99 protein-coding genes, 5 tRNA genes, 2 pseudogenes and 1 riboswitch (2 of these 107 running past the window's edge) are annotated in these 115343 nt (G+C 46.9%); of the genes and pseudogenes, 72 read left to right on the top strand and 34 right to left on the bottom strand.

Annotation, left to right across the window (positions count from 1 at the left end):
• The 10 genes from tolR to ACK5NH_RS03430 form a co-directional block, all read left to right on the top strand.
• Positions 1–315 carry the 3' portion of a protein TolR gene (gene tolR / locus ACK5NH_RS03475; protein WP_416917812.1) on the top strand. Its footprint begins 120 nt before the window's first position, so 315 of the gene's 435 nt are visible here — the last part of the coding sequence; the start codon falls outside the window, past its left edge; the stop codon is at positions 313–315.
• The gene (gene tolA, locus ACK5NH_RS03470) at positions 316–1338 is read left to right on the top strand and encodes a cell envelope integrity protein TolA (RefSeq protein WP_416917811.1); all 1023 of its coding nucleotides are present in this window, start codon (positions 316–318) and stop codon (positions 1336–1338) included.
• Between the two features lie 9 nt (positions 1339–1347).
• A complete protein-coding gene (tolB, locus tag ACK5NH_RS03465; RefSeq protein ID WP_416917810.1) occupies positions 1348–2676 on the top strand; it encodes a Tol-Pal system beta propeller repeat protein TolB in 1329 nt (442 codons plus the stop codon).
• A gap of 46 nt (positions 2677–2722) precedes the next feature.
• Positions 2723–3259 carry a peptidoglycan-associated lipoprotein Pal gene (gene pal, locus ACK5NH_RS03460; protein WP_011623127.1) on the top strand — a complete coding sequence of 179 codons (537 nt, stop codon included), beginning with the start codon at positions 2723–2725 and terminating at the stop codon, positions 3257–3259.
• A gap of 24 nt (positions 3260–3283) precedes the next feature.
• Positions 3284–4036 (top strand): tol-pal system protein YbgF, encoded by a 753-nt coding sequence (gene ybgF, locus ACK5NH_RS03455; protein ID WP_416917809.1) that lies wholly within the window; start codon positions 3284–3286, stop codon positions 4034–4036.
• A 142-nt stretch (positions 4037–4178) separates the two neighbouring features.
• A tRNA-Lys gene (locus tag ACK5NH_RS03450) sits at positions 4179–4254 on the top strand.
• Between the two features lie 54 nt (positions 4255–4308).
• Positions 4309–4384, top strand: a tRNA-Lys gene (locus ACK5NH_RS03445).
• Positions 4385–4420: 36 nt separating this feature from the next.
• Positions 4421–4496 (top strand) — tRNA-Lys (locus ACK5NH_RS03440).
• Between the two features lie 36 nt (positions 4497–4532).
• Positions 4533–4608 (top strand) — tRNA-Lys (locus ACK5NH_RS03435).
• A gap of 173 nt (positions 4609–4781) precedes the next feature.
• Positions 4782–5945: a DcaP family trimeric outer membrane transporter gene (locus ACK5NH_RS03430; RefSeq protein WP_089067565.1), complete on the top strand. Its 1164-nt coding sequence runs from the start codon at positions 4782–4784 to the stop codon at positions 5943–5945.
• A gap of 58 nt (positions 5946–6003) precedes the next feature.
• Here the strand turns inward: ACK5NH_RS03430 and ACK5NH_RS03425 are convergent, their stop codons facing one another.
• From ACK5NH_RS03425 to acs, 3 genes are all read right to left on the bottom strand, one after another.
• On the bottom strand, positions 6004–6264 hold the full coding sequence (locus ACK5NH_RS03425) for a GrxA family glutaredoxin (RefSeq protein WP_011072684.1): 261 nt from the start codon (positions 6262–6264) through the stop codon (positions 6004–6006).
• 60 nt (positions 6265–6324) lie between these two features.
• Positions 6325–8097: a DEAD/DEAH box helicase gene (locus ACK5NH_RS03420; protein WP_416917808.1), complete on the bottom strand. Its 1773-nt coding sequence runs from the start codon at positions 8095–8097 to the stop codon at positions 6325–6327.
• A gap of 226 nt (positions 8098–8323) precedes the next feature.
• Entirely contained in the window at positions 8324–10276 is a 1953-nt protein-coding gene (acs, locus tag ACK5NH_RS03415) for an acetate--CoA ligase (RefSeq protein WP_416917807.1), read from the bottom strand.
• Between the two features lie 175 nt (positions 10277–10451).
• Between acs and ACK5NH_RS03410 the strand changes: the two genes are divergently transcribed.
• Complete coding sequence (locus ACK5NH_RS03410; RefSeq protein WP_416917806.1) at positions 10452–13889, top strand: NahK/ErcS family hybrid sensor histidine kinase/response regulator; 3438 nt, start codon at positions 10452–10454, stop codon at positions 13887–13889.
• A 21-nt stretch (positions 13890–13910) separates the two neighbouring features.
• Here the strand turns inward: ACK5NH_RS03410 and bioA are convergent, their stop codons facing one another.
• Entirely contained in the window at positions 13911–15269 is a 1359-nt protein-coding gene (gene bioA, locus ACK5NH_RS03405; protein ID WP_416917805.1) for an adenosylmethionine--8-amino-7-oxononanoate transaminase, read from the bottom strand.
• 122 nt (positions 15270–15391) lie between these two features.
• On the opposite strand from bioA, the gene bioB reads away from it, so the two are divergent.
• The 4 genes from bioB (at position 15392) to bioD (ending at position 19594) form a co-directional block, all read left to right on the top strand.
• On the top strand, positions 15392–16444 hold the full coding sequence (bioB, locus tag ACK5NH_RS03400) for a biotin synthase BioB (protein WP_416917804.1): 1053 nt from the start codon (positions 15392–15394) through the stop codon (positions 16442–16444).
• Positions 16445–16629: 185 nt separating this feature from the next.
• Positions 16630–17853 carry an aminotransferase class I/II-fold pyridoxal phosphate-dependent enzyme gene (locus ACK5NH_RS03395; RefSeq protein ID WP_416917803.1) on the top strand — a complete coding sequence of 408 codons (1224 nt, stop codon included), beginning with the start codon at positions 16630–16632 and terminating at the stop codon, positions 17851–17853.
• A gap of 174 nt (positions 17854–18027) precedes the next feature.
• On the top strand, positions 18028–18855 hold the full coding sequence (gene bioC / locus ACK5NH_RS03390) for a malonyl-ACP O-methyltransferase BioC (protein WP_416917802.1): 828 nt from the start codon (positions 18028–18030) through the stop codon (positions 18853–18855).
• A 43-nt stretch (positions 18856–18898) separates the two neighbouring features.
• A complete protein-coding gene (gene bioD / locus ACK5NH_RS03385) occupies positions 18899–19594 on the top strand; it encodes a dethiobiotin synthase (protein WP_416917801.1) in 696 nt (231 codons plus the stop codon).
• Between the two features lie 83 nt (positions 19595–19677).
• Here the strand turns inward: bioD and ACK5NH_RS03380 are convergent, their stop codons facing one another.
• The 3 genes from ACK5NH_RS03380 to pepE all read right to left on the bottom strand — a co-directional run bounded on the left by ACK5NH_RS03380 (position 19678) and on the right by pepE (position 24004).
• Positions 19678–20646, bottom strand: a complete 969-nt coding sequence (locus tag ACK5NH_RS03380; protein ID WP_416917800.1) for a DUF3187 family protein — start codon at positions 20644–20646, stop codon at positions 19678–19680.
• A gap of 659 nt (positions 20647–21305) precedes the next feature.
• Positions 21306–22889 carry a glucan biosynthesis protein G gene (locus ACK5NH_RS03375; RefSeq protein WP_416917799.1) on the bottom strand — a complete coding sequence of 528 codons (1584 nt, stop codon included), beginning with the start codon at positions 22887–22889 and terminating at the stop codon, positions 21306–21308.
• A 404-nt stretch (positions 22890–23293) separates the two neighbouring features.
• Complete coding sequence (pepE, locus tag ACK5NH_RS03370) at positions 23294–24004, bottom strand: dipeptidase PepE (RefSeq protein ID WP_416917798.1); 711 nt, start codon at positions 24002–24004, stop codon at positions 23294–23296.
• 288 nt (positions 24005–24292) lie between these two features.
• Here pepE and htpX point away from each other — a divergent pair, with 288 nt between their 5' ends.
• Both htpX and cctA read left to right on the top strand, forming a co-directional pair.
• A complete protein-coding gene (gene htpX / locus ACK5NH_RS03365; RefSeq protein ID WP_416917797.1) occupies positions 24293–25156 on the top strand; it encodes a protease HtpX in 864 nt (287 codons plus the stop codon).
• Between the two features lie 324 nt (positions 25157–25480).
• Positions 25481–25831 carry a tetraheme c-type cytochrome CctA gene (cctA, locus tag ACK5NH_RS03360; RefSeq protein ID WP_416917796.1) on the top strand — a complete coding sequence of 117 codons (351 nt, stop codon included), beginning with the start codon at positions 25481–25483 and terminating at the stop codon, positions 25829–25831.
• Between the two features lie 71 nt (positions 25832–25902).
• Here the strand turns inward: cctA and ACK5NH_RS03355 are convergent, their stop codons facing one another.
• Entirely contained in the window at positions 25903–26649 is a 747-nt protein-coding gene (locus ACK5NH_RS03355; protein WP_416917795.1) for a cytochrome b/b6 domain-containing protein, read from the bottom strand.
• A 295-nt stretch (positions 26650–26944) separates the two neighbouring features.
• On the opposite strand from ACK5NH_RS03355, the gene ACK5NH_RS03350 reads away from it, so the two are divergent.
• On the top strand, positions 26945–27580 hold the full coding sequence (locus tag ACK5NH_RS03350; protein ID WP_416917794.1) for a LuxR C-terminal-related transcriptional regulator: 636 nt from the start codon (positions 26945–26947) through the stop codon (positions 27578–27580).
• A gap of 152 nt (positions 27581–27732) precedes the next feature.
• On the opposite strand, the gene ACK5NH_RS03345 is transcribed toward ACK5NH_RS03350, so the two are convergent.
• On the bottom strand, positions 27733–29499 hold the full coding sequence (locus tag ACK5NH_RS03345) for a M61 family metallopeptidase (RefSeq protein ID WP_416917793.1): 1767 nt from the start codon (positions 29497–29499) through the stop codon (positions 27733–27735).
• Between the two features lie 145 nt (positions 29500–29644).
• On the opposite strand from ACK5NH_RS03345, the gene hinT reads away from it, so the two are divergent.
• The 12 genes from hinT to ACK5NH_RS03285 all read left to right on the top strand — a co-directional run bounded on the left by hinT (position 29645) and on the right by ACK5NH_RS03285 (position 39275).
• Complete coding sequence (gene hinT / locus ACK5NH_RS03340; RefSeq protein WP_011623075.1) at positions 29645–30001, top strand: purine nucleoside phosphoramidase; 357 nt, start codon at positions 29645–29647, stop codon at positions 29999–30001.
• Positions 29998–30525 carry a PaaI family thioesterase gene (locus ACK5NH_RS03335; RefSeq protein ID WP_416917792.1) on the top strand — a complete coding sequence of 176 codons (528 nt, stop codon included), beginning with the start codon at positions 29998–30000 and terminating at the stop codon, positions 30523–30525. The genes hinT and ACK5NH_RS03335 overlap by 4 nt, the downstream gene beginning before the upstream one ends.
• Positions 30512–30976: a PaaI family thioesterase gene (locus ACK5NH_RS03330; protein WP_133178148.1), complete on the top strand. Its 465-nt coding sequence runs from the start codon at positions 30512–30514 to the stop codon at positions 30974–30976. The genes ACK5NH_RS03335 and ACK5NH_RS03330 overlap by 14 nt, the downstream gene beginning before the upstream one ends.
• A 113-nt stretch (positions 30977–31089) precedes the next feature.
• The gene (locus ACK5NH_RS03325) at positions 31090–31482 is read left to right on the top strand and encodes a YcfL family protein (RefSeq protein ID WP_416917791.1); all 393 of its coding nucleotides are present in this window, start codon (positions 31090–31092) and stop codon (positions 31480–31482) included.
• 171 nt (positions 31483–31653) lie between these two features.
• A riboswitch (TPP riboswitch) is annotated at positions 31654–31764 on the top strand.
• Positions 31765–31817: 53 nt separating this feature from the next.
• Positions 31818–34016, top strand: a complete 2199-nt coding sequence (locus ACK5NH_RS03320) for a TonB-dependent receptor (RefSeq protein ID WP_416917790.1) — start codon at positions 31818–31820, stop codon at positions 34014–34016.
• 94 nt (positions 34017–34110) lie between these two features.
• Positions 34111–34371, top strand: coding sequence for a YkoF family thiamine/hydroxymethylpyrimidine-binding protein (locus ACK5NH_RS03315; protein WP_416917789.1), 261 nt, complete (start codon positions 34111–34113; stop codon positions 34369–34371).
• A 68-nt stretch (positions 34372–34439) separates the two neighbouring features.
• Complete coding sequence (gene pnuC / locus ACK5NH_RS03310) at positions 34440–35105, top strand: nicotinamide riboside transporter PnuC (RefSeq protein ID WP_416917788.1); 666 nt, start codon at positions 34440–34442, stop codon at positions 35103–35105.
• Positions 35106–35195: 90 nt separating this feature from the next.
• Positions 35196–36440 carry a phosphotransferase gene (locus ACK5NH_RS03305; protein WP_416917787.1) on the top strand — a complete coding sequence of 415 codons (1245 nt, stop codon included), beginning with the start codon at positions 35196–35198 and terminating at the stop codon, positions 36438–36440.
• Positions 36441–36549: 109 nt separating this feature from the next.
• Complete coding sequence (locus ACK5NH_RS03300) at positions 36550–37422, top strand: DUF6279 family lipoprotein (RefSeq protein ID WP_416917786.1); 873 nt, start codon at positions 36550–36552, stop codon at positions 37420–37422.
• Positions 37423–37472: 50 nt separating this feature from the next.
• Positions 37473–38066: a DoxX family protein gene (locus tag ACK5NH_RS03295; RefSeq protein WP_416917785.1), complete on the top strand. Its 594-nt coding sequence runs from the start codon at positions 37473–37475 to the stop codon at positions 38064–38066.
• A gap of 128 nt (positions 38067–38194) precedes the next feature.
• A complete protein-coding gene (locus ACK5NH_RS03290; RefSeq protein ID WP_416917784.1) occupies positions 38195–38743 on the top strand; it encodes an NAD(P)H nitroreductase in 549 nt (182 codons plus the stop codon).
• Positions 38744–38777: 34 nt separating this feature from the next.
• Entirely contained in the window at positions 38778–39275 is a 498-nt protein-coding gene (locus ACK5NH_RS03285; protein WP_416917783.1) for a GNAT family N-acetyltransferase, read from the top strand.
• Positions 39276–39372: 97 nt separating this feature from the next.
• Here ACK5NH_RS03285 and ACK5NH_RS03280 read toward each other — a convergent pair.
• A pseudogene (locus tag ACK5NH_RS03280) lies at positions 39373–41603 on the bottom strand (M3 family metallopeptidase).
• Positions 41604–41876: 273 nt separating this feature from the next.
• Here ACK5NH_RS03280 and ACK5NH_RS03275 point away from each other — a divergent pair.
• From ACK5NH_RS03275 to ACK5NH_RS03255, 5 genes are all read left to right on the top strand, one after another.
• Positions 41877–43481, top strand: a complete 1605-nt coding sequence (locus ACK5NH_RS03275; protein WP_416917782.1) for a dipeptidase — start codon at positions 41877–41879, stop codon at positions 43479–43481.
• A 1073-nt stretch (positions 43482–44554) separates the two neighbouring features.
• Positions 44555–44908, top strand: a complete 354-nt coding sequence (locus ACK5NH_RS03270) for a hypothetical protein (protein ID WP_416917781.1) — start codon at positions 44555–44557, stop codon at positions 44906–44908.
• A gap of 80 nt (positions 44909–44988) precedes the next feature.
• The gene (locus tag ACK5NH_RS03265; protein WP_416917780.1) at positions 44989–45483 is read left to right on the top strand and encodes a DUF7000 family protein; all 495 of its coding nucleotides are present in this window, start codon (positions 44989–44991) and stop codon (positions 45481–45483) included.
• A gap of 697 nt (positions 45484–46180) precedes the next feature.
• Positions 46181–47179, top strand: coding sequence for a DUF4382 domain-containing protein (locus ACK5NH_RS03260; protein WP_416917779.1), 999 nt, complete (start codon positions 46181–46183; stop codon positions 47177–47179).
• 773 nt (positions 47180–47952) lie between these two features.
• Positions 47953–50046: a TonB-dependent siderophore receptor gene (locus ACK5NH_RS03255; protein ID WP_416917901.1), complete on the top strand. Its 2094-nt coding sequence runs from the start codon at positions 47953–47955 to the stop codon at positions 50044–50046.
• 261 nt (positions 50047–50307) lie between these two features.
• Here ACK5NH_RS03255 and ggt read toward each other — a convergent pair whose 3' ends face one another.
• On the bottom strand, positions 50308–52047 hold the full coding sequence (gene ggt, locus ACK5NH_RS03250; RefSeq protein WP_416917778.1) for a gamma-glutamyltransferase: 1740 nt from the start codon (positions 52045–52047) through the stop codon (positions 50308–50310).
• Positions 52048–52155: 108 nt separating this feature from the next.
• On the opposite strand from ggt, the gene ACK5NH_RS03245 reads away from it, so the two are divergent.
• Positions 52156–53424, top strand: a complete 1269-nt coding sequence (locus ACK5NH_RS03245; RefSeq protein ID WP_416917777.1) for a GNAT family N-acetyltransferase — start codon at positions 52156–52158, stop codon at positions 53422–53424.
• 109 nt (positions 53425–53533) lie between these two features.
• On the opposite strand, the gene ACK5NH_RS03240 is transcribed toward ACK5NH_RS03245, so the two are convergent.
• Entirely contained in the window at positions 53534–54157 is a 624-nt protein-coding gene (locus ACK5NH_RS03240) for a LysE family translocator (protein WP_416917776.1), read from the bottom strand.
• Positions 54158–54486: 329 nt separating this feature from the next.
• Between ACK5NH_RS03240 and ACK5NH_RS03235 the strand changes: the two are divergent.
• Both ACK5NH_RS03235 and ACK5NH_RS03230 read left to right on the top strand, forming a co-directional pair.
• Positions 54487–54776 (top strand): annotated as a pseudogene (locus tag ACK5NH_RS03235) (maltose acetyltransferase domain-containing protein); the annotation flags it as partial.
• Between the two features lie 170 nt (positions 54777–54946).
• Complete coding sequence (locus ACK5NH_RS03230; RefSeq protein WP_416917775.1) at positions 54947–56344, top strand: diguanylate cyclase domain-containing protein; 1398 nt, start codon at positions 54947–54949, stop codon at positions 56342–56344.
• A 191-nt stretch (positions 56345–56535) separates the two neighbouring features.
• Here the strand turns inward: ACK5NH_RS03230 and hppD are convergent, their stop codons facing one another.
• Positions 56536–57576, bottom strand: a complete 1041-nt coding sequence (hppD, locus tag ACK5NH_RS03225; RefSeq protein ID WP_011623053.1) for a 4-hydroxyphenylpyruvate dioxygenase — start codon at positions 57574–57576, stop codon at positions 56536–56538.
• A gap of 113 nt (positions 57577–57689) precedes the next feature.
• Positions 57690–58850, bottom strand: a complete 1161-nt coding sequence (locus ACK5NH_RS03220; protein ID WP_416917774.1) for a homogentisate 1,2-dioxygenase — start codon at positions 58848–58850, stop codon at positions 57690–57692.
• Between the two features lie 214 nt (positions 58851–59064).
• Here ACK5NH_RS03220 and ACK5NH_RS03215 point away from each other — a divergent pair, with 214 nt between their 5' ends.
• Together ACK5NH_RS03215 and ACK5NH_RS03210 are read left to right on the top strand one after the other, a co-directional pair.
• A complete protein-coding gene (locus ACK5NH_RS03215) occupies positions 59065–59979 on the top strand; it encodes a LysR family transcriptional regulator (protein WP_416917773.1) in 915 nt (304 codons plus the stop codon).
• 161 nt (positions 59980–60140) lie between these two features.
• On the top strand, positions 60141–60935 hold the full coding sequence (locus ACK5NH_RS03210) for a TIGR00266 family protein (protein WP_416917772.1): 795 nt from the start codon (positions 60141–60143) through the stop codon (positions 60933–60935).
• 99 nt (positions 60936–61034) lie between these two features.
• On the opposite strand, the gene ACK5NH_RS03205 is transcribed toward ACK5NH_RS03210, so the two are convergent.
• The 3 genes from ACK5NH_RS03205 to ACK5NH_RS03195 form a co-directional block, all read right to left on the bottom strand.
• Positions 61035–63872 carry a TonB-dependent receptor domain-containing protein gene (locus ACK5NH_RS03205; protein ID WP_416917771.1) on the bottom strand — a complete coding sequence of 946 codons (2838 nt, stop codon included), beginning with the start codon at positions 63870–63872 and terminating at the stop codon, positions 61035–61037.
• Between the two features lie 746 nt (positions 63873–64618).
• Positions 64619–64957 (bottom strand): hypothetical protein, encoded by a 339-nt coding sequence (locus ACK5NH_RS03200; protein ID WP_416917770.1) that lies wholly within the window; start codon positions 64955–64957, stop codon positions 64619–64621.
• Positions 64958–65032: 75 nt separating this feature from the next.
• Positions 65033–65494, bottom strand: a complete 462-nt coding sequence (locus ACK5NH_RS03195; protein ID WP_416917769.1) for an EVE domain-containing protein — start codon at positions 65492–65494, stop codon at positions 65033–65035.
• A 287-nt stretch (positions 65495–65781) separates the two neighbouring features.
• On the opposite strand from ACK5NH_RS03195, the gene ACK5NH_RS03190 reads away from it, so the two are divergent.
• Complete coding sequence (locus ACK5NH_RS03190) at positions 65782–66162, top strand: DUF6508 domain-containing protein (RefSeq protein WP_416917768.1); 381 nt, start codon at positions 65782–65784, stop codon at positions 66160–66162.
• Positions 66163–66290: 128 nt separating this feature from the next.
• Positions 66291–68003, top strand: a complete 1713-nt coding sequence (locus tag ACK5NH_RS03185; RefSeq protein ID WP_416917767.1) for an AMP-binding protein — start codon at positions 66291–66293, stop codon at positions 68001–68003.
• A gap of 66 nt (positions 68004–68069) precedes the next feature.
• Here ACK5NH_RS03185 and ACK5NH_RS03180 read toward each other — a convergent pair whose 3' ends face one another.
• Positions 68070–68336: a PGPGW domain-containing protein gene (locus ACK5NH_RS03180; protein WP_416917766.1), complete on the bottom strand. Its 267-nt coding sequence runs from the start codon at positions 68334–68336 to the stop codon at positions 68070–68072.
• 251 nt (positions 68337–68587) lie between these two features.
• Between ACK5NH_RS03180 and ACK5NH_RS03175 the strand changes: the two genes are divergently transcribed.
• The 3 genes from ACK5NH_RS03175 to ACK5NH_RS03165 all read left to right on the top strand — a co-directional run bounded on the left by ACK5NH_RS03175 (position 68588) and on the right by ACK5NH_RS03165 (position 71317).
• Positions 68588–69340 carry a substrate-binding periplasmic protein gene (locus ACK5NH_RS03175; protein WP_416917765.1) on the top strand — a complete coding sequence of 251 codons (753 nt, stop codon included), beginning with the start codon at positions 68588–68590 and terminating at the stop codon, positions 69338–69340.
• A 106-nt stretch (positions 69341–69446) separates the two neighbouring features.
• Positions 69447–70487 carry a M14 family metallopeptidase gene (locus ACK5NH_RS03170; RefSeq protein ID WP_416917764.1) on the top strand — a complete coding sequence of 347 codons (1041 nt, stop codon included), beginning with the start codon at positions 69447–69449 and terminating at the stop codon, positions 70485–70487.
• Positions 70487–71317, top strand: a complete 831-nt coding sequence (locus ACK5NH_RS03165; protein WP_416917762.1) for an alpha/beta fold hydrolase — start codon at positions 70487–70489, stop codon at positions 71315–71317. Before ACK5NH_RS03170 ends, ACK5NH_RS03165 begins: the two co-directional genes overlap by 1 nt.
• Positions 71318–71408: 91 nt before the next feature.
• On the opposite strand, the gene ACK5NH_RS03160 is transcribed toward ACK5NH_RS03165, so the two are convergent.
• Positions 71409–71816 carry a YccF domain-containing protein gene (locus ACK5NH_RS03160; RefSeq protein WP_416917761.1) on the bottom strand — a complete coding sequence of 136 codons (408 nt, stop codon included), beginning with the start codon at positions 71814–71816 and terminating at the stop codon, positions 71409–71411.
• A gap of 285 nt (positions 71817–72101) precedes the next feature.
• Between ACK5NH_RS03160 and ACK5NH_RS03155 the strand changes: the two genes are divergently transcribed.
• The gene (locus tag ACK5NH_RS03155) at positions 72102–73049 is read left to right on the top strand and encodes a 1-aminocyclopropane-1-carboxylate deaminase/D-cysteine desulfhydrase (RefSeq protein ID WP_416917900.1); all 948 of its coding nucleotides are present in this window, start codon (positions 72102–72104) and stop codon (positions 73047–73049) included.
• Between the two features lie 3 nt (positions 73050–73052).
• On the opposite strand, the gene ACK5NH_RS03150 is transcribed toward ACK5NH_RS03155, so the two are convergent.
• From ACK5NH_RS03150 to ACK5NH_RS03130, 5 genes are all read right to left on the bottom strand, one after another.
• Positions 73053–73313: a hypothetical protein gene (locus ACK5NH_RS03150; protein WP_416917760.1), complete on the bottom strand. Its 261-nt coding sequence runs from the start codon at positions 73311–73313 to the stop codon at positions 73053–73055.
• A gap of 276 nt (positions 73314–73589) precedes the next feature.
• Positions 73590–73763 (bottom strand): hypothetical protein, encoded by a 174-nt coding sequence (locus tag ACK5NH_RS03145; protein ID WP_011072074.1) that lies wholly within the window; start codon positions 73761–73763, stop codon positions 73590–73592.
• A gap of 522 nt (positions 73764–74285) precedes the next feature.
• Positions 74286–74981, bottom strand: a complete 696-nt coding sequence (locus ACK5NH_RS03140) for a ChrR family anti-sigma-E factor (protein ID WP_416917759.1) — start codon at positions 74979–74981, stop codon at positions 74286–74288.
• On the bottom strand, positions 74974–75642 hold the full coding sequence (locus tag ACK5NH_RS03135; protein ID WP_416917758.1) for a sigma-70 family RNA polymerase sigma factor: 669 nt from the start codon (positions 75640–75642) through the stop codon (positions 74974–74976). The genes ACK5NH_RS03140 and ACK5NH_RS03135 overlap by 8 nt, the downstream gene beginning before the upstream one ends.
• A gap of 115 nt (positions 75643–75757) precedes the next feature.
• Positions 75758–76315 (bottom strand): LON peptidase substrate-binding domain-containing protein, encoded by a 558-nt coding sequence (locus ACK5NH_RS03130; RefSeq protein ID WP_416917757.1) that lies wholly within the window; start codon positions 76313–76315, stop codon positions 75758–75760.
• 95 nt (positions 76316–76410) lie between these two features.
• On the opposite strand from ACK5NH_RS03130, the gene ACK5NH_RS03125 reads away from it, so the two are divergent.
• On the top strand, positions 76411–77055 hold the full coding sequence (locus ACK5NH_RS03125; RefSeq protein WP_416917756.1) for a class I SAM-dependent methyltransferase: 645 nt from the start codon (positions 76411–76413) through the stop codon (positions 77053–77055).
• A gap of 182 nt (positions 77056–77237) precedes the next feature.
• Positions 77238–78191: a chemotaxis protein CheV gene (locus tag ACK5NH_RS03120; RefSeq protein ID WP_416917755.1), complete on the top strand. Its 954-nt coding sequence runs from the start codon at positions 77238–77240 to the stop codon at positions 78189–78191.
• Between the two features lie 104 nt (positions 78192–78295).
• On the opposite strand, the gene ACK5NH_RS03115 is transcribed toward ACK5NH_RS03120, so the two are convergent.
• Positions 78296–78937 carry a hypothetical protein gene (locus tag ACK5NH_RS03115; RefSeq protein ID WP_416917754.1) on the bottom strand — a complete coding sequence of 214 codons (642 nt, stop codon included), beginning with the start codon at positions 78935–78937 and terminating at the stop codon, positions 78296–78298.
• Between the two features lie 57 nt (positions 78938–78994).
• A complete protein-coding gene (locus tag ACK5NH_RS03110; protein ID WP_416917753.1) occupies positions 78995–79354 on the bottom strand; it encodes a DUF2750 domain-containing protein in 360 nt (119 codons plus the stop codon).
• A 404-nt stretch (positions 79355–79758) separates the two neighbouring features.
• On the opposite strand from ACK5NH_RS03110, the gene ACK5NH_RS03105 reads away from it, so the two are divergent.
• The gene (locus tag ACK5NH_RS03105) at positions 79759–81054 is read left to right on the top strand and encodes a lytic murein transglycosylase (protein ID WP_416917752.1); all 1296 of its coding nucleotides are present in this window, start codon (positions 79759–79761) and stop codon (positions 81052–81054) included.
• 232 nt (positions 81055–81286) lie between these two features.
• Complete coding sequence (locus ACK5NH_RS03100) at positions 81287–81775, top strand: FKBP-type peptidyl-prolyl cis-trans isomerase (protein WP_011623029.1); 489 nt, start codon at positions 81287–81289, stop codon at positions 81773–81775.
• Positions 81776–82065: 290 nt separating this feature from the next.
• Here the strand turns inward: ACK5NH_RS03100 and ACK5NH_RS03095 are convergent, their stop codons facing one another.
• A complete protein-coding gene (locus tag ACK5NH_RS03095; protein WP_416917751.1) occupies positions 82066–83994 on the bottom strand; it encodes a M1 family metallopeptidase in 1929 nt (642 codons plus the stop codon).
• Between the two features lie 385 nt (positions 83995–84379).
• On the opposite strand from ACK5NH_RS03095, the gene ACK5NH_RS03090 reads away from it, so the two are divergent.
• The 3 genes from ACK5NH_RS03090 (at position 84380) to ushA (ending at position 87411) form a co-directional block, all read left to right on the top strand.
• Complete coding sequence (locus ACK5NH_RS03090) at positions 84380–84607, top strand: DUF3389 family protein (RefSeq protein ID WP_416917750.1); 228 nt, start codon at positions 84380–84382, stop codon at positions 84605–84607.
• Between the two features lie 52 nt (positions 84608–84659).
• The gene (locus ACK5NH_RS03085) at positions 84660–85325 is read left to right on the top strand and encodes an alpha/beta hydrolase (RefSeq protein WP_416917749.1); all 666 of its coding nucleotides are present in this window, start codon (positions 84660–84662) and stop codon (positions 85323–85325) included.
• 364 nt (positions 85326–85689) lie between these two features.
• Positions 85690–87411 (top strand): bifunctional UDP-sugar hydrolase/5'-nucleotidase UshA, encoded by a 1722-nt coding sequence (gene ushA, locus ACK5NH_RS03080; RefSeq protein WP_416917748.1) that lies wholly within the window; start codon positions 85690–85692, stop codon positions 87409–87411.
• A gap of 92 nt (positions 87412–87503) precedes the next feature.
• Here ushA and ACK5NH_RS03075 read toward each other — a convergent pair whose 3' ends face one another.
• Both ACK5NH_RS03075 and ACK5NH_RS03070 read right to left on the bottom strand, forming a co-directional pair.
• Positions 87504–87863 (bottom strand): TraR/DksA C4-type zinc finger protein, encoded by a 360-nt coding sequence (locus tag ACK5NH_RS03075; RefSeq protein ID WP_416917747.1) that lies wholly within the window; start codon positions 87861–87863, stop codon positions 87504–87506.
• A gap of 163 nt (positions 87864–88026) precedes the next feature.
• Positions 88027–88974, bottom strand: coding sequence for a tRNA-dihydrouridine synthase (locus ACK5NH_RS03070; protein WP_416917899.1), 948 nt, complete (start codon positions 88972–88974; stop codon positions 88027–88029).
• Between the two features lie 259 nt (positions 88975–89233).
• On the opposite strand from ACK5NH_RS03070, the gene ACK5NH_RS03065 reads away from it, so the two are divergent.
• The 15 genes from ACK5NH_RS03065 (at position 89234) to nadE (ending at position 104983) form a co-directional block, all read left to right on the top strand.
• A complete protein-coding gene (locus tag ACK5NH_RS03065; protein WP_416917746.1) occupies positions 89234–89665 on the top strand; it encodes a hypothetical protein in 432 nt (143 codons plus the stop codon).
• Between the two features lie 145 nt (positions 89666–89810).
• The gene (locus ACK5NH_RS03060) at positions 89811–90650 is read left to right on the top strand and encodes a DUF692 domain-containing protein (protein ID WP_416917745.1); all 840 of its coding nucleotides are present in this window, start codon (positions 89811–89813) and stop codon (positions 90648–90650) included.
• The gene (locus ACK5NH_RS03055) at positions 90650–91390 is read left to right on the top strand and encodes a DNA-binding domain-containing protein (protein ID WP_416917744.1); all 741 of its coding nucleotides are present in this window, start codon (positions 90650–90652) and stop codon (positions 91388–91390) included. The genes ACK5NH_RS03060 and ACK5NH_RS03055 overlap by 1 nt, the downstream gene beginning before the upstream one ends.
• A gap of 156 nt (positions 91391–91546) precedes the next feature.
• Positions 91547–91669: a hypothetical protein gene (locus tag ACK5NH_RS03050; RefSeq protein ID WP_011623018.1), complete on the top strand. Its 123-nt coding sequence runs from the start codon at positions 91547–91549 to the stop codon at positions 91667–91669.
• Between the two features lie 100 nt (positions 91670–91769).
• Positions 91770–92138: a YbaN family protein gene (locus tag ACK5NH_RS03045; protein ID WP_416917743.1), complete on the top strand. Its 369-nt coding sequence runs from the start codon at positions 91770–91772 to the stop codon at positions 92136–92138.
• Between the two features lie 181 nt (positions 92139–92319).
• The gene (apt, locus tag ACK5NH_RS03040) at positions 92320–92871 is read left to right on the top strand and encodes an adenine phosphoribosyltransferase (protein ID WP_416917742.1); all 552 of its coding nucleotides are present in this window, start codon (positions 92320–92322) and stop codon (positions 92869–92871) included.
• Between the two features lie 129 nt (positions 92872–93000).
• Complete coding sequence (dnaX, locus tag ACK5NH_RS03035) at positions 93001–96165, top strand: DNA polymerase III subunit gamma/tau (RefSeq protein ID WP_416917741.1); 3165 nt, start codon at positions 93001–93003, stop codon at positions 96163–96165.
• 171 nt (positions 96166–96336) lie between these two features.
• Positions 96337–96666 (top strand): YbaB/EbfC family nucleoid-associated protein, encoded by a 330-nt coding sequence (locus tag ACK5NH_RS03030; RefSeq protein WP_041409075.1) that lies wholly within the window; start codon positions 96337–96339, stop codon positions 96664–96666.
• 12 nt (positions 96667–96678) lie between these two features.
• Positions 96679–97278 carry a recombination mediator RecR gene (gene recR, locus ACK5NH_RS03025; protein WP_416917740.1) on the top strand — a complete coding sequence of 200 codons (600 nt, stop codon included), beginning with the start codon at positions 96679–96681 and terminating at the stop codon, positions 97276–97278.
• Between the two features lie 360 nt (positions 97279–97638).
• A complete protein-coding gene (gene htpG / locus ACK5NH_RS03020; protein WP_416917739.1) occupies positions 97639–99552 on the top strand; it encodes a molecular chaperone HtpG in 1914 nt (637 codons plus the stop codon).
• A gap of 118 nt (positions 99553–99670) precedes the next feature.
• Positions 99671–100534 (top strand): co-chaperone YbbN, encoded by an 864-nt coding sequence (locus ACK5NH_RS03015; protein WP_416917738.1) that lies wholly within the window; start codon positions 99671–99673, stop codon positions 100532–100534.
• 141 nt (positions 100535–100675) lie between these two features.
• Positions 100676–101320, top strand: a complete 645-nt coding sequence (gene adk, locus ACK5NH_RS03010; protein ID WP_416917897.1) for an adenylate kinase — start codon at positions 100676–100678, stop codon at positions 101318–101320.
• A gap of 80 nt (positions 101321–101400) precedes the next feature.
• Positions 101401–102447, top strand: coding sequence for a ferrochelatase (hemH, locus tag ACK5NH_RS03005; protein ID WP_416917737.1), 1047 nt, complete (start codon positions 101401–101403; stop codon positions 102445–102447).
• A gap of 190 nt (positions 102448–102637) precedes the next feature.
• Positions 102638–103942 carry an inosine/guanosine kinase gene (locus tag ACK5NH_RS03000; protein WP_416917736.1) on the top strand — a complete coding sequence of 435 codons (1305 nt, stop codon included), beginning with the start codon at positions 102638–102640 and terminating at the stop codon, positions 103940–103942.
• A 210-nt stretch (positions 103943–104152) separates the two neighbouring features.
• Positions 104153–104983 carry an ammonia-dependent NAD(+) synthetase gene (gene nadE / locus ACK5NH_RS02995; RefSeq protein WP_416917735.1) on the top strand — a complete coding sequence of 277 codons (831 nt, stop codon included), beginning with the start codon at positions 104153–104155 and terminating at the stop codon, positions 104981–104983.
• Positions 104984–105109: 126 nt separating this feature from the next.
• Here the strand turns inward: nadE and ACK5NH_RS02990 are convergent, their stop codons facing one another.
• Positions 105110–105628, bottom strand: a complete 519-nt coding sequence (locus tag ACK5NH_RS02990) for a DUF6942 family protein (protein WP_416917734.1) — start codon at positions 105626–105628, stop codon at positions 105110–105112.
• Between the two features lie 164 nt (positions 105629–105792).
• Here ACK5NH_RS02990 and ACK5NH_RS02985 point away from each other — a divergent pair, with 164 nt between their 5' ends.
• Positions 105793–107259: an alpha/beta hydrolase gene (locus ACK5NH_RS02985; RefSeq protein ID WP_416917733.1), complete on the top strand. Its 1467-nt coding sequence runs from the start codon at positions 105793–105795 to the stop codon at positions 107257–107259.
• Here ACK5NH_RS02985 and ACK5NH_RS02980 read toward each other — a convergent pair.
• Positions 107256–109436 (bottom strand): diguanylate cyclase, encoded by a 2181-nt coding sequence (locus tag ACK5NH_RS02980; protein WP_416917732.1) that lies wholly within the window; start codon positions 109434–109436, stop codon positions 107256–107258. The two genes, ACK5NH_RS02985 and ACK5NH_RS02980, sit on opposite strands and share 4 nt — an antisense overlap.
• Positions 109437–109796: 360 nt before the next feature.
• Between ACK5NH_RS02980 and ACK5NH_RS02975 the strand changes: the two genes are divergently transcribed.
• Positions 109797–109873: transfer RNA gene (locus ACK5NH_RS02975), tRNA-Pro, on the top strand.
• A gap of 157 nt (positions 109874–110030) precedes the next feature.
• On the opposite strand, the gene ACK5NH_RS02970 is transcribed toward ACK5NH_RS02975, so the two are convergent.
• Positions 110031–111170, bottom strand: a complete 1140-nt coding sequence (locus tag ACK5NH_RS02970) for a recombinase (RefSeq protein ID WP_416917731.1) — start codon at positions 111168–111170, stop codon at positions 110031–110033.
• Between the two features lie 229 nt (positions 111171–111399).
• Here ACK5NH_RS02970 and ACK5NH_RS02965 point away from each other — a divergent pair, with 229 nt between their 5' ends.
• A complete protein-coding gene (locus tag ACK5NH_RS02965; protein WP_416917730.1) occupies positions 111400–111903 on the top strand; it encodes a hypothetical protein in 504 nt (167 codons plus the stop codon).
• Between the two features lie 310 nt (positions 111904–112213).
• Here ACK5NH_RS02965 and ACK5NH_RS02960 read toward each other — a convergent pair whose 3' ends face one another.
• Positions 112214–113164, bottom strand: coding sequence for a diguanylate cyclase (locus ACK5NH_RS02960; protein WP_416917729.1), 951 nt, complete (start codon positions 113162–113164; stop codon positions 112214–112216).
• A gap of 197 nt (positions 113165–113361) precedes the next feature.
• A complete protein-coding gene (locus tag ACK5NH_RS02955) occupies positions 113362–114228 on the bottom strand; it encodes a LysR family transcriptional regulator (protein WP_416917728.1) in 867 nt (288 codons plus the stop codon).
• A 101-nt stretch (positions 114229–114329) separates the two neighbouring features.
• Between ACK5NH_RS02955 and ACK5NH_RS02950 the strand changes: the two genes are divergently transcribed.
• Positions 114330–115343, top strand: partial view of an NADH:flavin oxidoreductase/NADH oxidase gene (locus ACK5NH_RS02950; RefSeq protein ID WP_416917727.1) — the 5' portion only. The gene runs 87 nt beyond the window's last position; the window shows 1014 of its 1101 coding nt (coding positions 1–1014); its start codon is at positions 114330–114332; its stop codon lies off the right edge, out of view.

Genomic DNA, 115343 nt, shown 5'->3' with positions numbered 1-115343 from the left:
CAAGGGGTGAAAGTGGAACTGCCTCAAGGGGCGGCCGAAGTCTTGCCTGCGGACAGTAAGCCGCCGGTTGTTGCATCTATCGATGCCGACGGTGCTTATTTCCTCAATCAGGGCGGTTCCAATAACGAAGAGATGGAATTGGAAGAATTAGCCACCGCCGTGGCCGCGATCATGGTGACAGAGCCTGAGCGCCCAGTGGTGGTCAAAGCCGATAGAAGTATTCCTTACGATAACGTGATCCAACTGATGGTAACTCTGCAGCAGGCAGGTGTTCCCTCAGTCGGTTTGATGACGGACTCACCCAAGGAGAAATAGGTGGCGGATAATTCAAATGTTGCATTACCTCTGTCAATTTCAGCAGGTATTCATATTGGCGTGATAATTATTCTGGCCATAGGCATAGATTTCACCCATAAACCTGAACCTGTGCAACAAGTTAGCGCCCCTGCAGTAAAAGCTGTTATGGTTGATCAGCAAAAAGTGGCTAATCAAGTTGAAAAGCTTAAGCAGGAAAAGCGCGATGCTGAGCGCCGCGAGCGTGAGCGCCAAGCCGAACTTGAACGCAAGGCACAGGAAGCGAAGCAAGCCCGTGAGCGAGAACAAGCGCAGCTGAAGAAGCTGGCTGAAGAACGTAAGCAGCAGGAAATTGAGACCCAAAAGGCCAATGATGCTGCAAAAGCCGCGCAGGTGAAGCAGCAACAGGAAAAGGAAAAAGCGCAAAAAGCCGAAGCCGATCGCAAGCAGAAAGAGCAGGAACGCAAGCTTGCTGAAGATGCCGCTCAAAAAGCCGCGGAAAAACGCAAAGTAGAAGAAGCCGCTGCCGCGAAAGCCGAGGCCGATCGTAAGCAGAAGGAAGCTGAAGCCAAGGCGAAAGCAGAGGCAGATGCTAAGGCCAAAGCGGAGGCAAAAGCCAAGGCCGATGCAGAAGCGAAAGCAAAAGCCGCAGCTAAGGCAAAAGCCGATGCTGAAGCCAAAGCCCGTGCCCAACAGGAGCAGGAAATGGCCGATGCGTTAGCTGCCGAGCAGGCCGCGTTATCGCAAACCATGAATAAGCAAATGCAAACGGAAGTGGGTAAATATACCGCCATGATTAAATCGACGATTCAACGTAACCTGGTGGTTGACGAATCGATGCGTGGTAAAACCTGTACCGTTTCTGTGCGTTTAGCCAATGATGGTTTTGTGATCAGTAGTCAGACGCAAGGCGGCGATCCTAATGTGTGTCGTGCAGCAAAAGCGGCGATCTTAAAAGCGGGCAAGTTACCAGTATCTCCGGATCCTGCGGTTTATAACTTGATGAAAGAAATTAACTTAATCGTTGAACCAACGTTTAATTAAAGGAGTCCCATGAAAATTTTGGCAAAATGGTTAGCATTAGCGGTTCTGCTTTGCACTATGCCGGTAAAAGCGGCGCTGGATATTGTGATCACTGAGGGGGTGGATGCAGCGCGTCCAATCGCAGTGATGCCATTCCAATGGCAAGGAGCGGGTGCGCCACCTCAGGCGATCGCCGATGTGGTGATGTCAGACCTAATACGTAGCGGTACCTTCAAACCATTAGATGAATTAGCTCTACCACAACGAGGCATTGGTGCCTTAGCCCAGTTTGACGCGAGTGCGTGGGCCAATGTGGGTGCAGAAGCCGTTGTTGTGGGGTCGGTAAAACCCTATGGTACGGATCAGTTTTTGGTGAGTTTTGACCTTATCGATTTGGTAAAAGCGCAAAACCAAGCGCTAAAAGGGCCTACCAGTGCGACAGAATTTTTGATGGATAGTCGCCAAACGGTGATTTCTGCGGCGCAGTTCCGTCAATATGGCCACCGTATCAGCGATATCGTCTATGAGAAGCTGACGGGTATTCGTGGTGCTTTCTTAACCCGTATTTCCTACGTGGTGGTTAACCACACTCAGAAAGCGGCTTATTCACTGATGATCGCCGACTATGACGGTTACAACGAGCAGATGTTACTCCGCTCTCCAGAGCCGCTGATGTCTCCTTCTTGGTCACCTGATGGCCGTCGTTTAGCTTATGTGAGCTTTGAAAACAAAAAGGCTGAGATTTTTGTTCAGGATCTCTATACCCAAGTACGTACTAAGGTGAGTAGCTTTCCTGGCATTAACGGTGCACCGACATTCTCGCCCGATGGTAAATCCTTAGCTGTGACTCTCTCAAAGGATGGCCAACCTGAGATTTACGTTATCGATATCGCCACTAAAGCGGCAAAACGTATTACCAACCACTATTCCATCGATACTGAGCCTTCTTGGTATCCTGATGGCAAGTCATTGTTGTTTACCTCCGAGCGTGGTGGTAGACCACAGTTATATCGTGTAGATTTAAATTCAGGCAAAGTGACCCGTGAAACCTTTGAAGGTGAATGGAATTTAGGTGGTTCAATTACCCCTGATGGTCGCAGCATGATTTTTGTAAATCGCACAAACGGTAAATTTAATATTGCACGTATGGATTTAAGTACGCGCTTTATGCAGGTGCTGACATCGACACGTTTGGACGAATCTCCAAGTGTGGCCCCTAATGGTACTATGGTGATTTATGGCACTACGTATCAAGGCAAGCAAGTTTTAGCAGCTGTTTCTACGGACGGACGCTTTAAAGCGAGATTACCGGTAGGTCAGGGCGAGGTGAAATCACCTTCTTGGTCTCCGTTTCTCTAATGTATTAGCTAGATTTATTAACATTTAATTTTATAAGGAACAGATAATGGATCTGAACAAGTTGTTAAAAGCTATGTTGGTAGCACTTCCAATTATGGCTATTAGTGCGTGTAGCTCAACTTCTGAATCAGAAACTGATGCCATGGGCTCTACAAGCGGTTCTGGTAGTGAACTGAATGGTGGTGGCGTTCAAACTGGCGGTATTGGTGGAATGTTGTCACCTGAAGAGCAACAACGTCAGCAACTCGAGCAGTTGAGAAAAGAACACATCATTTACTTCGACTTCGACCGCAGTGAAGTTCAAACTGAATTTGCCGCCGTACTCGAAGCCCACGGTACCTATTTAGTTGAGCACCCAAGCGTACGCGTATTGATTGAAGGTCATGCCGATGAACGTGGCACGCCTGAATACAACATCGCGCTGGGTGAGCGTCGTGCTAAAGCTGTTGCTAAATACCTGCAAGGCATGGGTGTACAACCTAGCCAAATGAGCATCGTAAGCTATGGCGAAGAGAAGCCACTTGACTTCACTCGTACCGATGAAGGTTTTGCTAAAAACCGTCGTGCAGTTTTAGTTTACTAAGATTGAATTACGGAGAGTAACGAGATGAAACGTGCCGTCTTAATTACGGCAATGTTCTTCGGCGCAGGAGCTGCAGTTGCAGCTCCTGCTCCTGTTGAAGATATTGCTGGTGGTTCAGGTGATGACAGACTTGCTCGTTTAGAGCGCATTGTAAAATCGAGACAACAAAGCGAAATTGATATGCAGCGCCGTCTGGATACTTTGCAGCAAGAAGTTCTCGACTTACGTGGTTTGACCGAACAACAAAATTACCAAATAGAGCAGATGCAACAACGTCAGCGTCAGCTTTACGATGAAATTGCCAATTTATCCTCCAAAGCCGCTGCCGCACCAGCTGCTTCTACCCCAGTAACGCCCGCTGCTGCCGCTGCAACCGCCAATGCCGCCGCCAGTAGTTTAAGTGAAACGGCCAGCTACGAAGGCGCGGTTAACCTAGTGCTGAAAGAGCGCAAGTATGACGATGCTATTCCAGCGTTTCGTGCTTTTATTAAGCAGTATCCAGATTCAGTCTATGCGGCCAATGCAAACTATTGGTTAGGCCAGTTGCTGTTTAATAAGAGTGAATTCGCTGAAGCCAAACAAGCCTTCAATACTGTAGTGACTCGCTTTAGTGATTCCAACAAACGCGGAGACAGTTTAGTGAAGCTTGGCATGATTGCAGAGAAAACCGGCGATAAAGCGGGGGCGACTCAGTATTACCAACAAGTGGTCAAAGACTACGCCAACAGTGCCGCAGCACGCATTGCCCAGCAGCAATTGGCTGCGATTAAAGCATAATTAACTAAAAAACATACTCTTAGTCTGTTTTTCATGCAAACGACAAAAAATTGGGAATTTACGCTTGCATGGGAAAATGAAAAAGGTATTATAGGCGCCCTCGGAGCGGCGAGGTCGTTCGGGGCGCAAAATACCAGTAAATGGGTCGTTAGCTCAGTCGGTAGAGCAGTTGGCTTTTAACCAATTGGTCGAAGGTTCGAATCCTTCACGACCCACCACTTACTCTAGTAAATAGAATAAGTTAGCGGTATTTGAAGTTATGTAAATAAAATGGGTCGTTAGCTCAGTCGGTAGAGCAGTTGGCTTTTAACCAATTGGTCGAAGGTTCGAATCCTTCACGACCCACCACTTACTGAAAGTGTATAAATCAGCACAAAACCAGATGGGTCGTTAGCTCAGTCGGTAGAGCAGTTGGCTTTTAACCAATTGGTCGAAGGTTCGAATCCTTCACGACCCACCACTTACTGAAAGTGTATAAATCAGCGCAAAACCAAATGGGTCGTTAGCTCAGTCGGTAGAGCAGTTGGCTTTTAACCAATTGGTCGAAGGTTCGAATCCTTCACGACCCACCACTCTCTTATATCTCTCCCTAGTAATAATCTTCTTTCGTTAGTAATTACTCCGGATTACCGTTTTATTTCTCTGCATTTTCTACTTTTGTCTCATAGACTTATTGCCAATGTTGCTCGCTTGTTAAATTGTCCATATTGGCTGCGGACAAATAATAACAACTGGGGAAAACATAATGAAACAAGCAAAACTTAGCTTGCTTTACTCTGCAACCTTATTGGCATTTATGGGCTCTGCCAATGCGGCTTCTTTAAAAAATACTGACGTTGAATTTGGTGGCTATATTAAGGCGGACGTAATGTTCAGCGATTATGGCAATGGGGCACCCGATTCGGGGGATTTATCCCGTCAGTTTTATGTACCGGGTACCATTTACGGTAAAGAAGGCAATGGTAACCAAGTGGTGGATTTCCAAGCCCGTGAAACGCGATTTAATTTTAAGGCGGCAACGGATCTTGATGGTCATAGCTTGTCGGGCTTTATTGAACTGGATTTCATGACCCACACCGATGGTAATGAGCGAGTATCTAACAGCTATTCACCACGTATCCGCCATGCCTATGTGTCTTACGATAATTGGACTGTGGGTCAAACCTGGACCACTTTCCAAAATCCTGCAGCCTTACCCGAAAACCTCGACTTTGTTGGTGCTGCGGATGGTACGCCCTTTGTGCGTCAATCGTTACTGCGTTATACCCATGGTAATTTCCAATTTGCGATAGAAAACCCTGAAACAACGGTAACTCCGAATCAAGGTGGCGCACGGATCACCAGTGGTAATGGTGTCGTGCCTGATGTGGTGGCGCGATACAATCTCAAGACGGACGGCGGCGCCTCATTCTCGTTTGCGGGTATTGCTCGTCAACTCAATTTAGAAACCAAAATCGGTGCGACTCAAATCGACAGTTCGAGCTTTGGCTACGGCGCCAGTGTGGCGGGGATTATCCCCATTGGTAAAGATGATCTGCGCTTTACCGCAACCTATGGTGACGGTTTAGGGCGTTATATGGCGCTTAACTACATTAATGCGGGTGTGTTAGATGCGAGCGGCGATATTGAATCCATTCGTACCTTCGGCGGCTTTGTGTCTTACCGTCATTGGTGGAACGAACAGTGGCGCACCAGTGTGACATTCTCTGGCATGCAGGCGGATAATGATGTGGCTTTAACGGGCACAGGGGTGAATAAGGATGCTTATTCTGGCTATATCAACCTGTTATATTCCCCTAGTAAACCACTGACCTTTGGGGTGGAATATATGTACGCCCAAAACAGTAAAGAGAATGGTGATGATGGTGATTTAAGCCGGATCATCTTCTCGGCGAAGTATGTGCTCTGACGTTTGATGTAATAAATAAAAAGGAGACCTGAGGTCTCCTTTTTATTTGGTATTAGGATTAACCTAACAGGTTGTTATCGCGAACATATTGTTCGAAATCGGTGCAACCACCTACGTGTTTTTCATCAACGAAAATCTGTGGCACAGTTTCGACTGGTTTGCCGACAGTCTTCTCGAGATCCGCTTTAGAAATCCCTTCGGCGTGGATATCCACGTATCTAAATTTAAAGTCATCACGTTTTTCAACGAGTTGCTCTGACAGTTGTACTGCTCGCACGCAATAAGGACAGCCAGGACGGCCAAAAATAACAACGTACATAATAGCTCCTTAGGATTACTTTAAGCGTTTTATACCATAGCGCTAACCGAATTGATAATGTCAGATGTGTTTATTTTCAGTTTGATAGCGTCCTTGGTAATCGAAATAGCTTTCGAGCAGATCCCAGCCTTTTTTGTGCTTTTTTAGCAGTAACAGATCCGGCATTCGAAAGGCGCCGCTATCGGCAATCAGCTCAGACACTTTTTTGTATTGCTTAGGTTTTAGGCCCGGCGTGCGACTATGGGGGAAAATAAACAGCGCATACAAGGCATGCCATTGGGCGGGCGTTTGCAGTTTAAAGCGTCGATTAAACTCGTTTCCTTCAATGTCCAGATATTGCACCTTAAGATCGCCCGCATCAACTAATAACGTCATATGTTGGCAGCGGAACAGATGATGGTGCTGCTTATTCAATACTTGCTTAAGGCGTTTGTCGGGGTCGATTAAGGTCGACTGGCAATGCTGACAAATACGCGCTGCAATGTCGTTCTCTTGTCCGCAATCGGGACAGGATTTAGACCTAAATCGAAAGTCACATTGCTGTTTTTGTCCATGATGCTCGACTATGCCCTGACAGCGACGGCCAAAGTGTTCGATAATATCGCCATCATTGTCGGTTAATCCCCAAAAGATATTGGCAAACTGGCAGACAGGGCAGTGCACTTGTACCGGAACCGACTTGCTATTGGGCTTAGCTTGGCCGACTTCTGGAAAATACAAATCATAGCCATTGGCTGCGTAATCAATCACTAAACAATCTTTTTTACCTTCACAGATCCTAAGACCGCGGCCAATCATTTGCTGAAACAAACTCACGGATGCGGTGGGGCGTAAAATCGCAATCAAATCCACATGGGGTGCATCGAATCCGGTGGTCAATACCGCCACATTGACGAGGAACTTAAGCTTCCTCGTTTTAAAGCGCTCGATAAGCTCATCACGTTCATTATCTGGCGTTTGCGCCGTGACGATTGCCGTTTGCTCGCTGTGCTCCTTGTTGAGCTGGCTGACAATTTCCTCAGCATGGCGCACCGTTGCCGCAAAAATAATGATCCCCTGGCGATGGTGACTCAGCTCAATCAGTTGCTTCACAATCGCCGTTGTGGCGCGTCCGGCGTGATTCAGCAACGCATTGACTTGGGCCTCGGGATATTCGCCATTGTCATTAGGCTTGATTTGGCTGAAGTCATATTGGGCGCTTAAACCATCGAACAAGGTGGGCGCGGTTAAATAGCCTTGCTTAATCAGCGGACGGATAGGGAGCTCGAAAATACACTGCTCGAAAATCCCAAGTTCAGGCGAGCCGACTTTGCCGTGGTAGTGGTGTTTGTAAATCCAACCTGTCCCGAGTCGATAGGGAGTGGCCGTGAGGCCTAATAACCTCAGCTTGGGGTTACACTGCTGTAAATGACTTAAGATCTGCTGATATTGGCTGGTTTTTTCGAGGCTGACTCTGTGACACTCATCGATAATCACCAGCGAGAAGGGCTCATCGAATTGATTTAAGGCGCGCACGGCGGATTGGATACTGGCCACGACGGTTTTGCCGTCAGTCGATTTTTGATTTAACCCAGCGGAGTAAATGCTGGCCTCAGTCGTCAGTAATCCCACTTTTTGCGCGTTTTGGGCAACCAGTTCCTTCACATGGGTTAAAACCAGCACTCGTCCTCTGGCGATGCGGGCAAGCTCGGCAATAACGATACTTTTCCCGGCTCCCGTTGGTAGGACTAACACGGCGGAATCGGTGCTTTTTTTAAAATGCGCGATGGCGGCATCGACGGCTTGTTGCTGGTAATCCCTGAGGGTAACGCTTGGGCTGGAATTAACTGACACGCTGCTAGCTATTCTTGGTCGATTGAGTTTGGCGCCAAGCTTAACACAGAACCAAAAAAATGCCCCTTGGTTGGAGGGGCAACTAAGAGAAAGGGGCAATCAGGCACTTTCTCAACAGGGTTTGCTTCATTTAAAGGAACCTGTGCTCGAAGGAGCAAGGTTCAAACGTACAGGAGCTAAAGCTGCGCTTAACCGTGATAAATCACGATTAAGCGTGGGATAACGACTACTCGTTACGATTCAAGCGAGTTTCAATCAAGGTCTCAATCACGGCTGGATCGGCCAGCGTTGATGCATCACCTAAGTTGGTCACTTCGTTCGCGGCAATCTTACGCAGGAAGCGGCGCATGATTTTGCCAGAACGTGTCTTAGGTAATCCTGTTGCCCACTGGATAAGATCCGGTGTGGCCAGGGCACCAATTTCCTTACGAACCCATTGACGCAGCTCTTGGCGAAGTTCTTCACTCTCTTCTGTGCCGCGGGTTAAGGTGACATAGGCGTAAATACCTTGACCTTTAATATCATGGGGATAGCCCACAACGGCGGCTTCCGCGACCAGTTCGTGTGATACCAGTGCACTTTCTACCTCTGCGGTACCTAATCTGTGACCGGAGACGTTAATCACATCGTCCACACGGCCAGTGATCCAGTAGTAACCGTCTTCATCGCGGCGCGCGCCGTCACCGGTAAAGTACATGCCACGGAAGGTTTTAAAGTAGGTCAGTACGAAGCGTTCATGGTCGCCATATACGGTACGCATCTGGCCTGGCCATGAGTCGAGCAGCACTAAGTTACCTTCGGTTGCGCCTTCTAAAATGTTACCCATGTTGTCCACGAGCGCCGGTTGTACCCCAAAGAAAGGGCGAGTCGCCGAGCCGGGTTTGGTATCGGTTGCGCCAGGCAGTGGCGTGATCAAAATACCGCCAGTTTCGGTTTGCCACCAAGTATCGACAATCGGGCAGTGCTCATGGCCAATGACTTCATGGTACCAACGCCAAGCTTCGGGGTTAATGGGTTCACCCACTGAGCCCATGATGCGCAGCGAGCTGCCATCATACTTATCAAAATGTTGCTTACCTTCGGCCATCAACGCACGAATCAGGGTTGGCGCCGTATAGAGAATATTCACCTTGTGACGGTCAATCATCTCGCCTAAACGCGCAGGGCTTGGGTAATTTGGGATCCCTTCGTGGATAAGCACGGTCGCACCGTTCGCGAGTGGGCCGTACACCATGTAGGAATGACCTGTGATCCAACCCACGTCGGCGGTACACCAGTAAATCTCACCGGATTTGTAATCGAACACATACTCGTGGGTCATTGAGGCATACACCATATAACCGCCGGTGGTGTGCAATACGCCCTTGGGATTACCGGTAGAACCTGAGGTATAAAGTAAGAAGAGCGGATCCTCTGCGCCCATTTCTTCAATGGCGCAGTGCTCGGATGCGGTTTCAACCAGAGAATGCCACCACACATCTCGGCCTTCTACCCAGTCAACCTTGCCGCCAGTACGTTTAAGTACAATCACCTTCTCAACGCTGGTGACATCGGGATGCTTTAGCGCATCGTCGATGTTGCGTTTGAGTGGGATCGCGCGGCCACCACGCATACCTTCATCGGCGGTGATAACTACTTTAGATTTACCGTCGATGACCCGTGAAGCGATAGAATCGGGTGAGAAGCCACCAAAGACCACCGAGTGTACGGCACCGATGCGGGCACAGGCCAGCATAGCGACTGCCGCTTCTGGCACCATTGGCATATAAATGGTCACAATATCCCCACGACGCACGCCTTGGCTGCGTAGGGCGTTGGCAAACTTACACACTTGAGTGTGCAGCTCACCGTAGGTGATTTTACGTTGTTCGTTAGCGTTATCGCCTTCCCAGATGATGGCGACGCGGTCGCTATGCTCCGCCAAATGGCGGTCTAAGCAGTTAGCCGAGGCGTTTAGGGTGCCGTCATAGAACCAGTTAATCGATAAGTTATGATCGTCAAAAGATGTTTTTTTGATTTTTGTGTATGGCTTTATCCAATCGATACGCTTGCCGTGCTCTCTCCAGAAACCCTCTGGATTGACAATCGACTCTTGGTACATTTTTTTATATTGATCGTTATTTACAAGTGCATTGGCTGCGATATTGCCGGAGACTTTGTAGAGAGACTGCGAGCTCATAGGGCTTCCCTTTCTAAAAATTGCGTAGTCTGAGTATGGTATGCAAGGGGCTGGCAACTCCATTAGACCTTGGTCTAGTTTTAAAATCTCCTTTATATTTAGGCTGTTGCATTAGAAAATCTGGCTAGATTTCAGCCATTATTTATCGCACAATAACGGAAAAAAGAGCAAAAATATGAATCTCACCTTAGTCGTCGCCGTTATTGCTATTTGTTATGTATCACTTTTATTCCTTTTGGCCTGGGGAGCGGAGCGCTGGTTTAGCGGCGTGACCAAGAAGCTTCAGGTGGGCATTTATGGCTTAAGTCTGGCGGTTTATTGTTCATCGTGGAGCTTTTTAGGCACGGTAGGGCAGTCGGCTAATGATTTTTGGTCCTTCATCCCGATTTTTATCGGCCCAATTATTATTTTCACCTTAGGTTTTGGCATGCTGCGCAAGATGGTCCTCGTGTCCAAGGCGCAAAATATTACCTCGGTCGCCGACTTTATCGCCGCCCGTTACGGTAAGTCACAAACTTTAGCGGCCATTGTTACCCTCATCGCGCTATTTGGCATCATGCCCTACATTGCCCTGCAACTTAAGGCGATGGTGTTTAGCCTTAACTTGTTTCAGCCAGCAGACGATCCTTTAAACGGCATTACTATTCCTTTACTTATCACAGCGTTGCTGGCGATTTTTGCCATTCTATTTGGAACGCGTAAGCTCGACGCCACCGAGCATAACCCCGGCATGATGCTGGCGATTGCCTTTGAATCGTTAGTCAAACTGGCGGCGTTTTTGCTGGTGGGGATTGTGATTAGCTTTGGCGTGTTCGACGGTTTTAGTGATATCTGGCAGCAGGCGAGCGAAAAGGCATTAATTAATTACCCAAATCCGCGAATCGAAGCCTTAATGCCTGAGCTGCTCGTCGGCATGGCGGCATTTTTATGTATGCCGCGGCAATTCCACGTGATGGTGGTTGAGTGTGCCGATGAGTCGGTGTTGTCAAAGGGGCGCTGGTTATTCCCGCTGTATTTGGCCTTATTTGGCTTATTCGTTGGGCCACTGGCTCTGGCGGGTAAAGTGATCCTCGGTGATAGCGTTGCTGCCGATACTTATGTGATCAATTTACCGCTTGCCTTAGATCATCCACTGCTCGCCGTCATTGCGCTGTTAGGCACGTTATCTGCGGCAACCGGCATGGTGATTGTGGCGGTAGTGACGATAAGCGTGATGGTGAGTAACGAGTGGTTGGTGCCAGTGATGCTGCGCACGGGCAATATCCGTGAGAAAAATTTCAGCCAGTTTTCGCAGATGCTATTAAATGCGCGCCGCCTTGCCATCGTCATCATCCTTGGTTTGGGTTATGGCAGTTATCTGGCGCTCGCTGACAGTGACTCGCTATCGCACCTTGGGATGTTATCCTTCGGGGCGTTTGCCCAGCTTGCTCCCGCGCTGGTGGGCGGGCTCTATTGGAAGCACGGTAATCGCGCAGGGGTGTTTTTAGGCTTGAGTGTGGGCTTTGGTCTGTGGTTTTACATCATGCTAAGCGGCATGAACGATGGCCAAAATGTGGCGACCTTATTGTCGAGTAATATCGACCTGTTAGATGCCATTACCCCCAATGTGCGCGATGCCCTCACTGCCTTGTTCGCCAATATTGCCTGCTATATCTTAGGCTCGATTTGGTTTAGGGCAGGAGTGGCCGAGCGTATTCAAGCCAGTGCCTTTGTCAGCCCGGGTAAACTTAAAAATAATGCCAACAAGAAAAATGGTCCCATCTCTCAGCAGGATCTGCTGATCTTAGCCAGCCGCTTTGTTAGCCCAACCCGCGCCTATGAAAGCTTTAGCCGATTCTCCACCGAGGCGGTTAAGAGTGACAGCTGGCACAAGGCTGCGACACCTGAGCTTATTGCCCACACCGAACGTTTACTTGCCGGTGTGCTTGGCGCTTCCAGTGCCTCCTTGGTGATGGACTCGGTGTTACAGGGGCGCGACTTGGCCTTAGACGAAGTCTTTAGTCTAGTGGATGAAGCCTCATCCAAAATCATGCTCAGCCAAGATATGCTGCGCGGGGCTATCGAGCATGCCTATGAAGGGATGAGCGTTATCGACAGCGATCTTAACTTGGTGGCATGGAACTACAAATACGTCGAGCTGTATCAATATCCTGAAGGATTTTTACAGCAAGGGATGCCGATTGGCGAAGTGATCCGCTTTAACGCGGCGCGGGGATATTGCGGCGTGGGGGACATTGAGTCGCAGGTCGAAAAACGCGTACAGCATATGCGTAACGGCACGCCGCACACCTCAGAGCGGCAACGTAAAGACGGCAAAGTGATTAAAATTCAAGGCAATCCTATGCCCGATGGCGGCTTTGTGATGACTTTTACCGACATTACTCAGTATCGCGAGCAGGAGCGCGCTTTGCTTGAGGCCAATGAAACCCTCGAATCGCGCGTCAAAGAACGTACCTACGAGTTAGCCATGCTAAACAGTGAGTTACTTGAGGCCAAGGCGCAGGAAGAAATGGCGAACGCTTCTAAGAGTCGCTTCTTAGCGGCGGTAGGGCACGACTTAATGCAACCTCTGAATGCGGCGAGATTGTTTACCGCGTCCTTGTCCCAGTATCCTAATTTGGATCGTGAGGCGCGCACCACCTTATCCCATGTGAATAGCTCGCTCAAAACCGCTGGCGAGTTACTCACCGACTTATTGGATATTTCGAAGCTGGATTCCGGCATGGTGGAAGTCAATCGCCGCGATTTTGCCATATCCGAGCTGCTTAATGGTCTGTCGGTCGAATTCGAGGCGATGGCGGCGGACAATCAAATTCGCTTTAAGATGATCCCCTGTAGCGCTACGGTTAACTCCGATCCTTCGCTACTGCGGCGCGTGCTGCAAAACTTCTTAACCAATGCTTACCGTTATGCCCGTGGTGGACGGGTGCTGTTTGGCTGTCGCCATCGCGGCTGTGAGTTAGAGATCCAAGTATTGGACACGGGCTGCGGCATTGATGAGCACGAAACCCGCGAAATTTTCAAAGAGTTTAAGCGCTTAAATAATCCACGTAGTAAAAGTGTCAGCGGCCTCGGCCTAGGGCTGGCGATTGCCGATAGGATCAGCAGGGTACTAAACCACAGTATTCAAGTGTCCTCACAGCTTGGACGTGGTTCAGTGTTCTCTATTAGTGTGCCTTTAGGGGAAACCGTGCGTCAGCCGCAGGTGAAGGCGTTGCCATCGCTATTGCAACCTTTGTCTGGCATTAAAGTGCTGTGTATCGACAACGAAGAGGCCATTTTGGCGGGGCTTGAGAGTCTACTCAGCCGCTGGCAGTGTGAGGTGATTTGTGCCAAGGATTTAGCCGATGCGCGCATAAAGTTAGGCCTAAAAGGAGTGGCACCGGATATTGTTTTAGCGGATTTCCACTTGGACGATGGCCAAAATGGTGTCGATGCGATGGATGGGATCCGCGCGCTCTATGGCAAAGAGTTACCGGGGATTTTAATCACCGCCAATACCCGTAAAGAACTGGTGGAGGATGTGCAGCGCCGGGGTTATCACTATATGGCGAAAATGATTAAACCGGCGGCGCTGCGAGCCTTGATCTCAAGCCTTGTAAAAAAGGCCTAGTGATCAATGTGTTAGCCACATTTAACCGTGGCTGATGGTGATACTTTCAATCGCAAGCGCCTCGGTTTGAGCGGCCTGTGGCGGCGTAATCGTCGCTGCCACTTGCTTCATCGCCCGAGTCAGTTGTGTCAGTTGCGCAGGGGTTATCACATAGGGCGGCATAATATAAATTAGGTTGGCAAAGGGACGTACCCATACGCCTAAGTCAACAAATTGCTGCTGCAGCGCCGCGGTATTGACCGCTTGGTGCATTTCGAGCACACCAACCGCGCCGAGCACGCGCACCTCTTTCACGCTTGGAATATCGATGGCATCGGCAAGCTCGCGCTGCATTTGCTGCTCGATGGCGGCAACTTGTGCTGGCCACTCCTGCTGATTGATTAAATCTAAGCTGGCGCAGGCGGCGGCGCAGGCGAGGGGATTGCCCATAAATGTGGGGCCATGCATAAAGACACCGGCGGGCGATTGGCTAATGCCTTGGGCGACGTTATCCGTACATAAGGTGGCGGCAAGGCTGATATAACCACCCGTTAAGGCTTTGCCTAGGCAGAGAATGTCGGGCGTGATATCGGCATGTTCATAGGCAAATAACTTACCGGTTCGGCCAAAACCCGTGGCGATTTCGTCGAGGATAAGCAACACATTAAATTCATCACACAGGGCACGCAGGCCGCGTAAATACTCGCTGCTGAAGAAGCGCATTCCGCCCGCGCCCTGCATAATGGGCTCGATAATTACGGCGGCAATTTCTTGATGTTGCTCGCGTAATATGCGCTGCATTGGCGCTAAATCATCCTGACGTAACGGCTCGCCGAAGGGCGTTTGCGGCGCGTCGACAAAACACTGCTTAGTCACAGCCTCGCCAAACATGGTATGCATGCCACCTTCGGGATCGCAGACACTCATGGCGGCGAAAGTATCGCCATGGTAGCCCTTCTTCACCGTGAGAATACGCTGTTTTTGGGCTTTTTGTGCTAAGGGCAAATCTTGCCCCTGCCAATATTGCAGCGCCATTTTGATGGCAACTTCGACGGCAATCGAGCCTGAGTCGCAGAGAAAGACTTTAGTGAGAGGCTCGCAGGTCATTGCCAGCAGTTTTTGGCAGAGTGTTATGGCGGGCTCATGGGTAATGCCACCAAACATCACATGGCTGAGTTGGTGCAGTTGCCGCTCCATCGCCGTTAATATCGCCGGATGTGCGTAGCCATGTACGCAGGCCCACCAAGAGCTGGTGCCATCGATAAGCTTACGGCCATCGACCAATTCCAGCTCGCAGCCTTGGGCACTGTGTACCCCAAAAACAGGAAGTGCGCGGGTCATGGAAGTATAAGGGTGCCAAATATGGGCGCTATCAAAATCAAAATCGAGTAAATTGCGCATAAAAGCTCACAGTGTTGATTGAAAATTAATCAGTGGTAAACCTGTATCACTGGTTGGCGTTGACAGTTTAAGGGCTGAGGTTATCCTAGCCAAGGTAAAATACAAAAATAAAAGGGTGTTCAATGTCGCAGTTGCAAGTTCGTCATGATTGGAAGCGGGAAGAAATCGAAGCCTTATTTGCGCTGCCGATGAATGACTTATTATTTAAAGCCCACAGTATCCACCGTGAAGTGTACGATCCTAACGAAGTGCAGATCAGCCGCTTACTGTCGATCAAAACCGGTGCTTGTCCTGAGGATTGTAAATATTGTCCGCAGAGTGCGCGTTACGACACTGGCCTTGAAAAAGAGCGTCTCTTAGCGATGGAAACCGTGCTCACCGAAGCGCGCAGTGCCAAAGCAGCTGGTGCTTCGCGTTTCTGTATGGGCGCCGCTTGGCGTAACCCGAAAGATAAAGACATGCCATACCTCAAGCAAATGGTGCAAGAGGTGAAAGCCCTCGGCATGGAAACCTGCATGACCTTAGGCATGCTAAGTGCCGAGCAAGCCAATGAGCTGGCTGATGCGGGCCTTGATTATTACAACCACAATTTAGATACCTCGCCTGAATATTATGGCGATGTGATCACCACCCGTACCTATCAAAACCGTTTAGATACCTTAAGCCACGTGCGTGCATCGGGCATGAAAGTCTGTTCTGGCGGTATTGTTGGCATGGGCGAAAAGGCCACCGACCGAGCGGGTTTATTGCAACAACTGGCGAATTTGCCTCAGCATCCCGATTCTGTGCCAATTAATATGTTGGTCAAAGTGGCGGGTACGCCCTTCGAGAAACTCGATGATTTAGATCCGCTCGAGTTTGTCCGTACCATCGCCGTGGCGCGTATTTTAATGCCTATGTCCCGTGTGCGTTTATCGGCGGGCCGCGAAAACATGACCGACGAATTGCAGGCCATGTGTTTCTTTGCGGGCGCAAATTCAATTTTCTACGGCTGCAAGTTGCTGACCACGCCAAACCCTGAAGAAAGTGATGATATGGGCCTGTTCCGTCGTTTGGGGTTACGCCCTGAGCAGGGCGCAGCCGCGACTATCGATGATGAGCAAGCAGTGTTAGCCAAAGCGTCGGCATACCAAGATAAAGCCTCGGCGCCTTTTTATGATGCGGCGGCGCTATAAGTAAGTCGCGATAAGCGTGAATTAGCGCTTAACGTTGAGAATTGAGTCGATTTCAGCATATGCCTGTTGGCATCGACTCACTCTCGCATTAAGTGTGATTCGCGGAGCTTATGTAGCTGAAAAACCGCTTCAGAGAATGAGTCCCAGCAAATGTTCTGCATGATCAAAAGTTTGAGCACAAAAGTATGAGTTTACTACTCGGGTCAAAACTGGGTGAAAAAATCCTAGCCCGCCAGCAAGCTTTAGCCGAGCAAGGTTTGCTAAGGCAGCGCAAAGCATTAGCGACGGATGCTTGTGTGAAAACCGATACAGACCCGCAGTTTCACTTTGAAGGTCAAACTTACCTCAACTTCAGCAGTAACGATTACTTAGGGCTCACCCGTGCTCCCGAATTGGTCGAGGCGCTGCACTGCGGCGCTAAACAATACGGCGTCGGTAGCGGTGCATCGCCACTGGTGACGGGCTATAGCGAGGCGCATTTAGCGCTAGAAACCAAACTGTGCCAGATAACCGGATTTGAGGCGGCGTTACTCTTTAGCTCTGGGTTTAGTGCCAATACTACCTTGTGTAAGACCTTGTTCGATAAGCAGGATGTGGTGTTGGCGGATAAGCTAGTCCATGCATCTATTATCGATGGATTGCGCGATAGTGGCGCGGATTTTAAGCGTTTTTTGCATAATTCCACCGAAAGCGCCGCACGTCTGTTAGCTAAGAATACAGTTTCGGCCCTGATCACTGAGAGTGTGTTTAGCATGGATGGCGACATTGCGCCGATTTTGGCCTTATCCGCACTCTGCCGCGCACACAATGCCTGGTTAATTGTCGATGATGCCCATGGCTTTGGCGTTGTTGATGCTGTGAGTGCTCAAGTTGAGTCTACTCCAGCTTCTAACCTTATAGATATCCAGATAGTGACCTTTGGCAAGGCATTAGGCTGTCAGGGGGCGGCGATTCTTGGTAGTCGGCAACTGGTTGAGTTTTTAGTGAGCAACGCGCGGGAATATATTTATTCCACCGCGCTGTCGCCCGCCAATGCCGCCTTGGCGTTGGCCGCGGTTGAATACAGTGAAGCCCATCCAGAGCTTAGGCAAAAATTGCAGAGCAATATCTCGCTGTTTAAGCAGTTGTGCTTCGATGCGGCCATTCCACTCCTGGGTAGCGACACGGCGATTCAACCTTTGATTATCGGTGATACTGCGCATACCTTGCTGGTGGCGGAAAAGCTAAAGGCATTAGGCATTTGGGTTGGGGCTATTCGTCCACCAACTGTGCCCATCGGCTCGGCAAGATTACGTATTACCTTAAGTGCATCCCATAGCGAGGCGGCTATACGGCGCTGCGTTAACGGGATTGCGCAAGTGCTGGCCGAAGTTGCACTACCTAGGATGTCTGAGCGTCCCGAACGGTAAACAATGTTCGCGATACTGCTAATGACTGACGTCTGATGGTTTGATGATAGTCGCCCAGCGCAGCGATGAATTAGGCTGCGACTAATTGTGGTTCGATTCTGATAATCCTGTTCAATGCCTTAATGTTGAGAGTGTGAGTATCAGAGTTTGATTTTAAAGTGAGAATAATCAGTGATGTCTATGCCGCTTGGCGTTAGCCTTAATCCCCATGAGCCTGCGAGTAAGGTGGATCATATTGCGCAGCGCTTTTCCGCCGCCGCGAAGAGCTATCAAGAGCATAACTGTTTGCAACGTTTAAGCGGCGCAAGTTTGTTGCAGGGATTTTCTGCCAAGGGCGCGATTCTCGATATAGGCGCAGGGCCGGGGACTGCTTTTGCTAACGGGGCCACGGGCGACGATATCAGGGTTTATGCCCTCGATATCGCCTTAGGCATGCTGCAACAGCTTAAAGCGACTTTCCCTGAGTATTTGTGTATTTGTGGCAATGCCGAGCAATTGCCCTTTGCCGATGCGAGTATCGACAGTATTTACTCCAATTTGGCCCTGCAATGGTGCCATGATTTTTCGGCAGCGACGAGCGAAATGGCCCGAGTGCTAAAAGTCGGTGGAGAAGCGCACCTGAGTATCGTGGCCGAAGGCAGCCTTGAGCAGTTATCGAATCTTGGCTTGCGGGTTAATGATTTCTTATCCTTTGAAAGCTTGCAAGCTGCCTTTGACTCTACGGATTGGCAACTTTTTGATGTCCAACTTGTACCAATGACCGTGTATTTTCAAGATCTTAAAGCCTTACTCTATTCCATTAAGGGCGTTGGTGCATCGGTACAATCTTCAGTACAGACCGTCAATACTTTCGACCCTAATCCTCATTTGAGGCAATTGCGTGGCCGCCGAGATTGGCTGGCTTTACAACAACGCGCAGAACGATTTCGTGAATCACAGGGCCTGCCTTTAACCTATCAGATCGCCCAATTTCGAGTACGTCGCCAAGGCGACTCGATATAAGGCTCCAAGCAACGGTTTGGCGACAGCTTAACAAGGAAAAATCATGTTTTTTGTAACAGGTACAGATACCGACAGTGGTAAAACCTTAGTGTCGACCGCGCTCTTGACCGCCTTCAACCGTGAGGCTGCTCGCACAGGCGCCGCGCACTTAAGTCTAGGGGTAAAACCTGTCGCATCGGGGTGTGAAATCACCGAGCTTGGTTTACGTAACGGTGATGCACTAAAGCTGATGTCGGCTTCCTCCCTTAAACTGACCTACGAGCAAGTCAATCCGATAAGCTTTGAACCTGCAATAGCCCCGCATATTGCTGCAAAACAGCTAGGCGTTAATTTATCCCCCGATGGGATTTTTGCAAAATTGGATAAACAGGCGTTTGCACAGGCTGATTTTTGCTTGATAGAAGGCGCGGGCGGCTGGCGTTTACCCTTAGGGGAGGGGCGCTATTTATCCGAGTTAGTGAAACAGCTTAACTTGCCAGTGATCCTTGTCGTAGGGATGAAACTCGGCTGTTTAAATCATGCTTTATTAACCCAAGAAGCGATATTAGCCGACGGCTTAACGATCGCTGGCTGGGTGGCAAATTGTGTCGATCCGAATATGAGTGTGTTCGACGAAAATTTAGCCACGCTCAAAGAGATGATGATATCGCCTTTTCTCGGATGTATTCCGCATCTTAAACAGGCGGATGCGGAGCATTCCGCCAATTTTATTGATATCCAGCCCTTATTAATGAAGTAGTGCCATTTAAGAGATAAGTGTAATAGAAAAACAGAGGCAATATCGGCCTCTGTTTTTGTTAGCGTAGATTTAATTTTATGTGATTAAAATTTAACGCGATAGCCAATATTAAAGGCAATGTCGGTGCTGTTATCCATATTGAAATAGTTTTCAATAATGGTGAACTCTATCGCACTATTATCTAAATAGTAACGGTAGCCGAGTAATATTTCATTCGAGGATTTAGAAAAATCATTTTCGGTTTCGAGTAAGCCTTGGTAATGGTGCAGTTCAATTAACCAGCCATGGCGCCCTGTGATATATTCGTAGCCGAGATTGACGGAATAGGCATGATTATCATAGCGGATCCCTGAAAGAACCTCATTACCCTGTCTAAAACTGACAGCCGCTGTAGAGTGAAAATGATGTTTTTCGTAACGGAAACTGTAATTTAACTGTAAAGCTTGTTCAAAGGCCTCATTTTCAAAGGGGCCTGAGTCCACATAGTTATAATATAAACTGCCCCCCAGAGATAAACCGTGATATTGGTTTTCAAACAATTGATAACCAACATAAAGGGTAATTGCATTATTCAGGGTTTCCCCTGAAATATTGTGTTGATTTATCCCATCCTTCGAGAAAATTTGATTCTGGTGTTTACCCGCATCTTCACGACCATTTTGACTAAACCCAAATGCATCATGAAACCACATGGTCACTGAGTCTAAGTGATTATCGCCGCTAAAACGCCAATGATAGCTAGTGTCTATCATCCATTTACCATTGATTTGCCAAGTTAGACCACCCTCGAGGGTATTATGGTAGTAATCGGCAAAATAATCATCGGTTTCAGCCCAAACACTGGCCGCACTCGCTGAGAGATGCAACTCTTTTTGTCCTTCGGGCAAGGAAAAGCCTGAACGTAGCATTGGGGTTAAACTGCCTGCTTGGGTAGGCGATTGCGCATAGGTCCGTAAGGGACCGTAATCGCTAAAATCGACAGTAGTAGCAAAGGCATTAGGTGCAAACAGTAAAGAAAGCACGAGGATTGGTTTAAAATTTGAAAATGGCATAGCTTAAATATCCATCTAGATGATTAGTTATCTAGATTTGATGGGTTGATGAAACTTGGTATTGTCGACCGATATTAACGGTTAATATAATTGTTAATTAAAATAGTTGAATTAACATATTATTAGTATTTAAATAAGCGTATAGCAGAGTAATACCAACGCGAGCCAAAACACACGTCCAATCATTGGCAGTGAACATAGGGCAAGTAAAATACTTACAATTAATAATATCGTCGTCGGCTTACGAAAGTACGCAGCATCTAATGTGGGTAACTTCATTTTTTCTCTGACATATTCATGAAGCAAAATAAAACTAATACTGAATATGGTGAGCGCAATAGATGGATATCTTGTGAGGAAGCGGAGTCTGCAAATATTCAGTTTTTGTGACGTGGGTACTATAACGCTATGGGGTAGGTGAGTAAATCTCAGGAGATCGCTAAATAGGGGCAAAAATTGGAACTGAAGTTCCCTATTTTTGTTAGATAAAATTAACCCTAGTTATTCCTAAGAAGTTATTCCGTAAAATAAGGTTATGAATAGATAAGATTAATGGCCTTACATTGCGGAGAATATCATCGTTAAGCTGAGCCAAGCGTAATAAAAAACGCCGTAAGTTCGGCGTTTTTTATGGTTTAACTTCTATCTAGCTTATTTGTCTAGGGCCAATCATCACTGTTCCAGCGATATAGCCAAGTGGCAGCGAGTGGCTTTTCGTCCTTACGTAGTTGAATTCTTAGCTCTGCCACATTGGTACTTTCTGGTTCAAAGGTCACGAAAACGCGGGCACCGTTGATATCAGGATGAGCCACTATGCGAGATGATAGAATTTTGCCTTTGTTGATACTGGCATCAATGGCAATTTTATCAATGTCTTGCGGCTTGATATTGCTGTAATCGATCAGCAGTTCTTTGCCCTTCGTTTGCTTTTGTCCCTTGGAGCTGCGAACCACTCTCGCCTTAGTGTTGGCACTGGGGCTATCGTTAGACGCTGTGATGCGATAGGAGTAACGATAGGGCTCGCCTTGTTTTAAGCCGCCCTGAGGCTCCCAATAGGTGACTATGTTATCGTTGGTTTCGGCGTTTGATGGGATTTCAAGCAGCACTAGCTGGCCTTTACCCCAATCGTTTAGCGGTTCAATCCATGCGGAAGGACGTTGCTGATAATTTGCGCTCAGATCCTCATAGTAATCGAAGTTGCGATGGCGCTGGATTAAGCCGAAGCCCTTAATGTCTTCGTCGCCAAAGGCGCTGATCTGCAATTTGTTGGGGTTATTGAGTGGACGCCATAAGCGTTCGCCATTGCCGCGATCAATTTGTAGTCCTTCGGAGTTATGCACCGCAGGGCGATAATCGGGCTTATCTGAGCTATCTAAACCGCCATAGAGGAACATAGAAGTCAGTGGTGCTAGGCCCACATGGGCGATGTCTCTGCGAGGAAATAAGGTGACATCCACTTCGACACGCGTTGGTGCGCCAGGGTAAATACCAAAGCGATAGGCACCAGTGACACTCTGACTGTCTAACAATGCATGTACCACAATGGCAGTTTGATACTTAGAAGGGCGTTCTACCCAGAAACGTTTAAATAATGGGTACTCTTCACCTTTGGGCTGGGCTACATCAATGGCCAGTCCACGGTTAGATAGACCGTAAATTTGCCCTTTAGACAGCGCTCTAAAATAGCTCGCGCCTTGGAACATGATGAACTCGTCTTTTACCTCATCGTCATTGATAGGGTAGTGCAGGCGCACGCCCGCATATTGGCCTACCTGAGTCAGTAGTTTTTCAATGGCACCGTTAGGGACGCTAAAGGAAGATTCCGTTAACTCGATGGGTAAGGCTTGGCTGTTTTCAACGACATCGATATCCACGAGGTTTTTGTATAAAAAACCGGGGGCAAAGAGTTGTACCGAAAACTTAGTGGGAGTTCCGCCCCAAATCGCAGCGTTTTCCTGATAATTGATTTTGCTGTAGGTGGCGTAATCGAGATCGATTAATTCCTTAGGGGCCTTTCTGGCTTCTTTGAAGGGTTTTTGTGCCAGTTGTTGGGCAAGCTCAATGACTGTGTCATGGGAGAAGGCCTTGGCTTTTTTCTCTGGGGTCGAGTCGGCGCCATAGGCGGGCACTAAACTGCTGATGCCCAGTATACAAGCGAGTAAAGAACCGAGAAAAAACGTAGGTTGGGTCGATTTTCGCGGTGTGATGGGGGTTAAATGGTTGAATGTAGAATGCAGTCGCAAAATAGATACTCCTCACTTTCATGGGCTAAGGCGCAAAATTGGCACTAATAATTTGCCCAAAACTCCCGATTTATAAATCACTTAGAATGCAATAGTACGGGAGGTGTTTAGGGGTGAATAAAAATTTAATCTTGTTAATCAAAGTGTTCGACAACGAAATTAGAGCAGTTACTTAAGTGACGCAAGTGTTTTCTCCCCCAATATTTGGGCGAACGCAGTGCCGTCAAACACTTAAGTCACGCTATGCTCGTGTAAAACCCGGCGCGCTTAAAGATTAGTAGGGAACAATCTTGGCTCCCTATATCGTATTTATTGGCATTCCATAGCCTGATGAGCTTGCTCATCGATTCATATTTGGTGAGTTATTGTAGCCGATTTTGGCGGAGAGCGCCGCCGAATCGGTCTTATTTCAGCAAATGGGATAAATCGCTGCCCACAGGGATAGGGATTTCTTGCTGCTCGCCACAGAATAAATAGGCGGGATTGTCACCTAGGAGGGATAAAGTTTCTCCCTGACGCCAGAGTGCGCTGCCCTCGACGATTCCGACGACTGGTGTAATGGGATCGACGCGAGTAAATTCGAGTAAGCGCTGGGCGCGGGTTTCGCCATTATGTCCCGGAGCGCGGTAGTTCGAATAATGTGGATTTAACTGAAATGGCACTATGTTTAGCGCAGTAAACGAGGGGGGCTCGATAATTGGCATATCGTTGGTGGTGCGAATGCTCAATCCTGATACGTTAGAGCCAGCGCTCCAGCCAATGTATGGCTTACCACTCATCACTTCTTCACGGATAAGATGCACTAAATCGTACTTATATAGCTCGTGCAGTAAATGGAAGGTGTTGCCACCACCAATCAAAATGCCATCGGCATCTTTAATCGCTTGGCGCGGATCAGGATGTTGGTGAATGCCGCTGATATCGAGCCTAAGTTCGCTTAATCCCGCCACGACTGAGGCTAAATAAGTGTCGTAACTCATGCTGACGCCAGCATAGGGAATAAAAATCCATTTTTGGGCGTTAGTGGTGAGCGGTTTGATAAAAGGAATTGCATGGGAAAGATAGGGCGTATCACCGACGCGAGAACTGCTCAGCAGTAGGGCATTGACTGTCATTTTTTTTATCCTGAAATTTCGGAATGTGCTGGCATGTTAACAAAGTTTAATCACGATAAACATAGATAAACACACATGAATTTGGCTGTAACGCTGACAGAGCCTAGATTTAAGTTTAGATTAATACACTGTCCCTAGACTCACGAGCCATGAAAGGCAATGTCTAAATTGAGAGAAAAATTAGCGAGTAGAAAAACTCTTATCTTTACCCCTTGAATTTCGATTAATTGGACATATTATGTCTTTGAGCAAAGTTAAATGGCATGTGTTTGCCGTAAAGGAGCTGAAATGAAGCGTATTTTTTTATTAATTGCGACTAACCTAGCCGTGTTGCTGGTAGCCTCAATTGTGATGTCTATTCTGGGCGTGAATACGTCGACTATGGGTGGACTGTTAGTGTTCGCTGCGATTTTTGGATTCGGCGGAGCCTTCATCAGCTTAGCCATTTCAAAATGGATGGCGAAAAAGACTATGGGCTGTGAAGTGATCACCACGCCACGTGATAGCACTGAGCGTTGGTTATTGGAGACGGTTGCCCGTCAAGCGCAGCAAGCTGGGATTAAAATGCCAGAAGTGGCAATTTACCAATCGCCAGAAATGAACGCCTTCGCCACTGGCCCAAGCAAAGACAACTCATTAGTTGCCGTGAGTACCGGTCTGTTATACGGCATGAGCCAAGACGAAATTGAAGGGGTACTCGCCCACGAAGTGAGCCACGTTGCGAACGGCGATATGGTGACACTGACCTTAATTCAAGGTGTAGTGAACACTTTTGTTATCTTCGCGGCGCGTGTTGTTGCCGGCATTATCAACAACTTCGTATCGAGCAACGATGAAGAAGGCGAAGGTTTAGGCATGTTCGCTTATATGGCGGTCGTGTTTGTCCTCGACATGTTGTTTGGTATTTTGGCATCAATTATCGTGGCTTACTTCTCACGTATCCGTGAATACCGTGCAGACGAAGGTGCGGCGCGTTTAGCGGGTAAGCATAAGATGATTGCAGCACTTGAGCGTTTACGCCAAGGCCCTGAAAGCTCGGCAATGCCAGCACAAATGTCAGCCTTTGGTATTAACGGCAAACGTTCAATGGCCGAGCTGATGATGAGCCACCCGCCATTAGAAAAGCGTATCGCAGCCTTACAAACTCGTTAATCGAGTAGAAAAAATTACAAAAAGGAGACCTAGTGTCTCCTTTTTTATTGGGGCTTTTCTTTTTCTTCGGATTAGGTTAGGGCTGTTTTAAGTTGTGAATCATAGGTTGATTCGATGTAAAACTCTTATATAAGCATGTGGTTACATGATGCAGCGCACATTTTACCCCTAAGTATATTGATAAAGTTACTTTGCATAAGATTGGGTTGCTTATTACTCAATCCTTAGCTAAGTTAAATCGAGTCGTGCTATTTACATTGGTTGCGAGATGGAAGTCACCCTGACAAGAATTTCCACTGTCAATCACCATTGGAGGATACAATTGTGAGCAAAAAACTATTAAGTGTGCTTTTCGGGGCAAGTCTTGCAGCGCTAGCGCTGTCACCAACCGCATTTGCCGCGGATCAAAAATTATCAGACTTCCATGCTGAGTCAGGAGGTTGTGAAAGCTGTCATAAGGATGGTACGCCTTCTGCTGACGGTGCTTTCGAATTTGAACAATGTCAAAGCTGCCATGGTTCTTTGGCGGAAATGGACGCAGTACATAAGCCACACGATGGCAACTTAGTTTGTGCTGACTGTCACGCACCACACGATATGAACGTAGGTCAAAAACCTACCTGTGAAAGCTGCCATGACGATGGTCGTACTTCAGAATCTATCCTGAAGAAATAAGTCTTTCTGCAGTATAAGCTTTATAAAAAAACGCCAGCGATTGCTGGCGTTTTTTATATTCATCTTTTAGTTCACTCGTCCTTTGGTTGCCCTTGGATAAGCTTATTACCTGAAAACATGGCTGAAATGATGCCAGGTTGGCGTTTGATTTCGGTATAGACCACAACAAACACATGCAGCACTATGAGGAGTATCAACAAGTACACGGCGTAAACGTGTACTTCACCTGCAAGTCCTTTTATGGGCTTGAGTGCGTTGGCTTTATCTGTATCAACGCCAGTGGCATCGTAGGGTTTTAAGCTACTGGGCTCAACATCCGCAGCCGCTAAATAACTTTGCACTGTGCTGCCGAGGGGCGGATAGTAAATATCTGTACCAGCACGAATAAGGCCGGTTAGCATGATAGTGACTAACAAAAGCATAATGGCGAGTACGGCAAATTTCCCCTTAGGATTGTGTCCTAGGTATTGGGGATTTTTCCCCGCGGCAAGCTCCACTTTATAGGTTTCTAGCTCGGCCATGCTGTTAGCGTTGGGGAACATATGGCTAAAGCGGGCGTATTTATTGCCCATAAAACCCCAAATAAGGCGGATCAGTAAATTAAGCGCAAACCCATAGCCAATGATCACGTGCAGGGTTTTAAGGCCAATCTTGCCTGAGAGTTCGGTAATGCCTAAGTTGCTGCGAAACATCATCATGCCGCCAACGATGAGTAGGGCGAGCACGAGAATAAGATTGATCCAATGAAAGAGGCGGGTTGGTCTGTCCCATACCCGATATGATTTCATTTCGACTGGGGTTGGCTGATGGTTGGACATGATATTTCCTTATAGTTTGTGTCGTTTTATTTTACGCCTTTGAAATGTGAATAGCGCATTATTTTCAGTTTAAATTCAGCCTTCTGATTGACAATGTTCAGTGCTAAAGTTGCAGAAGTTTTTGATTTGCGTACGGTAAATATTTTTATCGTAAGTCTTTTGAATCTGTTTTATCTAATGCTAATATCGTGTACACGGTAGACTTGGAAGTCTATTGAACGGATGTTGAAGTGGTATTGAGAGATGTTTTCCCTCTCAAAATGAATAATCGTTAACCAGACAGGGAGTGAGCAGGATGTTCAAAATATTACATTGGATTGTAGTGTCAAGATCACAAGTGCTGATGGAATTACTGGCCGGCCGCTGGCCACAGGAATTTCTGGTGAAGTTGTCGCAGGTGAATCCTGACGAGATGTGTGAGCAAATCAAGGATAACCAAGCCTCCATGGTGGTGATAGACCTTTCCACTGTCGACCTTCAGAAAGCCTATCAATTTCAACGCCTGCTTGCCCGCGAACACCAGAGTGTGCGAGTCGTCTATATCCAATTCCCTAAGCAGGTTGATGCCCGTTTTTTGATGCAAGCCTCGACGACAGCTGGGGTATTTTATCTCGATGCGGGACTGACTGAGATCAGTCTTGGTTTGTCCAACATTCTGCGTGGACACAGAGTGATCCCTATCCAATTGGTAAACGGGGTGAATGATGACTTTGGACTCTTCGAAGATACCGAGCCATTGACCATACGTGAGCGTGAAGTGTTACAAGCCTTGCTTTCTGGCAGCACTAACCTTGACATCGCTAATCAATTGTTTGTGAGTGAGAGCACCATTAAGACCCATCTTTACCGCGTATTCCGTAAGATTGGTGTGTCGAGCCGTGGTCAGGCGATTGCCTGGGCACAAACCTATTTACACGATGTGGTGGTGTAACGCATTTTTGATTGATCGCTAAGCCAATATGCAATGGAACTAAACTTCTATCAAGCCAAGGTTTAATCAAACTAATAAGCAAATAAAAGGGGCAATCGCCGATACGATTGCCCCTTTTGTACTTTATGCTTTAAGAATTAATTCGTTATAGATTAACGACCTAACCAAGCCTTCAATTTATCTTTGTCTGTGATAGCTAGTGAAACCGTATCCTTGGGCGCGGCGGTAATAGTAAGTTCTCCCGTCATCAATTCATCGCGTCTAAACCAATGCAGGCTTAGGTGTTGTCCGAGTGGGTATTGCTGAAGTTGCGCTTCAAATTGACCTGTCACCTGTAGATTATCCGCCGCAATTAAGATATCTCCGGCGCTTAAGCCCGCGAGGTGCGCAGGGCTGCCTTGGGCGACCGTGGTTACTTTAAGGCCGATTGGTGCGGCTTGCGTCTTAGCGCCAAAGGCAATCTCATACCCTTTGGCCGAGCCTCCGCCGACATCCTGCGCCCCATTACTCGCGCGTAACGTAAACTCAACCCCAAACTCGGCCAGTAGCGGTGAGAGCGGAATATCGTCGGTATTGTCTAAATAGGCGAAGAGATCTTGGCAATCGCGCCCCAATAAGCGTTCAACAATCCTTTGATGACATTTATCCGTGGTGCCGCGATTTTGCAGGGCATATTCCTGCCACAGAATGGTCATTAGATCGTCGAGATTGTATTTTCCTTGAGTCTCGCTTCTGAGGGTTAAATCCAGATACAGGGCAAACAGGGCGCCCTTAGTGTAATAGCTGATAATTGCGTTTTGGGCGTTCTCATCCTGCTTGTAGAACTTAGTCCAAGCGTTAAAACTCGAGTCCTTAATGCTTTGTTTAAAGCGGCCTTGACTGCGGTATACCCGGGTAAAGGTTTCGCTCAGCATATCTAAGTAGCTTTGCTCATCGACTAAGCCTGCGCGATAGGTAAGGAAATCATCATAATAGGAGGTGATGCCCTCATAGGCCCACAGCTGCGGCGTATAGGTTTCCGCCTCGAGTTGATAGGGTAAGAAGCATTCTGGCTTGATGCGCTTAACGTTCCAGCTGTGGAAATATTCATGGCTGCAGAGCGATAAATAGGTGCGGTAGTCATTATTAATCGGCGCATCCATTGACAGCGGTAAATCCTTGCGCGAGCACATGAGTGCCGTCGATGCCCTGTGTTCCAAACCTCCAAAGCCATTGTCGAGCACTGTTGTCATAAACAGATAACGTTCAAAGGGCGCTGGCGTGCCAAACAGCTTGATTTGATACTCGCAAATCGCCTTTAAATCTTGGCAGAGTCTCGGCATATGGGCGCGGTGGCGACCGTTTAGTACGATATCGTGTCTTACGCCACAGGCTTCAAAACTGGCGTGGGTGAATAGCCCCATTTCAACCGGATGATCGATAAGTTCGTCATAGCTTTGCGCGCAAAACTCACCAAAGGCAAATTCATCACCGCTTTGACGTGTCATGCTAGTGGCGAGTCGCCATTCGCTTAGGCTTGGCTCGGTCGGCGCCGCCATTGTTACTTTGTGTAAACTAGCCTCAAAGCCGTGGGCGGCTAAAAACACACTGCTGCCGTTAAAGAAACCGTGGGTCATATCGAGGTGCGCGGTGCGTACCGACAAGTCCCAAGCATAAACTTGATAGGTTAAAGTAAGTTGGGTGCTTTGATGTTCGACCGACCAGGTTTGTTTATCTAGTTGAGTGAGCTTAAGCGGTTCGCCGTTAGCGCCTGTGGCTTTGAGATCGATAATGTTCTTGGCAAAATCCCGCACCATATAACTGCCGGGAAGCCACGCGGGCAGGCTAAAAACTTGCCTAGGGTGAGGCTTTTGTACCGTCATGGTGACGGCGAACAAGTGCGCCTTGGGATCGACGGGAATGATGTGATAGTGGATCATAATTTATCCTGTAAAACCGATGCGTTTTAATGGGCGTCATGCTGCCAAAAATGCGCACAACAGGCAAATGAAACGCAAAATATCTGGAGACACAAAGCGTTGAATTGCTAGTATACTATCCCAATTAACCCAAGGAGGACTCCCCATGGCCGAAGAAACCATTTTCAGCAAAATTATCCGCCGCGAAATTCCCGCTGACATCCTGTATCAAGACGAGCTGGTGACCGCATTTAGAGACATCTCACCAAAGGCGCCAACCCATATTCTGATTGTGCCGAATCATTTGATCCCAACTGCAAATGATATGAAAGCCTCGGATGAACCTGCACTCGGCCGGATGATGACAGTGGCGGCTAAACTGGCGGCAGAGGCGGGGATTGCCAAAGATGGTTATCGTTTGATCATGAACTGCAACAAACATGGCGGACAGGAAGTGTACCATATCCATATTCATCTCGTTGGCGGAGAGCCACTGGGACCCATGCTGAGCCAAGGTCAATGAAGGTCAATCCCGAGTTTTTCCCGCTGACTCAAATGGCGCAGCGATTTGTCGATCAGCTCGCCCAGTGCCGTCGCTTAGGGTTAACCGTGCTCGAAGCCAGTGAGCACCATGTACTGATTGAGTTGCCCTATAGCACTGAGTTAATTGGTTATCCCGATACGGGCGTGATTCACGGCGGGGTGATCACCACCCTGATGGACACTGCCTGTGGCAGCGCCGTGGTGAGTGCGATTTTTCAAAAATATCAATCTCTAGAGATTTCGCCCACCCTCGACTTACGGGTCGATTATATGAAGCCCGCGCAGCCCCATAAGCCAGTTTATGGCTTTGCCGAGTGTTATAAGTTGTCATCCAATATCGCCTTTACGCGAGCCATCGCCTATCAGGACAGCATTGATGATCCTATCGCCCATGCGGTGGGCTCCTTTATGCGCATCAGCCCTGAAATGGTGGGCGATGCCTTTAGACAAGCCTTGATGGGAGAAGCCGTGCTGCCTTTAGGAGAGACAGATGAACTCAAATAAGCCGACCGAGCCGAAAACCCTCGATGTGCAGGGAATTGTAAAACGCGCCACCGAGCTGAACGACTTTGGTCATCTACTCGAACATGTGCCTTATGCTAAGTTTATTGGCATGAAGGTCGAGCGTTTTGGCGATGAGCTGATTTTCAAACTCCCTGCCAAGGACGATAATATCGGTAATCCAATCCTGCCCGCGATTCATGGCGGGGTGATTGCTGGTTTTATGGAAATGTCAGCCATAGTGCAATTAATGGTGTTTATGCAAACGGCAAAAGTGCCAAAAGTAGTCGATTTCTCCATTGATTACCTTCGTGCTGGCCTGCATAAGGACAGCTTTGCAGAATGCCGTATCACCCGTCAGGGTCGACGGGTCGCCAATGTGAACATCAATTGTTGGCAAACCAATCGTAAGCAGTTGATCGCAACCGCAAGGGCGCACTTTTTGATCGATTAATCGCGAGGGTGGGGCAAGATGAGTACGTTAAGCATAAGTTCAGCTGGCGTCGCGTAGTGTCATTGCCCATCCGTTGTTCGGCACCTAGGTTTTTGTGAGTGAGGGAAAACAAAATGAAAGCAATTTACAGTGGATTAATCTTGGCTGCAGCACTGACACTCGGCGCCTGCACCAATACGGCGGGTATTTCGGTGAACTCTCTGGGAGAAACCCGCGTTGATAACAACAGCTTCGCCCGTGATATCAGTGTTGAAGGGGTTGAGGCGCGCCGCGTTGGCGATCTGATCCAAGGTTCGGCGTTGATCGTCAGCAAGTCCTCAAGCGATATGCGAGTGCAATACAAGTTCACTTGGTATGACGCCAGCGGCTTTACCATCGAAGATGAAGCTACCAGTTGGAAATCGGTGAAATTACACGGCAAACAACAGCTACAAGTGTCGGCCGTGGCTCCAAATGCGCAAGTGGCGAACTTCGATGTTTATGTGCGCGAGACTTATTCAAACTAATGTTTTGCGAATGTTAGTGTGAATGTGAGTGTGGGCTAAAGAAAATTGCAGTATTTAGTTACGCCAACCCTGAGTCGATATCGATTAAACGGCCATTAAGCCAAAAAATGCCAGCAATGCTGGCATTTTTCATTTCTAAGTGTCTTTCTTTCCTGCTTGTCATGTATACTTAGCGCCGCCAAGGGGTGTTTGCCAACAAAGTGGCAGACTGAGATGTCATCAGACGAACCCTTAGAACCTGATCCGGCTAATACCGGCGTAGGAATGGGCCAATCAACAGCACACTTCTGAATCGCTTATTCGTTGCCGGATCTCAAACATGTATTTGAGGTCCTATGTCTAACAAAAAGTCTACCAAGAGTTCCACCTTCTCCTTATCGTTAACGCGTGCGCCATTAGCGCTGGCCATTTCGGCGGCATTAAGCACGGCCGCATGGGCGCAAACCGATGCTATCGATAAACCTGAGCCTAGCAATGATATGGAAATCATGGTGGTGACGGCGGATTTTCGCAGTGCCAGTTTAGAGAAAATGCCATCGAGCATTACCGTTATCGATGCCCAGCAAATTCAAGATGAAAGTGCCCAGCACTTTGAAGACGTGATGAATTCCATCGCCAACTTCAACTGGTCGGGTGGCAGCTCACGTCCTAAGTATTTCCAGATCCGCGGCGTAGGAGAGCAGGAGCAATATCAAGGTGCGCCTAACTCATCTGTAGGTTATATCATTGATGATATTGATTTATCTGGTATCGGCATGGTGTCGAGCATGTACGATCTGCAGCAGGTCGAAGTGTTACGCGGCCCGCAGGGTACTCGCTATGGCGCCAATGCGTTAGCAGGCTTGATTTACCTAAAGAGCAACGACCCGACCGATGTGTTTGAACATGGCGCCGAGGTCTCTTTAGGTAATGATGACCTCCAAACCTTCAGCGGTTTTAGCTCAGGGCCGTTAACCGATTCGGGTAAATTGTTGTACCGCGTGTCGTTGCAGCAACATCAACAAAACGGTTATCGCGATAATCTCTATTTAAATAAAGAAGATACCAATGGTCGTGATGAATTTACTGGCCGCGCTAAATTACGCTGGTATGCCACCGATAATCTGCAACTCGATTTAACTCTGCTGCATGCCGATTTTGATAATGGCTACGATGCCTGGAGCTTAACTAACGATCCTAAACATACTATTTCGGATCAGCCGGGTGTCGATAGCCAGCGCACCACGGGCGCAGGATTTAAAGCAACTTACTCGGGCGCTGAGTCGTTTGAATTAACCTCGCTGACTTCATTTGCCAATACCGATCACCATTATAGCTACGATGGCGATTGGGCTAACCCTGAATATTGGGCCTCCAAGCAATGTGAGGATGAGGGCAATCTCGCCCCTTGTCAGTACGATTACTTCTGGGACAAAACCGGTCAGCGTAAAACCTTATCCCAAGAGTTCCGTTTAAGCTCGACCGACCAAGGCCGTATTTTTGCCGGCTCAACCGACTGGTTACTTGGGGTTTATGCGATGAACCTTAAAGAAGATAACCAACTGTATTCTGAATATAATACTTGGCCCGATGAGGTGTTAGATTCCGAATATGAAGCAACTAATTACGCCGTATTTGGTCAGCTGGATACGGATTTAGGCGCCGATTATGCCTTGTCTGTGGGGCTGCGGGTTGAGCGTCGCAATAGCCATTACTCAGACACCAATAATGATAATTTTGACCCTAGCGAAACCATGTGGGGCGGCCATATTGCGCTGAGCAAAGTGCTGAATGAATCCCATAATGTGTACGCCAGAGTGGCGCGCGGTTACAAGGCGGGCGGTTTTAACATGACCTTGCCAGTCGAACTCAATGATAAAAAAGAGTTTGATACCGAAACCCTATATAACTACGAAATCGGTCTTAAATCCCATTGGTTTGAAGGGCTTATCGACACTAATCTGGCGCTGTTCTATATGGACAGACAGGATCAGCAAGTGGCCGCATCCCAGCAAGATCCTAACAAGCCACAACGCTTTATCCTCTACACTGAAAATGCGGGTAGCTCACACAACTACGGTGCGGAGTTGGACGCCACTTGGTATGCCACCGATAATCTCCAGTTTTACTCAAGCCTAGGTTGGTTAGAGACGGCGTACGGCGATTACCAGTACCAAGATAAATACGGTAGCGATGTGGATTTAACTGGCCGCGATTTGGCCCATTCACCACACTTAACCTACAGCTTAGGCGGCACCTATCGTGCGAACTCGGGTTGGTTTGCCAACGTCAACATGAGTGGTAAGAGTGAGTTTTATTACTCAGACAGCAACGACTCGCGCTCTGAGCCATACACCATAGTGAATGCGCGTGTAGGTTACGAGGCGAGTGCTTGGTCGGCTTATTTATGGGGCCACAACCTGTTCGATGAAGAATATGGTGTGCGTGGTTTCTATTTTGGTAATGAGCCGGATAACGGCTGGGCGGAAAAGCAATATATCCGCTACGGCGACCCACGCCAAATTGGGGTCACACTAAACGTTAAGTTTATGTAATCCCTTAAAATGATACATCAGATGTCAGGTTGTGCTCGCTCATTGCGTCACCGCCTGACGATTGCATTATTAGCATTTGACCCAAGGAGTGAAGATGAAACTCACCGCTGAAATTAGCATGTATCCCTTTCATGAAAATTATCTCGACCCGATCAAATGGTTTATCCATCGCTTGGACAGTTACCCAAGGATTCAACGTGTTACCAATGCTATGGCGACGCAAGTGTGTGGCGACTATCAAGACGTGATGGCAATGTTAGCGACCGAGATGCAAGCCGCCCATGAAAAATGGGGTAAAGCGGTGTTTGTATGTAAGTTTATTGGTGGTGAGCTGAATTTAGCCCACAGCGAGTAACGCCCTGAGTTAACTTGAACGCTAAAGCGAAGTGGTTCAAGCAAGCGATATAGAGTGAGAGTAAGGCAATGACAGAATTATGGTTAACGCTGGTCAATAGTGTTAATGCAGCCCTAGGGGAAGTCCATGTGATGACCGCATGGGAAGCCTTAGCTGTGGTATTGGCCATGGCCTATTTGCTACTGGCCATGAAGGCAAGCGTTTGGTGCTGGGCGGCGGCATTTACCAGCACGGCCATTTACACTGTCTTATTTTGGAAAGTGGCACTGCTGATGGAGTCGGTGCTGAATATTTATTATATGGCTATGGCACTCTATGGTTACTGGCTCTGGACCCAAGGCGGCGATAAGCATCAAGGGGTGAAAGTGACTACTTGGCCGCTGAAAACCCATTTAAAGTTGATTGTCGCGACTGGTATTGTCTCCCTTGGCGTTGGCCATGGGATGGCAACCTTTACTCAGGCCTCTTTTCCCTACCTCGATGCGGCGACCACTTGTTTTGCGGTGATGACGACCTATTTAGTCGCCAAAAAAGTGTTGGAAAATTGGCTGTATTGGGTGGTTATCGATTTGGTATCGATTTACCTTTACCTCAGTAAGGGACTGATGCTGACCTCCTTATTATTCGTGCTCTACGTTGGCCTAGCGGTTGTCGGCTATTTCCTCTGGCGCGCCACCCTTGCCGATAGCCGCAATCCCCACATTGAGTCGAGCGCTGCAAAACTACTCGGCTAACTGCGGCAGATATCAACAGATGATGGCCAATACACAGGGGCTGCGAATGCCTAATACGCTATTTAACATGATTGTTGTGGTAAGCCGCTAATGCCGCCGATTATTGGGCAGGACAAGGATGCGCTGCTTGCGGTATTAGCACAGGCTGGGCTTACTGATATCAGGCAAATCCAGCCGTTAGCGGATGGATTAAGTAACCACAACTATCATATCGAGACACCGACGGCACATTATGTCTTACGAGAAAACGCCGATGCTGCCGACAGCTTTTGTTCACGGGAGCAAGAGTTGTTTTATTGGCGCCATCTTGCCAAGGCAAAGCTTGCCCCCGAGTTACTGTGGGTGAGTGGCGATCAGCGTTATTACCTAAGCGAATTTATCTTTGCGCAATCTCTACCAAGCCTTCCCATAGCACATCCGTTTGCACCGCTGATGGAGGATATTGAGGGCAGGGCAAATCTGGTTACCGAAAAGGCTATTTCGGCAAGTGGTATTGATCGACTTGAGCAACCCCAGGTGCCACGCGAGCCAAGTATGGCATCATGTTATCTAGATCTGAGCCTGCAAAACTTAAGCTCGAAAGAATTAAGCTGGAAAGAATTAGAGTCTCAATGCAGTGCGGCAACCTTTGGCCTAGGTGAAGCGCACATTGAGGCTTGGTTGCAGTCTAATGCTGATATCAAGGGCGCAGCAGACAAGCAGGCTTGGTATCAGTCCGAACGGCTCGCCTTATTAGAAGCCTTAACGCCGAATCGCGCCCACAGCCTATTACTGCAATTGCTGCAACAGCTTCGCGAGCAAGCGACTGGGCCGTACCACATCAGTATCACTGAACAATGGCAGGAATATCACGCGCAGTTGTTAGCCTTTGCCGCAGTTGGTAACTGCGAGGCGTGGCAGAGCCGATTGGCGCAATTACTCAGCATACAAACGCAGATCCATGGCTGGACGGCGACCTTAGCCGATTGTTTAGTCGCGGCGCAATTTTGCCATCGCGACTTAAATCCCCATAATCTGCTGCTTAAAGATAACCAGTTGTATTGCATCGACTTTGAGTATGCAACCACCTCCCATCCACTGTGTGAGCTGGCCGTTGTGCTCGCCACTCACCAATTAACGCCTGCGCAGCGGTATCTGTTAGTGCGGCAGTATCTGGCAGGGCACCCCGGCTTAACCTCGGATGCCATTAAGGCGATACCCGCCGCCATCGAGATGTATTGGGTGTTTGCCGTGTATTGGGCATTATTGATGGCGGCGCACACCCATGGCGAGCGGCAGCAGGAATACTTCGACTGGTTCGATCATTTTTGGCCACTTATCAGCCACGCATCTTAAGTATTTTGTTTCTCACTGCCACTGCTTGGTTATGTTTGTTGTGTTAAAAAATAAACTTTCCATTAACCTCAGTGTCATAGGATGACCAAGGCTGAACGGATGCAAATTGATGAAAAAAGGTGTGTTGTTACTGGTGTTGCTGTTTGGCTTAACGGCCTGCTCGACCAAATTTAGTTATCATTTTCTCGACTGGGCCATAGGTTGGGAGTTGGATGACTATGTCAGCCTAGATAAAAACCAGCAAAAGGTCGTCGATGGGCTTATCGACAAGTTTGTGCTTTGGCACCAATCCGAAGAACTCGGTCATTATGTGGCACAGCTAACCGAAGTTGAGCAGCAGATCCAAACCAATACCTTAACTCCCGCGCTGTGGGCCGAGCATGTCACACTCGCCAAGCGGCATTGGTTTCGGTTATTTGAGTTTGCGCTGCCGGAAATGTTGCCGATTATCTCATCGTTAACCGATGAACAGGTGAAGCAAATTCTTACCCAGTCGCGAAAAGACGAGCAGGAATTGATTAAGGAATTTGCTGGTAAAACCCCTGAGCAGTTACAGCTGGAGGCCGATGAGAATCTTATCGAGCAATTCGATGACTGGTTGGGTAGCGTAACGGATGAGCAAAAAACGCTTATTCATCAATATAATCAACAGCGACTGTCGACCTTAGATATGTGGCTCGATTACCGCCACGAATGGCTGCGCCAATTTGAAGTTGCCCTCGGGCAGCGCAGCGATATTCCGCTGCTGACCGAGCGATTGACCCTGCTGATGACGCGCCCTGACGAGCTTAAGTCAGAAAAACATCGCGCCATTTTAAGGCAAAATACCGAAGCATTCGGCGGCTTGTTACTCACTATCAATGCCAGTCTGTCGCCTAAGCAGTCCAAGCATTTTTATAAAAAGCTGAACAAACTTATTCAAGATCTTCGTGAATTAAATCAAGAGGGGATCGAAAAAGTAGTAGAAGCCCCGAAAGATTAATCCCTAAGCCAAGGTCTATTGGGCGACTCCATCTAATTCTGAGATTGCCCATGTCCCTTGTTAACCTTTATCAAAAATTCCTCAATGTGTGCCGTTATGGTGAGGGCCTTGCCCCCTTAGCCCTTCGGCTTTATCTCGCGCCAGTGTTAATGCAGGCTGGTTATAACAAACTCGCACACTTTGAAGACACAGTAGCTTGGTTTGCTAATCCCGACTGGGGACTGGGTTTACCTATGCCGACGTTAATGGCGGCGCTGGCGGCGAGCACTGAGTTTTTTGGTGCGTTTTTATTACTCGTTGGCTTAGCGACGCGGCTGATCTCTATCCCTTTGATGGTAACCATGCTGGTGGCGGCGTTTACTGTGCATTGGCCTAATGGTTGGCTGGCGATTGCCGATGGCAGTTCATGGCTCGCCAATGAGCGGGTGCTCAAGGCGGGTGATAAGCTGGATAAGGCTAAATCCCTGTTACAGGAATACGGCAATTACGATTGGTTAACCAGTTCGGGTAACTTGGTGGTGTTGAATAATGGTATTGAGTTTGCGGCGACCTATTTCATTATGCTGCTGGCACTCTTAAGCTTGGGAGGTGGGCGTTATACCAGTCTGGATTACTTTATCGCTAAGCGTTATGGCGTAAAGTAAGCCGAGCGATGTTGCTTGCAATACTTTCAATCCCACCCTAGCGTGGGATTTTTTTTACCTCTTTAGCCGCAATTTGCTATGCTTGAGCCAATTTATACGCACCCATTTTTAAGAACAGGGATAATCACTTGGACGCTATCGAACTTTTACTCACCCGCCAATCCACCCCTAGATTAACCGCGCCTGCACCCAACGAGGGCGAGCTTAAAATCATTTTAGATGCGGCGATTCGAGTGCCAGATCATGGCGCCTTAGCTCCGTGGGAATTTATTATTGCTACAGGCCAAGGGTTAGACATCTTAGCGGATATCTATGTCAACGCGGCCAAAGCCAGCGGCGCCGATGAAGATTTTATCAATAAAGCCAAAGGGATGCCGATGCGCGCGCCAATGGTGATTACGGTTGTGGCGAAAACCCAACAACATCCTAAAGTGCCAGTGCTTGAGCAGCAAATCGCAGCGGGCTGCGCTACGATGGCAATGCAGCAGGCCGCGTTTGCCTTAGGATTAGGCGCAGTGTGGCGCACGGGGGATTTTGCCTTTGATGCCAATGTAAATGCGGCATTAGGCTTAGCACCAGAGGATCAAATCGTTGGCTTTTTATACGTTGGCACCCCTGCAGTAGCCGCACCGAAAAAACCGCAAAAGGATGGCAGCCAGTACGCCCGTTACCTATAACCTAGTTTATCCCCTTTGAATGGGAGTCCTTAGTATGCAAATTGCCCAAACCCCAAGATTACTGCTGCGGCAGTTAACGCCCGATGATGCGTCATTTATTTTGGTATTACTCAACACCCAAGGATTTATCGACAATATCGGAGATAAGGGCGTGCGTAGTTTGCAGGATGCCAAGGACTATATCGCCAATGGCCCAGCGATTAGCTATCGCGAGCATGGTTTCGGCTTGTTTGCTGTGGTGCTGGCCGAAAATGGCTTTCCGATTGGCATTTGCGGCCTGATTAAACGGCCGACGCTGGCGGACGTGGACTTAGGCTATGCCTTTTTGCCGCAGTATTGGGGTAAAGGTTATGCGCTTGAAGCCGCTAAGGCCTCTCTGGAGTTTGGTAAAACCTTAGGGATTGAACGGATTGTCGCGATAGTCAGCCCGCATAATCAGGCCTCTAAGTCGCTGCTGAATAAATTGGGCATGTCGTTTGAAACCCAGTTGCAGCTTACCCCTAACGATACGCCAGTGGAGCTGTTTAGCTAAGCATTGGTTTCATTTGTCAGTTTGTGCGTTAAAGCGCAATAAAATGGGGAGCTTAGCTCCCCATTTTTATCTGTTTGCATTTCCCTGAGGGATGCGATTAATCCGCTAACAGACCACGACTACGTAGCAGCGGCTCAATGCCAGCTTCTTTACCACGGAAGTTTTTATACATCAGCATAGGATCGTCACTGCCACCCTTAGACAAGATGTTGTTACGGAAGGCATCGGCGGTCGCTTTATCGAAAATGCCATTTTCTTTAAAGGCTTCGAAGGCATCGGCGCCTAAAATATCTGACCAGAGGTAGCTGTAGTAACCGGCAGAATAACCGCCCGCGAAGATGTGCGAGAAGTAAGTACTGCGGTAACGTGGGCTGATCTCATTAATCAATCCCATGGCGGCTAAGGAGTCGGCTTCAAACTTGGCGGCATCCTTAGGCGTGGTATCGGTCAGGGTGTGCCAATCTAAATCGAGCTTAGTGGCGGCCATATATTCAACGGTCGCAAAGCCTTGGTTAAATTTGCTGGCGGCTTGGATTTTTTTCACCAGTTCCTGTGGGATCACTTCACCGGTTTTGTAGTGCTTAGCAAATTGCGCGAGCACTTCGGGCTGAGTCATCCAGTTTTCGTTGACCTGTGAAGGGAATTCTACATAGTCGCGAGGTACTGCCGTTCCGCCTTGAGAGCGATATTCAACATTGGATAACATGCCGTGCAGCGCATGACCAAACTCATGGAACAGGGTGCTGGCTTCATCGAATGTGAGCAACGCGGGCTCATTACCCGCTGGGCGAGGGTAGTTCAACACGTTGACAATAATGGGCTTAGAATCGACACCGTTCATATGATGGTATTGCTTGCGGAACGAGTTCATCCAAGCGCCGCCGCGTTTGCTATCACGGGTAAATAGTCACCCATAAAGATGGCCATAAGCTTGCCGTCTTTATCGTACACTTCCCAAGTGCGCACTTCGGGGTTGTATTTAGGTAAGTCGGTACGTTCTTTAAAGGTTAAACCATAGAGGCGATTGGCCGTGTAGAACACGCCTTTTAGGGTGCTGTCGAGGGAGAAATAAGGGCGAGTTTGCTGCTCGTTAAAGTTGTACTTCGCGACACGGATTTTGTCGGCATAGTATTCCCAATCCCAAGCTTGCAGCTTAAACTTGCCGCCTTGGTTGTCGATTAAGGCCTGCATATCTGCAACCTCAGCCTTGGCTTGGGCAAGGGCTGCTGGCCAGACTTTATTGAGTAAGCCATAGACATTTTCAGGTGTCTTAGCTGTACGCTCTTCTAACACAAAATTCGCATGGGTTTTATAGCCCATAAGCTGCGCTCGTTCGGCACGCAGCGCGGCAATTTTTGCCAGAATGACTTTGTTATCATTGGCATTATTGTTGTTACCTCGCTCGATATACCCCTTATAGAGCTTTTCGCGTAACTCGCGATTATCGGCATAGGTTAAAAACGGCGTGATAGACGGGCGTGAAGTGGTAAATACCCATTTGCCTTCATGGCCACGCTTTTTCGCGGTTTCGGCGGCAGTGGCAATCACATCGGCGGGTAAACCAGACAGGTCAGCTTGCTTATCAATCACTAGCTCGAAGGCATTGGTTTCGGCTAACAGATTGTCACCAAAGGCTAAGTTAAGCTTGCCGATTTCTTCATTCAGGGCGCGCAGCTTGGTTTTATCCTGCTCGCTGAGGTTAGCACCGCCACGGGTGAAGGATTTATAGGTGTCTTCGAGTAATTTGGCCTGCGCCGTGTTGAGCTTCAGGTTGTCTTTGTTGTTATAAACGGCTTTAACACGTTGAAACAGCTTATCGTTCAGTAAGATATCGTCTTCGGCAGACGATAACATTGGCGAGACTTCCTTGGAAATCGCTTGCAGATCAGGAGTAGTATCAGCGCCAGTTAAGTTAAAGAAAACGTTGGATACGCGGGTGACGAGATCGCCCGAAAACTCCATCGCTTCGATGGTATTGGCAAAGGTCGGTTTGTCTTTGTTATCGACAATCGCTTGAATTTCTTCGTGTTGCTGGGCGATACCAGCCTTAAATGCAGGGAGGAAATACTCGGGCTTAATCTTGTCGAAGGCCGGAATTTCCATAAACGTATCATAGGGTTTAAAGAAAGGGTTGCTGGCATTTTGGCTGATGATTTGCGCCGACATTGCATTCGGTGCGACTTTCGCCTGCGTCGTTGTATCGCTGTGCTGTGCACTACAGCCGCTTAAGGCGAGGGCGAGTGTGATAGCGCTAAAGGTCAGTTTGATTGCTTGCGGCTTAAGTGCCTGCGCGTTAAGGGCCTGTGATTTTAGGCTTAGTCCCTTCATGTCAATTCCCCGTTCGGTGATTATTATTCTGTTGGGTTAATGGTGTTAACAACCATTAAGCTTATTTTAAGCTGACTGTTTAGCATGTATTTGCCTAAGGGTTCCATCGATTTTGTGTTTTGTTTGTAACAAATGGTTAGCCTGCGGTTTTTAACGGGAGAACTATGGCAAACTGAGCCGTGCACCAAGGCAATATTTGGCAAAGGATAAAGCCATTGTCTTGGGGCGTTTTAATGTAAGTCCCTAATCATACAAATAATAAATAGGACCTCTATGGAATTGCCTCAGTTTAACTATACGTACCTCTGTCGTCGCTTTTCTTATTCCCTAATAGCCGCAGCGCTGTGGACATCAACGCAAGCTGTGGCCTCATCAACCTCACTCAGCCAAGATGCACTTAAGGTGACCGACTATGCGGTGAGCACCTATGATACGCAGATGGTCAAGAGTCTTGCTCACTTAGTCAGTTTTAATACCCAAGCGGTGGAGGGGCAAACGCCCGATACTAATCCTGCCTTTATTGGTTTTAAGTCGAGTTTAAAAAGCCTGAGCCAAGAACTCGGGCTCGATTATGCCGACCATGGTTATGTAGTATTGATTGGTCTTGATGCCAATGCTGTCGATGCCCAACGCTCACAGGGCGCTGAGAAGTTAGGCATAGTCACCCACGGCGATGTCCAGCCCGCCAATCCCGCGCTCTGGGCCAAAAGTCCCTATGTGCTGGATATCGAGTCTGAACCTGGCAAGCTGATAGGTCGCGGCACCGAAGATGATAAAGGCGCGATTGTCACCGCCATGTATGCGATGAAGGCCATCAAAGATAAACAACTCAAACGGGAAAAACGCATTGAGCTGTTGGTGTATTTAGCCGAAGAGTCAGATTGGGATCCACTAAAAGCTTTTTTAACCCATTACACTCCAGCGCAGATGAATATCACCATAGATGCTGAGTATCCTGTGGTCACCGCCGAAAAGGGGTGGAGTAAGATTGGCTTTACTGTACCGAATATCGAGTCAACGCAGGAGCCGGGCGCGGCAACGAATGTCCCTAGCTTAACGGCATTCTCCGGCGGCTATTTTGCCAGCCAAGTGCCGCAGCAAGCCGAGGCGCAAATTCATGCCATCACTCCAAGCTTGTTTGAACAATTACAAACGAGCGCCTCCAACCAGCTGGGGATGAAGTATCGATTCGAGCGCACTTGCGAGCAGGCCGCATGCGACTTGCATATTTTTGCAGACGGTAAGGCGGCCCATTCCTCTACGCCTGAAGATGGGGTGAATGCCGTGACGCATTTGGCCGCGTTACTGCAGCCATATACTTGGCCTAAAACCACGGCGGCACTTACTGTCGCCGCCATGAATGAGTTAGTGGGTTTGGGGATTTATGCCGAGCAGTTTGGTGAGCTGGCCTATAAAGATGATTTTATGGGCGCCTTAACGCTGGCTCCCACAGTCGTTGCGCAAACAAGCAAAGGAACGGAAGTCACCATTAATCTACGTCGCCCTGTGGGCAAAACGCCTGAGTTACTCTCAGCCCAAGCCAAGGACGCGCTGAACAAATGGCAAGCTCAGCATCAAGTCACACTCACCGATGTGGAAAGTTATTGGGGCGAGCCTATGGTGATGAAGGATGCGCCGCATCAGCAAACCTTACTCGATGTGTTTGCCCACTTTACCGGTATTGCGTCACCCAAACCTGTGGCCATTGGTGGCTCAACCAACAGTAAATTATTCCCCAACGCCTTAAGTTTTGGCCCCGCCATGCCGGGCGTGGAATACACGGGCCACACGGAGAAAGAATTTATTACCTACAAGCAGTTTATGCTGAATCTGAAAATGTACACCGCCGCCTTTATTGAGTTAACTGCCGCAAAATAGTGTGCTTACAAATGTGATTTATTGATTGAAGTGATGGGTGGAATATATCAGAGGGTGAAAGGTCGTTATCTCATACCGTAAGTTATCGGTTTATAAGAGCAAGGCGGTTAATCCGTGATTACCGCCATTGCTATTTAATCGTTAAAACAAGTGAATGCTGCAAGCTCTTGACTAGCATTGATTGCGATTGTTTTTCCAGTGACACGCCGTTCTTTTTATTGTCATCCCAAAACCACCGCCTTTGGCGGTGGTGATTGTCTCTTAAGGCTATTGCCTGAATTACACCCATGCTAAAAAAGACCTTCTTATACACCACAAGTAAGAGGAAACGAGAAATATGGGTGATTCCAGAAGTTCATCGCATTTTTACTGATATTGTAGTCGTAGATAAACAAGAGCTAGAGCATAAGGCTCAATAGAAGTTACAGATGAGGTAGATGTAAGGAAATAGCCCCTTCCAGGGGCAATTCAAAGCCGCCTTCTTCTTAGAAGGCGGATTTTACTTAATAAGAGATGTCTCTGTAGGTTCGACGGCAGCATCTGCAGCACTCGGACGTGTAAATGCCGCGTTCACATGGCCTATGATGTTCCCAACATCATAGAGACATTTCTCATATTCCCATGGGCTGATGTGAAAGAGCGGCCATGCCGCCAACGGTCACTGTTTCAACAATGACAATTTTGACTACTATTGAGCTGTTCATCTGGCTAAAAGCTTTTACCCAAATTTGCTAGCACTCGGATCGTAAATTGAAAATTTCCGAACGTCTACCCTATAAATTCTCATCTATTTGCCTAATGTTTGGCTCTTCCGTAAAGCGACTAACAAGGTATGGATATGGGGATACAGTCGTATTTAAATTTAGATATTTTTGAGTGTTTTTAAAGCAATTATTGTGCGCATTGACTCAACCGATAATAAAATTATATACAATCAATTGATTATGGAATCTATTTTTAATTAATAAGTTTGGGAAACGCGTATACGCGTTTTCTAGATAGTGTATTTAATAAAAAGCTGATAAGTTCTTTGCAATACAACCAATTAACAATGTGCATTTTTACGGTGCTATATGAGAACTGAGTACGACTTAAAATTAATGCAGTACGCCCAAGAAGCCCTTCTAGGAGAGGTGAATCCTTCCTTTAGGGCCTTGTCTTTTCAGTTATCTCCTGACGGCGAAGACTTTATTGCACGTTTTATATTCGATGGTGAGCCGAGTGAAAATGCCTTGGAAGTCGCTAGCGTTGTATTAACAAACATTATTGCAAACTATTCAAAGAATCATCGCAGCTATAAGGAAGAGATGTTAGCAATCCCATATCCAAATCAAATGGATCATCTTCCACTATTGGTTTATCTGCGCAACGAAGATGATTGGAATTCATGGTCCAAACTGTACAAAAACACTAACATGCAAAGGTAGCATCGCTCTGCGGGCTGGACGCGCTAACGCGCGCTGCTGCTTTGAGCGTTATGTGCCAGCAGAATTTAGAGGACGTGGAAATGTCAGATGAAAAAAGTTTAAATGCTCGAATTCCTGCGTACAAAAAAGCGTTCGCGAGTGGGGAGCTCCAAAAAACATATCAAAGCCTTGTTGGAATTGTACAAAATCTCAGAGCTGAATTTGATAAACATTACAAAGGCGAGTATTCAGTTGCAAATGTACTGCATGGTTATATCGATTTTACTTATTTTTATTTGCAAAACGATTTTCTTAAAAGACAGAAACTCAAGTTAGCGATCGTACTAAATCATCAAGAGGTGCGCTTCGAGCTTTGGCTGCTGGGGCAAACAAAAGATGTTCAGATTAGTTATTGGGAAAAGTTACAAGGCGTTAAGTGGGTGAATCATGATGTCATGCCAGAATGGTCAATCTTTGAAATTACAATGCTTCCCAGTCCCGATTTCGACAATGCCAAGATGTTATCCGAGTCAATTCACAGTGTGTTTTCTGACTTGTCCATGGAGATTTTTAACACATTGAAGGCATACGAATAATACACATTAAGGCTGGATACAAAAAATTGGCTTAGGTTTGCTTCTCGCTAAGTTGAGGGAGTTAGCTTATATAAATTGACCTACTATGAAGTTATTTTTACTGTTCTGATATTTTGTTATTTCCAATAAAAGACAACCTACTTGGTTTATATAAATCAGACTTCTTCGTCAAAGATGAAAATCATGGGTGGGTCATCAACAACAAATATCAGTGAATTGTTGAGCAGAACGTTGATACTCACTCTTATTACTAAGTTGGATAATGCTCGTGGTATACGATCAGGGTTTGAACCGTCACCAAAGATCTTACTCAATTCTCCTTTGCTCTATTGCTTAGCTGTTAACCACTCCTCAGTGCTGATAGCGCATTGCCCTCATCGTATAAATTGAGAAAGGACGAGCGATCGCATCTTAATGCGAGCTTGTTACCCCACCAAACTTGCACATTTTGCGTATTGCGAAACCGCTGCAGAAGGCACACAAATTTTTCCCTATGGTTTGAAATTTCGCACTGCCTGAATTTTGCACAAAAGTGAATGGTTTTTCGTTTAAATTTACATCTTGATCACAAGTCGGGCGGAAATACGTCGTTTTGATGATTTAAGCAGACTTAGTTTGATATATGTCACAATTTTTAATCTCCTACAGCCAGATTATTTACGGGGTATTAGACCGTTAAATTGAGTGGGAGTGTAAAATGAGACGTTCAAACTTTATCTTGTTGTTCCTAAGCCTATTTTTAATGGCTTGTGGTGGCAACGACAGTAATAACAGTCCTTCCCCCAATATCCCGACAACTGGTAATCCAACAGGCACACTGAGTATCGCGTTATCTGACGCCCCAATGAAAGGAGTGTCAGGGGTAATGTTGCAGTTAGATGAATTGGTGATGACTGATGAATCGAATGTTCAGCATCGTTATTCGCTGCAAGGTCAGCATGTGGATCTTATTGACTATCAAGGTCGCCACAGCCTGAAGGTGGTTGATGAGCTAACAATGCCTGTCGGTAACTATCACAATGTTTATATGTCCGTTATTCAAGGTGATGGTAACAACGGTTGCTATGTTGAAGATGGTCAAGGGATCCATGCGATGCAGGTTCAGGATGGTAGGATCCCACTGATGGACTTTGCGGTGGTCGCGAACCAACACCACAGCTTTACCGCTGAGATAGGACTTTATATGGGGCTTCATCAAGATCAGGAGTATAACTATACGTTAAGCCACCATGGAACTTGGTCGGTAAACAACCGATTTATGGGACATCTGCTTGGTGAAATGGACCCTCAATGGATAGCTGAATGTGAGGCTCAGAATTCAGCAATGCTTCCAATCAATAGTGAATACATGCACTTAGCTTATTTATATCCCAATACCGTGACCAGCCTTGCTCAGATGGGGGATGTTCATGATGTTATGTCTGCGGGGCATATTTCAGCAATCGCGGTTGCTCCATTAAAACAAGACAATGCCGGAAATTGGTACTTTGAGATGGGTTTTTTACCCGAAGGTACATATCGTGTGGGCTATAGCTGCTTAGGTGATTTGGATGAACCACACAGAAATGATATCAACAATGGCTTATTTACCATGTTTGCCGATGCTGGCACTGTGACAATTCACGCTGGCGCTAATGGCGGAAGTCAAACCGTGATGCAGTGCGGTAGGGGAAATGGCGGTCATCACGGAGGTTAATCGCCGATTTATAACCGTGTATGCCTCTTTCGGAGTCGGCTATGAAGTATTAGCTGCTCCGATAAGTGTATCTCTACATATATCGCTAGCTACATAGGTTCAAGGTCTATCTTAGGTTAAGAGTGAGCCGCTGAGCGGAAATTAATCAATCCCATGGGGCACTCGCTGTATTTCAGTCCTGCCTGTGTGCTAACTAAGATATTATCCCTAGGGCATGCTCGGAGTTGTTATATCCGCTTTTAACACTAAGAAAATCAAGAAAATAACGCCCAATAAAGGAAATAATCCCAGAACAGCGCCAAGCATCCCTGTAAGCTTAGGATTCGTGGTCTTTTTGCGGCCGAGTGAATAACTCAACATGCCGAAAAACATCATGCTAGCTAAGAGCAACAGCAAAATCAGCAAGAACATTGTCACAATAAATTCCTTTTTAATTCATATGTTAGAACTGGATAATAAAGAGCGAGTTAATGCTGAGTCAATTTTATTTATTAGGGTTGAGTGCTATGGCGGTGGGCAGTAAGTGAGTTTAACCTATTGCTGAGAGCATCCTAAAGGCCCATAAAGCAGCGGACATTGAATAAGATCTAAATGGTAATGTCCATCTAGCCATGCAACACGAACCCAAATCGATGATTCGCCTTCAGCATGTGATGTTCCCAACATTTTACGAATTTTAGAATGTAAATTTAATGAGAATTGTTATCATTTTTGTATTGATAATCATTTTCAGTTAAAATGCATCTCTCAAAAAACAATGATGGGGAATCATGATGCAAAAAACGCTGTTAGCGACACTCATAGCGAGTTTTTTATTCGTACCAGGTACCTATGCTAGTGAAGACAAGTCCGCGACCAATATTGAGGTCATTAGTATCAAGGGGAGTCGTTTAGATAAGGCCGCAACGGCAACAGGGTTACCCTTAACTTTGCGTGAAACACCGCAATCAGTCACTATTATCGACCAAGAGTTTATTCAGAGTTTCTCACTGAACAATATTGCTGATTTAATGTTTTTAACCCCAGGGATTTATGCTCAAAAAGCCGAAACCAACCGCTATTTCTTTAGCTCCCGTGGTAATCCCATTACTAATTTCCAGTTTGATGGCGTACCCGTTAACTATTCGAGTTTCTTTAATGACGCCTCAACTGACACCATTCTATTTGACCGCGTAGAAGTTGTCCGTGGCGCAACCGGACTCCTAACGGGGGCAGGTGAACCATCGGCGGCAATTAACCTTATCCGTAAACGTCCTAAAGCAATGCCTAGTGGCTATGTCAGTGCAAAAGTCGGTTCATGGGATAGCTACCGTGTTGAAGGTGATGCCTCTGTTGATGTGACGGATAGTGGTGTTGTGCAAGCTCGTTTTGCCGCTGCCTATGAAAAATCAGATAGTTATATTGATCTTGCCAAAGATGAAAATCTCCAAGTTTATGGAGTGCTCACTGCAAGACTCGGTGACAATACCTTATTTACCCTAGGTGCCGATTACAGTGACCGTGATCCTAAAGGCTCAACTTGGGGTGGTATCCCGTTATTTTATGCGGATGGCAGCTTAGCCAATGATCTACCTCGCTCGACCACCACAGCAGCCTCTTGGTCTAGTTGGCAGCGGAATGGCGCGAATGTCTTTGCCACGCTTGAACATGATTTTGATAATAATTGGGACGTTAAATTTGATGTTGAACATCGTGAAGATGAGATGGATGGACACTTACTTTATCTCTATGGTGCGCCGGATAAAACGACTGGGTTAGGTATGAAATCATCGGCGATGATCTACCAATCGACCCGTAAACAAGATGCCGCACGACTATTTGCCTCTGGCCCATTTGAGCTCTTTGGCCGCGAGCATAAATTGACTGCTGGTTTATTGTATTCTAAGCAAGATACGACTGCAGATTCCTATTATCCATTGAATAGTTTAAGTATTGGTAACTTCTTCGAATGGGATGGCTCAATTGCGGAACCTAATTATCCGTCGACGCCAATCTATCAGGAAGGTGAGGAAACTCAAAAAGGGGCCTATCTCGCGACCCAAATTAATTTACATGATCAATGGATGTTGTTACTGGGTGGCCGCATTAGCCAATATAAATTTGAATCAAACGCGGCGGATGACTACAACAATAGTGATGTTTTTACACCTTATGCCGGCCTTATATATAACCTGAACGATAGCATCTCGATTTACACCAGCTATACCGAAATTTTCCAGCCACAGGATGCAAAAGACGCGAACAATAAGCGCTTAGATCCAATGACGGGGAACAATATTGAACTGGGGGCAAAAGGCGATTTCTTCGATGAGAAGTTGACCGCCAGTGTTGCGGTATTTAAAGTCCAAAAAGAAAATGTGGCAGAACGTGACCCAAATTATCCTACGCCTTTGCCCGATGGTAGCTATCCAATGCGTGGAGTGGAGGGGACCAGTAACCAAGGTTACGAAGTTGAGCTAAACGGTAAACCAACAGAAAATTGGGATCTGTTTTTCAGCTATACCTATAGCAAGTCAGAAGATAGGGATGGGGCAGCCTTTAGCACTCACTTACCTAAGGAGCTGGTGCGTTTATCCTCACTTTATCACTTTGATGGTGCACTCGCTGATTTAACTGTTGGCGGTAACTTAAGCTGGCAGAGTAAAATTTACAAAGATAATGCAGGTCCTAATGGTGAGCGTTCCGAGCAAGACAGCTATTACCTAGTTAATCTGATGACAAGCTATCAACTGACAGATGATGCTAAAGTTCAGCTAAATATCAATAATTTATTTGATAATAAATATTACTCCAGCATTGATTTTTACAATCAAGGTTTCTTCGGTGAACCTCGAAAGATTGAGTTAAACTTAAGCTACAACTTTTAAATAATCTTCCCTGTATCCTAGAGCTGTTAATGCCGTGTCCATTAAGACACGGCATTAGCATAACTAAGTGACAGGTGATAACTGGATGTTACGTCCAACATTCGCTGAAAATAACAACCTGCTTTTGCTGGTGTGTTGACTCTTGCTGAGGAGAGTCAATATCCGCGGCTTAGCTTGAATGCTCTATATCGAGCAGCTTGGCTATTAGCCTTATCACTCCTATCCAACCTTTTTACATAACGCTTGTATGCCAATCAGCGATTAGTAACCTACGGCTTCGCTACCCGAATGACGGGGGTCGGTGGCGCCAAAAATCCCTTGGTCTGTCACCATAATAGATTGAGTGCTCCCCATGGCCGATTGTACTTTCACCTTATGGCCTTTGGCTTCGAGTAACGAAATGGTATCGCGGTTTAGGCTGGTTTCGACCCTCAACTCATCGGGCAGCCATTGGTGGTGTATCCGCGCGGCATTGCTGGCTTCGGCAATGTTTAAGCCGTGGTCAATCACATTCATAATGATTTGCAGCGTGGTGGTAATGATGCGTGAACCGCCTGGACTGCCTGTCACTAAGAAGGGTTTGCCGTCTTTCACCACTATGGTTGGGCTCATTGAACTCAACGGACGTTTATTACCTTCTACCGCGTTGGCATCGCCCCCCACTAGACCATAACCATTAGGCGTGCCGGGTTTAGCGGAGAAATCATCCATTTCGTTATTGAGTAAAATCCCTGTACCTTTTGCGACTAAACCCGAGCCGTAGCTGAAGTTTAAGGTGTAAGTGTTAGATACCGCATTGCCCCATTTATCTACCACCGAAAAGTGCGTGGTTTGGTCGCTCTCATAGGGTGCCAGATTGCCGGGTTTGATTTCGGTACTGGGCGTAGTTTTGTTCAGCGCAATTTGGCTTGCGATTTTTTGAGCGTAGTCCTTATCCATTAGCTGCTTGAAGGGCACCTTATAAAAATCGGGATCGCCTAAATATTCGCTGCGATCGGCGTAGGCATGTTTCATGGTTTCGGCCATCACATGAATCGTTTGCGCCGTGTTGTGGCCGAATTTATCGATAGGGAACTGCTGTAGTACATTGAGCATCTCGATAATGTGCACGCCCCCCGAAGATGGTGGTGGCATAGAGACCACGTCATATCCGCGGTATTGGCCACGAACCGGTTCACGTTCGACAGCCTTATAGTGCTTTAGATCTTCTAAGGTCATGATACCGCCAGCTTCTTGCACAGCTTTAACCAGTTTTTCTGCAGTTTCACCTTCGTAGAACCCTTTAATGCCTTTCTCTGCAATCAGTTGCAGGGAGTGGGCGAGTTCCGGCTGCTTTAAAATATCATCCACTTGGTAGTCGCTACCGTCGGCCTTATAGAAGATGGCTGCCGTGCTTGGCCATTGGCTCATACGGCGCTTTAAGCCTGCAAGGGATACCGCCAGGTCTGGTGTTACGCTAATTCCATCCTGCGCCATTTTGATGGCTGGCGCCGTGACTTGCGCCATCGTCATAGTGCCATATTTTTCAAGGGCTAAACTCATGCCCATCACAGTGCCTGGCACGCCGATAGCTAAGCCATGTTCACGGCTTAATTTAGTCACCACATCGCCATTCTCATCGAGGAAAATATCTTTTTTCGCCTTTGATGGAGCCATTTCGCGGTAATCGATGGCGATGGTTTTATTTTCTTTAGCCAGATGGACGAGCATAAAACCACCGCCACCAATATTGCCTGCGCGGGGTAAGGTCACGGCTAAACTAAATGCTACCGCCACCGCAGCATCGACGGCATTGCCACCTTGTTTCAATATTTCGATACCAGTGCGACTAGCCAGAGTTTCTTGGCTGGCGACCATGCCATGTTTTGCCCATACGGGTTGTGCCGTGGCCATTTGGCTGAAAATCGAAGGCTCTTCAGCATGGATAGTGGGCGAAGACAGCAAAGGCAGTGCCATGGCGATGGCGAGAATAAGAGGTCTAAATGATCCTGTGCGGCGCATATTCAATCCTGAATTTATTTTCATTTTGGCTATGCAATGTGCCGAGAATTAGGCTTAATTGCAACCTTGGATCTTGCTTAGTGTGTTTAACGGATAAGAATTCATCTAATGAGACAACTCATTTTTGCCTTTGCAAGCGCAGCAAAGAGTATCGCCGTCGAAAGTTGGGACCGATTGCTGGGAAAGGACAATCCCTTCAGCCGTCACGCCTATTTGCTCAGCTTAGAGCAGAGTTTATCGGCCTGTGCCGCCACGGGGTGGCGTCCCTGTCATTTGTGCGTGTTTGATGCTAGTGGCAGTGAATTGGCGCAAGAATGTGAAAAATATGCCGTGGTTGTTAGCTCCAAGGATGCCGCAGATTTTATCGATTTGCCGCTGCTGGCTCTGATGCCCCTCTATCAAAAGTCCCACTCCTACGGTGAATATGTGTTTGATTGGGCCTGGGCGCAAGCCTATGAGCGCCATGGTCTTGATTATTATCCCAAGCTATTAAATGCCATTCCGTTTACACCTGTGCAGGGGCGGCGGATGGGACTGTCGCCAATGCTTGTGGCTGAGGAGGCAAAGCATATAAGTGCTGCCATGTTTGCCTGTTTAAATGGGCAATTAAAGAATGCAGATGCGCCTATATCCTCTTGGCATTGTTTATTTGTAGCGCCTTCACAGCAAACTCTGATTGAACAAGCATCAAATAACATGTTTCTTCGGCGTTTAAGTACTCAGTTTCATTGGCATAATCGTGGCTATGACGACTTTGAGGCGTTTTTAGCCGCGCTCACCTCCCGTAAACGCAAAAACATCCTTAAGGAGCGCGCCCAATTACAACCCTATGGCTTGCAATATGAATTTGTCGCTGGAAGGGATATTACCAGCCACCAATGGCAATGTTTTATCGAATGTTATCAACTAACCTATCTTAAACGCTCCGGCCATAGAGGCTATTTAACCCCAACATTTTTTAACATGATTGCCGAGCGGTTGGCCGAGCAGATTGTGCTGTTAGTGGTGAGCGATGCTAAAGGGCAGATGATTGCGGGCGCGCTGTATTTTACGGGCAGCAACGAGGAAGGGCAGACATGCCTGTTTGGTCGTTATTGGGGCAGTATTGTCGAGCTTGAGGGATTACACTTTGAGGCCTGTTATTATCAGGGCATTGAATACTGTATAACACATGGGATTGATCTATTTGATGCAGGCGCGCAGGGGGAACATAAAGTGCTGCGCGGGTTCGAGCCTGTAGCACTCTATTCCTACCACAATATTGCCCATCCTGAATTTAAGCGGGCGATCGCACATTTTACCGAGGAGGAAGTTGCGCAAATGGAAGTGTATATGCAGCAGATGCGTGAGGTGTTGCCCTATAAAAAAGGCCAATAACCACCATAAACGTAAAGCGTTGCGTCAACAAATGCGTTGGAGCGACGCGAATGGGTCTACACAAAAGAGTGATGTACTAAGCACATATCACTCAAGAGTGAATATTTGATTAGCTCACCGCTAACCAGATCCCAACGCCAATCATTAGGCTACCGGCAATTCGATTTAACCAACGAATATTATCGCCGCGACTTAAAAAGATCCTCAGACTCTTACCGCCACTGGCGTAGGCCAACATGGAGGTAAACTCTGTCACCATGATAATGCTAAGCAGGGCGAGGAGCTGCGGCGCGACCTCGCGCTCGGCATTAATAAATGGCGGCAGGAGCGATACCATAAACGCCCAACCCTTAGGGTTAGCGATGGCGGTAATAAAACCCTGTGATATCAGCGTGAAGTTACTGGCTCTTGGGTTAGTGTCATCATCGCTGAGCATGGCCATTTTGCCTCGAGCGCGCCACATCTGCACGCCGATATACCCTAAGTAGATGCCGCCAACCCATTTAAATACCTGAAAAACCTCAGGATAGTTAAGCATAATGCTAGCCGCGCCCATGACGGCTGCGGTGGCGACCAAGGCCACACCCACAAGCTCACCGAGCATCATCCACAGGGTGCGGCGCACACCTATGCTCATCCCAAGCGTCATGGCGAGTGTCATACACATACCTGGAGTGATAGAAACAAAGAAGAAAGTCGGGATAAACACTGCGAGTAAGGCAAAATCTGGCATGGTCTAAGCGGTCTAATAGAGTAGTTAAGGAACGCTAGTGTAATGAAAATGGCAGGGTTAGCCAATGCGCTAGATGGCACTCTCTGGCGAGAATTGCCTCACTCGTTAGTGAGTCATGTTAAATCGGCTTTGGCTCAATGGTTTTCCACTCATGGGCTCTCTTACCGCAGCGTTTGATTGGTTATCTTGTTATTTTAAGCTTTGGCCGATTTAGGACGCTGTGATAAAAGGAGCAGAATAATTGCATCTAATTTGTTATCGAGCTTGAATTAGTGATAGTCGATTGTTAGGGTTGCGTCATTATAGCAAGGGTTAAATGTTGAGCTTAGATGACAGAAATGCAAAAAATGTTGGCGGGTCAACCCTATGAAGCATCGGATGAAACCTTAGTCACCGAAAGAATGCGGGCTAAATTGATCTGTCATCGATTTAATCATGCCGATCCCACTCTGCTTGATGCCCGCATGGCCCATTTACGCGAGCTACTAAACTGTCAGTGCGACTCGGCGTGACCATTGGTGATAACTGTGTGATTGGCGCGGGAAGTGCGGTTAATAGAGATATTCCGACCAATAGTGTAGCCGTTGGTAACCCCTGCAGGGGCATTAAGCAAATCAGTGACCCTGTGCCGCAGCCTGTAGTGGGGTTTAACGTCGCAGGGGCTAAAGTCGACGCCGAGTTTGGGCACGTATTATGGCGTAGGTTAATGGCCAGTGGCTTTTAGCTTTAATAGTTAGCCCGTAAACTTTTTATTTTTATCGCGTTAGCACTTGTAAGGTTGATTACCGATTGAAGACATTCATTTTGCCATTCAGGCTCCTAAGACCAAGCCATATTGCGCTGCTGTGCGCGGCCATTATCTTCTGGCTAACGGGTGCCTTAGGCCAAACCTTATTTAGCTTACAGCCTGAGAATATCACCTTAATTTGGTTGCCCTCAGGCATTGCCTTAGTGATGTTACTCATGTGGGGGCATAAAGCATTAGTGCTTATTTTCCTTGGTAGTTTTACCTTGAATTTTCAAGGCATGTTGCAAGATGACTCCCTCTCTCTTTCGGTGTTACATACCTCTATTGCGGCATTGATTGACACGCTGGCTCCCGCGATGTCGATGTTGTTATTGCAACGCTTCTTGCCCCAGGGCACAGGAAGTGCGAATGACTTGATGAAATTTGTGGTAGTGGCGGGGATCATTCCGATTTTCGTCTCGAGCGCCCTTCTATCGAGCAACCTAGTGTTTGGTGACTATATATTACCGAGTGCGTTTTGGAGTATGGGGCAAATGTTCTTCTTTGCCGATATTCTTGGAATTGTGTTGGTGTATCAGCTCTATGCCGGTTGGGTGGAACCCAATGCACTTAATATTGCTAAAAAGCGTCATATTCTTCTGCCCTTGATTGGCTTGCCACTATTTTGTTTGATTGGCGTAAGATTCGATTTAGGCTGGTTGTTTTACGTTATTCCGCCGCTTTTGGTGGTACTTTCCTTTGAGGTAACGCGTTTTTATCTTGCGTTATTTAGCAGCGCCTCCATGCTGTTTATAATTTTAGCGACGGCGCAGGGCTATGGCCCGTTTATCAATGCCACGCCTTTTCAAACCAATGCCGAAATGATGGCCTTTGTGTTGTCTTCGGCATTAACGGTTTTTGGCGTGTCATTGCAGCGGGCGCAGCTGCGCCGCTCGGAGAAAGATAAGCAAACCGCAGTGCAGGAGGCGCTCTACGATCCGCTCTCTGGTTTGTTAAACCGCCGTGGTTTTATGCCGCAGCTAACAAGTTTAACTGGCACGTCGACGCGTTATTCGGTCGCCATGTTGGACTTAGATAACTTTAAGATGATCAACGACACCTATGGCCACAGCGTAGGCGATAGGGTGATCCAGTTATTGGCGCAGCTTATTCATAATCACAGCCGTAGTCAGGATATTGCCGCGCGTTTAGGCGGCGAAGAGTTTGCCTTTGTGCTTAAGGATATTGATGCGGCGCAAGTGTTAACTGTGCTTGAGCGTATTCGAAGCACTTTTGCTGAAATGTCGATAGCAGCCGAAGAACACACGATTTACTGCACTGTGAGTATTGGTTGGGTGGAATATCAGCAAGGCATCTCTGGGGAATCGCTGCTACATTTGGCGGACAAGGCCTTGTATCAAGCCAAGGCAAAGGGCAAAAACATGATTGTAAAGTATTAAGCTTAAGGGCAATGCCAAGAGATTTTGTTTGACTAGCGATGCTCAAGCGGACTATCTCTAAAGGGCGATACTCGTAAGGGCATAATCGAAAGGCTATACGCGAAGAGTGGTAAACAACGGGTGACGATAAGGCATAAAAAACGGTACGCTTTGCGTACCGTTTTTCTTTCTGATGAGATTAAAGGTAGCGGTTACAGTACGCCGCGGCGCATTTGATCGCGTTCAATCGATTGGAACAGGGCGGTAAAGTTACCTTCACCAAAACCTAAGTTGTTCTTACGTTGAATGATTTCGATAAAGATCGGGCCGAACAGGTTCTTAGTGAAGATTTGCAATAAATAGCCTGATTCATCGCCGTCCACCAGAATTTGGTGATGCTTAATACGCTCACGGTTTTCAGTCACTTGCGGAACTTTATCGAAAATGGTGTCGTAATATTCGGGAATAATATCCAAGCATTGGATCGAGCTACCTTCCATCGCATCCAAGGATTTAACGATATCACGGCTTCTAAAGGCTAAGTGCTGTACGCCAGGACCATTGTATTCCTTCAGGTATTCATCGATTTGGTTCTTATCGTTGCCTTTTCCTTCGTTAATTGGGATACAGAAACTGCCATCGGGTGAGCGCAGGGCGTAAGACACCAGTGCGGTTTGTACGCCGCTGATGTCGAAGTAGCGTACTTCGGTAAAACCAAAGATGTTTTTGTAGAAGTTCGCCCAATGTTCCATGGTGCCTTTGTAGACGTTATTGGTTAAGTGGTCTACTTCGACAAAGCCTTTCTCTTGGGTGATCACTGGCTCGCTTAAGTCTTCAAAGTCAGTGGCATAGATATTGTTATCGGCACCGAAGGTGTCGATAAAATAAATTAAGCTGTCGCCAATACCGTAAATTGCAGGATAGGGCAGATCCTTGGCCGAATCGGCCACGGCTTTGGCGCCGCGCTCTACCGCCACACGGTGAGCAAAGCTGGCATCTTCTACGCGCCAACCCATAGAGCTAATGGCAGGGCCGTGGGATTTGGCAAATTCTGCCGAAAACCCTTCGCGCTCATTGTTAAGCAGGAAGTTAATATCATTTTGTTTGTAGTACAAAATGTCTTTATTCTTGGCTTTTTTCAGCAGTGAAAAACCAAAGTCGATAAACACTTTGTGCATAAAATCGCTGTCGGGGCTGGCAAATTCGGTAAATTCGATACCGAGTAAGCCCAGTGGATTGAGTTCGCTTGCCATGATCTGTTCCTCTTGATTAATTCAACACGCAGTCACTCTTGTTGCCTTGTTCTCTGTGGTGACTTACGGCTAGTCGGCTTAGTTAAGCCATTCACTCTTGCTGCGGTGCAGCGTTAGTTTTCTAGCCAGGAGCGGTTGTAGTCTTTACTCATGCAATTTTGCACATGTTCGGTTAATTTCAGTGGGGCGAAGGTGTCCACCATCACTGCATATTCGTAGGTTTCTTTTTTGCCAATCGAGGCTTCGGTCCGGCCGGGTTGTGGGCCGTGTGCTACCCCTTTTTGATGTAGGGTGATGTAACCTGCTTCAATTCCTGTACGACTCATAAAGTCGCCATCGACGTAGTAAAGCACTTCGTCACTATCAATATTGTTGTGATAGTAAGGCGCAGGAATGGCGCGCTCGTGGAAGTCGTAGGGGCGTGGCACAAAGTTGCATACCACAAAGTTATGGGCTGTAAAAACTAAGTGATCCGAAGGCGGTAAATGGATTTTGCCCACCTTAGGCGCATATTCAGTGATGTTAAATGCCCAGGGGTAAACGCAGCCGTCCCAACCCACTAAATCAAAGGGATGCCACTCTAAGGTGGTCAGTTGGTACTTATCACCAAATTTACACACCAGCGGGAAAGCGCCACGCTCAACCACGGCATCTTGTAATACGGGCGTACGTAAGTCGCGCTCACAGTAGGGTGCAGACTCAAGTAATTGACCGTATTCATTACGGAAATGTTTTGGCACTTCCACCATTGAAAAGGCTTCAATCACGAATAAGCGCACATTGTTGTAGTCGTTAAATTTGAGCTGATGTGTGGTGCCGCGTGGGATCACTAAGTAGTCCCATTTCTTGATCTCTAGGGTGCCATATTCACTGTAGAGTGTGCCTTCACCTTCATGTACAAACACCACTTCATCGGCGTAGGCATTGCGGTAAAACTCAGCGGTGTCTTGGGTGACTTTTGCGGTGTAAAGTGCCACATCATTGTTATAGAAGATTTTATTGCGGGCGCTAAAGAAGTTGCCTTCGCGATCGGCCGTGCGAGAGTCCAATTTATAATTTTGAACTAATGAATCTTCCCATTGGGCACCGTGACCGAGGCGGTAAGGCGCGACTTCCAATGCCTTAGTCGGCATATTGTGGTGATATTTATTCGAATAAATATTGGAAAAACCATGGGTTGAAAACAGCTCCTCACGGTATAGCTCGCCGTTTTCTTTCTCAAATGCGATATGGCGCTTATGGGGGACTTGGCCTTGTTTCACATAAAATGGCATGGTGATTCCTTCAAAGTTGCGCTGCAGGCTTGCCTACACCGCGAGTCGTTATGCTGCAAGTTGCATTAGTGTGATCTTCTTATCAATTTAGTTGCTTGAATGAACAAAAAAAAGAATAATAAATTTGTTATCTCAATCTAAAAATTAGATGGTATTAACTGCTTTACGCTTCGTAGCGTTTCCGTGACATGTTAATGAGAGCTTAGGAGTCCCCATGCGCATCGATATTGATGCTTTTAATGTGCTACAAGTGCTGGTGGAAGAGGGCAGTTTTGCTAAGGCTGCCGAGCGTTTACATAAGGCGCAGTCTGCGGTTAGCTATCAGGTTAAAAAGCTGGAGGAACACTTAGGTGTGCAACTTTTTAGCCGGGATCAATATCGCGCTGAGTTGACGAGTGAAGGGCGGGTGATTTTGGCCGAGGGACAAAGATTGTTACAACATCTTGCCAATATTGAACATTTGGCCAGCCGTTTCAGTGAGGGTTGGGAGCCAAAATTAGAATTAGTGATCGATGGCGCCTTGCCGATGGAGCCGATTATGACGGCCCTCAAAAGGATGGCTGAGCATCAAATCCCGACAAAAATTCAGCTCAATATGGAGTTTCTGGGCGGTGTACAGCACAGATTCGAGCGCGATAATGCGGACTTGATGTTGGTTAAGGATTACCGCACCGGCCCCTATTATTATCCACAACCACTCCCAGCGATAACCAGTGTGCTGGTGACGAGTGCTTCGCATCCTCTGGCTCAGTTAAAAAAAATCAGTTTATCCGAGTTACAACAGCATGTTGAACTGACCATCGAAGATTCCTCTCCCAATAAGACCTATCGAGATGAGCTGCAATTTGGCGGCGATAAAGTGTTTTATCTTTCTGGTTTTATTATGAAAAAAAACGCCTTATTGAAAGGGCTTGGCTTTGGCTGGCTGCCGGATTTTCTGGTACAGGAAGAGCTTTTGAGCGGTGAGTTAGTGGAAGTCGACTTTGTCGGTGGCAGTCGCTATACCTTTATTCCCCAATTAGTCTCGACCCTTGAGCGCCCCTTAGGTCGTGCTGGCAAGCTTTTTACTGAGTTGATCCTAGAAGAATTTGCTAAAGCAGGTCAGTTTAATGGGGTGGGATTAGGTTAATCCTCTGCTACTTGTCATCTTTTGAAACAACTTACTGACGCAACCTTGAGATAAAAACGATCGCCTTTTGACATTTTATGTCATAAAGTGAGTCCAATATCGTGGCACTGATGATTTCGACTCGCCACATAAATTGGACCGACAGAGTAAAGGGGAATTGTATGTCTAGACGTTGCCATGAAGTGGACTATGAAATCATCGGTCATAGTATGCAGCTGGTTGAGGTGGAACTCGACCCAAATGAAACCGTTATCGCTGAAGCTGGTGCAATGAATTATCTGGAGCAGGACATCAGCTTTGAAGCCAAAATGGGTGATGGCTCCGAGCCTGAATCTGGCTTTTTTGGCAAGTTGATGGGGGCGGGTAAACGTGTGCTTACGGGTGAAAGCATCTTTATGACGCACTTTACAAACCTTGGACATCAGAAACGTAAAGTGGCGTTTGCCGCGCCATACCCTGGGACGATTTTGGCTATCGATCTCGCCCAATATGGTGGAGAGCTGATTTGTCAGAAAGATAGTTTCCTCGCCGCCGCCCTAGGGACTCGAGTGAGCATGAAGTTTAATCGCCGCCTAGGCACGGGCTTTTTCGGCGGTGAAGGTTTTATTCTGCAAAGCTTGCAGGGCGATGGCATGGCGTTTATCCATGCGGGTGGCACTTTAGTAAAGAAAGAACTGAGAGGCGAAACCTTACGTGTCGATACCGGATGCCTCGTCGGTTTTACCTCGGGCATTGACTACGATATCGAGCGTGCGGGTTCATTAAAATCGATGTTTTTGGGCGGTGAAGGGCTATTTTTAGCCACATTAAAAGGCCATGGCACAGTGTGGTTGCAGAGTCTTCCGTTCTCGCGGATGGCTGATCGCATTATTGCTCACGCTCCTTCTGCTGGTGGTAGCGATCGCGGTGAAGGTTCAGTCCTCGGCGGGCTTGGTCGTATGCTTGATGGACGCTAACTGAGTGTCAGTTTTATGCGGTAAAAACAAAGTAAAAAAAAGTGACATATCGAAATTGAAGATATGTCACTTTGAATGGGAGATCTAGATTTAAGCTAATTAAAACTTATAGTTAACACCAACGGTAATTCGCTGACCTAAGATGTCATAGTACGCACCTTGGTTGTAAACACTTGGTTGACGTGGTGGGGTTTCATCAAACATGTTGAGGATACCTGCACGAACTTGTAGCGCGTCAGTGATGTTGTAACGAGTCGTTAAATCAAACGTCATATACGATGGGATATCGTTGTAATTGTTTTGATTCGGTGACCAGTCATTACTGAGGACTGTGCTGCTACGGTAGTTTGCGGTTAGCACTGCAGAGAAATCTTCATAGGTATAGTCTGTAGTGAAACGATGACGCCAACGTGGTCTTTCCTGCTCGCCAGTTTCTTTGACTTCGTCTTCAGCAAAACCAGTAGAGTTGAATGAGCGCTCTTCTAGATAAGTACTGAATAAACGGAAGCCCCAATCACCAAAGCTCGTTTCTAAGGTATAGTTAGCTTCGATGTCAAAACCTGAAGTTTTGCTGGTGGCGGAGTTAACTGGTTTCTCGTAGTAGTTAACGATCTCATGAGTATCTGGATCACGTTCAAGCAGAGGACAGAATGGGTTGTCCAGTGTGCTTGATTGATAACAGTATTTTACTACGTCCTGACCAGTGAAACTGTTGATGACATTTTTCATGTCAAACGTCCAGTAATCCACCGTAAAGCTCAGATTTTCAATATAGCTTGGGGTGTAAACAAAGCCGATTGTGATGTCGTCAGCAACTTCGTTCTTAAGATCTTCGTTACCTACAATAAATCCTGGGCGTGTAGAACCATACCATTCCTGTGAAGGTTCAAAGTCAGTTGGGATGCCTTGAGCAGCACAGTTAGCTAGTACATTATCTAAATAGTCAGGATTGATTTGATTACGGTAACTTGCCGCACAGTAATCTCTCATCGATCTGAATGTTTGTCCTGGTGGGTTATACAACTCACCAATATTTGGAGCTCTAACAGACTTAGAACGGTTGAAGCGCAGTCTTAAATCATCATAAACAGCCCAGTTCAAACCAACTTTCCAAGCTGTATCAGAACCAGAGGTAGAGTAATCCATGTAGCGGTATGCTGTTTCTAACGTTAAGTCTTGCACTAAAGTCACATCACTTAACAATGGAATAGAAAACTCTGCAGAGGCCTCTGTTACATCAAACTCACCATCTAAAGGTTGAGATTGGTTGTTGAACAATAAACCTTCACGCATTGCTGGATCTGGTAAAGTGTCAGATTGCTCTTTTCTATATTCAACACTGAATGCACTGGATACAAAACCTGCTGGTAATTCGAATAAGTCACCACTTACTGATGCGCCTAATGCAGATTGAGTGATTGACGAACGACGAATTGCGTCAGTGCTAACCCAGTCGTAGGCATCTTGGTCGAAAATTCCACGGCCAAACACATTTAAAGGTAGGCAACCATTATCTCTGGCGCTTTCGCTACGACACACTACATTGCCGTTAGCATCTTTTACGGTATCGACGGCATCGTAGAAGCGTTGTTCAAACATTTCACCATACCATTCGGTATCCGCTTGGACATGGCCAACGGTCGCGTAGGTATCATATGACCAATGTTCAGATAGAGAACCCTCGAATCCCAATGCAACACGAGCTGTTGTGCGTTCTTGGCTATATTTGCGGTTACCAAAGTCAGATGCTAAGTAACCAACATTCACACCTTTGCCTGGACCCGATTGACCTGCACTAACAAGTGCAGACGCATCTGGAGATAAGAAGCCGTTATCTTCATATAATCTGAAGTTTAAAAATGCAGGGGAGCTTTCGCCATAAGCATCTGATTTGCTTAATGTGGCTTCCATTGTCATTTTATGATTGTCATTGATGTCGTAGCTCATTACTGAGAAAAAGTTGATACGATCCAATGGGGTTTTGATGAATGAGTTTTCAGCGAAGTTATAACCCTCACCGCCCAAATAATCCACACGGCCAGAAGTCAGTGGTGGTAAAGGCTCACCGAGTTGCATTGGACGAACATTACCATTTTCATCAAATGTATAGCGCGTACCGTTAGAAACAAAAGTACCCGTTTTGCTATATGAAGCAAGTACTTGCTGGCCATATCCCCAAACAACTGCTTGTGGATCATCCGGACCTGTTGCATTTTGGTTTCTGACTACAATAGGGGCGTCACGTAAGAACTCTCTGTCCATATAAGACAATTGGCCTTGACGTGCCCAGCTCAAGTTAGTCACAAAGCTTGCTTTACCAATCTCTGAACCGAATGTGATTGAGGCGTATTCTTCTTCGCCACCATCTTCGGTGGGCTGAGTGGTTGACACGTCAACAGCAATACCATCAAAACTCTTCTTAGTGATAATGTTTACCACACCCGCTATAGCATCAGAACCATAGACTGCTGAGGCTCCACCAGTGGTAATTTCGATGCGCTCGACCATTGCAGTTGGAATGTTGTTTAGGTCTACTGCACCTGAACCTGGTGCACCTGCAACAAATCGACGTCCGTTAACGAGTACGAGTGTACGGTCAGAACCTAAACCTCTAAGGTCAGTGTTATTTAAACCGCTCGCAAATACAGTATTGTTAGTCGTTTCAGGCGATAAACCAACCAAGGTATTCGGCATTTTATGTAATAAGTCGGCAACGTTTACCACGCCAGCATCAACTAAACCATCACCAGTAATTACGGTAACAGGAGTAGGAGCGAGCTCACCTATACGCTTAATTTTTGAGCCAGTGACTTCTATGCGTTCAATTGTTTCAGCTTGTTCTTCAGCTTGAGCATAAACTAAGTTTGAAACAGTTAAGCTTGCTGCGGCAAATATGCCGTAGCGAACTGCTTTTGCCGTCAGAGACAAAGAGTTCATACATTTCTCCTTTATATTTATATTTCTAATTAGTTAATTGATTTTATTTTGTGAAATTATTTTTTAACAACTTCAGTGATATGTTTATTGTTTGATTACACAAATGTCAACATTGAGGTGGGTAACAGAATGGAACAGTGTCATAAATTTAAGTTTTAATTAATTTAAAATCTTGAAATTTAACATAAAAATAAAAAATAATTAACAAAATCAGATGTAATTGCTCGTTTAATTTTTGTTAAGCATCTGTTTTTATTTTAATTTGTTTTTTTTTGAGGCTGTTTTTTGTACTTCTGTTTTTGAATTGTAACTTTTTGTTATATTTGGTTGTGTATTGTATTTTTATTTAGTTCTATACGTAAAACTTTATCAGTGTATAGGGCAAAAGTTGTATTTGGTGGGGTTGTCTTACTTACGTTGAATGGTTTTTTATTTGTTTCAAATTGCTACATTTTGATACAGTTACTTTGTTCCAATTTCTGTGTTTTTGTGAAGGTGGTTATGTTGGAGAGTATTAAACAAGTAGATTAGCAGATTTTTTGAACAGGCTAGGGCGTTTAGTTTCTAAGTTTGGATATCAAAACTGGGAAAATCAGTGATATTTTGCAATTAGCAAGATTTTATTAAAGGTGAATAATGGCGGGAAAACTTATGAGCTGCTAGCTTTGATGGCGAATAGGTTTAGAAATCATTCTTAAATTAAAGCGCACATCATAAAGTCTGAATGTGCGCTTTGTATTACATCTTTAATCAGTAATGACATTCACAATATCGAGGATCTTACGACTCTTTTCATCGAGTTTGATGATTGAGCCTTCTACTTCAATGCTGATCCTACCGTCTCTGTCTAAGGGCACAACTACGCGGCCGCGGTCATAAATGTCGTAATCTAGGATATCGCCACGACGCAGTTTTTTTTGCCATCCAGGAGGGAGAGGTTGACCTTTATCGGCTTTCTTTTGTAAGCCGGGTGGTAAGTCTTTGTCTCGCTTGTCGTGCTCATGCTCATTCTTTGCAAAAGCTGCCATTGGGGCAACCAAACTGAGTACGACTCCGCCAATCAGTGTTGCAGTTAATTTATTCATACTAGCTCCCTTAGGAATTACGTTGTTGAGGTCAATCTAGCTTAGCTTGGATGAACTTTAGCTGAATATGCGCCCTTAGCGGGCGAGCATAAGCACTGCTTGCCATTGTTCTTCGGTAACAGGTTGAATACTCAGCCTAGAACCTTTAGAGACTAAATACATATCGGCCAATTGCGGCAAACTTTTGATTAAACTTAAGGGAATGATTTCCTTAAATTGTTTGACGAAACGAATATCCACCCTCAACCATCGTGGCTGCTGTGGGTCTGACTTAGGATCAAAATACTTTGATTCTGGGTCAAAGGCCGAGCTATCAGGATAGGCACTTGTCACGACTTCGGCAATGCCGACGATACCGGGGACTTTGCAACTAGAATGATAGAAGAAGACTTGATCGCCTATTTGCATCGCATCTCGCATAAAGTTACGTGCTTGGTAGTTACGGATGCCAAACCAGGCTTCAGTTTGGTTAGGCCTTGCTTTAAGGTCTTCGATACTAAATTCGTCGGGTTCCGACTTCATAAGCCAGTAGTTCATCTTCCATCCTTCACAGAAAAAGCCGTCTCATCGAGTTAATGCTTTGAGTTTATCCTACTTTTTGTTTGCCTCACAGTTAACCGTACTCTGCGTCATTATCCGGTGCGTTAAGTCAGTGTTCAGTTAACCCGGCTTACCCTTTTATCACTATCGAGTCTGGTATGCCTTATGCAGCGGAGCAATGACACCGCGAATAGTTACAAAATTGGCAGTTTTAGCGAACAATCCAAGCTTTTTTGAATACCCGACTTTTTAAGATGAGTGATGTTGAAACCGTGAGGTGTGCAATGGAAACTTCAGCAATGACCACAGACAGTGGCCTATACACTAAATACCTTAAAGATTTCACCGCTGGCGATGTGAGTCTGCATCGCGATCGAATGTTGGAATTCATTAGCGATTTAACTTCTCAGGGCTGGTTATTGGCTAATTTCACTTGGGATTATTGGTATAACAACAGCTACTTAGTCGATAAACCTGCTTATATCCGTGATGCCAGTGTCGCTCAATGTCGTCTGTTATTAACCGCGATGACTCGCCTAGAGGTCTTCAGCCCTGGCGTTTTAGAGAATATGCGCCGTCAGGGAATATTGTTGGCGATTATGGAACGCCTGCAGTGTTTAGAGGGAGTAACCTCCCAGAAACAGTTGGCGTTTATCACCCGTTAATCAAGGCTTTTGATCTAGGGAACGACCTTACTCTTTAGTCTAATACCGTGCTTTTTTGCTTGTGACATGTTCCGTGGATTGGTTAGTTTGAATCATGCTAACCATAATAAAAAAGCACGGAGGCCTTAATGTCTGTTTCAACGACTCAAGCAACAAATCCACTCAAATACAGTGAGTTCCGGGGGGCAAATACCCCGGAACTTGTTGAAAAAACCATAGGACAATACCTTAACGATATCGCTAAAACTTATCCCGAACAGTTAGCTGTTGTCGTTAATCACCAAAATATCCGCTGGAATTACCGTCAATACCTCGCACAAATCGATGCGCTTGCCACGGGTTTGCTCAAGCTGGGTATAGCTCCTGGGGATCGCGTGGGCATTTGGTCGCCCAATAATATTGAGTGGTGTTTAACTCAATTCGCTACCGCCAAAATTGGCGCCATCATGGTGTGTATCAACCCTGCTTATCGCCCTGAAGAATTGCAATATGCTCTGACTAATGTGGGTTGCCGAGCTGTGATCTGCGCCGATAAATTTAAATCCAGTAACTATTTGCAGATGCTCTATGAGTTAGCGCCTGAGCTTAAGGTATGCGCCCCTGGGCAATTACAGGCTAACGCACTGCCTGAACTGGAATTTGTGATCCGTATGGGGGCTGAAAAGTCTCCCGGTATGTTGAACTTTGATGATTTATTGCTTGAGGTAACGGCCGATGACAATGCGGCGCTCGAGCGTATCGTCGAGTCACTTAGCCCTTACGATGCAATCAATATTCAATTTACCTCCGGCACAACTGGTAGCCCAAAGGGCGCGACTTTATCACACCATAACATTTTGAATAATGGCTACTTAGTCGCCGAGGCGATGAAGTTTACCTGTAACGATAAACTCTGTATTCCTGTGCCCTTGTACCATTGCTTTGGTATGGTGCTAGGTAACTTAGTGTGTTTGGCCAAGGGCGCCGCTGCCGTATTCCCAGGAGACTCCTTCGACCCGCTGACAACTTTGGAAGTGGTTGAACGTGAGCGCTGCACCGCACTGCACGGCGTGCCTACTATGTTTATTGCCGAGTTAGAGCATCCTGAATTTAAACGCTTTGACTTAAGCTCGCTGCGAACCGGTGTGATGGCGGGGGCAACTTGTCCCGAAGAAGTCATGCGCCGCGTACAAAACCTGATGTATATGCAGGAAGTATTAATTGGTTACGGCCAAACCGAGTGTAGCCCACTGAACCATATTACCGAAATTGACTCGCCAGTGGAGAAGCGCGTGCTCACCGTTGGCCGTGCTTTACCCCATACCGAAGTGAAAATTGTCGATGAGTTTGGCGAGGTACTGCCCATTAATCAGCCAGGTGAAGTCTGTAGCCGTGGTTACTGCATAATGCAGTGCTATTGGAATGACCCCGAAAAAACCGCGGCAACCATCGACAGTGAAGGTTGGCTGCATTCTGGCGATATTGGGCAAATGGATGAACAAGGCTATGTGCAAATCGTTGGTCGCATTAAAGATATGATTATTCGCGGTGGTGAGAATATCTATCCCCGTGAAATTGAAGAAAAACTCTATACCCATAAAGATGTGCAAGATGCGGCAGTGTTTGGGGTACACAGCGATAAATATGGTGAAGAAGTGTGCGCGTGGATCAAGATCCGCAGTGGCGCCACGATTTCAGAGGAGGATATTCGTCATTTCCTCACCGAAAAGTTTGCCTACTTTAAAGTGCCGCGTTACATCAAGTTTGTGGAACAATACCCGATGACAGTCACGGGTAAGATCCAGAAATTTAAAATGCGCGAGTTGATGTACCAAGAGTTATATGAGGATATTAATGCCTAGGGCGCATTAAGCAAAAAGAAACCCAAGTCCGATGGCTTGGGTTTCTTTTTAGCTGTGCGTTATAGATTAACGTCGGTAATGCCGAATTTGACTATCGAGCCAAACTGCACTTTTGCTTAATTGTCGCTGACTTAGTCGCAGCCAACGTTTGGCCCAAGGATACTGGGTGCTCAATAGGGTTAATCCGATAAGGATAAAGAGCAGTCCTGGTCCAGGTAAGAGTAAAAATATCCCACCGACTAAGGTAAAACACGCACCTAACGCGGTAATGACGGTTCGAGTCATCGCGGGAGGCACAAAAGTCAACTTACTGTCTTTGAAGGAAATCGGCATATAGCGTCCCCTAAGGTTTACCTAATCTTCCACTTTGCCGCCACTAATGGTGTACCGAGCGTATCGATGCTAGTTTCAGTCTACTCCTATCATTTCTGCTTAAGCTAGGTTCTCGTTGGGTAAATATGTAACAAATATTCACTGTACCTTGAGGAATGGCTGATTATACTGAAAAGAGTTCAACCGATGAGCAAGTGATGAATTGTTTGTTTTTCAGGCGATTAAACAGATTTGTCTAAGAGGGAGGTGTTATGGATCGTTGGTGCCCACTAATACTCTGTTGCCTGTTAAGCATGGCCAATACAACATTTGCAGACACGCTTAAGCTCACCTCATTACTTTGGCCACCCTATTCAGGTCAGCAACTTGCGCAACAAGGAGCGAGCGTTGCCATTGCTCAAGCCGCCTTTGCACGCATGGATCAACAACTCTTAGTGGATTTTTATCCTTGGAGCAGGGCGATTAAGTTAGCGGCCATGCCAAACTCTGATTACATTGGGTATTTTCCTGAATATTATTTTGAAACGGACAAGTTTGTTTTTTCAAAACCAATAGGGATCAGTCCATTAGGAATTGTTGAGCAGCAATCTCACCCCATAAGTTGGCATTATTTAACCGATTTAAATCGCTACACCCTCGGAGTCGTGAAAGATTATGTGAATACCGATTCGCTGGATCTGATGATTGCTTCTGGGAGTCAGCCAGTAGAAGCCGTGACCTCCGATGAACAAAACATCAAGAAGGTTGCAGCAGGTCGCATCGATGGCGCAGTGATTGATATCAACGTGCTCTATTACCTGTTAAAACAGCCCCATTTACAGCCATTGGCTGAAAAATTACAAGTGAATAAACAACTCGTTGCGAATAAACAGCTGTATGTTGCGTTTCGCAATACGGAAGAAGGGCGCCATTGGCGAGATATTTTCGACCAAGGCTTAGCTCAATTGGATATTGAAAGCATTATGGGGGAGTTGTTGTTCCAGGAAGAGATTTCCCTCCGCTAAATCACGCCTAGTTTTCCTTCGATCTGTTGTCATAAATTTGTCGTGGTTCGTCATTAATATTGTCCTAAGGCGATGAGTCGGCACTCATTTCATTTTCTAGGATGGTATGAATAACACTCCCTTCGAGAACATTCCTTTTGAGTTAGATACCTTATCTCAACTCATTGATACTCATTATCTTAAACTGAAATATCAGGTCCTCGCTGACATACCATTTCGGCATCAACATTTTCCACTCTACAGCATTGAATTAGGGGTTACCGACCATGCTTGTCCAACGGTGTTATTTGTTGGTGGCGTGCATGGGGTGGAGCGAATTGGTTCTCAGGTGATTTTGGCCTTACTTAACAGCCTATTGCAGCGCTTAGCATGGGATAAACACCTACAGCAGTTGTTGGCTGAGATCCGCTTGGCATTTGTTCCTGTGGTAAACCCCGTCGGTTTATTACTGGGGAGCCGCGGTAATGGCAATCAAGTCGATTTGATGCGCAATGCACCAATCGAGTCTCGGGAAAAAGTGTCATTTATGGTGGGGGGACAGCGGCTATCCTCCAAGTTGCCTTGGTTTCGTGGCCTTGGCGGCATGGAGCTTGAAACCGCCGGGCTAGTGGCCTATGTGCAGCAATTGCTTAGACAAAGTACCAGTCTGATTTCCCTCGATGCGCATTCAGGGTTTGGCTTAACGGATCATATCTGGTTTCCCTATGCCCACACTCGTGCGTCCTTTGAGAATGCCCACTTTATTTTCCACTTAAAACAATTATTTGAAGCGAGCTATCCCCATCATGGTCATTATCGGCTTGCCCCTCAGAGCCAGTTTTATCGTACCCACGGCGACATTTGGGATTACTTGTATCGCCAGCATCACAGCCAAGATCCCCAAGCGGACATTCCATTTCTACCTTTGACCTTAGAGATGGGGTCTTGGGCATGGATTAAGAAAAACCCAAGGCAAATCTTCAATTTTGCGGGCTTTTTTAATCCGCAAAAAACGCACAGGCACCACAGAATTTTACGTCGGCACACCGTCCTTATGCAGTTCTTGATGGAGGCGGCGTACGCACGGGAATTAGAAAGACTCACGCCTGAACATCTCACACAACTTGCGCAGAGTGCGCAGCAGTTTTGGTATCGGGAGAGTTTGTGATGACGACTTGGGTATTACTCAGGGGCTTAATGCGAGATCAACGCCATTGGAATGATTTTGATCAAAGGTTAAGGCAAAGGGGCTGCACGGTAGTAACGCCCGATTTGCCCGGTAATGGGAGCCTCAATCATCAAACCAGTCCTTTGACTATTGCCGACTATGCCAGTGCGGTATGGTCGCAACTGGATGCGTGCATCGCGGGGCAAGCTTTTTATCTGCTCGGTTTATCTATGGGCGGCATGTTAGCCATGGAAATGGCCAAGCAACGCCCTTGGCAGATAAAGCATGTGTTTGTGCTTAATAGCAGCGCGGCTAACTTGTCGCTTTGGTATCACCGATTCAATGGATTGAATGCCTTGAGCGCTTTGGTTAAGCGTTGTCGAGGACGTCAGCTTCACCCTATCGAGTCCACTATTGTCCGCCTAACCAGTTATCGACATCGACGCGATAGGGCCTTGATTGCGCGTTGGAGCCAATACCGCCAAGAAGCGAGTCCGACGTTTATCAATGGTTGCAGGCAATTGTGGGCAGCATGTCGATATGAATGTCCTGCGTCTTTGCCTGTGCCCGTCAGTATTTTAGCGGGTGATCGCGATGCGTTAGTCAATATCCAATCGAGCAGGGCGCTAGCAAGGCATTTTAAGGTTGATTTAGTTGTCCTAGCCTATTGTGGCCATGACATTACCATAGATGCGCCAGCTAAACTGGCGCATTATCTCTTTGAAATCATCAGTCCAACGCGAAGGGAGGTCAGTGAACCATTCGCTGATTGTGGAGACTTGCTCTATGAGGAAAGGGACTTTCATGAGACAAGGCTAATCATGAGGTAAGGTTAGTGCATCCACTTCCAAACTATTCATCAGCACTACCCTCTGACGCTGAGTAGTGCTGAATGACTGCTGTTACGCGCGACTAGGGTTATTACGCTTTCGCTACTATGGTTTGCCCAATCGGTGTCAGGCTTAACAGCGCCAGTTTGATATGTTGGATCCCGAAGGGGATACCGATAATCGTCACAAAGCAGGCTAGGGCATGGGCCAAATGACCTATGGCCAACCAAATACCAAATAGTAAGAACCAAATAATATTGCCGACCATGCCGAAGGCACCAGTGCCTAGATCATCACGTCCGGATAAATGACGGCGATTCATTTGCTCCTGTCCAAAGGGCCAAAAGGTCAATTCACCAATCACAAAACAAGCTCGGCCGAAGGGAATGCCAATAATACTGATAAAACATAAAATGCCTGCAAGCCACCAGGCTAGACCCATCACAAAGCCACCGAGCACAAACCAAGCAATATTGAAAATCAACCGTAATAACGACATAGAATACTCCTTAACGTTTTTCAAAACCGTGCTGGGAATCTTTGGGCCAACACACAGGATCATTAATTGATACTTAAATCGATTAAGCGAGAATTATGCCAAAATATTTTATTATATTTTTCAATAATATAGATCTTGTCGTTGTTCTGTCTAGTTGTAATTTACGCTAGATTTTCGCAAAAATGCTTAATTGTTACGGACGCTTTAGGCAAGCTCGCGTTACACTAAACACCATGTTTTCATTAGAGAGTATCCATGCTACCCAATAGCCTGTTTGCAAACACTTTGCTCGCTGAAAGCCCTGTAGAGTCTTTTTCCTTTGCCGGGCGCGAGATCTTTCTCAAAAGAGATGATTTATTGCATCCCGCATTTAGTGGGAACAAGGCGCGCAAATTTGCCTATTTTCTAGACCATGAGTTTGTGGGGATCTCTAAGGTGATAGGCCATGGTTCTGCGCAGGCCAACTCACTTTATTCACTGTCTGCGCTCGCCAAACTGAAGGGCTGGCAGTGCGATTTTTATGTGGATCATATTGCCAGCCATATACTCAAGTTACCGACGGGGAACTATGCTGCTGCCATCGCCAACGGTACGCATGTCATTGATTTATCCAGCTTGATTGGAGCAAATCCTTCACTGCAGCGGGAGCCTGGCTGGACTTGCCAAGATTATATTGAGCAGCAAGTGTTGCCTACTGAGCCGAACGCATTGTTTATTCCTGAAGGTGGACGCTGCCAGTATGCCGAATATGGTGTTAGTCAATTAGCGGCTGACATTGAAACTTGGGCAATGCAACGGGGGATGACAGATCTAAAAGTGTTTCTACCGGCAGGCACAGGAACCACTGCATTATTTTTAAATCAGTATTTCGTGCGTAAGCAATTGGATATTAGAGTACTCACCTGCGCGGTTGTCGGTGGCGATGAGTATTTAACTAAGCAATTTAGCCTGTTAAATTCCAATTTAGCTGAACATCCACAGATTTTGAACGTGGGTAAAAAATACCATTTTGGGAAACTCTATCCTGAGTTTTATGCCATGTGGCAGCAACTCAGTGCCAGCGGCGTGCAATTTGAATTACTCTACGATCCCTTAGGTTTTATTGTGCTCGAGGATTATTTACGGCGTGAGAAAACCTCTCCCATTCTTTATATTCACCAAGGTGGGTTATTAGGAAATGAAACTATGTTGCCTAGATATCGACGAAAATTTGGTAGGGTAGGTGAACGGTAACGATTACCCAATCAGGTGATTGCGTTTTAAAACTTTGTGAGTGCGAGTGGCTATCTTTTCAAGATGTTTCAGATCTTTTAATCCCGGAGTATCGGCTGAATATTGCCAGTAACTTATTTCTGTATCGAGCATTTCGAGCATTTTTTTAGAGCAGCCTAAACACTCACCTTGGCACATTTGTGCTTCATCTAAGTTGAGTGGGATCACCTGTTGAATATGGGTTATCAAGGCTTGCATCGCCGTTTGGGTATCGGGTTTTGACATAGAAAATACATTTACCAAACTCATTGAGTGACTATATTAGCAGAGGCAAAAGCAGACGAGTTTGATCTAGATTAGGAATACGCATTTGGCTCAGCATGTATCTGTGTGAGCTAGATACTGGCTGAACCAAACGTGTTCGTCATATCGACGTGAAGGGGTAGCGGATCGTGATATTAGGCTATCAATAATGGCGAGTTGATTTCGGTATGGCGAGGAAAATGAGAACCGAATAAATCAACATGCCGTTATATGTACTCAATGAGTACTAATTCAAACTTATTTATTTGACGACAAAAGCCATTTCATAAAGTTTAAGGCTTCGGTACGCTTTGAAAAAGTTTGTCTGTTTTTACCTTGTCTATCGGTAAAAGCAATTGATGTTTTGTTGACTGAAATTGAATCTACAGGGAAATTCACTGTGATTTCATGTCCGTTAATTTTGTATGACATAGGCCACACTCCTTTTAATTAAATTCACCCTTAGGTGAGCAAGTAATAACGATAAAATATCCTTAGCATAGCTGCGAAAGATGATACTAATGAGTCTTGAGGTTACCCATTCCACGATGATTAATCAAGAGACGCATTATTGATAACTAATGCATATCAGCGATTATGTCAATGGAAAATCTCAATTAGCCCAGTTGACCATAGCAAAGTGACAATACTATGACATTGGCTGAATTAATTAGTTCACTGTTTTAGAGTCGATGTAGAAAATCACTAACTCATTATTTTTGTGGGACTTACTTGTAGTAGGCTTTCTTTGTGAGGATCGATTTTGCCATTGCCTTAAGCAAATGTACAAATCGATGTAAAAAGGATAACGACAAGAAACTTCTCAAAACGCAGGGCAGTATAGCAGTAAAACTCCCGCTGGCAAGTTTATTTTTTACTCAGCGGGAAATACCGATGTTTTTATTTTGTATTATTTGTTTCTCAAATGTATAGGGTTATTTGGCAATGACCAATTTAATAAATCAGCTCTCCAATCGGATTCAATAATTTACTGAGTCCTTTTGTAAAATACAGCGGTGCGTCTAACACTGTGTAACAGAGGCAGCCAGACTGGGTTTTGGGGGAATGTTGGGTTTTCCCATCTAAGATAATGAAATCACCAGGAACATATTGGCCGTGAAGATCGGAAAATTCGCCCGCTAATAATAAGGTCAGTTCATATCCTTTATGGGTATGCTGTGGGATTTCACCTAAAGCATCGATATGTAACAGGCTTGCGCGAGTATTATTTTCATCCACATTGAAGCGCATGCGGCTGACTTTACCAATTTGTTGCCACGGATGGGCGATATGTTGACGAAACACTCTCGGTATTTCATAACGCACATTTTTATGGTTAAGGGAAACCGTTGATTTTACAGGATAGTCGTCTTCCGTCTGTGTCGCTTCGGGTAAGGCCATAATCTGAGACAACATTTGCTGCAAAGCGTCATCCTGCGATGAGTCTGTTGCATTCATCGGAGTTTGATCTAGTGTGTCGCCCTGCGCCACAAAGGCGAGCTCTGCCGCCTGCTCGGTGAATTGGCTGACTTGTGATTGGCACTCGTGACATAGGGCACAATGGGCCGCGATTGCGATGGACATAGATAAAGGCAGCTCGGCCTTTGCATGGGCTAGCAGTAAGTCGGTATGGGGATGATGTTTAATCATGTTGTGTCTCCAAAAAGCTTTTCAGCTTTTCTAACCCCAATCTGAGTCGCGATTTTATCGTGCCAATCGGGACTTTTAAGGCATCGGCTAATTCTTGTTGCGTGAGTTCTTGCATATAAATCCCTTGAACCACTTGGCGCTGAGCTAGGGGCAGGGCATCTAAATGTGCGAGCAGTTTGGCGGTCAATTTATGGTCGGTGTTGTTCTCTTGGCTAACGGCAACATCGCAGAGTGGCCAGATATCGTCACCGAAGGCATCCTCTTTATTGTGCTGAACCCGTCTTAGCATATCGAAACACTGATTGCGCATAATGGTAAATACCCAAGTTGCCACCGAACCTTTGTCCGCATTGTATAAATGGGCTTTAGTCCAAACGAGGGTCATGGTTTCTTGTACCAGATCCATTGCAAGACCCTGTTGATTTAATCTTTGCAGGCCAAATGCACGGATTTTGGGCATAAAGTGGTTAAACAGCTTTGCAAAGGCTGCTTTATCTCTTTGATTCGCAACCTTAACAATGGCACGAGCCAAAGAGTCAGTATCTGTGATTAGCTCATTGGCTGTTGAAATTGGGCGATCGTTTTCCATAGCCATGTCGATAGGGGGTGATAACTGCCTATCATAGCGATTCTGCGCTAAATGTGATTGAAAATTTTCCATTATTGAGCTCTTTCTTAAGGTTCAATCCAGTCAGAACATCGCAAAGGATGTGTCTTCACGGCTAACATTCGATAAGCATACGAAGCAATACGTAGGGTGCTGAATAATGGATCACTTAAGATGACTTAATCACAGTTCGTAATAAGTCCAGTGTTAGTTGATGGTCTAAGGCATTGATACAACTGTACTTCTCAGATGCTTGTACGGGTAGGATTTCTAACCAGCGCTGACAAACCCAGGCGATATCCTCAAATTGTTCCACTTGATAATGTTGAAGATGTTGAGGGTACTCCTTGAGAATATTCTGCAGCATTTTGCTCAAGTAACGTTCATTTTCTTGGATAGGCGATGCAGGCCAATTATCGATAAGGTTAACTTCGGCGCGCTTTAAACCGTCTGGCTCGACTGCAATATCGTCGAGTGTGAAGCGTTGTTTTCCTTGAATGCTTATTCCCAGCATACCATCGGGTAAGGTTTCAAAATCGATGATATGCACTAGCGTCCCGATAGGATAAATGGTTTTCCCTTCTTCAGAAGTCATGCACAACCCAAAGCCGTCGCCTGATTTAAGCGATTCGGCCACTAAGCGTTTATACCGAGGTTCAAAAATCCGTAACTGGGTATATCCCTCTGGTAATAAACAAATTGGCAAAGGAAAAAGAGGTAATTTCATAGTGGCCTCAAATGAACTTATGTCTATATCATTACGTACCATATACAGAATTTGATCAGTGTACCAAGCAATAACCGACCCATTAAGGGGATGAAATGAAGTTAAATCCATTTGAGAAAAAGTTAGTCCAGCATCCGCTGCGTTTTTGGTTGCAGAATCATGTCGAAGCGCCCTTACTGACTTCAATGATGCCCAAACCTCTTCCCTATATACGCCATGCGCTCGAAATTGGTTGTGGTTTTGGTAATGGGATCCAGTTGATCCGAGACCATTTTGGAGCTGAGCAGGTCACTGCCGTCGATCTTGATCCTGATATGGTCAGTGCCGCGAAGGCGCGCTGGCATGATTCCCCAACTGGGTTGAACCACTTGGATTTTTCTGTTGCCGATGCCACTGCATTACCTTTTGCGGATGCGCAGTTTGACATAGTGTTTAACTTTGCCGTGTTTCACCATATTCCCGATTGGCAAGCGGCGATTGCCGAGGTGGCAAGAGTGCTAAAGCCCAACGGCTTTTTTGTGGTGGAGGATTTATACCGCGCCGCCATTTGCAATCCTTTGAGTCGCTGGTTGTTTGAGCATCCACAGCAGAATCGATTTAACCACCCAGAGTGGCTGACGGTGCTTCGTCAGGCGGGATTTGAGATCCTATGTGATCGAAATCTTCTCAATCTTTCGGGCATGGTGCTGGCACAAAAACGAATGGCATATAAGGTGGGAATTGCTTCGATAGGCACCTGATAGCTGTAAGCTAACTACTTGTGATTAGTGGGATATGCTAACGAAATAAAACATCCGAGTGATTGTAATTTTTAGATAAAATCGACTTGTCGCATGGTTCTCATGGTGAGTTTACCGCTATAATTTAGCTTAATCCGTCGCTGGTGAGGAAAGCTGTTCCTCCAAAGTAGAGAAGTCGCATTATGGCAAACGTGCTTGCAACCGTAGATCAACGAACCAAACTCGTCGGTGAAAATCGGCTCGAACTGCTGCTGTTTCGAATTAACTCTACTCAGTTATTTGCGATTAACGTCTTTAAAGTCAAAGAAGTCGTCAAGTTACCCCCGTTAAATTCGATGCCCGGCAGTCATCCACATATTTTTGGGGTAGCCAATATTCGCGGTATGTCAATTCCCGTGATTGACCTGCGTTCGGCTATCGGCTTTAAACCTGTGCCTCCGGGAGATGATGCCAATATGATCATCACCGAATATAACCGCAGTGTGCAGGGCTTCTTAGTCGGTAAGGTCGAGCACATTATCAACATGACCTGGAGCGATATTATGCCGCCGCCTAAAACGGCGGGGCGGAATAATTACCTCACGGCCATCACGCGCATCGAATACCAAGGGCAGTCGCAACTGGTATCGATTATCGATGTTGAGAAAGTACTCGCAGAAATCGTCCATTACGATGTGCGCCTCTCCGAAGGCGTATTGGATGAGAGCCTGTTAGATAAGATGCCAGGCAGAAAGGTGCTGATTGTCGACGACTCCTCCACCGCAAGGCGCCAAGTGCGTGAGACCTTAGGCCAGCTCGGGATTGAAATTATCGAGGCTTCCGATGGCTTACAGGCGTTGCATTTATTACAGAAATGGCGCGATGAAGGTAAAAATGTCGCCAAAGAGCTGTTGATGATGATAACCGATGCGGAAATGCCTGAGATGGACGGCTACAAGCTGACCTACGAAGTGCGTAATGATAGGGCTATGGCGGATTTATTCATCACCCTTAACACCTCGCTCAGTGGTAGTTTTAACAATGCCATGGTGGAGAAGGTTGGTTGTGACAGGTTTATTTCGAAGTTCCAGCCAGATTTGCTGGTGGAAGTAGTACAGGACAGATTGAAGCAAGTCCTCAACAATAATGCCGCCTAGCTAAGTAACACGATCGAAGCACATTTGCCGCCTTAGCAACATACGCTATTGGCGGCTTCGTTGTTTTAAGGCTGGCAATTTTAGTGTTATGTCCGCGATTTGCGCTACTCGTTCAGCTCGGCTTTAACATCGGCAAGGACTTGGCGCTTCATCTCTTTGGTAGTCGCGATATGGATCCGTGCAAGCCTGAGGGCATAGTTAAATCTCTGTCTACCGACTAACCGGATAAGCTCGGCAAAAAACAGCGGATCTAGGAAAAATTGTTGGCTGTAGTAGTGAATTGCTGCAGGTAAAGAGGTGTAAGTGACCCCATCAAATTCAAAGCGAGTGCTGTCTAGCTGGCATTCGAGTTCAACCCCCTCAAGCTGTATTGGCCAACCCGGAAAGTTAATCCTGTCGCGGGCGATTTGATACATCATCCAAGCGCTTTTTTTAAAGCCTTCAAACACTTTGCAGGAGAACTCAGACTCGGCCAACTCTTCCTCTGTCCAATTAATCCCAATGGCTAAGTGCTTAGCATATACAGTCAGAAGGGCATCTTTAACCGCCATCCGGCAGTCCCAGATCGACGTTAAAGTATGTTGTTTCGCCAGTTTTAAGCATTCTGCGCAGCAGGGAACGGCCAATGCAGGGTGGGGCGCGTGTGACTCAGTTTGATATTCAAATAGGTCTTTGCAAGGCTCGCCACAAAACCAGCAGAGGTGACGCTTATCGAAGGGTATATCGATACAAGGGAAAGCGGACATCAAGAGCTAAATACCTCTGCCCTTGATGTCATAAACATGCCAATCGGGTTGAGAGGATTAAACTTCTTCAACATCAACGAGATCTTTAGCCAGAACGATAGGGTCCAGCTCTAAGCAGTCTTCATCGCTTTGCCAATCGACACCAATCAACACACCATCATCGTTGAGATCCGATACCCAGTACTCGAGGAATTCGTCGAGGCTAATGGCAACCGCTTGGTAGTCTTTCCATTCATCAGTGCAGTGAGATTTTGCCTGCGCTTCGCTCGACCATAAAGGCATAACATCAGTATCTTCATACTCGCCCGAGTCACAAACGACCCAGCCTTCACCAGTTTCATCCATCAAACCCCAAAGTGTTTGATGTTCTTTTACGTTTTCGATAAAGCCAGCTAATGCTGCGTTGATTTCAGTCATGATAGGTCTCTTTGAAGTATGCTGTTAACGGGTCCATTATACGGCAACGGTTAGATAGTCCAAGGGATTCTTTGCTAAGATTTTTTCGCTGTTGTTTAACTGAGCAATAAGTGAATTTATCTGGCGATTTGTCGTGACAAGCATTGTGTTAGCGGGCGCTATGGGTCAGGATGTGTCGAGCAGAGGCACCGATAATGATTGCTTAATAATCGGTGAGTATCTGGCACGATTTTCTGGGGGAGAAAATAGTTTCGTGGATTTTTGGCCGTTACCTTTTGGTTGAATGTTCAACACAGGGGTAACCCGTTTATGGCTAAACATCGTATCTCTCTTGGCATGGTTTTTTAACCGCTTGCCTCGCTTAGCTAAGATAAGCCCTTAGCACTGATGTAGGAGTAATTGATTTGATCAAACTGAAAGGAATGTCCTATCTTGCCGCCAGTATCGCCGCTTGTGTGAGCTTAAGTGCGTGTTCAAGCGCGCCAACCTCGGGCGGTAGTAATAGTCAAACCGCTATTGCCGAGACCCAAGCCGCCGTACAAGAAATGCAGCTCAGTGACACCATCGCCGCCCATGCTGCGGCATTTCCTACCTGTGTGGCTAACCTACAGGATCGCGCGCGTAGTGAAGGTTTATCCGAAGTAACTATCCAAGACACAGTCGCCAGTTTGCAGTTTGTGCCAAAAGTGATTGAGCTTGACCAAGCTCAGCCCGAATTTAGCCAAACCTTCAACAACTATTTCACCAAGCGGGCGACCGATTGGCGGGTGAATGAAGGTCGGCGTTTACTGAAAAAACACCGAGTATTGCTCGATAAGCTGGCGCAGGAATACGGTGTGCCACCACAATATATTCTGTCTTTCTGGGGACTTGAGACTAACTATGGTTCCTACAAAGGCAAAATGTCCGTATTAGATTCCCTTGCTACCTTGGCCTGTGAGCCGCGTCGCAGTGGTTATTTTACGACTGAGCTGATGCAAGCGCTTAAGTTAAAAGAAAAATATGGATTCGATAAGAGCACAATGGTGGGCTCATGGGCGGGCGCCATGGGGCACACGCAATTTATGCCCTCGGCCTACGCTAAATATGCCATCGATGGAGATGGCGACGGTAAGGCCGATCTATGGAATAGCACAGAAGATGCGCTCACCTCGGCGGCGAACTTTTTGCAACACTTAGGCTGGCAACGCAATGAGCGTTGGGGCCGTGAAGTGTTATTACCGCGTAATTTTAGTTATGAAAACTTAGGCGCTAAACAGGCGCAGCCCTTATCGCGATGGGCGGCGGAATCTGTGATGCAAACTAATGGGCAGCCTTTACCCGCTATCGAGATGAAGGCCGCACTGTATTTGCCTTCGGGCCATACTGGCCCCGCGTTTTTAGGCTATGAGAACTTCAATGTGATCATGCGTTGGAACCGCTCTGAATTTTACGCTATTACCGTTGGTCACTTGGCCGATAGAATTAATGGTGGCGAGCCGCTAAAAGTGGCACCGCCAGAGCAGCCACGGTTGAGTCGTGAGCAAATCAAGCAGTTACAAACCAAACTGAATGAGTCTGGCTTCGATGTGGGCAAGCCCGATGGCGTACTTGGGCGTAACTCTGCGGCGGGGATCCAGGCATTCCAGCGTAGTCAAAAGATGATTGCTGACGGTTTTCCAAGCCCTGAAGTCTTTAGCGCACTGGGGATTTCGCTCTAAGCCTTTTACTTTGAGTCGTACTGCGTGTGAACGTTAAGTGCTCAGGGCCGATGATTAATGCAACCCAGTGCCACTCAAGGAGCTGGGACGCGAAATCGCTCAAACTAAGCGCGCTAATCCGCAGTAGTCTGGGCTTTGGTAATGCATCGCAGGGATAAAACAGTGGAGTGCAAAGGCCAGTTTTGTTAAGCTCGGCCGACATTTGAAATCGAAGCAAATCAAAGGATATTCGATGAGCATTAAAGACGATATGGTTGTGCAGTTTAACTACACTCTGCGCGACGAAAAAGGCGAAGTGATCGAGACGAACGAAGGTCGCGAGCCGATTGCTTACTTACACGGCCATGACAACATGATGCCAGGTGTTGAGAATGCGATTAATGGTAAAGCGATTGGTGAAAAGTTCACTGTTACTCTGCCATGCACTGAAACCTATGGTCAACGTATCGAAGGTGAAGCGGCGCAGCAACGTGTGTCTGTGAAGCACCTGTTAGGCGCTAGCGTGTGGAAGCCAGGCATGACGGCTGTGGTTCACACTGATCAGGGTCAACGTCAAGTGACTATCGTCAAAGTGGGTAAGTTTATGGCGACTGTGGATGTTAACCATCCATTAGCGGGCCGTGACTTAACCTTCGATATCGAAGTGGTTGGCGCCCGTGATGCGACCGATGAAGAAATCGCCCACGGTCATGCCCACGGTGTAGGCGGTCACCACCACTAATCTGTGTAGTTGCTCCCATAAATACTCTGTTACAGCAGGTGTGCTCGGAAGTAATGACCAGATAAGTAAAAAAAGCCCAAACCTAGGTTTGGGCTTTTTTGTGCGCTAATGCTTAGTTTTGCAATCCATGTTTTGTAATCAAAGTCGCGCAATCAGCGTCTCGCAACCACAGTTTCGCAATCAATATCGTGGTTTTTGGTGCAAAGGATTCACCGCTAAACTTATGCCCACGTTTCGTGGCGAGGCTTGAGCACAGGCAATCCTGCGCCCAATCCCAACAAGCACACCGCTTAATGAACATGCTCCATCGGTTTGTCACTAAACATCATATCGAGACTCGCTTGGGTCTGTGGGTGGTAACCACTGCGAGCCGCCAAGTAAACGGTTTTTGCCCAGTCATAGTGCTCGCTGCTCGCCAGTTTTTGATACAAAGGCACAATCAGTCTGCGCCGGCCAATCTCGGTTAAATGTTGTTTCAGTGCCGGCAAGACACTGTAGTAACCGTTATCGAGGGCGAGGGCATACCAAGCAAAGGCGATTTCATTATTGTGGGTGCCAGTAAAATGAAAGGCTTTATCTAACTCGGCTAATTGTTGCTCAGTGAGATTTAGTCTTGGCATTTCATTAATAAAGCGTAGCCATTGATGCACAGTCCAGCCCTGAGTGTTTAGGGCGCGGGCATCACGCTTGCCTTCTAACCATGCTTGGCGCTGGGCATCGATATCATCGAAGGCGTGTGAGTTGGGGGGCACTAAAAAGCTGGGTAAACCTTGTCCCTCCACCCAAGTATCCACTTCGGACTCGCTGACGATATTGGGATATTTTTGCAATAACTGCTGCGTGAGGTAATTGCGGAACTGCTCCGTGGTAATGCTTTGAAACGCAAAGTGATCGAAGTAGCTTTTCACAAAGGTATCGAACCGTTCGCGGCCAAATTTTTGCTCGAGGAAGCGCAAAAATAATTGTCCTTTCACATAGGGGACGCCGCTAAAGGCATCGTCGGGATCGCGCTCGCCTAAGTCAATATGCAGTACAGAATCGCCGGCGGGCAACTCGGCTAATTCGGCCAATAGCTCAGAGTAACTAATGGTTTGCTCCATCAGGGCGCGGTCGCGGCCATAGAGATCTTCCATAATGCGGTTTTCCACATAAGTGGTAAAACCTTCGTTAAGCCAGAGATCGCGCCAGGTGGCGTTAGTGACTAAATTCCCCGACCAAGAATGGGCCAGCTCGTGGGCGATTAAACTCACTAGGCTTTTATCTCCCGCGATGACTGTGGGAGTAATAAAGGATAATCGCGGATTTTCCATCCCGCCGAAGGGGAAGCTCGGCGGAAGGATCAGTAAATCGTATCGACCCCAACGGTAATCGCCGTAGCGTTTAGCGGCGATGGCAATCATCTTCGGCGTATCGGCAAATTCTTTGCTGGCCTTGGCAAGCATTTCGGGCTCGGCCCAAATGCCTGAGGTGTCGTCTAAGGCGGCAAATTGCAGGTGTCCTGCGGCAATCGCAATCAAGTAGGCTGGAATCGCCTGCGGCATAGTGAATTGGGTTTGCGTCGCAGACACGCTCTCTCGGTCGGCACTCATGACGACGCTAATGCCTTGCTTGGCTGTGACGGTGGCGCTGTAGGTTTGGCGCACTGCGGGCGTATCTTGCAGCGGGATCCAGCTTCTGGCATGGATGGCTTGGCTCTGACTAAACATAAATGGCCATTGCTTACCTTGGGTTTGCTCAGGAGTAAGCCATTGAATGCCAGATGGATTCTTGGATGTATGATAATTAACTTTGACCTTGGCGACTCGCTCTTGAGGTAGGTTTATGGTGAGCGCTGCGCCTTTGACCTTATCGGCCGAGCCTAAACTAAAGGGCACGGATTGCCATTGGCCGTTTGCATTTACCATGCTGACACTGTTAATCGAAAGGTCACGGGTATCGAGCACTAGTACTTTTCCGGCCTGATGCCAATCCAGCTCGAGAATCGCATCCCCCGAGAGTTGCTGCTGCGCAAAATCTACATTTAATGCCAATGCGATGTGATGAATGCTCACTTGCTGGTAATTGGCAAAGGTCAACTCATCGGTGACAGTATGCAATTGGCTTGAAGCAACGCTCGCAAGGCTCGTGTTAGGTAAGGTATTGGCTGCATTGGCATACTGTACTAATGGTAGCAGCATCAAGAGTGCGCTGCTAATGAGGGTACGACGGGATAAAAACATATAACCACCCAGTGTTGTGATTCTTGTTATGGTGTAAAGGTGCTAGCCGTGAGCGGGCTGTCATCGCTGATGCGGGATTTTACTCGAACTGCTCTGGTTTGGGGCAATTTAGCTGACACTAAAATGTAATTAAACTTTATCTAGACTCTCGGATTGCCTTGCTAAAGGCTGGGTTAAGAGTTTATTCCGAGCGCATAAGGACTTGACGTAAGCACGCTCAATACCGTGCGATGTAGATTTGATGGTGATGGGTAAACCTAAGCTTGCTTAGCCTATGGCGCGTCTGTCTTCAGCAGTAATACGAGTTTAAAAGTTCATCCTTAGCGAAATAACTTTGCTATTATGGCGCGTTTTAAGAGTGGTTCATCACGAGAGCGGAATTGCTATGCTAGTGGAATTTTCTCAGGGTAGGTTGATTGCCACCGAATTTGAAGTGCAGATCCGGCTGAATATGGCCAACGTTGTCCTTCAAGCCGCGGCCGAAGACATCAGCCTTAGGCAGGAGCCGCCGATGATCATCGCCAATGGCGGCGGCGTGCGTTGGAGCATTAAATTAGATAACACCAACCAGCTTGACGCATTGCAAGCCCTCCTCGGTATTGATTATCTGTAAATCGCTCGCGGGGCGAGCATAATAACTTTTGATTTATAAGGGATTTGTCAGTATGACACTTGAACGTATTGTGATTGAGCCTCAAGTTGAGGCGACGGCTGCGGTGATTTGGTTGCACGGTTTAGGGGACTCGGGCGCAGGGTTTGCACCTGTGGTTCCAGCATTAAGCTTGCCAGCGGGACACAGCATTCGCTTTATCTTCCCCCACGCGCCAGAGCAAGCGGTGACCATCAACGGTGGTTACATTATGCGCGCTTGGTATGACATTAAAAGCATGGATTTGCACGATAGAGCCGATATGCAGGGCGTGATGGCCTCGGAGCTGAGTGTACAGTCCTTGATTGACGAACAAATCGCCGCGGGGATCCCCAGTGAGCGCATCGTCTTAGCCGGATTTAGCCAAGGCGGGGTGATGAGCCTATTTACCGGATTACGTTATCCCCAAAAACTCGCTGGCATTATGGCGCTGTCCTGTTATTTACCGACGGGTGATGTGTTACCCAGCCAATTAAGTGCAGCCAATGCGAAAACGCCTATTTTACATCAGCACGGTGAACAGGATGATCTAGTGCCATTATCCGCAGGTTTATTAGCGAAAGACGCGTTAATAGCTGGGGGATATTCGGTGCAATGGCAAACCTACCCGATGCCGCATTCAGTCATCCCAGTACAATTAAAAGCAATAAGCACTTGGTTACAACAGTGTTTTGAAATGTAGAAAAATCTAAATGCTGATAAAAACGCCATGCGGTAAATTGAATTTTGGCTGCGTGGTGTTTTATATAGAGAACAATCCATTATATTGCCAGTGCTATCTAAGTTGCTTAAATTAAAGCGTTAAATCTTTTCTTTTAAAATACCTTTCCCATTAAATTGTGAAATATAAAATAAGTCGTTTAGCTTATTTTTTATTTGAAACAAATCTGTCTTAAAACTCATTAAAGATCCCACATTAAAGTCACGTTTATTAATAAAAATGACACAATTCGTCTTTATTCTTTGGTATTATGCGTGACGCGAATTGGATGGACTTCGCGACAATCTATCTATGATAAAATAATTAAAATCAAGGGGTTGATGTAATGACAAATAAGCTTATTAAAGGACTAATTGCGACTGCAGTGCTGGCTGCGCTAGCAGGTTGTAATAGTGATGATGACAATACTAAAGTACCAACAACCTGTGCCGAAGCGGGCAGTGCTTGTAAAACTTTTACCGTATTACACACCAATGATAACCATGGCCGTTTCTGGGAAAACAGTGATGGCGAATATGGTATGGCAGCGCGTAAAGCGTTAATTGATCACATTCGTGCTGAAGTCAGCAAGAATGGCGGCCAAACATTATTATTGTCTGGCGGTGATATTAACACCGGTGTGCCAGAATCTGATTTACAGGATGCGATTCCTGACTTTACAGGTATGAACAAAATTGGTTACGACGCAATGGCGGTCGGTAACCATGAATTTGACAATCCATTATCTGTATTAGATATGCAGCGTCGTTTAGCCGAATTCCCAATGCTGGCGGCGAACATTTACCGTAAAAATGCTGAGGGTGGTCAAGGTGAACGTTATTTCGAGCCTTATAAAGTGTTCGATATTAACGGTCTTAAAGTAGCTGTGATTGGTTTAACCACCGAAGACACTGCAAAAATCGGTAACCCAGAATTTATCAGCGATTTAATTTTCACCGATCCTAAAGTGGAAGTGGCGAAAGTTATCAAAGAAATTAAAGACGCCAAAGCGGCTGATATTATCTTCGCAACGACTCATATGGGCCACTATGCCGATGGTCAAAACGGTAGCAACGCCCCTGGCGACGTGGCTATGGCGCGTGCGTTGAATAAAGGCGACTTACAAGTTGTTATCGGTGGTCACTCACAAAACCCAGTGTGTATGGAACCGGGCACCGACGGCAAAGCTTACGCGAGCTTCAAGCCTGGTGATGATTGTGCACCAGACCAACAAAACGGCACTTGGATCATGCAAGCCCACGAATGGGGTAAGTATGTTGGCCGTGCGGATTTCGAATACTTCAACGGCGAACTGCACTTAGCCAGCTATAAGCTGGTCCCTGTGAACATGCGCAAGCTGGACGAAGCAGGCAAGAAAACCACAGAGCTGGCTGGCACTAAGATTGAGCCAGATGCTGAGTTAAAAGAGCTGCTGTCTTACTATCAAGAAAAAGGCCAAGCTAAGTTAGACGAAGTCATCGCGACAACGGATGCGCTGCTCGATGGTGAGCGTGCAAACGTACGTAACAAGCAAACCAATTTAGGTCGCATGTTAGCCATGGCGCAAAGCGGTAAAGTGTCTGCTGACTTTGGTGTAATGAACTCGGGTGGCGTGCGTGCTTCTATCCAAGCGGGCGATATTACTTACCGTGACGTGCTGACGGTTCAACCTTTCGGCAACATGGTGACCCTGAACGAAATGACGGGTACTGAAGTTGCGGCATATTTAGGCGCTGTGGGCAGTATTCAAATCGGTTCAGGTGGTTATGCGCAAATCACAGGCGTGAAAATGACCATCGACTGTGCGGCTAAGACGGCTAATATCAGCGAAATCAATGGCAAAGAGTTCAGCGCAACGGCAAGCTATAAGTTCACTGTACCTAGCTTTAACGCTGCAGGTGGCGACGGTTATCCAAAACTGGCTAGCCCAATCCAAACTGGTTATGTGGATGCGGACTTACTCTATTCATTCCTGAAAGAGAAGCAAACTATCGTTGCATCTGACTACAACCCAGTAGGCGATATTGTTTACGAAAACTCAAACAGTGTTGAAGGCTGTCAGCTGTAATCGCATGCGATAAATTATCGTAAAAATGCCACTCATTTGAGTGGCATTTTTATTGGTGAGCTTGCTAAGTTAGTTGGTAAAGCTTAAAAGAATTAATGACTTAATCTAAGCTCGTGGCGATGTTCATGCTGATAATGTTCGGCGCAGTTGCTGCAGCGCTGTTCAGTGGGATCTTGGCTTAAGCGCTCGGCTTCGATTTCGGTTTCGCAATCGGAGCAGAGGCCGTACAGACCTAAGTCGAGTTGACAGGAGGCTGCATCGAGGCGGTTTAAACGGCAAAATAGTGGGTGCTCTGCGAGATGGCTCTGTGCCAAGCGGTCGATAAGTTCGCCTAGGGTGAGGTTGGCATGATCCGCCCCAAGTATTTCTATAAACTGAGGGAGCGCGCCGATTTCCTTCCTTAGATTAGCTTCAAGCTCTGACAATTCTTGTCTGATATGGGTGGTGCTCACGTAAAATCGCCTGTTTTATCTGACTCTGGACATTCAGTCTAATAGTTCCACTATCAGCGACTATGATAAAGATCAAGTATATGTGCGATTTATAGGGATTAAGTGGTGGTTTACCTAAAAATTCACCACTTTTTTATGGGATTATCCTGTGAGCGTTTAGCGCTTATTGACCAAGGCGCAGCTGCGCTTCTTCTAGCACACGCACAATCTCTTCGGTGGTTTTGTAGATCCGCAGTTCCCTGAAAAGGGTATCCGCCTCTGGATATTGGCGATTTAAGTAACTAAACCACTGCTTAATTCGTGCAGGATAATAATCACTCTTGCGGCCACTCAGTTCGCGTTGGGTGTAGCTCAGCATCAAGCCTAAGGTGTCAGCCCAACTATAGGGCGTCGCGCCTGTCTTAATGGTGTCGGCAAGATTGGGCAGCGAAATCGCGCCACGGCCAATCATAATGCTGTCGCAGCCCGTGACCGCCATACAACGCTCTGCATCTTCACGGTTCCAAATCTCACCATTGGCAATCACTGGAATGGGCAAGCGTTCGCGCACTTCGGTGATGTATTCCCAGTAGGCAGGTGGTTTGTAACCATCGACCTTACTGCGGGCATGGATAGCCAGTTCTGTTGCGCCGGCTTCATAGACGGCCAGCGCATTTTCCATAAACAGGGATTTGTCTTCGTAACCTAAACGAATTTTTGCCGTCACCGGATGCGCGGCGGGTACGGCTTGGCGCATGGCGCGCACAATATCGTGAATCGTATTAGGGTATTGCAGCAACACCGCGCCGCCATTACTGCGGTTCACCATCTTAGCGGGGCAACCAAAGTTAGCATCGACGCCGTGTGAGCCAAGCTCTATTGCACGCATCGCGTTTTCGGCCATGCAGTTAGGCTCTTGCCCTAAAAGCTGTACGCGAACTGGCGTGCCCGAGGGGGTAAAGCCGTCATTGAGCAGTTCGGGGCAGAGTTTGAGGAACACTTTTTCTGGTAAGAGTTGGTCAACCACGCGCACAAATTCGGTGACGAGCAAATCGTAGGGGTTAATTGAGGACAAAATATCTCGCATTAAGTCGTCAACCACGCCTTCCATCGGAGCCAAAATTACGCGCACTGCCACTAACCCATATCCAGTTTCAAAGGGCGTGCATTCTATCCTATTGAACAGTGGTTACAAAGCATTGCGAGGGAAGGCCAAGGACTGTTTTTGGCTGTTTTCGTCGTTAAATTCTGTTTCCTACCAGCATATTTTGATTATTTCTGTGATTTGGTGATAATTTCTGAAATGAAATCGAGATGGGGCAGGTCTTTTGCAGTAAGCCAGCTACAACACAGGTGTTGGCCACCATAAATTAAGGAAAAGGAAGAAACATATGAAGTCAGTTAAGCAAACAGCCGTTGCAGTTGCGTTAGGTACAGTGGTGGTCGGTTCTGCGTTTTCCGTGAATGCGCAAACCAACCCATTCGGATTTGAAACTATGGAAGCGGGTTATCAAATCGTCGGTTCAGAAGGTAAATGTGGCGAAGGCAAATGTGGTGACGATATGAAAAAAGCCGCTGCTGAAAAAGCCAAAGAAGGTAAATGCGGCGAAGGCAAATGTGGTGGCGACATGAAAAAAGCAGCTGCTGATAAAGCCCACGAAGGTAAATGCGGTGAGGGTAAATGTGGCGGCGACATGAAGAAAGCCGTTGCCGATAAAGCCCACGAAGGTAAGTGTGGCGAAGGTAAATGCGGTGGCGATATGAAAAAAGCTGCTGAAAAAGTCGAAGTAAAGGCTGACGCAGTCAAAAAAGAAATGAAATAAGCGCGAGTCGATACCATCGAGTTTCAATTCTACACTTGGCCAGCCTTTGCTGGCCTTTGTTTAGCTGCATTTGGGCACGAGCTTGCCAGAACGAACAAAATGTAATCTCGAAAAGTCAACACGCCCTAGGTAAGAGGTGAAAGCAATGCAAGAGAGTGGATTGGTTGGATTAGGCTTACGGCGTGAAATGCTCAGTGAGTTTTGCCAAGCGCTGCCAACGGCTATCGATTTTTTAGAGGTCGCCCCTGAAAACTGGATGACGCTCGGTGGAAAATACGGCAAGCAATTTAGTCAGCTTACTGAGCAACATACTTTTTTCTGCCATGGTCTGTCACTCTCTATCGGTAGTCCTGCCCCCTTAGATTTGGAGTTTGTCCGCCAAGTGAAGGCGTTTATGGATCTGCACCAAATCGAAGTCTATTCGGAGCATTTAAGTTATTGCTCGGGTGGTGGGCATTTATACGATCTCATGCCCATCCCCTTTACCGATGACGCAGTTAAGCATGTGGCAACGCGGGTCAAACAAGTGGAGGATATTTTAGAGCGGCCTTTGATCCTCGAGAATATTTCCTTTTATGCCGCCCCGAGCGCACAGATGAGTGAGCAGGCGTTTTTGACCGCAGTGTTAGAAGAGGCCGACTGTAAGCTGCTGTTAGATGTGAATAATATCTATGTGAACTCGATAAATCATCAATATGATGCCGAGGCTTATTTAAAGGCCATGCCAACGGAGCGCATCGCCTATTTGCATATCGCAGGGCATTACCAACAGTCTGAAACCTTGCTGATCGACACCCATGGCAGCGACATCAACGATCCGGTTTGGGCATTGTTGGAAAAGTGCTATGCCCAGCATGGCGTCTTACCGACGCTGCTCGAGCGTGACTTTAATTTGCCCGAAACCGTGCAGTTATTGGATGAGATTAATCAAATCCATGCCTATCAAACGCGGGCGAAAAATCGTTTGGATAAGAGGATTGCCTGATGGAATTTAAGCAAGTACAGCAGTCTTTTATCGATTATATTCGCGATCCCCAAAACCCTGTGCCGAGCGGTGTGCCCCTCGAGCGGATGCAGGTTTACCGAGAGCTGTTTTTTAATAATGTGATGGGCTTTGTCTCCAATGCCTTTCCCGTGCTCAAAAGTCTTTATAGCGATGCACAGTGGCAAGCATTAGTGCAGGCTTTTTTCAGTCAACACGATTGTAAGTCACCAATTTTTATTGATATTGCCGGAGAGTTTTTACAGTTTCTGCAGTTTGAATATTCGCCAGCAGAATGTGATCCGCCCTTTATGTTGGAACTGGCGCACTATGAATGGCTCGAGCTGCGAGTGGCAACCGCGCAGCAAACGAGTGAGCAAGTATTGCTATCCAAAGAGGATATTCTGCAACGTCATCTATGTTTAGCAACAACGGCGAGTGTGGCCCAGTACCAGTATCCGGTGCAGCAGATCCGCCAAGATTATCGCCCCACAGAGCCACTGCCGCAGCCGGTGTTTTTCTGTCTCTATCAGGATGAGGCGGGCGAGGTGGGCTTCTTACAATTAACACCGTTAAGTGCGCAAGTGCTGGGGTATTTGGCTGAACAAGGGCAGAGCCGCCTCGATGACATACTCAACTGGCTGCAACAGATTTACCCACAAATGCAAACGGAGATCTTAACCCAAGGTTGTATTCAATTACTCGAGCAACTCGCCGTCAAAGGGATAGTGCGCGGGATTTAAGCTGCATGTTGCTTAAATCAGCAAAATAAATGCAATAACCTTACATAAAAAGGGTTTTTGTTGATTTGACAAACCGCTACAATGGCGCCCGTTTTGTGATCTTAATCACTGTACGATTCCTGCGCACTTATCTTTGTACACATTTGAGGAGCTGTAATGAGCAGTCAGCCGTTTAAAGACCCATTTAACTTTATGTATTTTATTGGTTTTATTTTAGTCTTACTGTTGCCGACGCTTCCAGCAAGCCTGACTTGGTTAAAGCAATTAGGCTTAATTTAAGCAGGTTTTAATCTCAAATTGAGTATACTACTGGCCACTCTTAGAGTGGCTTTTGTTTTTAAGGTTTGAGGCATATTCATACTATGGTTATCTACAAACTATGATATTGAAACGCGGTTTGTTTTTATTGATAGGTTGCTTGGCGTTGGGCCTTGGACTGCTGGGTATCGTATTGCCTCTACTACCGACAGTGCCGTTTATCCTGCTGGCAGCTTTTTGTTTTGCCCGCTCAAGCGAGCGATTACACCAGTGGTTGATGGCACACCCTTGGTTTGCCGATGCGCTCACCCAGTGGCAAGAGCACAGGGCGATGCGCCCCGGGCTTAAGCGACGGGCGATGTGGCTCACAGGGCTCAGTTTTAGCATTAGCATTCTGGTGGTTCCCATCGTATGGGTAAAGTTGCTGCTGCTCACCATGGCGGGCGGATTACTTTGGTATCTTAAAACCATTCCTGAAATCGAATCCTAAACACATTTGATCTAAGGCACAAATTGATAACCAATTCGTCACTTGAATACGCTGCTTATTGCAACTCAAACCAAAGCGGCATAAGCTTTGTGCGAATTATTAAAGCTCGTCCACACTCGCTGTGGACGTTTTGTTTTTACCGCCAGCAGTTACGCGTGGCGAAACGATTAAGTTAAATTAAATGGCTATGAATACAGAAACCTTATCCTTGATAAAGCAAAGCATTAAAACGATTCCTAATTATCCTAAGGAAGGGATTCTATTTCGCGATGTGACCAGTCTGCTGGAAAATGCTGCGGCCTATAAGGCGGCTATCGATTTATTAGTTGAGCATTATCGCAATAAAGGCTTTACCAAGATTGTGGGCACAGAAGCCCGTGGTTTCTTATTTGGTGCGCCTTTAGCACTGGAATTAGGCATTGGTTTTGTGCCTGTACGTAAGCCTGGTAAGTTGCCACGCGCGACCATTAGCCAAAGCTATGAGCTGGAATATGGCCACGATAGCCTTGAAATCCATACCGATGCGATTAGCGCGAATGACAAAGTGCTGGTGGTTGACGATTTGCTGGCCACCGGTGGCACTATCGAAGCCACAGTCAAACTAATCCGCCAACTGGGTGGTGAAGTGCAAGATGCGGCCTTTGTGATTTCATTACCTGATTTAGGTGGCGAAGCCCGTTTAACTGCCTTAGGTCTTGAGTTGGTTAAACTTTGTGAGTTTGAAGGCGAATAATTCTTCAGCCAAAGGCGCCTAGGGATAGTTTAATGGCATGTCGTTAATTGACATGTTATCTTGCAACTATCTCGGGGCGCGATCCCCTTTTTTGTACCAACATTCTTGTCATGCACATTGGGGAGTTCCATGTCATATCAGGTGTTAGCCAGAAAATGGCGCCCTGCCACATTCGAACAGATGGTCGGCCAAAGCCACGTGTTGCACGCGCTCACGAATGCGTTAACGCAACAACGTTTACACCATGCTTATCTTTTTACGGGTACTCGCGGTGTGGGCAAGACCAGTTTGGCGCGCCTCTTCGCCAAAGGCCTCAACTGCGAAAAGGGCGTAACGGCTTCCCCTTGTGGTGTGTGTGGCAGCTGTGTCGAAATTGCCCAAGGACGCTTTGTTGACTTAATCGAAGTCGATGCCGCCTCGCGCACTAAGGTCGATGACACCCGTGAACTCTTAGATAATGTGCAATATCGTCCGACCCGCGGCCGTTTTAAGGTCTACTTGATTGACGAAGTACACATGCTCTCCCGTAGCAGTTTTAATGCTCTGCTTAAAACCCTCGAAGAACCACCCGAGCATGTGAAGTTTTTGCTGGCGACCACTGATCCGCAAAAGCTGCCGGTGACAGTGTTATCCCGCTGCTTGCAATTTAACTTAAAGAGCTTAACCCAGCAGGAAATTGGCACTCAGCTACAGCATATTTTAATCCAAGAGCAATTGCCCTTTGAGCACGAAGCCTTAACCCTGCTCGCCAAAGCGGCGAATGGCAGTATGCGTGATGCCTTAAGTTTGACCGATCAGGCGATTGCCTTCGGTGGTGGCACTGTGATGCTCAATCAAGTGCAATCAATGCTGGGCAGTATCGATGAACAGCATGTGCTGCGCTTACTCAAAGCCTTAACCGATGCCAATATTGGCGTCTTGATGCAAAGCTGCGCCCAGGTGCTCGCTTATGGTGCGGACGCCCAAGAAGTGCTGCGCAGCTTGCTTGAGTTACTGCATCAAATTACCCTGACTCAATTTGCGCCAGCCGCGGCGCAGCAATCGCTATATAGCGCGCAAATTCAAGCCTTTGCCGAGCAGTTAGCGCCTGAACAAGTGCAACTGTATTACCAAATTTTACTCACGGGCCGCAAAGACTTACCCCATGCGCCGGATCCTAAGTCGGGCCTTGAAATGGCGCTGCTGCGGGCGGTGGCATTTGTTCCCGAAAAGCCTGTTAAGCGTTGGCAAGTTGAAGACACTGCAAAGGTGAGTTTGCCTGTATCGCAGCCAACCACCACACCCCCTGCGACAGAGCAGGTAGTGAATAAGGCGGCAAATCAGACTGAGGCTGAAAAAAAAACTCCGTTAAGTTCCGCCGTTGACTCACAACTAGCGGCAACGGAAGCGGTGCAGTCGGCACCTACGCCAGGAGTTGCCCAACCAGCGCTTTATCAGCCCGAGATCTCTAAGGCTTCTCAAGCTTCCCAAACTTCTCAAACGTTAGTCGCCGATGCATCGCAGCAGCTTTTGTCCGTTGAGGCAGCATCAGTCGATGGCGATGATGTAGCTGAAGAAGAGTCAGTACTCGATGCCGCATTGATTGCCGAGCAGCAAGTGATCTTAAGCCAGGCCCAAAGCCAAGGCTTTGGCGCAAGTGGAGATCTCGTATCGAGTGGCGAGACAATATCCAATCCAGAATTAAGCTCTGCTTCTACGCCCGCATCAAGCGCTGATGCCGAGCTTAGTCAGGATTCAGCGGTTATTGAGACTGATAATGCCAGCTCTACATCTCCCTCCGCAGCAGGTTTATTGAATGCTCAGGATGATGTGAAGGAAGAGGCTAAAGGGAGTGTTAAAGAGAGCGCTGATGAGCGAGCACTAGACGCTTATTTGCCTGAGACTTACGGGCAATACGATTATGCCGCCGCACCGTTGGATGCCTACCAAGATGATTATGCGCAATTTATGTCCGAGGAGCAGGGGGCATTTTCTGGCATCGAAGATAATGCATTTATCAGCGACAGTGCTCAGTCTATTGATGAAACCGTTGTTCATGTGCCAGCTGTCCATGACCAGGCTACGCCAGAGCATACATCGCAGGCCGTCGCTGCAAATCCTGCCGCAACCACAGTATCCATCGATGACGACGATATTTTATCGGCGGTATTAGCGGCGCGAGACTCCTTGTTATCCGATCTCGATGCGCTCAGCACCAAGGAAGGTGATGGAAAAAAGCTAGCAGCGGAAGTTAAGGTTAAAACCCCGAGCCAGAATACACATACTGCGCCAGCAGCTAAAATCTCAGCGTCGACACCAGATGCCACTACTCCTTTGGCGTTGCAAGTTGTCAGTGGCAAGTCCGAGAATGATTTCGAGTTGCCCTTTGACGATGATTTTGAGGTCGAAAGCCATTTTGAAGCACAGGCAGGAGTGATAAGCGCCTCACAACCGGCTCTCCATGTTGCGCCTGCGCCACATCCGCAGTTCGATCCGAACGATCGTCCGCCATGGGAAGAGGCACCAATAGATACTCGGCTTGATACTAATGCAGAACTCGTTACAACCTCTCATCATGCGAGTGAAGCCGTGAGCGCGCCGCAATCAAGCCAAGTGCTGCAACAAGTTATCGCGCCTCAAGAGCCTTTACTGGCAACTGAAACTGCACATTCTGCATTCGTTCCTGCTGTGCCAACTAATTCCGGGGTAGCTAATACTGAGGCAACTCATACCGAGGAGACTCGAGTTGAGCATGCAACGGCGCAGCCAGTGACTCAGACGCAGATCCAAAGTCAGACTCAAATACAGCCGCAGCCAACCGAAACGCTACAGCCTGCGCCATCCACTGCATTAGCGCTGGCGCAATCGATAACGGGTCATCCGCTCGATTTGCATTGGTACAAGTTAATGGCAAGCTTAGAAATTGGCGGCCGTGTACGCCAGTTAGCGGTGAACTCGATTTGTCAGGTGCAGGCTAACCCTTTGCCATTGTTGCTAAAACCTGACCAGAAACACTTGGCGGCGCCCGTGGCGATTGAGCAGTTAGAGCAAGCTCTGACGGCCGCATTGGGGAACCCGAGGCAGGTTGAGGTGGCCATAGGAACTGATCCCGCGCGGGAAACCCCCTTAGAGATGCGCAAACGTTTTCATCAAGAGTTACTGCAGCAGGCACGTCAATCGCTGATGATGGACGATAATGTGCAGTGGTTAATTAACCGGTTTGGGGCTGAGCTTGATCAGGACACTTTGGTTTATCCGCCAGAATTGTTAAATCAGCGCAGTGGGCTGATCCCAGCATTACCCGAACCAGAGTGACACTTGTATTCCTGCATATCGAGCAGGTAGTGGCTGAGTTTGCTTAAAAACTCGCTATCAAGATCATAAGTTTATCGATGGGATAACTGCATTGATTGCCAATCCCATTTATTTCAGTAAGATTAGCCAGCTTAAAAGCTTGCGACTAACCCTAATAGAAGAGAAATGACTATGTTTGGAAAAGGCGGTATGGGCAATCTGATGAAACAAGCCCAGATGATGCAAGAAAGAATGGCAAAAATGCAGGAAGAAATTGCCCGCATGGAAATGGTCGGTGAGTCAGGTGCAGGTCTGGTTAAAGTGACCATGACAGGCGCACACACAGTACGTAAAGTCGAAATCGATCCAAGCTTGATGGAAGACGACAAAGAAATGCTGGAAGATTTGATTGCAGCAGCCTGTAACGATGCTGCACGTCGCATCGAAGAGAACCAAAAAGCCAAAATGGCCGAAGTGACTGGCGGTATGCAATTACCACCAGGCATGAAAATGCCATTTTAATTGAGATAGGCAATGAAATTTAGTCCACTGCTTGACGAGTTAATTCAGTCCCTACGTTGTTTACCTGGGGTTGGGCCGAAATCGGCTCAACGTATGGCGTTTCAATTACTTGAGCGTGACAGGAAAGCGGGGCTTAAATTAGCCTCAGCCCTGTCGAGTGCCATGAGTGATATCGGTCATTGTCAGTCTTGCCGAACCTACACTGAAGAAAGCCTCTGTCCGATTTGTGCTAGCCATAAGCGCGGCTCGTCTTCGACAATTTGTGTGGTCGAAACGCCAGCTGATGTATTAGCCATAGAAGCAGGTGGACATTTTACTGGTCGCTACTTTGTATTGCTGGGCCATTTATCACCACTCGATGGGGTGGGGCCTGAAGAGTTAGGCTTAGCGTTATTAGAGCGTCACTTAGCCTCAGGCGATGTCTCCGAGCTGATTTTAGCGACCAATCCCACGGTAGAAGGTGAGGCCACCGCCCACTTTATTGCCGATATGGCAAGGCGCCATAAGGTGGTGATCAGCCGCATCGCCCACGGTGTCCCCGTGGGTGGCGAGCTGGAATATGTCGACAGCACCACCTTAGCGCTGTCCTTCAATGGACGTATCCCGCTGTAGTGCGTGATTGCCTAAAGATAAAACCCGCCGGCCCAGTGCTTGCGGGTTTTTATTTTATGGGCGCAGGATTATTTGAATAACGAATATTGAGCATATGGTCTTGAGCAAAGGGCAAATGCGGAGTTTGCAATATCACGCGTTTGCATTTAGTGCTCTTGTTTGCCGCGTTAGCCTTCCTCATTTACGACGGACTCCACAAATATCTGGGCCATAGGCCGTGTTTTCGCCTCTGATTGCCTTATTTTTCGCCATTTGATCTGTGATTTTATCTCCCCCCTTGAAAAGTGGATTTACAGCCCCATTTTATTAATCACTAAGCGTTTGCTTTAACCAAATTGCGTAACAAATAAGGAAAATTTCATGTCACAACAAGAAACTCATGGTTTTCAAACTGAAGTCAAACAGCTGTTGCATTTGATGATCCATTCTTTGTATTCCAACAAAGAAATTTTCTTGCGTGAACTGGTCTCCAACGCTGCGGATGCGGCCGATAAGCTGCGTTACCTTGCGTTGACCAACGACGCGCTATACGAAGGTGACGGTGAGCTAAGTGTTCGCATCAGCGCAGACAAAGACAAAGGCACTGTGACCATCGAAGACAACGGCGTGGGCATGACCCGTGATGGCGTGATTGAGCATTTAGGTACAATTGCAAAATCGGGCACCGCCGAATTCTTTAAAAACCTCTCTGGCGAAGCCTCAAAGGATTCGCAGTTAATTGGTCAGTTCGGTGTGGGCTTCTATTCGGCCTTTATCGTGGCGAAAAAAGTCACGGTACGTACCCGTGCGGCAGGCCATAAGGCTGGTGAAGCCGTATTGTGGGAATCAGAAGGTGAGGGCAGCTTCACTGTTGAAACCATCACTAAGGCGAGCCGTGGTACTGAAATTACTCTGCACCTGCGTGATGAAGAGAAAGAGTTTGCCGATGAGTGGCGCCTGCGCTCGATAATCACTAAATACTCGGATCATATTTCAGTGCCCGTTGAAATGTGGCAGGAAGGTACCCCAGAGCGTGATGGCCCAGACGGTGGAAAAATCCCAGCGACTGAGGGTTACTGGAAGGTCATGAACAAGGCGACTGCGCTGTGGATGCGCAACAAGTCTGAGATCAGTGACGAAGAGTACCAAGAATTTTATAAGCACATTTCCCACGACTATACAGATGCATTGCTGTGGAGCCATAACCGCGTTGAGGGTAAACAGGAGTACACTAACCTGTTGTATATCCCGTCAAAAGCGCCTTGGGATCTATGGAATCGCGACCGTAAGCACGGCCTGAAACTCTTTGTTCAGCGCGTGTTTATTATGGATGACGCCGAGCAATTTATGCCATCTTACCTGCGTTTTGTGCAGGGCTTGATTGATTCAAACGATCTGCCGCTAAACGTGTCTCGCGAGATTTTACAGGACAACCACATCACCAAGGCGATGCGCACCGGTATCACTAAGCGCGTGCTGAGTATGTTGGAAAAACTGGCAAAAGACGATGCGGAAAAATACCAACAATTCTGGGCCGAATTTGGTCAAGTGTTGAAGGAAGGCCCTGCGGAAGACTTTGCGAACCGTGAGCGTATCGCTGGGCTATTACGTTTTGCGTCTACCCATACCGGCAGCGCGGCACCAACAGTGTCACTCGATGACTACTTAAGCCGCATGAAGGAAGGCCAGACTAAGATTTACTATATCGTTGCCGACAGCCACGAAGCCGCGGCCAACAGCCCACACTTAGAGCTGCTGCGTAAGAAAGGCATCGAAGTGTTGCTAATGTCAGAACGTATCGATGAGTGGTTAATCAATCACTTAACCGAATACAAAGAGAAGCAACTGCATTCAGTAACCCGTGGCGAGCTGGAATTAGGTGAGCTGGAAGATGCGGCCGAGAAGGAAGCGCAGGAGAAGCTTGCCGAAGAATCGGCACCACTCCTTGAGCGCATTAAAGCGGCATTAGGCGCTAGTGTGGCCGACGTGAAAGTCACCTCACGCTTAACCGATACCCCAGCCTGTGTAGTGACAGGTGAAGGTGAGATGTCGAGCCAGATGATCAAGCTGATGCAAGCAGCGGGTCAGCCAGTGCCAGAGGTTAAGCCGACGTTTGAGATCAACCCAGCGCACCCATTAGTGTCGCGCTTAAACGATCTTCAAGATGAAGCCGCCTTCGCCGATTGGTCAAATCTGTTATTGCAACAGGCGCAATTGTCAGAGAAGGGCAGCCTTGCGGATCCATCGGCCTTTATTAAGCTGATGAACCAAATGCTGTTGGTGAATCTGAAGTAAGACATTCGGGGCACTTGAGTCGAGACGCAAGTGCCCCGATTTACTTTTAGGCACCCCGAATATCATTATCATAGTGCATTTCCCCATTGAGGTGCCGTTTTGGGAGTAAGGAAATACCATGGACAATATCCTCGATCTAACGAAAGACAATATTCAGCAAGTGGTTGATGCTTCGATGCAGCAACTGGTGGTGATGGTGTTTTGGGCCCAGCCACAGCCGCAGAGTGTTGCCATGGTGCAAACACTCGAGCAACTTGCCGCGCAGCATGCTGGTCGTTTTGTGCTGGCGAAAGTGAACTGCGAAACCGAGCTGGAAATCGCTAACTATTTCCGCATTCAAGCACTGCCGACTACCTTAGTGCTCGATAAGGGCCAGCCAATAGATGGCTTTGCGGGCATGCAAGAGGCGGCGCAGGTGAGCGCTATGCTGGAGAAACACTTGCCACCCTTATGGCAATTACAGCTTGAGCAAGCCAAAGCCCTGTTAGCCTTAAGCCAAGTGTCGGCGGAGGATTTATCCACGGCGGCCGTGTTACTTAAAGACGCCTACAGCGCCTCAAATCAGGCGGCCGAGGTGAGTTTAGTGCTTGCCGATGTGTACTTGATGCAGGGGGAACTTGCTCAAGCGCAGCTGCTACTCGAACAGATTGGCCTTGCCGACCAAGATGGTTATTACCAAAGCTTAAAGGCGAAATTAACCCTTGCTTTGGATGCGGCGGACACGCCAGAAATTCGTGATTTGCAGCAGAAGCTCGAGCATAATCCGCAGGATTTAGTGTTATTACTCGAACTTTGTAAGGCCCTGCATTCGGCCCACCGAGACGAAGAAGCGCTTGCACATTTATACAGTGTGTTATCTAAGGATTTAACCGCTGAAAATGGCAAAGTAAAACAAGTCTTTATGGAGATTTTAACGGCGCTTGGGCAAGGCAATAGTCTGGCGAATCAGTACCGCCGTAAGCTCTATACCTTGCTCTATTAAGGATTAAATTGGCCGCAAAACTGCGATTTATTTGCGGTTTCTGAGGCTAAAGTCGAAGCTAAAAGCCTTCTCAATGGCGGCCAGATGTGCGAAGATCGCCGCCCTAAGAAGAATATCAATGCGAAAAAGAGGACTCTTGAGATGCGCATTATCCTATTGGGCGCCCCAGGTGCCGGTAAAGGTACCCAGGCCCAGTTCATTATGGAACAGTATGGTATCCCACAAATTTCTACTGGCGACATGTTACGTGCTGCCGTTAAAGCCGGTACTCCGCTGGGTTTAGAAGCGAAGAAAGTGATGGATGCAGGCCAACTGGTTTCTGATGATCTGATCATTGGACTGGTTAAAGAGCGTATCGCACAGGACGACTGTGTTAAAGGTTTCCTGTTAGACGGTTTCCCACGCACTATCCCACAAGCGGATGCGATGGCGGCAAACGGTATCAGCATTGATCACGTGATCGAAATCGATGTGCCAGACGAAGAAATCGTTAAGCGCATGAGCGGTCGTCGCGTTCACCCTGGTTCTGGCCGTGTTTACCACGTGGTTTTCAATCCACCTAAAGTGGAAGGTAAGGATGATGTGACGGGCGAAGACTTAGCGATTCGTCCAGATGACGAAGAAGCCACTGTGCGTAAGCGTCTTGGCATTTACCACGAGCAAACTAAGCCATTGGTTGAATACTATGGCAAAGTGGCTGCGGCGGGTAACACTCAGTACCACAAGTTTGATGGTACTCAGTCGGTTGCGGCTGTGAGTGAACAGTTAGCCCGCGTGCTGAAATAAGCGTCATTCGCTAAATTCGAGAACAAGTTCTCATATTAGGAAAAAGCCTGCTATTGCAGGCTTTTTTTATTGGCAACTGAATGTTAGCCTGCCGTGGTATTTGGCTGATAAAAGGTAGCACATTGACTTCTCCCTCTCCTGCGTTTGGCGTGTTATTGGTCAATCTTGGCACGCCCGATGAACCCACTCCCAAAGCGGTTAAGCGATTCCTCAAACAGTTTTTAAGTGATCCTCGGGTCGTCGATTTGTCCCCCTGGCTGTGGCAGCCCATTTTGCAGGGGATTATCCTTAACACACGACCAGCAAAAGTGGCTAAGCTTTATCAGAGTGTATGGACGGAGCAAGGCTCGCCGTTAATGGTGATAAGTGAGCAGCAGGCGCAAAAGTTAGCGACGGATCTAAGCGCCACCTTTAATCAAACCATTCCCGTAGAACTTGGCATGAGCTATGGCAATCCTTCGATTGATAGCGGCTTTGCCAAACTCAAAGCCCAAGGTGCAGAGCGCATCGTGGTGTTGCCGCTGTATCCGCAATATTCCTGCTCAACCGTCGCCAGTGTGTTCGATGCGGTGGCACAGTATTTTGCTAAAGTACGTGATTTTCCAGAGCTGCGTTTTAACAAACAGTATTTCGATCATGAAGCTTATATCGCCGCGCTCGCCCATTCGGTGAAACGCCATTGGAAAACCCATGGTCAGGCCGACAAGCTGATTTTATCCTTCCACGGTATTCCGCTGCGTTATGCCACTGAAGGCGATCCATACCCAGAGCAGTGTCGCACTACGGCCAAGTTACTGGCACAGGCTTTAGGATTAACCGATGGCCAATGGCAGGTGTGTTTCCAATCCCGTTTCGGCAAAGAAGAGTGGTTAACGCCCTATGCTGATGAGCTGCTGGCCGATTTGCCCCGCCAAGGAGTGAAGAGTGTCGATGTGATTTGCCCGGCCTTTGCTACCGATTGCCTTGAAACCCTAGAAGAAATCTCTATTGGCGGTAAAGAGACTTTCCTGCATGCGGGCGGTGAGGCCTATCACTTTATTCCCTGTTTAAATGATGATGAGCTACATATAGAGCTGCTCAGGCAATTAGTGCAAGAACAAGCTCAACCTTGGATACGCGCAGAATGACGGTAAAATTCTCCCGTTGAAACCGAAAGACGGCCTAGTTTCATGCTGATTTTATGGTAGAATCTGCGCCCTTTGCGGCTCGGGAGTGGATTTTTTATCTCTCTAGCCTAGACTCATTATTTTTAGGACACGATGAGCCAACGCTCGTTGTAATGCCCATTAGCATGGATGCCAGGAAAAGAGAGCCACTATGAAGTTTCCCGGTCAGCGCAAATCGAAACATTATTTTCCGGTCAAAACCCGTGACCCACTGCTTGAGCAATTAACCCAACAACCTCAACCTTTTGCGACTTATATCAGTGGTATCGATCAGACCTTAGTGGATATCGAAGCCAAGGTTGAAGATGAGTTACTCGGCCGTTACGGTTTACCTAAGGGCAATTCGACCCTGATCAATGATGACCAAGCGCACGCCCTTTATACCGAGCTGAAACAAAGCGGTTTGATCAGCGATGAGTTTGCGGGCGGCACTATTGGTAACACAGTGCACAATTATTCTATTTTGGCCGATGATCGCTCTGTGCTGTTTGGAGTGATGAGCCAAAATATCGAAGTCGGCAGTTACGCTTACCGCTATCTTTGTAACACTTCCTCTAAGGTTGATCTTAACTTCCTACAACCCGTCGATGGTCCCATTGGCCGTTGTTTTACCCTGATTTCGGATTGCGGGGAGCGTACCTTTGCGATCAGTAAAGGGGCGATGGATAAGTTAACCCCAGAATATATTGATAAAGACGTGGTGCAGGGCAGCTCTGCCTTAGTATTAACCGCCTATTTAATGCGTGCTAGCGGCGGTGACAGGATCACCGATGCAGCCATGTGCGCGATTGAATACGCCAAAGCAGCCGAAGTTCCCGTGGTATTGACCTTAGGCACGCGCTTCTTAATCGAAGAAGATCCCGTTTGGTGGCAAAACTTTATCCAAGAGCATGTGACCATTTTGGCCATGAACGAAGATGAAGGTGAGGCCTTAACCGGATTTCGTGATCCGCTGCTTGCCAGCGAAAAAGCCCTCGAGTGGTGTGATATGGTGTTAACCACCGCAGGTCCTATTGGGCTTTACACTGCGGGTTATACCGATGATGCTGAAAAGCGCGAAACCAGCCATACACTACTGCCCGGTGCAATCCCTGAATTTAACCGTTATGAGTTCTCGCGTCCTAAGCTGAAGCGCGACTGCGAAAACCCGATTAAAGTCTTTGCTCATATTTCGCCTTATATGGGCGGCCCTGAGAAAATCGGCAATACCAATGGTGCGGGTGATGGTGCGTTGTCGGCCTTATTACACGACTTGGCGGCCAATACCTTCCATAAGACCAACGTGCCAGGCTCGAGCAAGCATAAGCGCGATGGCCTGTGTTATTCGTCATTCTCGCAAATTTGTAAGTATGCTAACCGTGTGGCTTATGAGGTGTTGGCGCAGCATAGTCCGCGTCTCTCCCGCGGTTTACCTGAGCGTGAAGACAGCTTAGAAGAATCCTACTGGGAAAGATAAACCTGCACGGGGTTGAGTTAATAAGGGCAATAGCGGCAAACCGTTATTGCTCTTGTTGTTTTTGGAATGGCGTAAAAAACGGAAAGCTGACGTTTTATCAACAATTAACCGCATAGAGGTTAATTTTTGCTACAGACAGACCTGAATAAGTGATAACGTTAGCCGAATCACTGCTCCCAATAACAGCGAATATTTAAGGTGGAATTTTCGGTGAAAGCGCAGATCTTAACAGAAATGAAGGTACTCAAGACGATCGATCCTGAGTTCGAAGTGCAGCGCCGTGTGGCGTTTATTAAATCCAAACTGCAACAAGCCCGCAGCAAAGCCTTAGTCTTAGGGATCAGCGGTGGCGTGGATTCGTCGACGGCAGGGCGTTTATGTCAATTAGCCGTGGATAGCCTTAATAGCGAGCATCCTGATGGCGGCTATCAATTTATTGCGGTGCGCTTACCCTATCAAATTCAAAAAGATGAGCACGAAGCCCAACAAGCTTGCCAATTTATTCAGCCATCAAAATTAGTCACAGTGAATGTGCATCAAGGCGTAGATGGCGTGCATCAAGCCACCTTAACTGCCTTTGTGGAGGCGGGACTGCGTTCACCGGATGCGGCAAAAGTCGATTTTATCAAAGGTAACGTTAAAGCGCGGATGCGCATGATTGCCCAGTATGAGTTAGCCGGTTTAGTGGGCGGGCTTGTAGTGGGTACCGACCATAGCGCCGAAAACATTACTGGTTTTTATACTAAATGGGGCGATGGCGCCTGCGATCTTGCGCCTTTATTCGGCCTCAATAAACGCCAAGTGCGCCAAGTCGCCGCTTATTTAGGCGCGCCAGAGTCCTTAGTCTATAAAGCGCCAACGGCGGATTTGGAAGATAATCAACCTTTATTGGAAGATGAAGTTGCGCTCGGACTAACCTACGAGCAAATTGATGATTTCCTTGAGGGGAAAGTCGTTGACAAAGCCGTTGAAGAAAAGCTGATTAATATCTACAAAGCAACTCAGCATAAGCGTCAGCCGATTCCGACTATTTACGATTAATTTAAAACAGTTACCGTCTGAAGTTTAACGATAAAGCACCCTTATTGGGTGCTTTTTTATGCGCAAAGCTTAATGAGCTAACCGAGTGGAATCGAGATTATTCGAACCCTGCTAGGCCGTATTCCTTTAGCCTTGCTCCGTTTGGAGGTGTGAGCGCGTCAGTGCAATCAAGGTATTCGAGTATTGGCGATAGTCTAAATAGGGCGTCAGCAGCACATGGTTTGCGTATGGATACTGTCCCTGCATTATTGTCGTGACGTCTTGTAATTTACCTTGAGACGCATGCAGTAATTGCAGCGCTGTTTGCTGAGCGTCAGTGGCGATATTGCTATCGACCGCAATCCCAAATGATGTGGCGGCAGCTTGCCCGCAGACAAGATGAAAACTGGCGTGGGGCGAGAGGCTATCGGCGCCAATCAAGAGCATTTGGTGTTTTTTGAGTAATAAGTTGTTGCGATAATGGCGCCAATCCTCACCGTGAGCACAAATTTTTGCCATAATTGTGAATATCTTACGCCAGTGATTGCCATTTAAGGCGATGAGTTCTGCTATCGCGTTATCCTGCTCCCAATGCCAATCTTCAGGCACGAGTGGGGGATTGGGGAGATAAAACGCATAGGTCGCTGCGGCTGGGCCAATATGCATAACAGTCGAATATGGGAGTCAAAGTGGGGCGGATCTTACCCTAACTTAGGAATACCGCCGAAACTAAATTGTCTTTAGATCAAATATTAAACATGACAGTTGAGGTTTATTTTTATCTAACCTTATAATTAGCTTGCGCATTTTATGGGATCCAAGGGACTAGAATGAAAGCTATTATCATAGGCTCAACCAAGCACTTATTTTTCGCTGCATTTTATGCCTGTTTGGGGATTGCCGTTGCCCTGCTACTGACGGGGATACACTTCCTTAATGCCAGACCCGATCTGTCCCTTTGGCATACTACGGAACTTAAAAACGAGTTCCATTACAACACCAAACTTGACAATTTTCGTGATTACATCGCCTTAGAAGATAAGTTATTTGCCGAAGTGGACAAAAAGGTCCTTCAAAAAGTGTCGGCGACAGATGCTTCGCCCGTAAATCGTTATGTTAAGGACAGTATGTCGGACCCCGCCCGTTGGCCTAATAACTGGAATCGCAGCTTCGAGTGGCCCAAGGCCAATGCTCCCTTTGGCGTATTGCTGCTACATGGTATGTCGGATTCGCCTTATGCCATGTCAAATCTGGCGGCGCATTTTAAGGATAAAGCTCATGTGCTTGGATTAAGACTCCCTGGACACGGCACCATCCCGAGTGGTCTCACTAGCCTATACTGGCAGGACTTAGCCGCAGCGGTAAATCTGGCAACGGCGCATATGAAACAAGAGCTTAAAGGTAAGCCTCTGTTTGTCATTGGCTTTTCAACGGGTGCTGCGGTCGCGCTTAACCATGAACTTGAGCGAATCAATCAGGAAAAAGCCCCCGATTATGCGGGGATGATTTTTATGTCGCCCGCCATCGGACTTGCCCCCATTGCGGCGGCGGCTCGGTGGCAGAGTTGGATTGGTCGTTTGCTCGACTTAGATAAGTTGCAGTGGAGCAGTATTCAGATGGAATACGATCCCTTTAAATACACTTCTTTTGCGGTAAATGCCGGAGATGTGGTTTACCAATTAGCGCTTCGTAATCAAAGTCTATTGAGTGGACTAACACCTTCGCAACGGGAACATATTCCAGATATTTTAACTTTTCAATCTGTGGCTGATGCGACAGTTTCGAGCGCCGCCGTAGTCAGTCTGCTGTACCAAGTCTTGCCTGAGAAAGGTCATGAGTTAGTGCTATTTGATATGAACCGCACTGTGATCAACAGTAAATTGATGACAAATGATCCGCTACCTACCTTGTTACCGACATCCACTGATAATATTCATTACCGTGGAACACTGATTGAAAATATCGATAGCGAAACCACTCAGGTTCAAGCGCGGGAATTTGGGCTTGTTTGGCAAGATAAGAGTGTACCTGAGGTGGAGCTTTTATCCTTGCATTGGCCACTGGGAGTGTATTCCTTGTCCCATGTGGCCTTGCCATTTAATGAGGATGATGGGCTTTACGGCATTAAAACCAATGAGAAATTACACCGGATCCAAATTGGCGCCGCTTCATCTCGAGGCGAGCGCGGCGTTTATAGTGTGCCCGCCGCGGAAATGCTACGCCAAAAATGGAATCCGTTTTTCCCCTATATGTTGTCGCGGATTGATCAATATCGCGCCGTGCACATGCCCCATTAACTGGTGATTAGGGTACAAACGACGCAGTTTCGCCCTTGTTCTTTGGCTTTATACAGGTTTTCGTCGGCCTGTTTTAACCAGACTTCAAGCGTTGAGCTATAGGTGGCATCGGCAATGATGGCGCCTATGCTCACTGTGACGCTAAAGGTCACTTGATCGGCTGGGTTAGTGATGACCACGCTGGCGAGTTTTTCACGGAAAGCATTAAGGTGTTGCTCAACTTTTAAGCTATTACACATAGGTAATATCAAGACAAATTCTTCGCCGCCATAACGGCATAGCAAATCAACATCACGTTTAAAGTGGCTCGATAACACCGCTGCCATTACCCTTAGGCATTCATCGCCCGCAAGATGGCCGTAGGTGTCATTCACTTGTTTGAAGAAGTCTAGGTCGAGCAGTACCACGGCAATCGCATCCTGGCCACGCTCACAAAGATCTTGGATTTTCAGGAATTGTTTCTCAGTATAACGGCGATTATACAAGTTAGTTAATGAGTCCCGCTCTGCCATGTCCTTGAGTTTGCGGTTAGCAATTTCTAAATCCATTGTGCGTTGCTTAACTTTATCTTCTAACTCGAGTTGATGGCTAAGCAGAGCTTGCTGATTGGCTTCTAAGCTCTCGTACAGGCTATAGATTTCTTGAGGCGTACTGCTATCCAATAGCTCGTGTTCAAACTTTTCATCATTGAAACTACCATCTTTATTTTGGCTAAAATGTTGCGCCAGTAAGGCGAGGGGAGTTGTCGTTAAACGGCTGATTGCTTTAGCGATAATGATAGCGCCGACCATACTCAATAACAGCAGAATTATCGTTTTAGTGTATTGATTTTGCGCTAAGGTCAGTAGGGGAACAAAGGGCTCCAACACATACAAATGCCAGCCGTTTTTTAGTTGATGGTGGGCGTAAATAAATTCAGGGGTATCAGCTTCCTGCTGATTGATATCCATCAGTTTTAATCGGGTACGGTATTCAGTACTACCCGTGACGTAGTTGAAAGGGGCTAAGGGTTGTAACCCGAGTCTTTCGGAGGCATAAACGATATTCTTTTTTTCATCCAATAAGATAATGGATTGTGTTTCGTGGTGTTGATTTTGATTATCAATGTTGGAGAAATAACTTAGGTCTAAGCTACCTTGCACTATGCCTATGGCGGTATTCGAACCTTCTTTAAAAATCGGAGCACTGATGGCGATGATGATGTCTTTATTGACCCCGTGGCCGATAAATACGGGTGAGACAAAGGTGTTATGGTGAATAAAGGCTTGAATAAAATAATCTCGGTTTTGCACATTCACTTTTTGTGGTAACTGATTAACCTGACGCAGTTTTTCCAGCGGACTCCCTGCCACTATCTCGCCGTCTTTATTGGCAATAAACATATTAGTAAAACTGGGGGTTAGCCCTTGGATACTATCGAGGACCAGTTGCCATTGTTCGAATGGCAAACCAGACACGCTGATAAATTTACCTACACTCGCAATGGTACGGGTATTGGTGCTGATATAGGTTTCGGTGGCGTGGCTTAGGGAGATACCTGTGTCATCCAGATTTTGATTAATTAACACCTGTTGTTTATCCATAAAATAATGATTAAACACGAGGGATGAGGCCAGTAAGCTGATGGTCGTAATCAAAATAAACAGGTAACTGAGCTGCGAACTCATAGTTCTGCGAGTATGGTTTACCAGCTTATCTTTTAAGTGCCACAAACTAGGAAGTGCCACGACACAAAGCTCGCCCAAGGTGGTGTAAAAAATGCCATTAAAGGCTTGTTTTATAGTGGTAAAGGGGATGTGGTAAGTTGGCATACCCGTGATTAACCAAAGGTATAGCCCCATTAATGGCAAGCCCAGCAACAGCCAATAGCAAATGCTGGCATAGAGTATGGGAAAGTCTCTTCGCCGTGCAAAACCCAACCACAGCGCCTCAAGCAAAAACACCAAATATACGTGGGCACTGGACCAAGCAAGCATCAAACCTGTTGCGGTAAATAGGGCCGTAAACAGGGCATACCAAGGCCCGAGTAAGATGGCCACAATCACCACTGCCGCGTTGCCTAAAATAAGCTGTACGTTGGCAAAGAGCGGAATAGGGTAAAGATTGAGCACCAAACCGAATAAACCGAGGAAGGTAGCTAACTTTAGATGGGCAATATTCAGAGCTGGTACACGCAAAGATAAGTCCCTTTAGTAAAAATTATGCTTAAAAAGCAATCGATTGCACTGAAACTATAAATTATATCTAGCTTAGCAGAAGTTTCTTAATTTGATATTGAATGGATCACTTAAGTTTGGTCTTAGCTCACAGTCTGGTATTTGCCATGGTTTTACGCGCCAGAAGCCATACTGTTTCTGGCAAAAATTCGCCACACAGACCAGAAACTAAGCAGTTGATCAAACTCATCTCACTAAGCACTTGCACAGAGGCGAGGCAATTGCTAAAGTCTGGCTCACTTAGGATGAACCCCAATCAATAGCATCTTAAGTAACAAGTGCTTAAGCTTATCTAAGATAAATTATTTAAGCACGATATTTCGGTATGTAGCGCAGCCCGGTAGCGCACTGTCATGGGGTGTCAGGGGTCGGAGGTTCGAATCCTCTCATACCGACCAAATTCATAAACAATAAAGCCTGCAATCTTAATCAGTTGCGGGCTTTTTTGTGTCTGTAATTTGGCATTTTACTGCTTAGAGGTGGTGAAACGGGGGGTAAATGGGGGTGAAACGGATTTCAAAATAACAGTGGCCAAGTATGCTGGTTGCCTTAGTTTTATTTATGGCTAATTTTAATCTCAGCGTGAGGTACTTCGGTCCATTGCAGATGATCCCGCACATAGATTTTGGTGGACTTGGCATCGGTGTGAGCCATCCGACCTTGAGGGTCAACACCCATATCAGAAAACAATCTGGCAGATAGCGCTCGGATCTCGTGGAAGGTTGGGCGCTGGCTCATTTCTAAATGGTCGCACAGACCTAACTCATCCCTTAATGCCGAAAAGGCTCTGCTAAGGTAATTAGGATCAAGCTGATAGCGGTGGTCTGTGGCCACACTTTGCTTATTGAGTTTGTCTGGTCGGCGATGAACCACATAAGGGCAAAGTAGCCCGTTGCGGCTCTTATCAATAATGGCCTTTAATACTTCACCAATCGGTATGGCCACATGGCTGGCTTCTTTTTCTTCTACCTTTTGGCGGTGAATAAATAGGGTGCCATAAATGCCATCGACAGGTTCATCAAACCATAGGCAACCACATTGGCCGTCCTTAGGTTTTTTAATGCTGTATTTAATTCGCGACACTTCAAGGCGTGCTTGGGTCGATTGCAAAGCAAGATCCATCGCTGTTTGTAACCATAGTGGCGCCGCGGCATGGATTTGTTGATACACTTCAAAGCTTAGGCGTTGGCGTTCTTTGCCTTTGGTTTTACGCTTTTTCATCTTTCGAGAGGCCGGATTATCTAACATGATGGACTGGTCGATCGCGTAGTTAATCAGTTTCTCTAAGAACCCCAGCTTACGGTTATGCACATTGGGACTGGCATCAGGATGATATTGGTTTAAATAGCCGTTGATATGCTCAAGGCTAATATCTTGGCTGCGAACCTCCGCAAAATAGGCTTTAACCCGTTCGGCATCGTTGCGCATGGTACTGGCCAGTTGTTTACTTGGCATTTCTTCTTTAAAGATCAGCTCTAAAAGTCGGTCCTCATGGCTGGCAAATGACTGGCCATTAGCCAGAGGCGACTCACACGAGGCCTCAATCAACTGATCCACACTTAACCCAACAGTCGGTCGCATTATGCGGTTGTACTCAACCGCAATTTGAATCGCCTGCACCTTATCTTTACCGAGTGTTTTGCGAACACCATTTACTAACGTAAAGCGGTAAGTGCCCTTAGATCTATCAAACATAAGGTGCTGAGGCAGGTTTTTATTATGCGACTTTTTTGGGCGAACCATGCTAAATACCTTGAGGGATGATTTTCACACTGATTAAATGCACTCTAAGTGCAATTCGGCAAGAGTTTTATAAGGATATTGCTGATTTTAAGAGGCTAATCGGTACAGGAAATGAGTTGTATATCTTAGAGCTTTTAGTCCAAAATCCATATAACTACGAATATTTATTAAGGGTATGCCTATGAAGTACTTAGTGGTTCTGTTATCAATTTTTATATGCAGTTTTACAGTGGCGGTAAATGCAACCACTTTCTCTAAAGATGAACAGTATATCGGCTTAGATTTGACTCCTTTATGTACAGTAGATGGACAAGTTACTCTTACTCTTACAAATACATCTGGCCAAAAATTATTTGTTGATCCACATATAGCTGACCCAGCTCTTTTTGATTTAGCTAGAGCAAGGATGTATCTCAGAAGTGTAAATGATAATAAGCTTATAGGTATGAGTCCGTTAAGTGATTATGTGAAAATTTCTAATTGGAGTGTGTTGCCTGTTGGGGGAGTCATTACTTACCCAATTGACTTTACGAAGCATGTTGCTTTAGATACTACAAAATTTTATAGAGCAGGAGCTGAAATTCGTATGAAAATTCTTCTTGAAAACGGTCAAGAAGTTGTTGTAAAAATTGATTCAGCAATTCTTAATAAATATGTAGACATTCAACCTGATTGCTTTATTTAAATTTTGTATAAAGTAGGCTTTGTCATGTTTTAATTGTTGATATAGTGATTAAGTTACTATTTTCTGTCGATAAGTAGCTGTACATCGCTCAGGGGGGGTTGTTAGCAAGTTGTTAATTGTTTAGCTGTTTTAATTTTTTGTTGGATTTTTACAGAGTTTTGTTAATTTTAGTAAATGGTAATAATTTAGAGAAAAATATAACTTTTAGGTATTCTTGTAAGTGTTAAATATACCCGCTATGTTTCTATATATTGAGCATGATAATAGCCGCTAAACTATTTCTTAAATGGTTGAAATTTATCTACAGTGGCTATGCCGCATGACAGACTTGATTTCTGCCTGCGCGTTTGGCTTGCATCATGGCCTGATCTGCATTATTGAATAAGCTTTCCAATAGGGTTTGCGCGTTATCGGGGTGATTGATTTCGGGCAAGATGATGGATGATATACCAAAGCTAGCGGTGCAGTGGATGCTGTGCTCATCTAGGTGCAGTGGCTGCGTATCAAATCCATGGCGAATCGACTCCGCAACTTGTACTGCTTGTTCATGGTGGGTATTGGGTAAAATCAGGCCAAACTCTTCGCCACCTAAGCGGGCGAGAATATCAGTCGATCTCAGCTTGGTTTGCGTCAATCTTGCGATATGAATAAGCGCTGCATCTCCCACGCTGTGACCCCAATGGTCGTTAATCCGCTTAAAATGGTCAATATCAAACATAATAAACGCTAGTGGTTGCGCAGTTTGCTGAGCTATTTGGCGGCCTAAATTGAAAAAAGCGCGGCGATTATAGAGCTTGGTGAGTTCGTCAGTATCAGCAAGGCGCTCGGCCTTGGATTTTGCCTCCATCAGCGCCTGTTCCATTTGCTTTCGTTCGGTAATATCGGTGGCGATCTCTATTCTCACCAATCGCCCATCTGTCCAACGAATGGCCTGATCTCGGCATTGGTACCAACGGCCATTTTGGGTATTTTGAAACTCCCACACATAGACGCCCGTAGGATTTCCCTCTGCATCCAGTAGTTTAGAGTTAGTACAAAATTGGCAAGGGGAGTTTTGGGCCGATTGCAGCACTTGATAGCACTTTTTACCTTTTGCATCACCCCAAACGGATACGCCATAGTCATTTAAATAGAGCAAATCATAGGTTTTTAAATCAGAGACATAGACCAGTGCATCTAAGCTATTGAGGATAGTATCAATGGCTTGACTGTAGTTTGTATCGAGGTCCATTCCGGCGTGTTGTGGGGCAATTTTTGTCATAGAGTTGCAGCCGTACTATTAAAAGGAGTACTAACAACATAGAGTACTATTTATAGATATTAATATAACCTAATAATATAAATCTGTCCGGTATTCAATTGATTATGTTGTCAATAAATAAGTTAGATTTTCCCCTAGTCACTATCTCTGCCGTGTCTGAAATTGTTGTAGTGCCATTCCTGCCTGTTGGATGAGTCTTAAATCTTATTTTTTAAGTAAGCGATGGCTTTTTGTGCCCGACGGGATAAAGGCCACTCGGCTCTGTGGATAAGCCAAATGGTGTCCACGACTTGACTGCCACACTCAACAACATAGATTTCATCTTGCCGCTCAAAAGCTTTGCGGGCATAGCGAGGGAGCACGGTAAAGCCAAGCCCCTTGGCGACGGGTTCGAGGATTAAGCTGATCTGATTAATAAAACCTTTGCAGGGGATCTCTTGGATACCGGGACTACCAGGATATTTGCGGCTCAATAAACGTGTTGCCATGGCTTCGCCATCGGGATGAGAGATAAATCCGAGGCGCTGTAAATCTTGCCAATGAGCGATTTTATGCCCCGCAGGCACAACCAACTCGAGCGGTTCTTCGGTAAAATGGCTACTGCAAATTCTGGGATCCGACGGCTTAAAGGTTACCATCCCCAGCTCATGTTGATTGGTCAGGATGGCGGAAAGTATTTCATTATCGGGTGCAAAACGATGATGAATTTTAAGCTGCGGAAACTCTGTTTGTAGCTGCAAGAGCAATGGGTAGAGCGTTAAGCCAATACTGCCTGGGGTGATAAGGCTGATTTCGCCAATATGCGCATCATCTTGGATGAGTTTTTGCTGTAAACGTTTTTCGGCGCAGTCTATATCTTTGACATAGCTCAGCAAATGTTCACCAATAGGAGTGATTTCGAGTTGACGGCTACGGCGCAAAAATAAGGTACCGTATTGTTCCTCTAAGCGACTGATATGCTGGCTGACGGCAGCTTGAGTGATACCTATGGCTTCCGCTGTACGGGTAAAGTTGCCTTTTTCTACTAACACAGCAAAGGTATTGAGCCATTGTGGATTAATCATAATGAAATCTTATGGAACCTATAATATAACAATGCTTTTAATTATGGCAGGTTCGCTTTAGTCTGTCCTCATCTTAGTTAACTCTCGGTTAGGACTATCAGATGACCCAACTATTTTCCCCATTCAGATTAAAAGATATCACCCTTAAAAACCGCATTGCGGTAGCGCCTATGTGCCAATATCAGGCTCTAGACGGGCTCAGCAATGATTGGCATCAAGTGCATTACACGAGTCTTGCCCGTGGCGGCGCAGGCCTCGTGGTGGTCGAAGCGACTGCCGTCTCGCCCGAGGGGCGGATCACCCCACGCTGCTTAGGCTTGTGGAACGATGAACAAGCGGCAGGCTTGGCAAAAATTGCCTCGGCAATTAAAGGCGCTGGCGCAGTGGCAGGGATCCAAATTGCCCATGCTGGGCGCAAAGCCAGTGCCAACATTCCTTGGGAAGGGGACGACCATATTGACGGTGATGAAGGATGGCAAACGATTTCACCTTCTGCTGTCGCATTTGGAGGGAACCTTGGCAAAGTGCCGACAGCCATGACGATTGAAGATATTCAGCGCGTGAAAGCAGATTTTGTGTCGGCGGCTAAGCGGGCGCTGGAGGCGGGATTTGAATGGTTGGAGCTGCATTTTGCCCACGGTTATTTGGCACAAAGCTTCTTCTCTACCTATGCAAACCAACGTACCGATGAATATGGTGGTGATGCGCAAGGGCGAGGTCGATTCCTGCTCGAAACGATTGAGGCGGTGAGGGCGGTTTGGCCCGAGCATTTACCGTTAACGGCGCGCTTTGGTGTGATTGAATTTGATGATAAAGACGAACAAACACTGAGTGAATCGATTGCGTTGGTGAAGCAATTTAAACTTGCTGGCCTCGATATGCTTAACGTCAGTATCTGTTTCTCCACCCCAACGGCCAATATTCCTTGGCGTCCAGCCTTTTTGGCGCCAATTGCCGAGCGAGTTCGCCGGGAAGTGGGTTTCCCCGTGGCAACGTCTTGGGGCATGGATAATCCACACCACGCAGAGCAAGCCATTCAGGATCAGCAAATGGATTTAGTGATGATAGGTAAAGCATTTCTGGCTAACCCGAACTGGCCTTATCAAGCGGCGCAA

The sequence above is a fragment of the Shewanella sp. genome (assembly GCF_047975355.1).
In the GTDB taxonomy this organism is placed as follows: Bacteria; Pseudomonadota; Gammaproteobacteria; order Enterobacterales; family Shewanellaceae; genus Shewanella.
The sequence above is the reverse complement of the archived record's forward strand: the minus strand, read 5'-3'. Positions and strand labels throughout refer to the sequence as shown.

Bases quoted from the DNA above. Each gene is read 5' to 3' on its own strand.
- tolB (WP_416917810.1), top strand. From the start codon at position 1,348: ATGAAAATTTTGGCAAAATGGTTAGCATTAGCGGTTCTGCTTTGCACT.
- pal (WP_011623127.1), top strand. From the start codon at position 2,723: ATGGATCTGAACAAGTTGTTAAAAGCTATGTTGGTAGCACTTCCAATT.
- ybgF (WP_416917809.1), top strand. From the start codon at position 3,284: ATGAAACGTGCCGTCTTAATTACGGCAATGTTCTTCGGCGCAGGAGCT.
- ACK5NH_RS03430 (WP_089067565.1), top strand. From the start codon at position 4,782: ATGAAACAAGCAAAACTTAGCTTGCTTTACTCTGCAACCTTATTGGCA.
- ACK5NH_RS03425 (WP_011072684.1), bottom strand. From the start codon at position 6,264: ATGTACGTTGTTATTTTTGGCCGTCCTGGCTGTCCTTATTGCGTGCGA.
- acs (WP_416917807.1), bottom strand. From the start codon at position 10,276: ATGAGCTCGCAGTCTCTCTACAAAGTCTCCGGCAATATCGCAGCCAAT.
- ACK5NH_RS03410 (WP_416917806.1), top strand. From the start codon at position 10,452: ATGAATCTCACCTTAGTCGTCGCCGTTATTGCTATTTGTTATGTATCA.
- bioA (WP_416917805.1), bottom strand. From the start codon at position 15,269: ATGCGCAATTTACTCGATTTTGATTTTGATAGCGCCCATATTTGGCAC.
- bioB (WP_416917804.1), top strand. From the start codon at position 15,392: ATGTCGCAGTTGCAAGTTCGTCATGATTGGAAGCGGGAAGAAATCGAA.
- ACK5NH_RS03395 (WP_416917803.1), top strand. From the start codon at position 16,630: ATGAGTTTACTACTCGGGTCAAAACTGGGTGAAAAAATCCTAGCCCGC.
- bioC (WP_416917802.1), top strand. From the start codon at position 18,028: ATGTCTATGCCGCTTGGCGTTAGCCTTAATCCCCATGAGCCTGCGAGT.
- bioD (WP_416917801.1), top strand. From the start codon at position 18,899: ATGTTTTTTGTAACAGGTACAGATACCGACAGTGGTAAAACCTTAGTG.
- ACK5NH_RS03380 (WP_416917800.1), bottom strand. From the start codon at position 20,646: ATGCCATTTTCAAATTTTAAACCAATCCTCGTGCTTTCTTTACTGTTT.
- pepE (WP_416917798.1), bottom strand. From the start codon at position 24,004: ATGACAGTCAATGCCCTACTGCTGAGCAGTTCTCGCGTCGGTGATACG.
- htpX (WP_416917797.1), top strand. From the start codon at position 24,293: ATGAAGCGTATTTTTTTATTAATTGCGACTAACCTAGCCGTGTTGCTG.
- ACK5NH_RS03355 (WP_416917795.1), bottom strand. From the start codon at position 26,649: ATGTCCAACCATCAGCCAACCCCAGTCGAAATGAAATCATATCGGGTA.
- ACK5NH_RS03350 (WP_416917794.1), top strand. From the start codon at position 26,945: ATGTTCAAAATATTACATTGGATTGTAGTGTCAAGATCACAAGTGCTG.
- ACK5NH_RS03345 (WP_416917793.1), bottom strand. From the start codon at position 29,499: ATGATCCACTATCACATCATTCCCGTCGATCCCAAGGCGCACTTGTTC.
- hinT (WP_011623075.1), top strand. From the start codon at position 29,645: ATGGCCGAAGAAACCATTTTCAGCAAAATTATCCGCCGCGAAATTCCC.
- ACK5NH_RS03335 (WP_416917792.1), top strand. From the start codon at position 29,998: ATGAAGGTCAATCCCGAGTTTTTCCCGCTGACTCAAATGGCGCAGCGA.
- ACK5NH_RS03330 (WP_133178148.1), top strand. From the start codon at position 30,512: ATGAACTCAAATAAGCCGACCGAGCCGAAAACCCTCGATGTGCAGGGA.
- ACK5NH_RS03325 (WP_416917791.1), top strand. From the start codon at position 31,090: ATGAAAGCAATTTACAGTGGATTAATCTTGGCTGCAGCACTGACACTC.
- ACK5NH_RS03320 (WP_416917790.1), top strand. From the start codon at position 31,818: ATGTCTAACAAAAAGTCTACCAAGAGTTCCACCTTCTCCTTATCGTTA.
- ACK5NH_RS03315 (WP_416917789.1), top strand. From the start codon at position 34,111: ATGAAACTCACCGCTGAAATTAGCATGTATCCCTTTCATGAAAATTAT.
- pnuC (WP_416917788.1), top strand. From the start codon at position 34,440: ATGACAGAATTATGGTTAACGCTGGTCAATAGTGTTAATGCAGCCCTA.
- ACK5NH_RS03305 (WP_416917787.1), top strand. From the start codon at position 35,196: ATGCCGCCGATTATTGGGCAGGACAAGGATGCGCTGCTTGCGGTATTA.
- ACK5NH_RS03300 (WP_416917786.1), top strand. From the start codon at position 36,550: ATGAAAAAAGGTGTGTTGTTACTGGTGTTGCTGTTTGGCTTAACGGCC.
- ACK5NH_RS03295 (WP_416917785.1), top strand. From the start codon at position 37,473: ATGTCCCTTGTTAACCTTTATCAAAAATTCCTCAATGTGTGCCGTTAT.
- ACK5NH_RS03285 (WP_416917783.1), top strand. From the start codon at position 38,778: ATGCAAATTGCCCAAACCCCAAGATTACTGCTGCGGCAGTTAACGCCC.
- ACK5NH_RS03275 (WP_416917782.1), top strand. From the start codon at position 41,877: ATGGAATTGCCTCAGTTTAACTATACGTACCTCTGTCGTCGCTTTTCT.
- ACK5NH_RS03270 (WP_416917781.1), top strand. From the start codon at position 44,555: ATGAGAACTGAGTACGACTTAAAATTAATGCAGTACGCCCAAGAAGCC.
- ACK5NH_RS03265 (WP_416917780.1), top strand. From the start codon at position 44,989: ATGTCAGATGAAAAAAGTTTAAATGCTCGAATTCCTGCGTACAAAAAA.
- ACK5NH_RS03260 (WP_416917779.1), top strand. From the start codon at position 46,181: ATGAGACGTTCAAACTTTATCTTGTTGTTCCTAAGCCTATTTTTAATG.
- ACK5NH_RS03255 (WP_416917901.1), top strand. From the start codon at position 47,953: ATGCAAAAAACGCTGTTAGCGACACTCATAGCGAGTTTTTTATTCGTA.
- ggt (WP_416917778.1), bottom strand. From the start codon at position 52,047: ATGCGCCGCACAGGATCATTTAGACCTCTTATTCTCGCCATCGCCATG.
- ACK5NH_RS03245 (WP_416917777.1), top strand. From the start codon at position 52,156: ATGAGACAACTCATTTTTGCCTTTGCAAGCGCAGCAAAGAGTATCGCC.
- ACK5NH_RS03240 (WP_416917776.1), bottom strand. From the start codon at position 54,157: ATGCCAGATTTTGCCTTACTCGCAGTGTTTATCCCGACTTTCTTCTTT.
- hppD (WP_011623053.1), bottom strand. From the start codon at position 57,576: ATGGCAAGCGAACTCAATCCACTGGGCTTACTCGGTATCGAATTTACC.
- ACK5NH_RS03220 (WP_416917774.1), bottom strand. From the start codon at position 58,850: ATGCCATTTTATGTGAAACAAGGCCAAGTCCCCCATAAGCGCCATATC.
- ACK5NH_RS03215 (WP_416917773.1), top strand. From the start codon at position 59,065: ATGCGCATCGATATTGATGCTTTTAATGTGCTACAAGTGCTGGTGGAA.
- ACK5NH_RS03210 (WP_416917772.1), top strand. From the start codon at position 60,141: ATGTCTAGACGTTGCCATGAAGTGGACTATGAAATCATCGGTCATAGT.
- ACK5NH_RS03205 (WP_416917771.1), bottom strand. From the start codon at position 63,872: ATGAACTCTTTGTCTCTGACGGCAAAAGCAGTTCGCTACGGCATATTT.
- ACK5NH_RS03200 (WP_416917770.1), bottom strand. From the start codon at position 64,957: ATGAATAAATTAACTGCAACACTGATTGGCGGAGTCGTACTCAGTTTG.
- ACK5NH_RS03195 (WP_416917769.1), bottom strand. From the start codon at position 65,494: ATGAACTACTGGCTTATGAAGTCGGAACCCGACGAATTTAGTATCGAA.
- ACK5NH_RS03190 (WP_416917768.1), top strand. From the start codon at position 65,782: ATGGAAACTTCAGCAATGACCACAGACAGTGGCCTATACACTAAATAC.
- ACK5NH_RS03185 (WP_416917767.1), top strand. From the start codon at position 66,291: ATGTCTGTTTCAACGACTCAAGCAACAAATCCACTCAAATACAGTGAG.
- ACK5NH_RS03180 (WP_416917766.1), bottom strand. From the start codon at position 68,336: ATGCCGATTTCCTTCAAAGACAGTAAGTTGACTTTTGTGCCTCCCGCG.
- ACK5NH_RS03175 (WP_416917765.1), top strand. From the start codon at position 68,588: ATGGATCGTTGGTGCCCACTAATACTCTGTTGCCTGTTAAGCATGGCC.
- ACK5NH_RS03170 (WP_416917764.1), top strand. From the start codon at position 69,447: ATGAATAACACTCCCTTCGAGAACATTCCTTTTGAGTTAGATACCTTA.
- ACK5NH_RS03165 (WP_416917762.1), top strand. From the start codon at position 70,487: ATGACGACTTGGGTATTACTCAGGGGCTTAATGCGAGATCAACGCCAT.
- ACK5NH_RS03160 (WP_416917761.1), bottom strand. From the start codon at position 71,816: ATGTCGTTATTACGGTTGATTTTCAATATTGCTTGGTTTGTGCTCGGT.
- ACK5NH_RS03150 (WP_416917760.1), bottom strand. From the start codon at position 73,313: ATGTCAAAACCCGATACCCAAACGGCGATGCAAGCCTTGATAACCCAT.
- ACK5NH_RS03145 (WP_011072074.1), bottom strand. From the start codon at position 73,763: ATGTCATACAAAATTAACGGACATGAAATCACAGTGAATTTCCCTGTA.
- ACK5NH_RS03140 (WP_416917759.1), bottom strand. From the start codon at position 74,981: ATGATTAAACATCATCCCCATACCGACTTACTGCTAGCCCATGCAAAG.
- ACK5NH_RS03135 (WP_416917758.1), bottom strand. From the start codon at position 75,642: ATGGAAAATTTTCAATCACATTTAGCGCAGAATCGCTATGATAGGCAG.
- ACK5NH_RS03130 (WP_416917757.1), bottom strand. From the start codon at position 76,315: ATGAAATTACCTCTTTTTCCTTTGCCAATTTGTTTATTACCAGAGGGA.
- ACK5NH_RS03125 (WP_416917756.1), top strand. From the start codon at position 76,411: ATGAAGTTAAATCCATTTGAGAAAAAGTTAGTCCAGCATCCGCTGCGT.
- ACK5NH_RS03120 (WP_416917755.1), top strand. From the start codon at position 77,238: ATGGCAAACGTGCTTGCAACCGTAGATCAACGAACCAAACTCGTCGGT.
- ACK5NH_RS03115 (WP_416917754.1), bottom strand. From the start codon at position 78,937: ATGTCCGCTTTCCCTTGTATCGATATACCCTTCGATAAGCGTCACCTC.
- ACK5NH_RS03110 (WP_416917753.1), bottom strand. From the start codon at position 79,354: ATGACTGAAATCAACGCAGCATTAGCTGGCTTTATCGAAAACGTAAAA.
- ACK5NH_RS03100 (WP_011623029.1), top strand. From the start codon at position 81,287: ATGAGCATTAAAGACGATATGGTTGTGCAGTTTAACTACACTCTGCGC.
- ACK5NH_RS03095 (WP_416917751.1), bottom strand. From the start codon at position 83,994: ATGTTTTTATCCCGTCGTACCCTCATTAGCAGCGCACTCTTGATGCTG.
- ACK5NH_RS03090 (WP_416917750.1), top strand. From the start codon at position 84,380: ATGCTAGTGGAATTTTCTCAGGGTAGGTTGATTGCCACCGAATTTGAA.
- ACK5NH_RS03085 (WP_416917749.1), top strand. From the start codon at position 84,660: ATGACACTTGAACGTATTGTGATTGAGCCTCAAGTTGAGGCGACGGCT.
- ushA (WP_416917748.1), top strand. From the start codon at position 85,690: ATGACAAATAAGCTTATTAAAGGACTAATTGCGACTGCAGTGCTGGCT.
- ACK5NH_RS03065 (WP_416917746.1), top strand. From the start codon at position 89,234: ATGAAGTCAGTTAAGCAAACAGCCGTTGCAGTTGCGTTAGGTACAGTG.
- ACK5NH_RS03060 (WP_416917745.1), top strand. From the start codon at position 89,811: ATGCAAGAGAGTGGATTGGTTGGATTAGGCTTACGGCGTGAAATGCTC.
- ACK5NH_RS03055 (WP_416917744.1), top strand. From the start codon at position 90,650: ATGGAATTTAAGCAAGTACAGCAGTCTTTTATCGATTATATTCGCGAT.
- ACK5NH_RS03050 (WP_011623018.1), top strand. From the start codon at position 91,547: ATGAGCAGTCAGCCGTTTAAAGACCCATTTAACTTTATGTATTTTATT.
- ACK5NH_RS03045 (WP_416917743.1), top strand. From the start codon at position 91,770: ATGATATTGAAACGCGGTTTGTTTTTATTGATAGGTTGCTTGGCGTTG.
- apt (WP_416917742.1), top strand. From the start codon at position 92,320: ATGGCTATGAATACAGAAACCTTATCCTTGATAAAGCAAAGCATTAAA.
- dnaX (WP_416917741.1), top strand. From the start codon at position 93,001: ATGTCATATCAGGTGTTAGCCAGAAAATGGCGCCCTGCCACATTCGAA.
- ACK5NH_RS03030 (WP_041409075.1), top strand. From the start codon at position 96,337: ATGTTTGGAAAAGGCGGTATGGGCAATCTGATGAAACAAGCCCAGATG.
- recR (WP_416917740.1), top strand. From the start codon at position 96,679: ATGAAATTTAGTCCACTGCTTGACGAGTTAATTCAGTCCCTACGTTGT.
- htpG (WP_416917739.1), top strand. From the start codon at position 97,639: ATGTCACAACAAGAAACTCATGGTTTTCAAACTGAAGTCAAACAGCTG.
- ACK5NH_RS03015 (WP_416917738.1), top strand. From the start codon at position 99,671: ATGGACAATATCCTCGATCTAACGAAAGACAATATTCAGCAAGTGGTT.
- adk (WP_416917897.1), top strand. From the start codon at position 100,676: ATGCGCATTATCCTATTGGGCGCCCCAGGTGCCGGTAAAGGTACCCAG.
- hemH (WP_416917737.1), top strand. From the start codon at position 101,401: ATGTTAGCCTGCCGTGGTATTTGGCTGATAAAAGGTAGCACATTGACT.
- ACK5NH_RS03000 (WP_416917736.1), top strand. From the start codon at position 102,638: ATGAAGTTTCCCGGTCAGCGCAAATCGAAACATTATTTTCCGGTCAAA.
- ACK5NH_RS02990 (WP_416917734.1), bottom strand. From the start codon at position 105,628: ATGCATATTGGCCCAGCCGCAGCGACCTATGCGTTTTATCTCCCCAAT.
- ACK5NH_RS02985 (WP_416917733.1), top strand. From the start codon at position 105,793: ATGAAAGCTATTATCATAGGCTCAACCAAGCACTTATTTTTCGCTGCA.
- ACK5NH_RS02970 (WP_416917731.1), bottom strand. From the start codon at position 111,170: ATGTTTGATAGATCTAAGGGCACTTACCGCTTTACGTTAGTAAATGGT.
- ACK5NH_RS02965 (WP_416917730.1), top strand. From the start codon at position 111,400: ATGAAGTACTTAGTGGTTCTGTTATCAATTTTTATATGCAGTTTTACA.
- ACK5NH_RS02960 (WP_416917729.1), bottom strand. From the start codon at position 113,164: ATGACAAAAATTGCCCCACAACACGCCGGAATGGACCTCGATACAAAC.
- ACK5NH_RS02955 (WP_416917728.1), bottom strand. From the start codon at position 114,228: ATGATTAATCCACAATGGCTCAATACCTTTGCTGTGTTAGTAGAAAAA.